Genomic DNA, 95,384 nt, shown 5'->3' on the forward strand with positions numbered 1-95,384 from the left:
TCTGGGCGCCCAGTTTTTATGCCGTGGGCGCGCGCGGGTTTACCTCGGGCCTGATCAATGTCTGGCCGGAAAGGTCGCTGGCGATTCATGCGGCGCTTGAGGGCGGGGATTACCACGCCGCCAACGCTCTGATCGCCGGGATGCGCGCCTTCGAGGATATCCGGGCCGAGGAAATGAACGGAACCAACGTCACCGGGGTCAAGGCCGCGCTGATCGCGCAGAGTCTGGACTGCGGCCCGACCCGCCCGCCATCCGCATGGCCGCTGACCGCCGCACAACAAACCAAACTGAACGCCTTTATGGCCGCCAATCACCTGATCTGAGGGTTCACATGACCGATTATATCCTTTCCGATACAACCCGCGAGAAGCTGAAAAAGGTCTCGACCGCATCGGTTGCGACGGCGCTCTATAAACGAGGGCTGCGCAACCAGTTCATTCAGGGCGTGGTGCCGGTGGCGCGCAAGCCCGAAAATATGGTTGGGCAGGCGTTCACCCTGCGCTATATTCCCGCGCGTGAGGATCGCAACCCGATTACCGTGTTCCGTAACGCCGACCATCCGCAGCGCGTGGCGGTGGAAACCTGTCCGCCCGGTCATGTGCTGGTCATGGATGCGCGTAAGGATGCCCGCGCCGCCACGGCGGGGTCGATCCTGATAACCCGGCTGGCACTGCGTGGCGCGGCGGGTGTGGTCTCGGACGGAGGTTTCCGTGATGCCGAAGGGATCGGTGCACTGGACATGCCCGCCTATTACGCGCGCCCTTCGGCCCCCACCAACCTAACGCTGCACGAGGCGCTGGACATCAATGTGCCTGTCGCCTGCGGCGATGTCGCGGTATTTCCGGGCGATGTGCTACTGGGCGATGGGGACGGGGTGATGGTCATTCCGGCGCATCTGGCCGATGAAATTGCCGAGGAATGCACCGGTATGGAAAGCTATGAGGACTTCGTGCTGGAGCAGGTGCAGGCAGGCGCCGGGATCATCGGGCTGTATCCATCCACCAAGGACGAAAACCAACAGAAATACGCCGAATGGCGTCAAAAAACGGGGCGCTGAGATGACCTTCACACCACATGGCAAACATCTGATTGCAGGCGAATGGGTTGGCGGGGATCAGACCTTCCGGTCCGAACCCGCGCATGGTCCGGCGCATGATTTCGCGGTTGGCACCGTCGATCTGGTGGACCGTGCCGCGCAGGCGGCCGAGGACGCGTTTTGGGATTATGGCTATGCCAGCCGCGAAACCCGTGCAGCGTTTCTGGACGCCATCGCGGACGAAATTGAATCCCGCGCCGATGCCATCACGGAAATCGGCACACAGGAAACCGGCCTGCCCGAAGCGCGCCTGAACGGCGAACGTGGCCGCACAACAGGCCAGTTGCGGCTGTTCGCGGACCATATTCGCAAGGGCGACTATCTGGACCGGCGCCATGACCCGGCGCTGCCTGACCGTCAGCCCTTGCCGCGTCCCGATCTGCGGATGATGCAGCGCCCCATCGGCCCGGTTGCGGTGTTTGGTGCGTCGAACTTTCCGCTGGCGTTTTCGGTCGCCGGCGGGGACACGGCGGCGGCTCTGGCGGCGGGCTGTCCGGTGGTGGTCAAGGGTCATTCGGCCCATCCCGGCACCGGCGAAATCGTGGCCGAGGCGATCCATGCTGCCCGCGCGCGGCTGGGCCTGCATCCGGGCGTGTTCAGCCTGATCCAAGGCGGGCGGCGCGATGTCGGGCAGGCTCTGGTCCAGCACCCGCTGATTAAGGCGGTCGGCTTTACCGGCAGCCTTGCGGGCGGGCGGGCGCTGTTCGATCTCTGCGCTGCGCGGCTCGAGCCGATCCCGTTCTTTGGCGAGCTTGGCTCGGTCAATCCGATGTTTATCCTGCCTGCTGCCGCGGCGGCACGGGGTGCGGCAATCGGCGAAGGCTGGGCCGCATCGCTGATCATGGGCGCGGGGCAGTTCTGCACCAATCCCGGCATCGCGATTGTTGCCGAAGGCCCCGAAGGCGACGCCTTTGTTCAGGCTGCGACCAAGGCGCTGGCCAAAGTCGGGCCGCAGGTCATGCTAACCGATGGCATTGCGACGGCCTATCGCGAAGGCCGCGCACGCTTCACCAAACGTAATACCGTGCGTGAACTGCTGGGCAATGAGGACGTGGGCCGCCAGGCCAGCCCCAACCTGTTCGAGACCACCACTGAAGCCTATCTGCAAGATCACGCCCTGGGCGAAGAGGTGTTCGGCCCGCTGGGTCTGGTGGTGCGCGTCGCCTCGCCTGACGATATGCAGCGGCTGGCCCGTGGGTTCGAGGGACAGCTGACCGCCACCATCCACATGGATGCAGACGACACCGCTCTGGCCCGCGACCTGTTGCCGGTTCTGGAACGCAAGGCAGGACGAGTGTTGTTCAATGGCTTTCCTACCGGCGTCGAGGTCGCCGATGCCATGGTTCACGGCGGCCCCTATCCCGCCAGCACCAATTTCGGCGCAACATCGGTCGGAACCCTGTCGATCCACCGGTTCCTGCGGCCGGTCAGCTATCAGAACATCCCTGACGGCGTGATGCCCGACGATCTGCGGAGGTAAGCGGCACCGCTGCCGCTGAAACAGGCACATACCGACCGTTAGACCTGTTCGTTTCGGCAGGGCTTGCTTTCGCTTGTGCTTCGCCGGAATATCGCCATCTATCAGCGCCCGAACCGGCGCAGGAACGACAGGGAAAACACCATGAAAACCATCTCGACCCGCGCCTTGCTGCTGGCAACGGCTGTTGCTTTTGCTCCGGCGGCCTATGCCGAGACCCCCGCCGACACGCTGGTGGTGGCGGCGCAGATCGACGACATCATCAGCCTTGACCCGGCACAGAGCTTTGAGTTCAGCGGCAATGATGTCACCAAGAACCTTTATGACAAGCTGGTCGATTTCGACCCGCTGGATCTGGACAAGGGCGTTCAGCCCGAGCTGGCCGAATCGTGGGAGGTCAGCGAGGACGGCAAGACCATCACCTTTACCATCCGCGACGGCGCAAAGTTCCAGTCCGGCAACCCCGTCCGGGCCGAGGACGCCGCCTGGTCGATCCAGCGCGCGGTCAAGCTGGACAAATCCCCGGCCTTTATCCTGAACCAGTTCGGCCTGTCGGCGGATAACGTCGATCAGATGGTCCGCGCTGACGGCAACAAGCTGATCTTTGAAATGGACAAGCCCTATGCGGTGTCCTTTGTGCTGAACTGTCTGTCGGCCAGCGTTGCCAGCGTCGTGGATAAAGAAACCGCGCTGGCCAATGCACAGGGCGACGACCTTGGCAACGGCTGGCTGTCCACCAACAGCGCCGGTTCCGGCCCCTGGGTGCTGGCGCAATGGCGCCCGAACGAGGCGCTGTCGCTGACCGCAAATGCGGATCACTGGGCCGGTGCGCCCAAGCTGAACCGCGTGATCATCCGCAACGTGCAGGAAAGCGCCACCCAGCGCCTGCTGCTGGAACGTGGTGATGTTGACGTGGCACGGAACCTGAACCCCTCGGATGTGGGCGGGGTCGAGGACAACGCCGCGCTGAAGGTCAATAACGAAGAACGCGGCAAGATCCTCTATATGGGCCTGAACCAGAAAGACCCGCTGCTGTCGAACCCTGCCGTCGTGCAGGCGATGAAACATCTGGTCGATTATGACGGGATCTCGGGCAGCTTCCTGAAGGGCCAGTTCACCCCGCATCAATCCTTCCTGCCTGCCGGCTATCTGGGTGCGGTCAATGATCTGCCGTGGGATTACAATGTGGAAAAGGCCCGCCAGATCCTGACCGAAGCCGGGATCACCAGCGGCACCGTGACCACCCGCGTGCGCGACATTCCCGAATACGTCAACACCGCGCAGGCGCTGCAAGGCGCGATGGCGCAGGTCGGGCTGACGCTGAACATCGAACAGATGACCGGCGCGCAGGTGCTGGACGGCTATCGCGCCCGCGAAGTGCCGATCTTCATTGGCGAATGGGGGCCGGATTACGCCGACCCGCAGACCAACGCCGGCACTTTTGCCTGGAACCCCGACAACAGCGACGAGGCCCGCCTGACCGGCAGCCTTGCATGGCGCAACGCCTATGCCGTGCCGCAGGCGATGAATGACGCCGTGGCCGCCGCCGTGACCGAGGGCGACACCGCCAAGCGCGAACAGATGTATCGTGACATTCAGGTGGAATATCAGAACTCTGCCCCGATCGTGCCGCTGTTCCAGAAAATCGAACAGGCGGTGATGCAGGCCAATATCCAGAACTGGTCGGCGGGCGGTTCCGTCACCGATGTGTCCTATGCCCAAGTGACCAAAGGCGAATAAGTTGACCGCAACTGACACCAACGGGGGGCGGGAAAACCGCCCCCCAAGCTATCGTGCAGCCCTTTGGGCGCGTCGGGCGCGTGGCATTGGCGGCCTGCTTTTGTCCTTTGTGCTGACCGTCGTTGGCCTGCTGCTGGTGACATTCATCATCGGTCGGGTCATGCCGATTGATCCGGTGCTGAAAGTCGTGGGCGAGCGCGCCACGCAGGCCCAATACGAGGCCGCCCGCATCGCCATGGGCCTTGATAAACCGCTGTGGCAACAGTTTTTTATCTATATCGGTGATGTGCTGCGGGGGGATTTCGGGCGCTCGATCTCGACCGGGCATCCGGTGGCTGATGACATCCGCCGGGTGTTCCCCGCCACGCTGGAGCTGGCCACGCTCGGCACACTGATCGGGGTGCTGGCGGGGGTGCCGCTGGGCGTGATCGCCGCCGCCCGCCGGGGCGGCTGGGCCGACCAGATCGCCCGCGTGGTGGCGCTGGTGGGGTATTCCATGCCGATTTTCTGGCTGGGTCTGATGGCGCTGCTGCTGTTTTACGGTGTGCTTGGCTGGGTCGGCGGGCCGGGCCGTCAGGGCATCATCTATGACGGCATGGTGCCGACCGTCACCGGCATGATTCTGGTCGATTCGCTGCTGGCCGGGGACTGGGCCGCGTTCAGGGACGCCTTCAGCCATATCATCCTGCCCGCCAGCCTGCTGGGCTATTTCAGCCTTGCCTATATCAGCCGCATGACCCGCAGTTTCATGCTGGAGCAACTGACCGCCGAATATATCACCACCGCCCGCGTCAAGGGATTGTCGGAACGGCAGGTCATCTGGGGCCACGCCTTCCGCAATATCTCGATCCCGCTGGTGACGGTGATTGCGCTGTCCTTTGGCTCGCTGCTGGAAGGGTCGGTGCTGACCGAGATCATCTTCAGTTGGCCCGGCATCGGTCAATATGTGACCAAGGCGCTGCTGGCCGGGGACATGAACGCCGTGCTTGGTGGCACATTCGTGATCGGGCTGTGTTTTATCGGGCTGAACCTGTTGTCCGACATCATCTATCGCCTGCTGGACCCGAGGTCGAAATGAACCAACTGACAAAGGACTGGCTGTTGTCCGACGCCCCCGCAAGCCGTCGTCAGGCGCGGCTGGGGCGGATCTATCAGGGCTGGCTGACCTTCAAGGCGAACCGGCTGGCGCTGGCCGGGCTGATGGTGCTGGTCGGGTTGCTGCTGGTGGCGGCTTTCGCGCCATGGATCGCGCCGCATGATCCCTATGCGCAGAACCTTGGCAACCGGCTGGCCTTTCCCGATACGCAGCACTGGCTGGGGACTGACAACCTTGGCCGGGACATCCTGTCGCGGCTGATCTGGGGCAGTCGGGTAACGCTGTTCATCGTCGGCACCGTGGCGCTGATCGCACCGATCCTTGGGTTGGCCATCGGCACCATTGCCGGTTTCGCAGGCGGTTGGGTCGATCAGGTGCTGATGCGTGTGACCGACATCTTTCTGGCCTTCCCCAAGCTGATCCTGGCGCTGGCCTTTGTGGCAGCCCTTGGCCCCGGCATCGGCAATGCGGTGCTGGCGCTGGCACTGACCGCATGGCCACCCTATGCCCGACTGGCGCGGGCCGAAACGCTGACCATCCGCAACAGCGACTTTATCGCCGCCGCCCGGCTGCAAGGCGCGGGGCCGCTGCGGCTGCTGATCGGGCATATCTGGCCGCTCTGCGTGTCCAGCCTGATCGTGCGGGTGGCGCTGGATATGGCGGGGATCATCCTGTCCGCTGCCGGGCTTGGCTTTCTTGGCCTTGGTGCGCAGCCGCCGATGGCAGAATGGGGGCAGATGATCTCGGAAGGGCGTCAGTTCATTCTGGATTACTGGTGGGTCGCCGCCGCGCCGGGGATGGCGATTTTCATTACCAGCCTTGCCTTTAACCTGCTGGGCGACGGGCTGCGCGACGTACTGGACCCGAAAGGGGGTGCGCAATGACCGAACCGCTGCTGTCCGTGCGCAACCTGCGGGTCAGCTTTCCCACCCGTCAGGGCAGCTTTGATGCCGTGCGCGGCGTCAGCTTTGACCTTGGCCGAGAGCGGCTTGGGGTGGTGGGCGAATCCGGCTCGGGCAAGTCAATGACCGGCCGCGCCCTGCTGGGCCTTGTCCGCGCGCCGGGCCGTGTCACCGCAGATCACATGACGCTGGACGGGCGGTCGATCCTGAACCTGCCAGAGCGCGAGATGCGCCAGATCCGTGGCGCACGCATCAGCATGGTGATGCAAGACCCAAAGTTCAGCCTGAACCCGGTCCTGTCCATCGGCCGCCAGATCACCGAGACCATCCGCCTGCACAGCCGCACCAGCCGCGCGGATGCCCGGCAAAAGGCGCTGGAAATGCTGGCCGCCGTCCAGATCCGCGACCCGGAACGGGTGTTCGACAGCTACCCGCATGAGGTCTCTGGCGGCATGGGACAGCGCATTATGATCGCCATGATGCTGACCCCTGACCCGGAAATCCTGATCGCGGATGAACCGACCTCGGCCCTGGATGTGTCGGTGCGGGCCGAAGTGCTGAACATCATGGATGCGCTGGTCCGTGAACGCGGCATGGGGCTGATGTTTATCAGCCATGACCTGAACCTTGTGGCGCAGTTCTGCGACCGGGTGCAGATCATGTATGCGGGCCGCATCGTCGAGACCCTGCCCGCCAGCGAACTGCACAACGCCCGCCACCCCTATACGCAAGGGCTGCTGAACAGCTTGCCGCGCCTTGACGCGCCGGTGCCGCGTCTGCCGGTGCTGCAACGTCAGGACAGTTGGCGCGACGAGGAACAGACCACCACCCTGCCGGGAGGGCTTTGACATGCAACCGATGCTGAATGTGCAGGGGCTGAACGTCTGGTTTGGCCATGCGCCCGACCGGGTGGACGCCGTGCAGGATGCCGGGTTCAGCGTCGCCCCCGGCGAAAGCTTCGGCCTTGTGGGCGAATCCGGTTCTGGCAAGTCCACCATCCTGCGGGCCATCGCCGGGCTGATCCCCACATGGTCCGGCCAGATCGAGGTTCAGGGTCAACCCGTCAAAGGCACCCGCCGCGACCGCAGCTTTCTGCGCAAGGTGCAGATGGTGTTTCAGGATCCTTATGCCAGCCTGCACCCGCGCCACTCGGTCGATCGGGTGCTGTCGGAAACCCTGCATTTACAGGGTATCCGCGACATCGACAGCCGCATTGATCTGCTGCTGAACGATGTGGGCCTGGGTCGGGGATTCCGGTTCCGCTATCCGCATCAGCTTTCCGGCGGTCAGCGCCAGCGCATCGCCATCGCCCGCGCGCTGGCCGGGGATGCGCGGTTGCTGCTGCTGGATGAACCCACTTCGGCGCTGGATGTCTCGGTTCAGGCCGAAATCCTGAACTTGCTGGCCGATCTGCGGGCGGAACACGGGCTGACCTATGTGATGGTCAGCCACGATCTTGCCGTCGTCGGCCATCTCTGCGACCGGCTGGCGGTGATGCAGCATGGCCGGATCACCGAGGTGATGGACACCGCCACCCTGCGCAGCGGCACCGCTCAAACCGACTATGCCCGCCACCTGATCGCCACCAGTCAGGGCTATTCCCGCGCCTGAAGGACATGCTGCCCGCGCCACCGGGCGGCATGATCGCAAACCCAAGAAAGGCCGCATCCGCGACGGACGCAGCAAAAGGGCTTTGCCTGTTCGACAGCGGCATCCATTTCGACCCCGTTCCCGGCGTCGCGCAGATACCACCACCTGCCGCCTTGCTGGCCGGTTCATCCCCATTGGGTGCGGGGACCATGCCCCCAATCCGAAGGAAGCGTCACGATCCCTTCATCTTGTCGATCAGGTGAGCAATCACACGGCAACGGGATGGTCCATCATCGCCGCCCGCCTTCAGCACGGAATGGCCCCTGAACTGGTTCCGCAAGCATCGCGGACAGGCGTTCCAGAACGCCGGAACCAAAGCAACGACCACGCAGGCTGCTCCCCTAAAACCGATCCAGCAGCCGGCCCAGATAGTCGCGTTCATCGCGCGGGCGGGCGGGTTCGGTGCTGCGGCGGCGGATTTCGTCCAGAAGGTCGCGGGCGCGGCTGCCGGGGTCGGTCAGAGCGCCGGAAATATCGCCTTGGTTCACCTCGCCGCCTTCGCCCGGCAGGACACGGCCCAGCGGGTCGGTCTCCATCCGCCGCGCCTGCGGCACCACGCTGCCGGAACCGCCGCTGCCATCAGGCTGGCCCGAGCGGCTTTGTGCCTCTCCCTCGCCCTGCCCCTGTTGATCGGCGCCGGGCTGGCCCTGCTCGCCCCGCGCCATCCGGTCAAGCCCGCGCATGGCTTCGCGCATCGCCTCGATGGCTTCGGCCTGACGGTCCATCGCGCCGCCAGGGTCATCCCGACGCAGCGCGTCTTCGGCCTCGCGCATGGCGCGACCGGCGCGGTCCATCTGCTGCTGCGCAGCGTCGCCCTCGGGCGTGCCTTGCCCCGGTGCCATGCCGCGCTGACGGCCCAGTTCCTCGCGCAGCGCACGCTGACGGTCGGCCATCTCATCGCTGTTACCAGGCTGCGCCTGCTGGCCGTATTGCTCCTGCATCCGGCGGAAACTTTCATCCGCCAGTTCCTGCTGCTGCCGCAGCGAATCCGCCAGCCGTCCCGAAGGCCCGTCGCGCCCGCGCCCCTCGCCCTCGGTGTTACGCACCCGCAGATTTTCCATCATCCGGTTGAATTGCTGCAACAATTCCTGCGCCTCGGCCATGCGGCCCTCGTTCATCAGGCGCTGAATCTCGTCCATCATCTGCTGAATACGGTCGCCGGTCAGCATCTCGCCCTGCTGCGGGCTGCGGTCAAAGCGTTCGGCCGGATCTTCCCCGCGCTCGGCCAGCATATCGGTATAGTCGCGGGTGGCCTGCGACAGCTCATCCATCAGGCGTTGAATCTCGTCGGGGCTGGCGCCCTGACGGATCGCCTCGGACAGCTTTTGCTGCGCGTGCTGCATCCGGGCCAGCGCGTCATCCAGCCCGCCATCCTCACGCTGAACGGCAGCCTGCCACAGCGCCTCGGCCAGTGCATCGCGGGCATCGGGGGTCAGCGGCCCGGCCTCCAGCAGCGCGACCACGCCGCGCAGATCATCGTGCAGACCGTCGGTCATAAAGCCTTCGGGCTGCCAGATCATCGCCCGCAAAAGCTGCGCCGAGCGTCCCGCATTATCGCGCGACCACAGCAAATCCCGGCGCAATTCGATCAGCGCCGCCGCGAAAGGGTCAAAAAAGCGCCGCCCCGGCAGGATCACCTGCGCTTCCACACTTTCTGCCTGCTGGCCAATGCCGTCCTCAACCGACAGCCGCAGCACCACCGGCAGGTTCGCCCAAGGATGCCGCGCCAGATCGCCAACCACCTGCCCGCTGACATCGGCCCGCCGCCCCGGTCCGGGCAGCGGCAGGGCAATTTCCACCGGCTCGCGCGGCTCAGGCGCGGTCGCCAAGCCATAGCGACGGTCCACGGCATCGAGGTTCAGGCTGATCCGCACCAGCCCCGCCTCGACCCCATTATCATCGCTGGCGGTAAAGGACTGCACCAGCCGTCCATCAGCACGGCGCACGGGCGGCCCGCCAAGCGCGACCACCGGCGGCGCATCGGGTTGCACCGTCACCGCAAGCCGCCGGTCGCCAAGGTCCAGATGGCCGGACCGATTGACCGCCAGTTCCGGCGCGTCCTCGGTCCCGCTGATCGCGCCCAGATCCGAGGACCAGCCCGGCACGCCACCATAAAACCGCAGACTGATGCGGCTGCCCTGCGGCAGTTCCAGCGCATCGCCCGGATAGGCGTTCAGATAGATCACCGGGCGGCGGGTATAGGCGGGCGGTTCGGCCCAAGCCTCCCACGAAGGCCCACCCGCAGGCAGCGCCCCCCGGCCCGCGGCCAAGGCGCCAAGCCCCTGCCCAACCTGCCCGGTGCTGCCAAAGATCAGCGCCATGCCCAAGGCCAGCGCCGCCATCAGCCGCAATCCGAACGGGTCGCGCCGCGCCAGACCGGCATCGGGTGCCACCGCCCGCGCGGCTTGTGCCGCCTGCGCCATCTGCGCCTGATGCGCGGCCCAAAGCGCGCCGCCTTCGCCCACCGCCTGCCGATCCTCAAGCGCAGACAGGGGCCGCCCCGGCAGTTGCGCATCAACCCGGCGCAGGGCCTCACCCCGCGCGGGCGGGCGGAACCGCCACACGCCCCGGAAAGCCGCCACCAGAACCACAATCCCGGCGGCGGCCAGCCCCCATCCGGGCAAGGTCACAAAGGTCAAAACCGCCCAAACCAGCGCCAGCACCGCCGCCAGCGGCCAGAATGCCCGTGCCAGCACCTCATACCACAGCCCCGCCTGCGTCAGCAGAATGGCCCGAGACGCCGCATTATCTTTTGTCCCGAAATATCCTCCGGGGGTCCGGGGGTGGAAAACCCCCGGCCAACGGTTCGATTTGTCCCGACCTAGATCCATTCCGGGATGGTATCGCGGGCCAGCATGTCTTCCAAGCTCGGCCTTGCGCGGATCACCGCCCATTTATCGCCGCTGACCAGCACTTCCGGGACCAGCGGGCGGGAGTTATATTCCGACGCCATCACCGCCCCATAGGCTCCGGCCGAGCGGAACGCGACCAGATCACCCGCCGCCAGCGCCGGCAATTCCGCGCCTTTGCTGAAGGTGTCACCCGTCTCACAGACCGGGCCAACCACATCATAAGGCGCGACATCCACCCCCGGCGCGGATTCCACCACCGGCACGATGTCGTGATGGGCGGAATACATCGCCGGGCGGATCAAATCGTTCATCGCCGCATCAACGATCAGGAAATCACGGCCTTCGCCATGTTTGACGAAAATCACCTCGGTCAGCAGGATGCCTGCGTTCCCGGCGATATTGCGGCCCGGCTCGATCTCGATTTCGCAACCCAGATGACCGACAGTCTCGCGGATGACCTGACCATATTCGATCGGCAGAGGCGGCGCGTTATTGTCGCGGCGATAGGGAATACCCAAGCCGCCGCCAAGGTCCAGCCGGGTGATCGCGTGACCATCCGCCCGCAGCACCTCCGTCAGATCCGCGACCTTCTGATACGCCTGCCGGAAGGGTTCAAGGTCGGTCAACTGGCTGCCGATATGCACATCAATGCCAACGACCTGCAAACCGGGCAGGCTGGCAGCGCGGGCATAGACTTCGCGCGCGCGGGCGATGGGGATGCCAAACTTGTTTTCCGACTTGCCGGTGGCGATTTTCTCATGGGTTTTGGCGTCCACATCCGGGTTCACCCGCACCGCGACAGGCACCACCGCGCCCATGCTAGCGGCCAGCGCGGACAGGGCCTCCATCTCGGGTTCGGATTCGATGTTAAACTGGCGGATGCCGCCCTCGATCGCCATGCGCATTTCAGCCACGGTCTTGCCGACGCCGGAAAACACGATCCGTTCCCCCGGCACGCCCGCCGCCCGCGCCCGCGCATATTCGCCGCCTGACACCACATCCATGCCCGCGCCAAGACTGCCCAGCAGACGCAGAACCGCCAGATTGCTGTTGGCCTTGACCGCGAAACAGACCAGATGGTCGGTCCAGTCCAGCGCCTGCCGGAACAGGTTGAAATGCCGGGTCAAAGTCGCTGCCGAATAGACATAGACCGGCGTGCCGACCTGCGCGGCAATCTGCGCCAGCGGCACGTCTTCGGCATAAAGCTGACCGTTGAAATAGTTGAAATGATCCATCACAAGACCTTACGCGAACGGATAAACAGATAAAGCGGCAATGCGCAGCCAATCCCGAGCAGCATCGCCGGAAGGGTCAGCAGCGCCAGCCAGTTGCGGCGCATCATCGTCTCGGTCAGGCACCATGCCGCCAGCGTCAGCAGCCCGACCCAATCCGAAACAGCCGCATCCCCCCGCCACAGCCCGACGCCTGCGCCGATCAGCGCCAGCGCCCCCCAGACAAGACGCATCGGGGTCAGGTTAAAGGCTGGCCGAAACACCGACCCGCGCCTCGCCGCTGACATGCACGCCATCGGGCGCATCCGGGCGCACCGGGGCGCCGTCAATGCCACAAGCGGCCAGCGCCGCCACAGACAAAGCGGCCAGAATCACGGATTTCATGCCATTCCCTCCAGTTTCTCGGTCCAGCGGGCGATCTGCGCCCGGACCTGTTCCGGTGCGGTGCCGCCATAGCTGACCCGCGACGCGACCGAGTTATGCACCCCAAGCACGCCGTAAATCGCCTGCGTAATGGCAGGATTCACCGACTGCATCTCCTTCAGCGTCAGGTCGGGAAGATCGAGGCCCCGCGCCTCGGCCATCGCCACCAATGCGCCGGTCGCGTGATGCGCGTCGCGGAAAGGCAGCCCGGCCTCGCGCACCAGCCAGTCGGCAAGATCGGTCGCGGTGGAAAACCCGCTGCCCGCCGCACGCTCCATCGCCTCGCGGTTCACGGTCAGATCCGACAGCATCCCGGCCATCGCCGCCAGCGCCAGCAGCAGGTTGTCAGCGGCGTCAAAGACCTGTTCCTTATCCTCTTGCATATCTTTGGAATAGGCCAGCGGCAGGCCCTTCATCACCATCATCAGCGCCACATTCGCACCGAAAATCCGGCCGATCTTGGCGCGGATCAGTTCGGCCGCATCGGGGTTGCGCTTTTGCGGCATGATGCTGGACCCGGTGGACCATTTGTCAGACATCGCCACGAAACGGAACTGGGCCGAAGACCAGATCACCATTTCTTCGGCCAGCCGCGACAGGTGCATGGCGCAGATGCTGGCGGCGGCCAGAAACTCCAGCGCGAAATCGCGGTCGCTGACGGCATCAAGGCTGTTCGCCGTCGGCCGGTCAAAGCCAAGCGCCTGCGCCGTCGCATGGCGGTCGATCGGGAACCCCGTCCCCGCCAGCGCCGCCGAGCCAAGGGGCGATTCGTTCATCCGCGCCCGTGCATCCTGAAACCGCGACAGATCGCGCCCGAACATCTCGACATAGGCCATCATGTGATGGCCCCATGTCACCGGCTGCGCGGTTTGCAGGTGGGTAAAGCCCGGCATCACCCAATCCGCGCCCGCCCGCGCCTGATCCAGCGCCACGCCGATCAGCCCCCGGATCGCCACAATCGCCGCATCCGCCTGATCGCGCACCCACAGCCGGAAATCCGTCGCCACCTGATCGTTGCGCGACCGCGCCGTATGCAGCCGCCCCGCCGGTTCACCGATGATCTCTTTCAGCCGCGCCTCAACATTCATGTGAATGTCCTCCAGCGCGGTCGAGAACGGAAAATCCCCACCTTCGATTTCTGACAAAACGGTGAGCAGCCCTTCACGGATTGCCTTTGCATCGTTATCGGTAATGATGCCCTGCGCCGCAAGCATCGCGGCATGGGCGCGGCTGCCCGCAATATCCTGCGCGTAAAGCCGCTTGTCGAAACCAATCGAGGCGTTGATCGCCTCCATGATCGCATCCGGCCCAGCGGCAAAGCGACCGCCCCACATGGTATTGGCTTGGGTCTTGGGCTGGTCGGTCATGTCATGTCCTTGGGGGTATTCATGCTGCGTTCGACGCTTGTTTATATGGCGCTGCTGGCCAGTGCAAATGCCGCTTTTGCCGGGCCGATCGACTTTGACGCCGCAGCCAAAGGCGGGCTGGCCAAGCTGGTCGCCGTGGACAACGCCCCGGCCCCGGACGCGGCCTTTTCCGACATTGACGGCGGCACGCATAAACTGTCGGATTATCGTGGCACCGCGCTGCTGGTGAACTTTTGGGCAACGTGGTGCGCCCCATGCCGGCATGAAATGCCCTCGCTCGACCGCTTGCAACAGGCCGAGGGTGGCGAGGATTTTCAGGTTCTGACCATTGCCGCAGGCCGCAACCAGCCCGAGGCAATCCGCAAGTTTTTCACCGATGAAAGCATCGAAACCCTGCCGACGCTGACCGACGCCAGCATGACACTGGCCCGGCAACTGGGCGTCATGGGCCTGCCGGTCACGGTACTGTTCGACAAGGACGGCAACGAGGTCGCCCGCCTGATGGGCGACGCCGAATGGGACAGCCCCGCCGCGCTGGCGGTGGTTCAGCAGCTCAAGGCCGACTAAGCGCCGCATGACGGTGGCAACTGGTGACGTGATCGTTCACCAGTCCCGTCGCCTGCATAAACGCATAGGTAATGACCGGCCCGCAGAAATTGAAACCGGCCTTTTTCAACGCTTTGGACATGACCACGCTGGCGGGCGTCTGCGCTGGCACATCCGCCAGCGTCGCCCATCGGTTCTGCACCACCTGACCATCGACAAAAGACCAGATAAAGGGCGCGAACCCCTGCGCTGATTCGATCTCAAGGAACCGCTGCGCCCCTTTCACCGTCGCTTCGACCTTGCCGCGATGGCGCACGATGCCAGGATTTTGCAAGGCTTGGTTAACGCGATTTTCGTCCCATGCGGCGATTTTCTCAGGGTCGAACCCATCAAACTCGGCCCGGAAAGCATCGCGTTTGCGCAGAATGGTGATCCAGCTTAGCCCAGCCTGAAACCCATCCAGAACAAGCTTTTCCCACAATGCCCGAGGGTCACGCTCCGGCACACCCCATTCGTGGTCGTGGTAATCGGTATAGATCTGATCCGTACCACACCACCCACAGCGTTCAACCATAGCGTTAACCCTGATTCCAAAAAGTTGCAGATGTTTACGGGATATTAGGAAAGAATAGCGATGCTGGCCATACGCAGGAGGGTGTGATGTTCACGAATGATTCGGATAACAGGGTGATGGCCTCGCCATTGGATTTCGCCATAGACCGGCAATCCCGTATGACGCTGGCCAATGTCAGGCAGGCGGTGCAGCGTGGTGACGCGCTGCTGGCCTATCAGCCGGTGGTGCAGGCTGACCGGCCACAGGTCGCCGCCTTCCATGAGGGGCTGATCCGCATTATCGACGACACCGGGCGCATGGTGCCGCTGCGTGACTTCATGCCACTGGCAGAAACGACCGAACTTGGCCGACAGATCGACTGCCTTGCCCTGCATCTTGGGCTGATGGCGTTGCGTGAAACACCCTCACTGCGGCTGTCGGTCAATATGTCGGCGCGTTCGATCACCTATCCGCAATGGATGGCGACCTTGCGGCAGGGCATTGGCCGTGACGACCAGATCGCGGAACGGCTGATTCTGGAAATCACCGAAAGCTCGGCCATGGGAATGCCGGATGTGGTCCGCACGTTCATGGACGAATTGCAGATGCGCGGCGTCAGCTTTGCGCTGGACGATTTCGGCGCGGGCTATACCTCGTTCCGCTATCTGCGCGATTTCAGCTTTGACATGATCAAGATTGACGGTCAGTTTATCCGTGAAATCGCCCATCACCGCGATAATCAGGTGTTGACCCGCGCCCTGCAATCCATCGCCCATCATTTTGATATGTTCACCGTGGCCGAATCGGTCGAAACCGCGGATGAGGCCGCATTTCTGATCGACATGGGGATCGACTGTCTTCAGGGCTATTACTTCGGCGCACCAACCATCGCCCCACCATGGAAAACGCCACCCGCTGTTGCCGCCCAGCGGTAAAGACGGGTTGACCTTGCAGCAAAGCCCCCCAAACTAGCGCCGAATGGCCGAACGATTCCGGCCCATGTGAGGAGAGTTTCTATGACCAAAGCCGTGATCGTTTCCGCCGCCCGCACCCCGGTCGGCAGCTTTCTGGGGTCTTTCGCCAATATGCCCGCGCATGAGCTTGGCGCGACCGTGCTGCGCGCGATTGTCGAACGCGCCGGAATCGACCCCGCCGAGGTCAGCGAGACCATTCTAGGGCAGGTGCTGACCGCCGCGCAGGGTCAGAACCCGGCACGTCAGGCCCATATTGCGGCGGGCTATTCCAAGGAATCCGCCGCCTGGCTGATTAACCAGGTCTGTGGCTCGGGCTTGCGCTCGGTCGCGCTGGCGGCGCAGCAGGTGATTCTTGGCGACGCCACCATCGTCGCGGCGGGCGGTCAGGAAAATATGTCGCTGTCCTCTCACGCTGCCTATCTGCGCCCCGGTCAAAAGATGGGCGATATGCAGATGATCGACACGATGATCCGCGACGGCCTTTGGGACGCGTTCAACAACTATCACATGGGCCAGACCGCCGAGAACGTGGCAAAACAATGGGACATCTCGCGCGAGCAGCAGGACAAATTCGCGCTGGCCAGCCAGAACAAGGCCGAAGCCGCGCAAAAAGCCGGGCGTTTCGTTGATGAAATCGTGCCGGTCACGGTGAAATCCCGCAAAGGCGACACCATCGTCGATCAGGACGAATACATCCGCCACGGCGCCACCATCGAAGGGATGCAAAAACTGCGCCCCGCCTTCACCAAGGACGGCAGCGTGACCGCCGCCAATGCCAGCGGCATCAATGACGGTGCGGCGGCGGTTCTGGTGATGACCGAAGACGAAGCCGCCCGCCGCGGCCTGACCCCGCTGGCCCGCATCGCCTCTTACGCCACCGCCGGTCTGGACCCCGCGATCATGGGCACCGGCCCGATCCCGGCCAGCCGCAAGGCGCTGGAAAAGGCGGGCTGGAACGTCGCGGACCTCGATCTGGTCGAGGCGAACGAAGCCTTCGCGGCCCAAGCCTGCGCCGTGAACAAGGACATGGGCTGGAACCCCGAGATCGTGAACGTCAACGGGGGTGCCATCGCCATCGGCCACCCGATCGGTGCCAGCGGCGCGCGCATCCTGAACACTCTGCTGTTCGAAATGGCCCGCCGTGACGCGAAAAAGGGCCTCGCCACGCTTTGCATCGGCGGCGGCATGGGCGTCGCCATGTGTCTTGAACGCTAAGGCCAACAATTTGGTGCGCAACGATCTTGCGCACCAAACCTTCCGCAGGTAGCATTATTTCGCAGCCACGACAGATCAGGAGGGGGAAAATGTCAAAAGTTGCTATCGTTACCGGGGGGTCCCGTGGCATCGGTGCCGCAATTTCCAAGGCACTGAAGGCCGCAGGCTATACCGTCGCTGCCAATTACGCCGGCAATGACGAGGCCGCCGCCGCTTTTACCGCCGAAACCGGCATCAAGACCTATAAATGGTCGGTGGCCGATTATGACGCCTGCGCCGCCGGCATCCAGCAGGTTGAGGCCGAGCTTGGCCCCGTCGCCATTCTGGTTAACAATGCCGGAATCACCCGCGACGCGATGTTCCACAAAATGACCCCACAACAGTGGAAAGAGGTCATCGACACCAACCTGACAGGTCTGTTCAACATGACCCATTCGGTCTGGACCGGAATGCGCGACCGCAAGTTCGGCCGCATCGTGAATATCAGCTCGATCAACGGCCAAAAGGGTCAGGCCGGACAGGCCAACTATTCCGCAGCGAAAGCGGGCGACATCGGCTTTACCAAAGCGCTGGCCCAAGAAGGAGCCCGCGCAGGCATCACCGTCAACGCCATCTGCCCCGGCTATATCGGAACAGAGATGGTGCGCGCGATTGATGAAAAAGTGCTGAACGAACGCATCATCCCGCAAATCCCCGTCGGCCGCCTTGGTGAACCAGAGGAAATCGCCCGCTGTGTCGCCTTCCTCGCCTCTGATGACGCCGGTTTCATCACCGGCTCGACCATCAGCGCAAATGGCGGTCAGTATTTCAGCTGACCAACAAAGGCGGACCCATCGGCCCGCCTTTCTTCTTCACCCAAATATCCCGGGGGCATGGGGGCAGCGCCCCCATACCATTTGTCACACTTACCTGCTACGATTGTCTTATCAGCCAATCCTGCTGCCACACACGCTTGCCCCATGGTCAGAGCAACCAGCATCAAGGCGCAGCTCGACGGGAAAAGTCTTCCATCATCGTCGGAAACTGACCCAATCAGCCGTTTGATCTACCTTCACCCGACCAGCCTCATTCCAACCAGCACCCAGATTGCCAGCACGACTGTCTGGGTGACGATCATCAGCAGAGGGCGCGGGCCGACGGTCAGCATTTTGCGCAGAGAAGTCTTGATCCCCACCGCAGCGATGGCCATCAGCAAAAACCAGCGGCTGATCGTGCTGGCCCAATCGGCCAGCCCTGCGGGGATCAGCCCGGCCGAGTTCAGCCCCGCCAGCACCAGAAACCCCAGGACGAACCCCGGCAGCAGCGGCGGGCGCGGGCCGGTTCTGTCGCCCTGCCCCATGCGGCGCACGATGACCGAGATCACCAGCACCACCGGGGCCAGCATCGCCACCCGGATCAGCTTGACCAGCGTAGCGGTCTCGCCTGCCTCGGGGCTGATGGAAAAGCCCGCGCCGACGACCTGCGCGACATCATGGATCGTGCCGCCCAGAAACACCCCCGCCGCGCGGTCATCCAGCCCCAATGCGCCGGTCAGGACCGGATAAAGCACCATCGCAACAGTGGACAGGACCGTCACCGCCAGAACGGTGAAGATCAGATCGCGTTCGGATTTGTCCCGCGCGGGCAGCACGGCGGCAATCGCCATCGCCGCCGATGCGCCACAGATTGCAACCGCCCCACCGGTCAGCAGCGCGAATTGCCACAGACTGCCCATCGCCCGCCCCAGCAGTAGCGCGAACAGGATCGTGGCCACCACCCCGCCGATGACCAGCGCGATCACCGGCGCACCAAGCCCCGCCAGCATATCAACGCTGATCCGCGCCCCCAACAGCGCCACCCCAAGGCGCAGCACATGGCGCGCGGCAAAGCCGATCCCCGCCTCGGTTCTTGTGCCCTCCTCGGCCAGAAAATTCAGCGCCAGCCCCAAAAGCAGCGCCATCAGCATCGCGGGCGCACCGTAATGTTCCGACAGGAATTGCGCGGTCACGGCCACCAGCCCGGCCACGGCCAGACCGGGGAAAATCCGTCGGCTGCCGGTATTCAGCGCCTGCAAGCGGGCTGTTATATTTTGGTCGGAACGTGGCATGGGAACCTTCGGGCGTGATCTGTGCGGGCCACCACCTGTTGCGGCAGCGATGGAAATCCCCCGGCCCTGCGGGCAAGGCCGGGGCCGGGCATCACAGCGCGCCTTTTTGCGGGCGCATGTCGGCGGGGTCGATGCCCGCCACGACGACGGGCTTTTTCATCGCGTCCCGGCGGAACGGCTCGCCCAGTTCCTGATTGAGCAGAACCTCGATAAAGGTCGTCCGGCGGTCCTTCATCTGCCGCTCGACGGCCTTGTGCAGCGCGTCGGTCAGTGCCTCGGCATTGTTGACCTGCACGCCCTCGACCCCGCAGGCCCGCGCAATGCCCGCATAGGACGTGTCGCGGTCGAGTTCCGTGCCGACAAAGTTATTGTCATACCACAGCACCGTGTTGCGCTTTTCCGCGCCCCACTGATAGTTGCGGAAGATCACCATCGTGATCGCCGGCCAGTCGTCACGCCCGCAGGCCGTCATCTCGTTCATGGAAATCCCGAAGGCCCCGTCGCCCGCGAAACCGATCACCGGCGTATCGGGGTTGCCGATCTTGGCGCCAAGGATCGCCGGAAAGCCATAGCCGCAAGGCCCAAACAGACCCGGCGCGAGATATTTCCGGCCCGCCTCGAAGGTTGGATAGGCGTTACCGATGGCGCAGTTATTGCCGATATCGGACGACACGATGGCATCGGCGGGCACCGCCTGCATGATCGCGCGCCATGCCTGACGGGGCGACATCAGATCGGCATCGCGGCTGCGGGCCTCGGCGTTCCAGTCGGTGCCGGGGTCGTCGTCCTCGTGATCGAGACTGGAGAGTTCCTGCGCCCAACGCGATTTCGTCTGTGCGACCAGATCACGGCGTGCCTGACGCCCATCATCGCCCGCACCGTCCGACAGTTGCGCCAGAATCCCGCGCGCAACCTTGGCCGCATCACCCTGAATGCCCACCGTGACCTTTTTGGTCAGCCCGATGCGGTCGGCGTTGATATCGACCTGGATGATTTTCGCGTCCTTCGGCCAATAGTCGATCCCATAGCCCGGCAGGGTCGAGAACGGATTGAGCCGCGTGCCAAGTGCCAGCACCACATCGGCCTGCGCGATGATCTCCATCCCCGCCTTGGAGCCGTTATAGCCCAGCGGTCCCATGGCCAGCGGGTGCGCGCCGGGGAAGCTGTCATTATGCTGGTAATTGCTGCAAACCGGCGCATCCAGACGCTCGGCCAGCCGGATCAGATCGGGGATCGCACCCGACAGGACGACGCCCGCGCCGGACAGGATCACCGGGAATTTCGCACCCGACAACAGCCGCGCGGCCTCGGCCACGGCTTCCTCGCCGCCCGAGGGACGCTCGAACGCGACGACCTGCGGCAGATCGACATCAATCACCTGCGTCCACATATCGCGCGGGATGTTGATCTGCGCGGGCGCCGAGTTGCGCCACGCCTGCATGATGACACGGTTCAGCACCTCGGGGATGCGGGACGGGTCGCGGACCTCCTCCTGATAGCAGACGGCATCCGCGAAGAGCCGCATCTGCTCCATCTCCTGAAAGCCGCCCTGACCGATGGTCTTGTTGGCGGCCTGCGGCGTTACCAGCAAAAGCGGCGTGTGGTTCCAGTAGGCGGTTTTGACCGGCGTGACAAAGCCCGTCACGCCGGGGCCGTTCTGCGCGATCGCCATCGACATCTTGCCGGTCGAGCGCGTGAACCCGTCCGCCATCAGCCCGGCATTGGTTTCATGCGCGCAGTCCCAGAAGGTGATCCCCGCCTGCGGAAACAGGTCCGAAACCGGCATCATGGCCGAGCCGATAATGCCGAAAGCATGTTCGATCCCGTGCATCTGAAGGACTTTGACGAAAGCCTCTTCGGTGGTCATTTTCATGGTTTCGCTCCCTTATGTGCGTTCGTCGCGGTAATGGTAAAGATGGTAAAGCGCGCGCTGACCCAGTCGGCGGAACGGGGTTTTCCAGCCTTCATGCTTTAATTCGCTGTTGAAGATCGGCAGGTCGGGCAGCGCCTGACCGGCGACCAGTTGCGCAAGCCGTCGCCCGGCCTGTGCGGAATACATCACCCCGTTGCCGCCATAGCCCAGCGCGTAAAACGCCCCCGGCAGATCAGGCAGGCCAGTGATGCGGGGCATCATGTCATGGCTGACATCGACCCAGCCCCACCAGGAATAATCCAGCTCGACCCCGCGCAGCACGGGGAACTTGCGCGCCATCCCCTCGCGCAGCGCGGCCAGATGGCGCGGATTGGCGGCATCGCGGCCGGTGATGGCGGCGCGCGACCCGATTTGCAGCCGGTTGTCGGGCAACATGCGGTAATAATGGCGCAGCGTCCGCGTGTCAGTCAGGGGCGAGCCAGTGCGGGCGCCGATCTCGGCCATCTCATCCGCGCCCAGAACGCGGGTGACGACGCTGTTCGACATGATCGGCAGCAGCCGGTCGCGCAGGCGCAGATGCAGCCCGCGCGGCGCATAGCCCGCCGTTGCCACCGCCACCCGCCGCGCGCGCACGGTCCCGCCGGGCGTGCGCAGGTGATGCACCCCGTCCCTGACCGTCCAGCCATCGACCGGGCTGTCGGTATGGATGCGCGCGCCCAGTTCCCGCGCCAGCCGCGCATAACCGAAGGCCAGCTTGCCGGCATGGATACCGATCCCATCGGGTTCATACATCGCGCCATGGGCCTCCATGTCGCGGATGACCTGTTCGTGAACCTCACCCCGGCCCAGCACCCGCGCGCCATAATTGAAACGGTCGCGCAGCAGCGCGGCCTCGGCCTCCAGCGCGGGTATCTGGCGGGCCTGATGGGCGATATAGAAATGCCCGCCATCCTGCGGATCGCAGGGGATTTCGGCAATCAGGCTGCGGAATAGCGCGAAAGCCTCGGTGATCTCGGCATGAAGGCGCTGCGCGACATCCAACCCCCAGCGGTCGATCCACTGGCTGCGCTTGAGCCGCCCCGAGGAAATCTGCGCCTGCCCGCCATTGCGGGTCGAGCAGCCGAAAGAGGTGCCATGCGCCTCAAGCACATGGGCCTTGATGCCGTGATCGCGGGCCAGATGGATCGCGGTTGACAGCCCGGTATAGCCCGAGCCGATGATGGCGACATCGACATCCATATCAGCCGTGACCGGGCCGTCATCATCCGGCGCGGGACCGGCGGTGCCGATCCAGTAGGTCGGCGCATAATCGCCGCCGCGCCCGGCGCTGCGCGCCGTCAGCGGGTCATAAAGCGGATCATAGGCGGCCGATCCGCGCCGGGGTTCGATCTTCTGCATGGCGTCCTCGGGGTGCAAAGGCTCAGGCGGCAACCGGCGGGCGCTGTTTGCGGATCGCCTGCTTTTCCACGATCTTGCCGTCGCGGATGCGGAACAGATCGACGCCCTGAACCTCGGTCCGCGTGCCATCGGGATTGGTGGCGCGGAAGGTCCATTGGCTGACGCCTCGTGTGCCGTCCTCGGACATGAAATGCGAATGATCGGCCCATTGCACATCGGGCATCGCGGTCCACACCCCCACGAAGGCGGCGGCGATGGCGTCGCGGCCCTCGATCCTGTTGCCATATTCATGCTCACCCGCGACGGTGAAGAACACGCAGTCATCGGCGAAATGGGTCATCACCCCGTCGATGTCATGGCGGTTGAAGGCGTCGAAAGTCGCGCGAAGATCGTCAGCAGTCAGTTGGCGGGACATGGGAAAGCTCCTTTTAATACCCAAGCAATCGCGGCAGCCACAGGGCAATTTCCGGGAAGATCGCGATGATGAAGATGGCGGTGACGGATGAGAGCGCGAAGGGCAGCGCCCGCAGGCTGATACGTTCGATCCCCACGCCCGAGATGCCCGAGGCGATGAACAGGTTTTCACCCAAAGGCGGGGTCTGGAACCCGACCGACAGGGTGCAGATCATGACGATGCCGAAATGGGTCGGGTCGATCCCCATCATATAGGCGACCGGCAGCATCACCGGCACAAGGATCATGATCGCGGCCAGCGTCTCCATGAACATGCCGACGATCAGCAAAAGCCCGATCACCAGCCCCCAGATCACATAGATATTCGAGGTCAGCGACAGGATCCCCCCCGCGATGACGCCGGGAATGTCGTTTTCCACCAGCACCCGGCCAAAGATCGTTGCGGCGAACAGCACCAGCAGAACGCGACCGGCCAGCCATGTGGTCGTGTCCAGCGATTTGATGATCTCGCGCAGGTTCAACTCGCGATAGATCACCGCGCCGACGAACAGCGTGTAGAATATGGCGACGATGGCGGCCTCGGTGGGCGTGAATTTGCCGGTATAGATGCCGCCAAGGATGACCACCGGGGCCAGCAGCGCCCAGAAGCCGCGATAGCAGGCCAGCGCAATCTTGCGCAGCGACAAACGCTCGGGCGAGCCGTGAAAGCCCCGCATCCGGCAGCGGATATAGTTCATCACCAGCAGCCCGCCCGCCATCAGGCAGCCCGGCAGAAAGCCCGCGATGAACAGCTTGGAAATCGAGACGCTGGCAAAGGTGCCGTGGGCCTCGACCGCATCGGGCGGGGGCTGCATCCCCATGGCCGAGATGCCAAAGATCACCAGCGGGATCGAGGGCGGAATGATGATGCCCAACCCTCCCGCCGCCGCCGTGACCGAGGCCGCATAGCCCTTGCCATAGCCCTGCCGGACCATCGCCGGGATCATCAGCATCCCCACCGCCGCCGTGGTGGCGGGGCCGGACCCCGAGATCGCACCAAAGAACAGGCAGGCCATGACGGTTGCCGCCGACAACCCGCCCGTGAACGGCCCGGCAAGGCTTTCGGCCACACCGATCAGGCGGCGCGACAGGCCCGCGGCCTCCATCAGCGCACCGGCAAGGATAAAGGCAGGCAGCGCCATCAGCGGGAACGACCCGACCGAGGACCACGCCATCTGCACCATCTTGATGGGATTGTCGCCCAGATACAGCATCGCCGCCAGCGCCGCGACACCAAGCGCCACCGTGATCGGCGCGCCCAGCAGCATCAGCACCAGAAACGCCCCGAACAGAATCTCGACCAGCAGGGAATCCATCAGCGGTTCCTCCGCTCATAGGCGTGGATTTCGTCCTCGGCCAGTTCCAGCGCCGCCTCGACGGCCACCCGGTCGGGGTCCTGCGGGTCGATACCGCGCACCAGCTTGAGGTAGTTCACCTGAAGGATTCGGATCGTCATCAGCGCAAAGGCGATGGGCAGCGCCAGATAGACATAGCGCATCTCCCAGCCCAGCGTCTGCGCCTTGACGAAGGGACGCAGGCGGCTGATGAACGCGACCGATTGCCAGATGAACACCAGATTAAAGGCGATCCAGAACAGATCGCCCACCGCCTCGATGATGCGCACCTTGCGGCGGTCCAGCCTTTGCAGGTGAAAGCTGACCCGGTTATGTGCCGCGATCCGCGCGGCATAGGACGCGCCGAAATAGGCGAACCAGACGAACAGGATCACCGACAGTTCCTCGATCCATGTGATCGAGGTGCCGAACATCTGGCGCGAGACGATCTGCACAAACAGCAGCGTGACGAATACAGCCAGCAAAACACGGCAGACATGGCTTTCAAACTTGTCCACAAAGGACCAGAGCGCAGACATGGGCAGCCCTCGGAAAAACGGTTGGAAAGGGAATGTGGCGGGGCCTGTGTCAGTCCGCCGTGGCTTCGCGCCCAAGCGAGATCAGGATGTCATCCAAAGCCTGCCTGCCGCCGATCTGGTCATAAAACTTTGGCCAGACGGTCGTTGTCGCCAGTTCAATAAACGCGGCCTCATCATCGGCGGGGTCAGAGATTTCCATGCCACGCGCCACCAGCTCCTCGCGGATCTTGGCCTCTTCGCTGCGCAGAAACGCGGCGGATGCCTCGGTCGCGGCCTGCCCTGCGGCCAGGATCTGCGCCTGTTCTTCGGCAGAGAGCGATTCAAACAAAGCCTCGCTGACGATCAGCGGCTCGATCGAGAAGATATAGCGCAGATTGGTGATATATTTCTGCACCTCGTCGAACTTCATCGCATAGATGGTCATGTAAGGGTTGTCCTGACCATGAACGACGCCTTGCTGAAGCGCGGCAAAGGTTTCGGACCATGCCATCGGGGTCGGGTTGATCCCCCATGCCTTATAGGTCTCGATCATGATTTCATTGCGCGGCACACGGATTTGCAGCCCCTGCAAATCGGCGGGCGTCGTCACCGGGCGCGCCGAATTGCTCAGCACCCGAAAGCCGGAATAGGCCCAGCCGATGATACGCACCCCGGCATCCTCGACGGTCTGGTCGATCATCCTCTGGCCGACCTCGCCCTGCGTCAGCGCCTCGGCATCCTCTTGCGACAGGATCACATAGGGCAGCGTCAGAGCACCGACCGAAGGCGAAAACGGCGTCAGGTTGTTGATCGCGAGTATCGAGAAATCCAGCGTGCCGGTCGCGGCGGCGGTCACGGTGTCCTGCTCATCACCAAGCTGGCCATTCAGGAACAACCGCCCGGTCATCGCACCGCCGGATTGTTCCTCAAGCGCGGCGATAAAGGCATTGCCCAGCGCCTCTTGCGTGCCGCCGGCACCGTCGCCAACCGCAATACGGTAATCGGCGGCAAAGGCCGGCGCCGTCAGCGCAAGAGCCGCGACGGTTCCGGTCAGAAGATGTCTGATATAGGTCATTTTGCGTTTCCCTGTTGGTAAAGCGTGCCGCTTTTGCGCGGACATCGTTCCAGTCAGGATTGCAGCGATCCCCGGAACAGGATATGTCCAGATAAGATTGATGTTAGGTCCAGATGCAGGCGCGTATTCCGCCCGAAATCATCTTTCTGCGCGAGGCAGAGGCACCGACGCTGCAAGGCAGGCTGGCAGCGGCGATTGTGCGGGCAATTCTGGAAACGCGGGCGCAACCCGGCACGCGGCTGCCCTCAACACGGCGACTCGCCGCCGCGCTTGGTATTTCGCGCATGACGGTGACGCTGGTCTATCAGGAATTGGTCAGTCAGGGCTATCTTGAGGCGCTGCCCCGTTCCGGCATGGCCGTTGCCACAAGCGTGCCGCATCGCCGCACGGATTCCAATGCGGTCCGGCAAAGCCTTGCGCCCTCCCCGGACTGGACCGAATGGCTGTCACAACATCGCCTGCCGCGTCGGGTGATCCGCAAGCCTGCCCACTGGCGCGAGTTCCGCTTTCCCTTCATCTATGGTCAGGCCGATACAACCCTGTTTGACCACAGCGCATGGCGCGAATGTGCACGGCAGGCGCTTGGAACCCGCGATTTCGCGGATCTGGCGGCGGATCGTTACGGCGCGGATGATCCCTTGCTGATCGACTATATCTGCTCCAATACCCTGCCCCGGCGCGGCATCAATGCCCGCCCGGACGAGGTTCTGGTAACGCTTGGCGCACAACATGCACTGTTCATGGCGGTGGAGCTGCTGGCCGGCTCCGGTCGGTTGGCCGTCACTGAAGAGCCCGGCTATCCTGATTTCGCCGAGACGTTGCGCCGCGCCAACTGCCCCACCGCATTTATGCCCGTGGATGACGGCGGGCTGGACCCCACCCGCCTGCCCGGTGGCGCCCGACTGGTCATAGTCACGCCCAGCCATCACATCCCGACCGGCAGCACTATGCCGCTGGCCCGCCGCCATGAGTTGATCGCCCGCGCCGCAGATCAGGATTTCCTGATCGTCGAGGACGACTATGATTTCGAGATGTCCTATCTGTCCCCGCCCGCGCCCGCGCTGAAATCGCTGGATGATGTCGGGCGAGTCATCTATCTGGGCAGCTTTTCCAAGTCGCTGTTTCCGGGGCTGCGCATCGGCTATATGGTCGGTCCCGCACCGCTGATCGCACAGGCCCGCAGCCTGCGGTCCATCATTCTGCGCCAGCCGCCCAGCCATTTGCAGCGCATCACCGCCTATTTTCTGGCGCGCGGTCATTATGATGCTCATATCGTCCGCCTGCGCCGGACCATGCGCACGCGCCGGGCGGTGATCGAAGCGGCACTGCAAGACACCCCATTGCAAATCGCAGGCGCACCAAGCTCGGGCGGGTCAAGCGTCTGGGTCCGTGCCCCTGATGGCACCGACAGCGAGGCACTCGCCCTGCACCTTTACAACGACAGCGTTCTGATCGAACCCGGCGCCCCCTTCTTCGAGACCCCACCCAAACCTTGCCCTTATTTCCGGCTGGGCTATGGCTCGATCAGCGAAAGCCTGATCCCTGACGGCATCCGGCTGATCGCCGCACGCGTCGCTGATAAGGCCCGCCACACCCTTCATCGGAACGCTTAGCTTTTCAACAAACCCAACGGGCCGTCGATCAGGCACTGAAAATCTGCTATCTTTTGTCCAGAAATATCCTGGGGGGGGAGTCCGCAGGACGGGGGGCAACGCCCCCCTGCCCCTGCCCCGCCCCGCCTTACGCCGCAGGCATCCGGCTTTCGACCATTTGCGCGAACCAGCCTGAACCGAACGGGATCGCCTCATCGTCAAAATTATAGGCCGGATGGTGAACCATCGCGCTGTCACCATTGCCAAGGAAAATATAGGCACCCGGCTTTTCATTCAGCATATAGCTGAAATCTTCGGCACCCATCATCGGCTCGACATCGGTATTGACATGGCCGGAAACCTCACGCGCGGCCTCAATCGCCCATTCGGTCGCCTCGACATTGTTCACCGTCACCGGATAACCGCTGTGGAAATCAACCTCGGCCTTGGCACCAAAGGCTTCGGCAATGGCCGGAGCGATACGCTTGATGCCATCCTCAAGCTGCTTGCGCACGGCTTCGTCAAGGCTGCGGGCGGTGCCCTTCAGCTTGACCACCTGCGGAATGACGTTATGCGCCGTCGAATCGGTCGAGACGACACAAACCGACACCACCGCATTCAGCAACGGGTTCACATTGCGCGATACGATGGATTGCAGCGCGGTGATGATATGCGCCGAGACCAGAACCGTGTCGATCACCTCATGCGGCTTGGCGGCATGACCGCCTTTGCCCGTTACGGTGATGTCGAATTCGTCCGCAGCAGCCATCATTGCGCCGGGGCGGATGGCGAAATGACCGACGGGAACGCCAGGCATGTTGTGCATTCCGTAGAATTCCTGAATGTTCCAGCGGTCCACGATGCCATCTTTAATCATGGCCTCGCCGCCCGCACCGCCTTCCTCGGCGGGCTGAAAAATTACCACCGTGGTGCCGTCAAAATTGCGGGTTTCGGCCAGATATTTTGCCGCGCCAAGCAGCATCGCGGTATGACCATCGTGGCCGCAGGCATGCATCTTACCTGAGGTTTTAGAAGCATATTCCAGCCCGGTCTGCTCGATGATCGGCAGCGCGTCCATATCGGCCCGCAGCCCGACCACACGACCTTTGCTATCGCTGCGGCCCCGGATCACGCCAACCACGCCGGTCTTGCCGATCCCTTCGACGACTTCATCGCAGCCAAACGCGCGCAGCAACTCTGCCACCCGGCCAGCGGTGCGGTGGACATCGTAAAGCAACTCGGGGTGTTCGTGGAAATCGCGCCGCCATGCGGTGATCTCGCCATGCAATTCGGCAAAACGGTTCTTGATGGGCATGATGTAAGTCTCCTTCGCCCGGCAGGTTAGGCGCTTGTTTGGCACTTGGAAAGAGATTGCAGCCATGACCTGCCCCAGCAACCAGCCTTGCCGCACTTTCGGGCAGATTTGGGCTTGCCCAATTATTTACGATATAACATAACAATTTTATTCCAGCACGAAAGGCTCTGATATGGCTTACATGATCCGCTTTGCCGCCACCCTCGCGGTGGCCCTTTTGGCAGCCGCCCCGGTTACCGCGAACGACAAAGACCATGCGCATGACCACGACCACAGCCATGACGACGACATTTATCGCGGCTATTTCCTGAACGATCAGGTCAAACCCCGTGCGCTGTCGGATTGGGAGGGGGACTGGCAGTCGGTCTATCCCCTGCTGACCGCCGGGGCGCTGGACCCGGTGATGGCACATAAGGCCGAGGATGGGGACAAGAGTGCCGAGGAATACCGCGCCTCTTACGACATCGGCTATGCGACAGATGTGGACCGCATCACCATTCAGGATGGCGCGGTATTATTTTACCGCAAAAATCAGGTCACAAGCGGCCAATATGCTGATGATGGGCTTGAAATCCTGACCTATGAAAAGGGCAACCGGGGCGTGCGGTTTATCTTTGCGAAAACCGCAGGCGATGCCGCCGCGCCGCAATTCATCCAGTTCAGCGACCACCAGATTGCCCCGCATAAATCGCATCATTTCCATCTGTATTGGGGCGATGACCGCACGCAATTGCTGTCCGAATTGACCAACTGGCCGACCTATTACCCCGCCAATCTGACAGGGGATCAGATCGTTCAGGAGATGCTCGCCCATTAAAGCCGGGCCTTGCTTAACCGTGCGTCACTGGATCAATCAGCACGCGATGCCCCGGCGCGACCTCGGCATAGGTCGAGGGGGCGGCCTGATAGCCTGCCGGGTGAATCGGTGACGGGATCGGGCGGAAGTTCAGATTTTCGCTGATCTTTTTCTGGAGCGGGTCGGCCACGGGAACGGCGGCCATCAACTGCCGGGTATAGCTGTGCTGTGGGTTCTCGAACACCTGCTGGCGGCTGCCGATTTCGACGATCCGCCCCAGATACATCACCGCGACATGGTGGCTGACCCGTTCCACCACCGCCATATCGTGACTGATGAACAGCATCGAGATGCCAAGGTCCTGCTGCAATTCCATCAGCAGATTCAACACCTGCGCCTGAACCGAGACATCCAGCGCCGAGACCGCCTCATCCGCGACGATCAGCTTGGGGTTCAGCGCAAGGGCGCGCGCAATGGCGATCCGCTGGCGCTGGCCGCCTGACATTTCATGCGGATAGCGGCGCATGAAGCTGCGCGGCAGCTCTACCCGGTCGAACAGTTGCGCGATGCGGTCCTGACGTTCCGAGCGGTTGCCGATGCCGTAATTCTGCATCGGCTCGGCCACCTGCTCGAACAGGCGCATATGCGGATCAAGGCTGGCGAATGGATCCTGAAAGATCATCTGCATATCGCGCCGCGCCTGACGCAAAGCGCCCTGCGACATCGCCAGCACATCCGCCCCGTCCAGCGTCACCCGGCCCGATTCAGGTTCGACCAGCCGCAGGATAGAGCGCCCACAGGTCGATTTCCCGCAGCCCGATTCGCCCACCAGCGACAAAGTTTCCCCGGCGCGGACCTGAAAGCTGACATCCTCGACCGCGTGAACCCGCGCCACGGTGCGGCGCAGCAGCCCGCCTTTGACATCAAACCGGGTCACGAGCTTCTGCACATCCAGCAGCACCCGCGAATCAACCGGAATGATCGGGCGCGGCGCTTCGCCCTGCCCGCGCATCAGGCGCATGGGTTCGGGCGCGGGCTTGCCACGCATCTCGCCAAGGCGCGGCACGGCGGCCAGCAGAGCCTTGGTGTAATCCTGCTGCGGGGCCTCGAATATCTGCTCGACCGGGCCTTCCTCGACCTTATCGCCCCGGAACATCACCACCACGCGGTCGGCCATCTGCGCGACTACGGCCATGTCATGCGTAATGAACATCACCGCCATGCCGTTTTCACGCTTCAGCCGGTCGATCAGGGCCAGAATCTCGGCCTGAATGGTCACGTCCAGCGCGGTCGTGGGTTCGTCGCAGATCAGCAGTTTCGGCTGACAGGCCATGGCCATGGCGATCACCACGCGCTGACGCATCCCGCCGGAAAGCTCATGCGGATACTGGTCCAGACGTCGTTCCGGTTCGGGAATCCGCACCTGTTTCAGCAGGTCCAGCGCCCTTTCGCGTGCCTGTTTTTTGGACAGGCCGCGATGAATAATCAGGCTTTCGGCCAGTTGATCCGCCACGGTGAACACCGGGTTCAGGCTGGTCATCGGTTCCTGAAAGATCATGCCGATCTGGTCGCCACGGATCCTGCGCATCACCTCGGGCGGTTGCTGGCGCAGGTCGATAGGGCCTTTACCATTGGAATCAAATAACAAACGGCCCTGCGTGATTTCGCCACCGCCATATTCCACCAACCGCATCAGCGACAGCGAACTGACCGACTTGCCAGACCCCGACTCCCCCACCACACAGACACATTCGCCGGGCTTGATGTCAAAAGACACATCCTTGACACCCACCACCGGGCCATCGTTGGTCTGAAACTCGACCCGCAGTTTTTCAATAGAAACAAGTGGTTGTTGGTCAAGCATCTGACGCCCTGCCGGTTAGAACAGCGCCTAGGCTAGAAAATCCGCCGCCCCGCGCCAAGCGAAAAATCCCGACAGGTCAAGTAAACTGACACTTGCACTTGGCCCTGCCTTACGCTGAACATGCAGGCAGAAATCCGGCACAGGCCGGGCAACAAAGAACAGGGATGAACCATGAAACTGAAAACGACGATGCTTGGTGCGGTCGCCGCCATTGCGCTGGCCCCCGCCGCCTTTGCCGAGCGCGGCAGCGATGGCAATGTGAACATCATCTATTGGCAGGCGGTTTCGACGATGAACCCCTACCTTTCGGGCGGCACCAAGGAAATCGAGGTCTCCTCGCTGGTGATCGAACCGCTGGCCGGTTACGATGAAAACGGTACGCTGATCCCGCGTCTGGTGACGGAAATCCCGACGCTGGAAAATGGTGGTGTGTCCGAGGATCTGACCACGATCACCTGGAAGCTGAAGCCCGACCTGAAATGGTCCGACGGCACCCCGGTGACGGCGGAAGATGCTGTTTTTACCGCGAATTACTGCATGGACCCGAACGGCGGCTGCGCACAGCTTGCGCGTTACGAAGGCGTGCAGAAGGTCGAGGCCGTGGACCCGCTGACCGTCCGCATCACCTTTAACGCGCCCAAGCCGAACCCCTATCTGCCGTTCACCGGCGCGACCTCGCCGCTGCTGCAAAAGGCGCAGTTTGAAAACTGCACCGGGGCGGCGGCCTCGACCTGCACGGATCAGAACTTCAACCCGATCGGCACCGGCCCGTTCCGCGTCACCAGCTTCCGCACCAATGACGTGGTGACGATGGAGGCCAACCCGAATTACCGCGACCCGGCCAAGCCCGCCTTTGCAACCGCGACCGTCAAGGGTGGTGGCGATGCGGCGGCAGCGGCGCGTTCAGTTCTGGAAACCGGCGAATATGATTTCGCATGGAACACCCAGATTTCCCCCGAGGTTCAGGCACAGATGGAAGCCGGCGGCAAGGGCGAATTCGTCGTGGCCTTTGGCAGCCTTGTCGAGCGGATCGAGATGAACCTGTCCAACCCCTCGCCCTCGCTGCCCGCCGATGTCCGCTCGACCCCGGCCGAACCGCACCCGATCCTGTCGGATGAGCGTGTGCGCCGCGCCCTGTCGATGGCGATTGACCGCAACATCCTGAACGAGTTGGGTTATGGTAAATCGGGCCGCCCGACCTGTAACCTTGTCCCCGCCCCGGCGATCTATGTCGATGAGACCAACACCGACTGTCTGACGCAGGACATCGAAGGCGCCAAGGCTCTGCTGGAAGAGGCCGGCTGGACCGTCGGCAGCGACGGCATCCGCGAGAAAGACGGGATGAAGCTGCGCCTGCTGTATCAGACCAGCGTCAACGCCGTGCGTCAGGACACGCAGGCCGTGGTCAAGCAATGGTGGTCGGAAATCGGCGTGGATACCGAGCTGAAACAGGTCGATGGCTCGGTCTTCTTTGGCGGTGACGCGGGTTCACCCGACACCATCCAGAAATTCTATGCCGATGTCGAAATGTATGCCAACAACTTTGACGGCACCGACCCGGAAGCCTATCTGGCCGAACATACCTGCGAAAAGATCCCGACCCCCGCGACCCAGTGGCAGGGCGAGAATTACAACCGCTATTGCGACCCGGAATATGACAAGCTGATGGCAGAGCTGTCCTCGACCGCCGACCCGGAAGAACGCGGCGCGCTGGCGGCCCGGCTGAACAACATGCTGACCAAAGACAGCATGGTGGTGGTGCCGCTGATCGACCGCGGCCGTCTGTCGGCCAAATCGAACACGCTTGGCGGCCATGTGATGAACGCCTGGGACAGCGAATTGTGGAACGCCTCGGACTGGTTCCGCATCAAGCAATAACTAACGCTGACGACCGGCCCCGCACGGGGCCGGTTCCTTTGAAAGAAAGAACCCCTCATGCGACATCTTGGGCTTTTGCTGGGTGCGGCCTGCGCCCTATCAGCGGTTCCCGCCTTGGCCCAACGCGGCGACAAGGGCGACCTGCGCATCATCTATTGGCAGGCGGCCTCGACGCTGAACCCCTATCTGTCCACCTCGGGCAAGGACGTGGACCCCGCCTCGCTGGTGCTGGAGCCGCTGGCCGGGATCGACGGCGACGGCAACCTGTTCCCGCGTCTGGCGGCGGAAATCCCAACAGTCGCAAATGGCGGTATCCCCGAGGATCATTCCTCGATCACATGGCGGCTGAAACCGGGGCTGGTCTGGTCTGACGGCAGCCCGGTAACGGCGCAGGATGTCAAGTTCAGCGCCGATTATTGCATGGCCGAGGGGTTCGGCTGCGCCGTTGCCGCGCGGTTTGAGGGCGTCGCCTCGGTCGAGGTGCTGGACGATCTGACCGTGCGCATCAATTTCGACAGCCCCAAGTTCGCGCCCTATCAGGCGTTTGTCGGGTCGCGCGTGCCCGTCATTCAGGCCGCGCAATTCGCGGATTGCCTTGGCCCCGCAGGCCCGACCTGCACCGCGCAGAACTTTGCCCCGATCGGCACCGGCGCCTTTGTCGTGACCGATTTCCGCCCGAATGACGTGTCCACCTATGCGCCGAACCCGCACTACCGTGACCCGGCCCTGCCGCATTTCGCCCGCGTGACCGTCAAGGGCGGCGGCGATGCGGCGGGTGCTGCCCGTGCGGTTCTGGAAACCGGCGAATACGATTATGGCTGGAATCTGATGCTGGCCCCCGAGGTGCTGGAGCAGATGCAATCTGCTGGCCGCGGCAAGATCTTTGCCAGCTTCGGCACCATGGTGGAACGGATCGAGCTGAACCAGACCGACCCTGCGGCCAGCCTTGGCGCGGAACGGTCCACGCTGGCGCATCCGCATCCGTTCCTGACCGATCCGGCGGTGCGGGCGGCGCTGTCCATGGCGATTGACCGCAACCTGCTGGTTCAGATCGGTTATGGCATGGCCGGTCAGCCCACCTGCAACATCGTCCCCGCCCCTGCCGCCTTTGTGTCCGATAACACCGGCTGTCTGACACAGGACATCGAGGGGGCCAAGGCCCTGCTGGATCAGGCTGGCTGGCTGCCCGGCCCGGACGGTATCCGGCAGAAAGACGGGGTGCGGCTGCATCTTCTGTTCCAGTCCTCGGTCAATCAGGTGCGGCAGGACATTCAGGCCATCGTCAAGCAATGGTGGTCCGAAATCGGCGTCGAAACCGATCTGAAGGTCGTGGATGGCAGCGTGTTCTTTGGCGGCGATCCCGGCAGCCCGGATACGATCCAAAAGCTGTTTGCCGATGCGCAGATGTATACCAACAGCTTCGACAACCCCGACCCCGAAGCCTTTATGGGCAACCTGACCTGCGCCCGTATCCCCAGCCCGGAAAACCAGTGGCAAGGCAACAATTTCGCCCGCTTCTGCGAGAGTGCCTATGACGAAGGTGTGGCAAAGCTGCGCCAGACCGCCGATCCGGCGGAACGCGCCGCACTGGTCAAGCAGTTGCAGGACATGCCGACCAAGGACAGCAACATCCTGCTGCCGCTGGTCTATCGCGGCATGGTCGGTGGTCATGTCGATTCCCTGACCGGCGTGCTGCCGAACGCATGGGAAAGCGACTTGTGGAACATTCAGGAATGGAGCCGGGCCGAATGACCGGGCGGAACTAAGATGCTGACCTTTGCCCTGCGCCGGATTCTGCTGGCGATTCCGACGCTGCTGTTCATCTCGCTGGTCATCTTCATGCTGCTGGAGCTGTCGCCCGGCGACCCGATGGCCAATGTTCCGCTGACCGTCCCGCCCGAGGTCAAGGAACGGATGCGCGTCGCGCTTGGTCTCGATCAGGCGTGGTATATCCGCTATGTCCTGTGGCTGAAGCAGTTTTTCTGGGTCGAGCCGCTTTACACCATCGACAAGATCTTCGGCACGCATTTCGCGGACGGGATGCAGCGGATCATCAGCTTTCAGTCGCGCAGCCCGGTGTTCGACATCATCGCACAGCGCCTGCCGCAAACGCTGACTGTGGTGGGGATGTCCTATGTGATCGGCGTGGCCATCGCCATCCCCATCGGGATCATCTCGGCCTATAAGCAATATAGCTGGTTCGACCAGATCGGCACCTTTATCAGCATGGTTGGCTTTTCCATGCCGACGTTCTTCACCGGCGTGGTGCTGATTATCGTCTTTGCCGTGAAGCTCCAGTGGTTTCCGTCGATCTATGACACCACGCTGGTGGTGCGCGACTGGGACAGTTTTCTGATGCAGGTGCGCCAGATGGTGATGCCGGTGACGGTTCTGGCACTGTATAACGCGGCGCAGATCAGCCGGTTCATGCGGGCCTCGATGCTGGACAATCTGAAACAGGATTACGTCCGCACCGCCCGCGCCAAAGGCGTCAGCGAGCGCAAGGTGGTGATGAAACACGTCCTGCGCAACTCGCTGATCCCGGTGGTAACGGTGATTGCGCTTGGCTTACCGACGGTATTTTCCGGCGCGATCATCACCGAACAGGTGTTCAAGGTGAACGGGCTGGGCCAATTGCTGATTACCGCGATTGTCGGGAATGACATGCCGATGGTGCTGACACTGACCTTCATCTTTGCCATCCTGATTGTCACCTTTACCCTGATTGCTGACATCCTTTACGGTATTCTGGACCCGAGGATCCGCTATGACTGACCAGAACCGCGAAACCGTGCAACTGGTCACGGAATCCGCCAGCCCCGCCGCCGTGACCGAGGCCCTGCCACCCGACAATCCGGTGGCCGACGCGGGTGCCACCCGCAGCCAGTGGCGCGATGTCTGGCGCCAGTTCCGCCGCAGCCGGGGCGCGATGATCGCGCTGGTGCTGTTCGTCACCATCCTGCTGTTCGTTTCGGTCGGGCCGTATATCTGGACCGTAGACCCGACCAAGGTGGATATTCTGGCCCGCAACAAGGGCTTCTCGGCCGCGCATCCGCTTGGCACCGACCAGCTTGGCCGCGACATGCTGGCCCGGCTGATGTCGGGCGGGCGCGTGTCCATCGCGGTTGGGCTGACAGCGATGCTGCTGGCGATTACGCTTGGTTCGCTGATCGGGGTGCTGTCAGGCTATTTCCGCCGCCTCGACGCACCGCTGATGCGCATGACCGAGCTGTTTCTGGCGCTGCCACTGCTGCCCTTGCTGCTGCTGATGGTGACGCTGTTTCGCGACCCGCTGGCGAAATCCTTTGGTCCGGCGCTGGGGATCTTTCTGCTGATCGTGACCGCCATCGGCGCGACAAGCTGGATGCAGGCGGCCCGCATCGTGCGTGGCGACGTGCTGGGCCTCAAGGAACGAGAGTTCATTCTGGCCGCCAAATCCATCGGCACCCCGCCCCGCCGGATGATCCTGAAACACGTCCTGCCGAACGTGCTGTCCCCGATCATGGTCGCCGCAACGCTGGGCATCGCCACGGCGATCATCACTGAATCGGCGCTGAGCTTCCTTGGCCTCGGCTTCCCGCCGGACTTCCCGACATGGGGCCGGTTGCTGTTCGACGCCATCGACCAGATGCAGCTTTTCCCGTGGCGGGTCATCATGCCCGGCGCGCTGATCTCGCTGACGGTGCTTTGCGTGAACTACATCGGCGACGGCCTGCGTGACGCGCTGGACCCCCGCATCCGCGGGAGGTGATCTTTTGCCCTGAAATATCCTCGGGGGAATCGTCGCAGACGATGGGGGGCAGACAGCCCCCCATACCAACCTGTCAGAGAATCTGGTGCCGGCAGAGGGACTTGAACCCCCGACCCCCTGATTACAAATCAGACGCTCTACCAACTGAGCTATGCCGGCCTGCCCCTGCGATAACGCCGCCGCGCCGGGACCGCAAGCGTCCAAGGCTCAGAAAGCCGTTGGACCTTGCGCGGCAATGGCGTTATCTTGCGTCATCTTGCCGGGATTTCAACGAGGTGGCGAATGAAAGCGGTGTTCCATCTGGGCGCGCATGATACCGATGGCGAGGCGCTGATCGAGAGCCTGACCGTCAATGGCAAGATCCTGCGCGAGCATCGCGTCGAGGCCGTCGAAAACCGCCGCCATCAGGGGATTTTCAGCGAGGCGCTGAATGCGCTGCAAGGCGGCACCTCGACCCACGAAATGGAACAGATGATGCTGGATGCGGTGCTGGAAAGCGACCGCACGCCTGACCGCGTGATCTTCAGCAGCCCCGGTTTTCTGGGCCTGCCGCACCGGATGCTGTCTGCGAACGGGCTGTATTACTCGGCACCCGAGCGGATTTTGCGGCTGATCAACCTGCTGCCCTCGGCCGAGGTTGAATTCGCCATCGGGCTGAAAAACCCGGCCTTGCTGATCGCCCATGTGCAGGAGCGTCAGCCGAACACGCCCTATGAGCAATTGATGTTCAACATCGACCCGCTGGCGCTGCGCTGGAATGAGGCTTTCCGCCGGATGCTGCAAGCCGCGGGGTCACGCCCGATCACCGTCTGGGCGCATGAGGATACGCCGCTGATCTGGCCCGAACTTCTGCGCCGCATCGCTGGTCTGGACGCAAGCGAGGTGATGATCGACCAGATGAAAATGGCGCAACTTCTGCTGCCACATGCAGCAGTCCAGCAGGTGCGGGCCAAAATGCGCGAATACGGCCCCGCCATCACCGTCAGCCAGCGGCGTGAGCTGATCGAAGCTGCACTGGTCAGCCATGCCGATCCGGCGGCGCTGACCGCGCCCGTCGATCTGCCCGGCTGGTCACAGGATCTGGTGGATGAGATTACCGCGCTTTATCACGCCGATCTGGCCGAGATTGCCGCCCTGCCGGGGGTCGAGTTCATCAGCGCCTGAACCGGGGCGCTGCCCCGGACCCCGGGATATTTAAGTGAAGAAGAAACCCCGCGCAGCCTAGACCGGCGGGGTATTCGTTCAGGCCATGCCAAGCGCGGCCTTATACATTTCCAGAATCGCTTCTTCTTCCGCGATGTCGTCGCGGTCGCGTTTGCGCAGACCGATGATTTTCTTCATCACCTTGGTGTCATAGCCGCGGGCCTTGGCCTCGGACATGATTTCCTTTTGACGCTCAGTAATGTCTTTCTTTTCGGCTTCGAGCTGCTCGTATTGCTCGATGAACTGGCGAAGCTCGTCGGCGGCGACGCCATAGCTGCGGTCGTCTTGCATGGTTCTGCCTCTTTGCGGTTTGTCTGGTCGCTGTCTAGGCGGTCTTGCCCCGCCGCGCAATCGCCGCTAGGCCCGGCGCAAACGGAGAAGCACAATGACCCTTTCCCAAAGCCTGATCCTTGGCGGCACCTTGCTGACCGCGCTTGGCCTTGCCGCGATTGTCTGGTGCATGATCACGGTCTGGCGCGCCCGCCGCGCGGGGTTAGAGGGTGACGCCCTGCGCGCCCGGCTGCAAAACGTGATCCCGGTCAACATGGCGGCACTGGCGGCGTCTTTCCTTGGCCTTGGGCTGGTGATCGCGGGAATCTTGCTGCGCGGTTGACATATTCCGTAATTGGAATACAAATCTGCTGAACAGCAGAGGAAGATGTCATGCCTTCAGAATGGATTTACGGGCTGATCGGCGGGCTGATGATCGGCGGTGCGGCGGCAATGCTGTTGCTGCTGAACGGGCGGATCATGGGGGCCAGCGGGATCATAGGCGGGCTGGTCGATGCCGCGCTTGGCCGCCGGGACAGCCAGACGGCGGAACGTGCCGCGCTGGTTGCCGGGTTGCTGGCGGGACCGCTGGTGCTGATTGGCCTTGACTGGCCAGCGCAGACAGCACCCGTCGCCGGTCCGGGGCTGCTGGTTCTGGCCGGGCTGCTGGTCGGGTTCGGCACGCGGCTGGCGAATGGCTGCACCTCGGGCCACGGGGTCTGCGGCATCTCGCGGCTGTCATGGCGCGGGATCATGGCGACAATGACCTATCTGCTGGCAGGCGGCGTTGCCGTTATCGCCGCTCGTGCATTGGGTGCCGCATGAAGCGCCTGATCGCCGCTTTTGCCGTAGGATTGCTGTTCGGCATGGGGCTGCTGGTCTCGGGCATGACGCAACCCGCCCGCGTGCGCGGCTGGCTGGATGTATTCGGCGCATGGGACCCGACGCTTGGCTTTGTGCTTGGCGGGGCGCTGATCCCGATGGCGCTGGCCTGGCGCATCGCTGCCCAGCGGGCCGCGCCGGTAAATTGCGGGCGCTTTCCTGCACCAGCCGTGCCGCTGATCGACGCACGATTGCTGGCCGGGTCGGTGCTGTTCGGCCTTGGCTGGGGCCTGTCGGGACTTTGCCCCGCGCCTGCCGTGGCCAGCCTTGGCTTTGGCGGGGCTTCCTTCTGGATCTTTTTTACCGCTATGGTCGCAGGCATGGCCGGGTTTGGCCTGCTGCGGAGGCCGTGATGCGCGCATTGATACAACGGGTTCGTCATGCCTCGGTTCAGGTTGGCGATGAAACCACCGGCCAGATCGGGCCGGGGTTACTGGTGCTGGTCTGCGCCATGCAAGGCGACGGGCCAGAAGCCGCCGCAAAACTGGCCGCCCGTGTGGCCAAGCTGCGTATTTTTCGGGACGACGCGGGCAAAATGAACCGCTCGGTCCTTGATACAGGCGGCGCGGCGCTTGTGGTCAGCCAGTTCACTCTGGCCGCCGACACCAGCACCGGCAACCGCCCCGGCTTTTCCACCGCCGCGCCCCCGAATCAGGGCGAGGCGCTGTATCTGGCCTTTGCCGAGGCCCTGCGCGGTCATGGCATCCCGGTCGAAACCGGGCGCTTTGGGGCGGATATGGCGGTCAGCCTGCTGAATGACGGGCCGGTGACAATCTGGATGGACAGCGCCGACCGGGCTTGACTTTCACAGCGCAAGCGCCCATCTGCCCCTTAGTCGCCGCCCGCTGCCGCGTGAGCAGCCGCGAGATTTCGCATCGGCCGTGACAGCATTTTATTCAAGTTCCCATGTCACGCGGGGTTCTTGCGGGTTCCGTAAAGGCCCGCCGACCGACGTTGACCGCGGCCCTTGTGCCGCCACTGGCCGCGCACCGTTACGGGGCTGCCCGGCATGGAAATGATATGACGACCGAAAACAGCCGCCCGCAGCGTGCGGGCAAGCCGCGTTTCAACCGTGGCCCCAAACCCGGCGCAAAGCCCGGCAAACCCGGCGGCAATCACCGCCGCCGCGACACCGCGTCCGAAGAAAAGTTCATCCGTCGCGCCATCCCGGATATGGACACCGAGTTCACCCGCATGGGCATTGACCCGCGTGTGGCCATCAACCTGCCCGCCATCGGGATCGAGACTCCCAGCCCGATCCAGCGTGATGCCATCCCGGCCATCGTCAAAGGCCGCGATGTGCTTGGCCTTGCGCAGACCGGCACCGGCAAGACGGCGGCCTTTGGCCTGCCGATGCTGACCCGGCTGCTGAATATCGGCACACGCGCACAGCCGAAATCCTGCCGGGCGCTGATCCTTGCACCCACGCGCGAACTGGCGACGCAGATCGCACAGAACATCGACGCCTATGCCCATGGCACGCCGGTCACGCATGTGCGCGTGGTTGGCGGCGCCTCGATCAACACGCAGGCGCAGCGGCTGGAACGCGGCACCGATGTGCTGATCGCCACGCCGGGCCGGCTGATGGACCTGATCGAGCGCGGCGCGGTCAGCCTGAACCAGACCAGCTATCTGGTGCTGGACGAGGCCGATCAGATGCTGGACATCGGCTTTATTCACACCCTGCGCCGCATCGCCAAGATGCTGCCCAAGGAACGCCAGACCTTGCTGTTCAGCGCCACCATGCCCAAGCTGATGGCGGAACTGGCCGACAGCTACCTGACCGATCCGGTCAAGGTCGCGGTGAACCCTCCGGGCAAGGCCGCCGACAAGATCGAACAGGGCGTGCATTTCGTCAATCAGGGCGACAAGGCGGCGCTGCTGGCCGAATATCTGGCCAAACATCCGGGCGAGTTGGCGATCGTCTTTGGCCGCACCAAATACGGCAGCGAAAAACTGGCTCGGCTGCTGGACAAATGGGGGTTCAAGACCGGCGCGATCCACGGCAATAAATCGCAGGGCCAGCGCGAACGGGCGCTGGAAGCCTTCCGCAAGGGCGATGTGCATGTGCTGGTGGCCACCGATGTGGCGGCGCGCGGGCTGGACATCCCCGAGGTGGCGCATGTCTATAACTATGACCTGCCCAATGTCGCGGAAAACTATGTCCACCGTATCGGCCGCACCGCCCGCGCCGGGCGTGATGGCCGCGCGGTGGCCTTCTGCTCGCCGGCCGAGCTTGGCGAATTGCGCGACATCGAAAAGGCGATGAAAGCCGAGATCCCGCATATCGGCGGCGACCGCCCTGCCCCCGCACCGGCGCAGCGCCCGGCGAAAGGCGCAAAACCCGGCACCCCGGCCCGCAAGCGCCCCGCCCGCCGTCCCTCACGCCAGCCCAAGGCAAAGCAAGGGGCGTAACGACCTGAAGCGGGGGGCGTCTGCCCCTCGCTCGCTGATATTTCCAGACAAAAGATAGCAGCATCTTTTGTCCGCAAATATCCTCAGGGGGTGAATTGAGCATCGCTCAAGAGGGGGCGCGAGCGCCCCCTTGCGGCGGTCTGGATGGCGGCTTATCCGTCACCCTTATGGCCAAGCTCTACTTTCATTATTCCACCATGAACGCTGGCAAAAGCACGCTTTTGCTGCAAGCCTCCTATAACTACCGCGAGCGTGGGATGGATACGCTTTTGCTGACTGCGGCGCTGGATGACCGCGCGGGGCAAGGGCGCATCGCCAGCCGGATTGGCATTGCCGATGACGCGCTTGGCTTTGATGCTGAAACCGACCTGTTCGCGCTGGTGCAGGAAAAAGGCGCGGGTTGCGCCTGTATTTTCGTGGATGAGGCGCAATTTCTGACCCCGGAACAGGTTTGGCAACTGGCGCGGGTGGCCGATGATCTTGGTCAGCCGGTCATGTGCTATGGGTTGCGCGTCGATTTTCGGGGCGAGCTGTTCCCCGGCAGCGCCGCCCTGCTGGCCGTGGCAGATGACCTGCGCGAAGTCCGCACCATCTGCCATTGCGGGCGCAAGGCCACCATGGTCATTCGCATGGATGGCAAAGGCCGCGCCATCACGACCGGCGCGCAGGTGCAGGTGGGCGGCAACGAAACCTATGTGGCCCTGTGCCGCCGCCATTGGCGCGAAGCCACCGAAGGTTAATCACAATACGCGGGGCCGCGTTGCGGGGCGGGCGGGTCTGATGTAACCATTCGTCAAACAGGCAAAGGATACCCCATGCGCGCTTTCGGTTTTCGCATCTCGGCGCTTTTGATGCTGGCTGCGGCCCTGCCCGCCCATGCTTTCGACACCAACGCCCGCGCGGCATGGGTCTATGACATGACCACCGGCACCGTGCTGATGGAAAAGAGCCCCGACGAGGCCCTGCCGCCCGCCAGCATGTCCAAGCTGATGACGCTGTATATGCTGTTCGAGGCGCTGAAAGAGGGCCGTGTTCAGATGGATACCCGCCTGCCCGTCTCGACCAAGGCGCGGCAGATGCAGGGTTCCACCATGTTCCTCAACGAACGCGACCGCCCCACGGTCGAGGAACTGATCAAGGGCATTGTCGTTCTGTCCGGCAATGACGCCTGCGTGGTGGTGGCCGAAGGGCTGGCCGGGACCGAGGAAGCCTTTGCCCGCCAGATGACCGAACGCGCCAAGACCCTTGGCCTGACCAATTCGCATTTCGCCAATTCCAGCGGCTGGCCCGCACCGGGGCAATTGATGTCCACCGAGGATCTTGGCCTGCTGGGTGTGCATCTGATTCGGGATTTTCCGGAATATTACCACTATTTCGCCATGACCGAGTTTGCCTTTGACAACCGCGCTCCGTCGAACCGGCATAACCGCAACCCGCTGTTGCGGCTGGGGATTGGCGCGGACGGGCTGAAAACCGGCCACACGCAAGAGGCCGGTTATGGGCTGGTCGGTTCCGCCAAGCAGGGCGAGCGGCGCGTGGTGTTCGTTGTGACGGGGCTGGACACCGACCGCGCCCGCGCCGAGGAATCAGAACGCATCACCAACTGGGCCTTTCGCCAGTTCACCATGAAAACCGTGGTTCCGCAGGGCGAGATCGTGGCCCGCGCTCCGGTCTGGCTTGGCACGCAATCCAGCGTCGGGCTGACCACGCCCGAGGGGCTGAACGTGCTGATCCCGGCTGGCGAACAGGATAACATCACCGCTGAAGCCGTGTTCAACGGCCCGATCCCCGCCCCCATCGCCAAGGGCCAGAAGGTCGGTGATCTGGTGCTGAACATCCCCGGCGTCGGCGCATCGCGCACGCCGCTTCTGGCCGCCGATAACGTGGACGAGGCCGGGCCACTCGGCCGCCTGAAAGGCGCGGTGCTGCGGCTGGGCGGCAAGGCGGTGGATGCGGCCAGCGGCTCGGATACGGAAACGGCGGTGCAATGAGGGCGCCGCTGTTCATCAGCTTCGAGGGCATTGACGGGTCCGGCAAAAGCACGCAGGCCCGGATGTTGGCCGACCACCTGACCGCACAGGGCCGCAAGGTCGTGCTGACCCGCGAACCGGGCGGATCAGAGGGGGCCGAGGAAATCCGGCGGCTGCTGGTCGAGGGCGGCGGCGACCGCTGGTCGCCCGAGACCGAGGCGCTGCTGTTCACCGCCGCACGACGCGACCATCTGGAACGGATCATCCGCCCCGCTCTGGCCCGTGCGCAGGCGGTGATTACCGACCGTTTCGCCGATTCCACCCGCGTCTATCAGGGCGCAACCCGCGGCGAATTGCGCGGCGTGGTGGATCAGTTGCACCAGTTGATGATCGGCACCGAACCCGACATCACCTTTGTGATCGACCTTGACCCGGCCACTGCGCTGAAACGCGGGGCAGAGCGGGGCGGGATCGAGGATCGCTTTGAAAACATGGGATTGGTGTTCCAGACCCGGCTGCGCAAAGGCTTTCGGGATCTGGCCCGCGACTATCCCGACCGGGTGCGGCTGATCGACGGCGAGGGCAGCCCGCATGCTGTCGCAACCCGCGTTCGCGCCGCACTGGCATGACCGGCAGATGAGCGAGGCCGACGACATCCCCGAGGCCGACCGCGTTGCCGGTGCGCCGCATCCGCGCATGGCGGAACGGGTGATCGGACAGGATGCCGCCATCCACAGCTTTACCGACGCTGCGGCCTCGGGGCGGATGCATCACGCATGGCTGCTGACCGGCCCGCGCGGCACGGGCAAGGCGACTCTGGCCTGGGCGATGGCCCGCTGGCTGCTGTCGGATCAGCCCGGCCCCGGCCTTTCGGTGCCGGATGACGACCCGGTGGCGCGGCGCATCCGGGCCTTGTCGGAACCGCGCCTGACCCTGATCCGCCGCCCGTGGGACGACAAGGCCAAGCGTCTGTCCGCACAAATCACGGTCGAGGAAATCCGCCGCCTGCTGTCGTTTTTTCATATGTCCGCGGCCGAGGGCGGCCATCGCATCGCCATCATTGACGCCGCCGATGAGATGAACACCGCCGCCGCCAACGCCCTGCTGAAGATGCTGGAAGAACCGCCGAAAGGCGCAATGATCCTGATGGTGGCACATCAGCCCGCGCGGCTGTTGCCAACAATCCGGTCCCGCTGCCGGGAATTGCGGCTGTCACCGCTTGGCCACGACGATATGGGCCGGGTGCTGGCCGGGCTTGGGGTCGAGGGCGACCATGAGGCACTGACCGAACTGTCCGGTGGTTCGGCGGGCGAGGCGCTGCGGCTGATCGGGCAGGACGGGCTGGCGGTTTATCAGCACATTACGGACCTGTTCGCCAGCCTGCCCCGGATGGATCGCGGGCTGGCGCTGAAACTGGCGGAAAAAGCCGCAGGCCGGGCGGGGGCGGATGGCGACCCGTTCGATCTGGTGGTGACGGTGCTGGACCGTTTCCTGACGCGCGCGGCACGGGCCGGGCTGATGGGTGCGCCCTTGGTGCAGGCTGCAAAGGGCGAGGCCGAAGTGCTGGTCCGCATTGCCCCCGACGACCGCGCCGCGCGGCATTGGGCGGCGGCGCAGCAGGAACTCTCGGCACGGGCGCGGGCAGGACGTGCGGTGAACCTTGACCCTTCCGCGCTGGTCATGGATATGCTGACCCGGCTGGCGCAACATGGCGCGGGCGACGACTTCCCGAGGTAAAGATGACCCTTCCCGACATCGTGGACAGCCATTGCCATCTGGATTTTCCTGATTTCGACGGTGAGCATGACGCGCTGATCGCACGCGCGGCGGCGGCTGGTGTCCGGCGCATGGTCACGATCTGCACCAAGCTGCGGACCGAACCCACGGTGCGGGCGCTGGCGGAACGCTGGCCGGGCGTCTTTTACGCGGCCGGCACCCACCCGATGAGCGTGGCCGAAGAACCCATGGTCTCGGTCGATGATCTGGTCGCGCTGGCCGCACACCCCAAAATGGTCGGGATCGGGGAAACCGGGCTGGATTACCACTATACCGCCGACAGCGCGGCGGCGCAGGCGGACAGCCTGCGTATCCATATCGCCGCGGCGCGGGAAACCGGCCTGCCGCTGATTATCCATTCCCGCGATGCCGATGCCGATATGGCCCGGATTTTGACCGAGGAACACCGCAACGGCGCTTATTCCTGCGTCATGCATTGTTTCACCAGCAGTCCCGCCTTGGCCCGCGCGGCACTGGATCTTGGCTTTTACCTGTCGATGTCGGGGATTGCGGCCTTCCCCCGGTCCGACGATCTGCGCGAGATTTTTGCCGCCGCGCCACTGGATCGCGTGCTGGTCGAGACCGACAGCCCCTATCTGGCCCCGCCCCCGCATCGCGGGCGCCGGAACGAGCCTGCCTATACCGCGCTGACCGCGCAGGTCGGGGCGAATGTCTTTGGCCTGTCGCTGGCAGATTTCGCCGCCACCACCACCGCCAATTTTGACCGACTGTTCTGGAAAGCTGCCGCGCATGGCGGCATCAACGAGGCTGCCACATGATCGCGGCACGGATATTGGGCTGCGGATCGTCGGGGGGGATTCCCCGGCTTGGCGGAAATTGGGGCGATTGCGACCCTCTGAACCCGAAAAACCGCCGCCGCCGCTGTTCCTTGCTGGTCCGGCGCGAGGGGCCGGATGGGATCACGCAAGTGCTGATCGACACCGGCCCGGATATGGTGCCGCAACTGCTGGATGCGGGCGTTGGACGGCTGGACGGGGTGGTCTATACCCACGGCCATGCCGATCATGTCCATGGTATCGACGACCTGCGCCAGATCGTGTTCAACATGCGCCGTAAGATCGCCATATGGGCCGATCCCGTGACGGGCGCGCAGTTGCAGGACCGTTTCGGCTATATTTTTCAGACGCCGGAAGGCTCGGGCTATCCGCCGATCGGGGAATTGCACCGGATCGACGGCCCGTTCCTCATCGACGGTCCCGGCGGGGCGCTGACCCTGACACCCTTTACCGTGCGCCATGGCGAGATCGACGCGCTCGGCTTCCGCATCAGCGAGGATATAACCGGCGGGCTGGTCTATCTGCCCGATGTCAGCGCCATTCCCGATGCGGCATGGCCCGCCATCGAGGGGGCCGAGCTGTTTATCTGCGACGCCCTGCGCCGCACCCCGCATCCCAGCCATTCGCATCTGGAACAAACCATCGGCTGGATCAACCGCGCGGGCGTGGAACGCGGGATTATCACCAATATGCATCTGGACATGGATTACGAAGCCGTCCTGCGCGACACCCCCGACCATATCCTGCCTGCTTTCGATGGAATGGAACTGACCTGCCGTTAGGATCACGGCGCGGGCGGGAGCCTCCGGCGGGGATATTTTGAGACAAAAGATGAGCCGGGTATGAGTATTCTTTTTGACGTGATCCTGCCGGTTTTTCTGGTCATCGGCTTTGGCTATGCGGTCAGTTGGAAAGGCTGGTTCGGCGCAAGCGCGACCGATGGGGTTATGGCCTTTGCGCAGAACTTTGCCGTGCCTTGCCTGCTGTTCCGGTCGATGGCCAATCTGGATTTGGGGGCCGAGTTTCATTTCGGCCTGCTCGGGTCATTCTATGCCGGGGCACTGGCCTGTTTCGGCATCGGCTGGTGGGCGGCCCTGCGCCTGTTCAAGCGCAGCCCCGAAGAAGCCGCGGCCATTGGCTTTGCCTGTTTGTTTTCCAATTCGCTGTTGCTTGGGGTGCCGATCACGCAGCGCGCCTATGGCGAGGCGGCGCTGGCGGGCAATTTTATGATTATCGCCCTGCATTCGCCGCTGCTTTATACGTTCGGCATTACGGTGATGGAGTTCACCCGCGCCCGTGGCATGAATATCAGCGCCGGGCGGGTGATGCTGCGCGCGCTGAAAGGGGTGCTACGCACGCCGTTGGTGATCGGGATTCTGTCCGGCATTGCAATGAACCTGGCGCAACAGGCCGGGCTGGTCATGCCGGAAGGATTCTGGGGTGCCGTGAACATGATGGCGCAGGCGGCCCTGCCCGCCGCACTGTTCGGGCTTGGCGGTGTGCTGTTTCGTTACAAACCGGAAGGCGAGATCGGCGCGATTGCCATGGTCTGCGCCCTGTCGCTGTTATTGCATCCGGCCATCACCTTTGGGCTGACACATCTGCTGGGGGTAAATGTGGCCGGAACCCGCTCGGCCGTGATGACGGCGGCGATGGCACCGGGGGTCAATGCCTATCTGTTTGCGAATATGTATGGCGTGGCCCGGCGGGTGGCTGCGTCCAGCGTGCTGGTCGCAACCGCCCTGTCGATGCTGTCGGTCTGGTTCTGGCTGACGGTTCTGCCTTAGGCCGGGGTCAGGCCGCGCAGCCTTTCCGAGCGGCGGCGCAGCAGCTCAACCACCGTCAGCAACCCGATCGAAAAGATCACCAGAATCGTGGCGACCGCCAGAATGGCCGGGCTGATCTGCTCGCGGATGCCGTTCCACATCTGGCGCGGAATGGTGTATTGATCCGGTCCGGCGATGAACAGCACCGCCACCACCTCATCGAACGAGGTCACAAAGGCGAACAGCGCCCCCGACACCACCCCCGGCAGGATCAGCGGCATGGTCACGCGGAAAAACGTCGTGCGCGGGTTGGCACCAAGGCTGGCGGCAGCACGGTTCAGGGATTGGTCAAACCCGATCAGCGTCGCCGTTACCGTGATGATGACAAAGGGAATCCCCAGCGTGGCATGGGCCAGAATGATCCCCAGATAGGTGTTGGCCAGACAGCCTTGCCGCGACAACACCGGCGACAGAAGTTGCCCGAACAGGCTGTCCGTCGGCACACAGGCCGAGCTGTAAAAGAAAAACAGCCCCGTCGCGGTAATGATAACCGGCACGATCATGGGCGAGATCAGCGCCGCCATGATGATCCGGCGGAAGGGCATTTCCGGTCGCGCCAGACCCAGCGCCGCCAGCGTGCCAAGCACCGTCGCAATCAATGTCGAGAACACCCCCACCAGCACCGAGTTCTTGGCCGCCTGCACCCAGCGGGCATTTTGCCAGACATCCTGCCACCACGCCGCACCGCTGGCATCGGGATTTTGCGCACCAAAGCTGAACAGGGTTTGATACCAGCGCGTTGAATACCCCTCGGGGTCCAGCGCCAGCATCTTTTCGTTAAAGGTGAAATAAGGCTCGGCGTTGAAGGACAACGGAATGATAACCAGAATCGGGGCGATCAGGAACAGAAAGATCAGCCCGCAAATCACCAGATAGGTGTAATGCCAGACCCGTTCCAGCGGCGTTGCATAAGTCGGAAGTGCCATGGCTTACCCCAGTTTCAGATTATCAATGCCAACCAGCCGGTCATACAGCCAGTAAAGCGCCAGAACCCCACCCAGCAGCAACGCAGCCAGGGCCGCGGCCATGGACCAGTTCAGCGTCTCGGACATATGCACGGCGATCATGTTCGAGATCAGTTGCCCGGACGAACCACCGACCAGCGCCGGGGTGATATAATACCCGACCGCAAGGATGAACACCAACAGCGCCCCGGCACCGAAGCCCGGCAAGGTCTGCGGAAAATAGATGCGGCGGAAGGCCGTCCAGCTTGTCGCGCCAAGGCTGCGGGCGGCGCGGATATAGGACGGGTTAATGGTGCGCATCACCGAATACAGCGGCAGCACCATGAACGGCAGCAGGATATGCGTCATAGCGATAATCGTGCCGGTCTGGTTATAGATCATCTGCAACCGCTGATTATCCGAGATCACCCCCGCCCATACCAGAAGGCTGTTGATAACCCCCTGCTCTTGCAGCAAAACCATCCAGCTTGTCGTACGCACCAGCAGCGAGGTCCAGAACGGCAGCAGCACAAGAATCATCAGCAGGTTGGACTTGCGCATCGGCAAGGTCGCCAGCAGATGCGCAATCGGGAAACCAAGCACAAAGGTCAGCCCCGTGACCAGCAGCGACAGCCAGAGGGTGCGCAGAAACAACGTCTGATAGATGCGGCGGTTCTCATCGACCTGCTGGATCTGACCTTCAGCGTCACGCTGATAGTCCAGCGCCGACAGATAGAAATTGCCGGTGTAGGGGGTTGATGCCTCGCGCATGACGGACCACAGCCGCAGATCACCCCATTTGCGGTCGATCTCCAGCAGCGCCTCCCGGTAAGGCGGCTCGACCCCGCCGCGCACCGCCCGTCCGGTCGAGGTAAACAGCGACCGCGACCCCGACAGGTCATAGTTGATCCGGGTGCCGACCGTGCCAAGTGTGCGATCCGCCGCCGCCTGTTCCAGATCAGCGGCCAGCGCGGCAAAGGCGGTCTCATCCGGGTCAGTGCCGCGCTCGGTCTGTGCAAACCATGCCGAAACCTGCGGCATATTCGTGGCAAAACCGTCGTTATAGATCGAACGATGCAGCATCTGCCCGATTGGCACGATGAACGTCACCACGACAAACAACAGCAGCGGCACCACCAGCATCAGCGCCCGCATCCGCAAGCGGCGCTGCGACCGGGCCAGCGCACGATGCAGCGGACGCCCATCGGCGGTGGTCAGGATGCCATCCCCCTGCCCCGAGGCGGTGGTGACGATGGCGGCATGAGGGTCAAGCGCGCTGGACATGACGGTTCCTTTTCTTCGATTGCCCCGCCCCGTCGGGGACAGGGCCGGACGCTTATTGCATCAGCCAGGCGTTGAAACGCTCGGTCAGTTCGGCATCGTGATCAGCCCAGAACTCCGGGTCGTCATAGACGGCGGTTTTCAGGTTTTCGGGGTTGGTCGGCATATAGGGGGCCATCTCGGTTTTGCCGTCTTTGTAAAGCCCGACCAGCGCCGCCGAGGATTTACGGGGTGGGCCATAGGCGATATATTGCGTCAGATTGGCCAGTTGCTGCGTGTCCGTGGCATATTTGACATATTCCATCGCCGCATCGGCATGTGGCGCATCTTTGGGAATTACGAACAGGTCGTAATCCACATATTGCCCGTCCCAGATCACCTCGAACGGCTTTCCTTCGGCCACCTGCGCATCAAAAATCCGGCCGTTGTAAGAGGTCGTCATCACCACCTCGCCATCGGCCAGCAGTTGCGGCGGCTGCGCACCGGCCTCCCACCAGACAACCTGCGGCTTGATCGTATCCAGCTTGGCAAAGGCGCGGGTCACGCCTTCAGGCGTGGAAAGCGTATCATAGATTGCATCAGGGGCCACGCCATCAGCCAGCAGCGCCAGATAGAGCGTGCGCTTGGCCGTCTTGGGCAAGCCGCGTTTGCCGGGGAAAGCCTCCAGATCAAAGAAATCCGCGACCGTCTGCGGTGGATTGTCCGGGAACCGCGTCCGGTCATAGGCGATCACCGTGCCAAAGGTCAGGTTCCCGACCCCGCAATCACTCAGCGCACCGGGCAGAAAGTCATCCGCCGCCGGGGTGCCATCGGGTGCGGGCGGCAGGGTGGCAGGGTCAATCAGCATCAGACCGCCCTCGTCACAAAGCTGGATGGCCGAAGCCAGCTCCAGATCGAAAACATCACCAATCACGTTCCCCGCCTCGATCTGCGCTTTAAGCGGAGTCGCCGGATCATCCGCATCAGTCACATTCACCCGGATGCCAGTTGCAGCAGTAAAAGGCTTGTTGAACGCCTCGTTTATCGCGGCGGCACCCGCCCCGCCCCACCCCGTCAGGTTGATCTCATTGGTTTGCGCGGCAACGGCACCGCCAAAGGCAACAAGGGCAGTCGTCAGAATAAAGCTGGTTTTCATCGGCTTTCCCTTTCGTTTGTGCGACCGGACAGGGCCGCACGCCTATTGCATCAACCAGGCGCTGAAACGCTCGGTCAGTTCGGCATCGTGATCGGCCCAAAACTCTGGATCGTCATAGACGGCGGTTTTCAGGTTTTCCGGGTTGGTCGGCATATAGGGGGCCATCTCGGTTTTGCCGTCCTGATACAGCCCGACCAGCGCCGCCGAGGATTTCCGCGCGGGACCATAGGCGATATATTTCGACTGATCCGCCAACCGCTGCGTGTCGGTGGCAAAGCGAATATATTCCATCGCCGCCTCGGGATTGCGCGAGCCTTTTGGCACCGCGAACACATCATAATCCAGATACTGCCCGTCCCAGATGACGCCAAAAGGTTTGCCCTCGGCCACCTGCGCGTCGAAAATCCGGCCGCTATAGGCGGTGGTCATCACCACTTCGCCATCCGCCAGAAGCTGCGGCGCCTGTGCGCCGGCCTCCCACCAGACGACATCGCGCTTGATCGTGTCCAGCTTGGCAAAGGCGCGGGCCACACCTTCGGGCGTGGACAGCACGTCAAACACCTGATCCGGCGCGACACCATCGGCCAGCAGCGCCAGATACAGCGTGCGTTTGGCCGTCTTGGGCAGGCCACGCTTGCCGGGGAAAGCCTCCAGATCAAAGAAATCTGCGACCGTCTGCGGCGGATTGTCGGGATAGCGGGTGGTGTCATAGGAAATCACCGTCCCCCACAAGATATTGCCCACCGCACATTCGCGCAAAGCGCCGGGCAGGAAATCCTCTTCGGCCGGGGTGCCGTCGGGCGCGGGCGGCAGGGTTGCGGGGTCAATCTCCATCAGCGCGCCTTCCGCACAAAGCTGAACCGCCGCTGTGACCTCAAGATCGACCAGATCATAGGTGACATTCCCCGCCTCGATCATCGCTTTCAGCGGCGTGGCCGGATTGTCGCTGTCCACCATGGTCACGCGGATTCCGGTCTTGGCGGTAAAGGGCTTGCTATAGGCCTCGGTCTGGCTATGCGCATAAGCCCCGCCAAAAGACGCCAGCGTCAGATCACCGCTTTGCGCCAGTGCGGACCCGGCCAGCACCACCAGCACTGACGTCAGACTCAGCTTGGTTGTCATCGCATCTCTCCTGTTGGGCGGGGTCTTTTGCCCCTTTGGCCCGCAGCCAGGTTGATCCCGGCTGCGGGAAGGGCTGGCTTAGCTGGCCAGCCAGGCGTTAAAACGCTCGGTCAGTTCGCTGTCGTGATCGACCCAGAAGCCGACATCCGACAGCAGCGCATTGCTCATGTTTTCGGGCGAAGTCGGCAGGTTCGGCTGCATTGCAATGTCGGTGTCCTTATAGTTGCCGACCAGCGATTGCGACGAGGCGCGGGGCGGGCCATAGCTGATCTGTTCAGCAGCACGGGCCAGCGGTTCCGAGCCGGTCGAGAACGTGATGAAATCCATCGCCACATCCTTGTTCGGCGCACCTTTCGGGACGACCCAGCCTTCAAATTCGTAAACCTGACCATCCCAAACGATCTTGAAGGGCTTATTCTCATCCACAGCGGCGTTGAAGATCCGGCCGTTATAGGCAATCGTCATCTGCACTTCGCCATCGGCCAGAAGCTGCGGCGGCTGCGCGCCAGCTTCCCACCACACGATCTGCGACTTGATCGTGTCCAGCTTGGCGAAGGCGCGGTCCAGACCTTCAGGCGTGGACAGGGTTTCATAGACCTCATCCACAGGAACACCATCGGCAATCAGCGCCATTTCAAGGTTGACCTTTGGCCCTTTGCGCATCCCGCGCTTGCCGGGGAACTTGTCCAGATCAAAGAAATCCGCCAGTTTTTCGGGCTTGGCTTCGGGGAAGCGGCTGTCATCATAGGCCAGAATCGTGGTGAACACGTCGGTTGCCACGAAACATTCCGACAGGGTGCCTTCAAAGAAATCATCCTCGGCAGCTACCCCATCCGAGCCGGGGGCAAGAATCGACAGGTCGATTTCCTCCAGCAAGCCCTCGTCACACAGCCGTACCGCATCGGCATATTCGACCGAAGCAATATCCGCCGTCACATTGCCCGATTCGACCTGCGCCTTGATCGGCGTGGCCGGGTTATCCGCATCCGCAACCGAGATTTTCGTGCCGGTCGCCGCCTCATAGGGCTTGATATAGGCTACCTGATGCGAGGCACCATAGGCCCCGCCCCAGTCCAGAATGTTCAGCTCCTGCGCCTGCGCGGCCATGGCAAAGCCACTGATGGCCGTCGTCAGGATAAGGGTTTTCTTCAGCATTTCGGGTCGTCCTCCACTGTTATTATAGGTCAGATCGGGTCCAGCGCCCGCGCATCCTGCGGGTGCCAGCCGATGCTGAGTTTCTGGCCCGGTTCCAGCCGGGTCTGATCCAGCGTATTGCGGCATTTCATCACGAAATCATCGCTTCCCGCGACACGCAGCCGGGTGCGCAGGATGTCGCCCATATAGATGACCTCCAGCACCTCGGCGTCGATACGATGGGCATGGGCGGGCATCATCTCGGTCTTGAACTCGACCCGCTCGGGCCGGATCGAAACGGTAGTTTTTTGCCCGACCTCACGCAGATTGACGGCCGTGGCGTCAATCAGCCCGCCATCGGCCAGCCGGACGAGAGCCGTGCTGCCCTCCAGCTTTTCAATGGTACCGGGCAGCGCGTTGTTTTCACCGATAAAGGCGGCAACAAAGCTGTTTTCCGGCTGTTCATACAGCACCGCGGGCGGCGCAAGCTGCTGGATGCGGCCATCGTTGAACACGGCGATACGGTCAGACATGGTTAATGCCTCGCCCTGATCGTGGGTCACATAAACCACGGTGATGCCAAGCCGTTCGTGCAGGTGCTTGATTTCAAACTGCATATGTTCGCGCAACTGCTTGTCCAGCGCGCCAAGCGGTTCATCCATCAGCACCAGTTGCGGGTCAAAGACCAGCGCACGGGCCAGGGCAATGCGCTGCTGCTGACCGCCCGAAAGCTGCGCCGGGCGGCGGCTGGCAAAGGCGCCCATCTGCACCATGTCCAGCGCCCGCCTGATACGCTCCTCCCGCTCGGCCTTGCCAAGCCCGCGCACCTCTAGCGGAAAGGCCAGATTCTCGCCCACCGTCATATGCGGAAACAGCGCGTAATTCTGGAACACCATGCCGATGCCGCGCCGGTGCGGCGGCACGTCGTTGATGTTGCGCCCATCCAGACGAATCTCGCCATGAGTGGCGGTCTCGAACCCCGCCAGCATCATCAGACAGGTGGTCTTGCCCGACCCCGAGGGGCCAAGCATGGTCAGAAACTCGCCCTTGGCGATGTTCAGATTCAGGTCTTTGACGACCAATGTGCGACCATCATAGCTTTTCTGCACATGGTCGAAGACGACGAAGCCGTCGTTACGTTCCGCTGTAGCCAATGCGCCCCCCTGAAGGCTTTTATCGTTCTTGCGCACGCCAAGGCTATGCAGGGGAAGGCCGGTTTGGCAACAGGGCAAAATGCGGGAACGTCAAATATCCGCGCATCGCCCGGATTTCAGGCAACCTGTCCGAAAGTATAAAAGAAGGAAAATGGTGCGGCCGAAAAGACTCGAACTTTCACTCCGGTTAAGGAACAGCGACCTCAACGCTGCGCGTCTACCAATTCCGCCACGGCCGCATCCGGGGCAGTCGCGGCGTCATAGACGAGGGCGCGCCGAATGAAAAGGGGTAATTTTCGGCAAGAGCAGAACCGGGGCGCTGCCCCGGACCCCGGGATATTTAAGGACAAAAGATGCGGCCTTGCAGGGCAGGCGCGAAGCTGGCAGATCAGCACCATGGTGGAATGGATCACAGCGCCGGGGCTGACCGGCTATGACGAGGCGGTGACCTTTATGGAAGCCCGCGTGGCCGCGATTTCGGCGGGGCAGGCAGATGAGCTGATCTGGTTGGTCGAGCATCCGCCGCTGTATACCGCAGGCACCAGCGCACAGGCAAAAGACCTGCTGGATGCGCGTTTCCCTGTGCATCAGGCCGGGCGCGGCGGGCAATACACCTATCACGGGCCGGGTCAGCGGGTGATTTATGTGATGCTGGACCTGAACCGGCGCGGGCGTGACGTGCGCGCCTTTGTCGCCGCGCTTGAGGCTTGGGTGATCGCCGCGCTGGCCGAGTTCGGCCTGAAGGGCGAGATCCGCGAGGGCCGCGTCGGCGTCTGGATCGCGCGGCCCGACCTGCCTCCCCTGCCCGATGGCCAGATGCGCGAGGACAAGATTGCCGCCATTGGCGTCAAGCTGCGCCGTTGGGTCAGCTTCCACGGCATTTCGATCAATGTCGAACCCGATCTGTCGCATTTCGGCGGCATCGTCCCCTGCGGAATCAGCGGCCACGGCGTCACTAGCCTTGTGGATATGGGCCTTCCGGTCGGTATGGGTGATCTGGACGATGCGCTGATTCGCACGTTCCCAAGGGTATTTGTCTGAAATGCGACATTTCATCCCAGTGCTGAAACTCATGCAGATTTGAGGTGTTACCTCTGCGATGTGCTGATAACGTGCCGGGACATGAGTCGTTCTGGCACCGCCAGCCGACTGACTGGGCCTAAAAGGAGTAGCCAGATGAAAGTGACCATCGCAGCCATTCTTGCCAGCGCCGCTTTGGCCGCCCCTGCTTTTGCGGATGGCGACCCTGTTGCGGGGCAGAAAGAGTTCAACAAGTGCAAAGCCTGCCACACCGTTGAAGCACCCGACGGTACCGTTGTCGTCAAGGGCGGCAAGGTCGGCCCGAACCTTTACAACATCGTCGGCAAGACCGCCGGCACCGTCGAAGGGTTCAAATATTCCGACGCTCTGATCAAGCTGGGCGAGGCTGGTGAAGTCTGGACCCCCGAGGATCTGGAGCATTACATCACCGACCCGAACAAATACACCGAAGAAAAAGTCGGTGATCCGGCGCTGAAAACCAAGATGACCTTCAAGCTGACCCGCAATCAGGCGGATGTCATTGCCTTCCTGAAGGAACATTCGCCGGACGCTCCGGCCGAATAATTCCGGTCATCAGACTGTTGAACGGGCTGCGATTTGTGTCGCAGCCCGTTTTCTTTTGCCGGTTGCGCTGCGCGTCAAGCGGAAAGCGAACCCGGATCACAGGACAGATTGCCGCAGGCAGATTCATGCGCTAACCTTCCCAAAGGAGGGGCCGCGAGCGGTCCAGAAGGGGAGATCACGCATGGCAGACGCAGCCATCCACGGCCACGATTCAAACCATGATACACGCGGGTTCTTTACCCGCTGGTTCATGTCCACGAATCATAAGGATATTGGTATCCTTTACCTGTTCACGGCGGGCATCGTCGGTCTGCTGTCCGTCTGCTTTACCATCTATATGCGGCTGGAATTACAGCACCCCGGCGTTCAGTTCATGTGCCTCGAAGGCGCACGCCTGTTCCCATCGGCCGAGGAATGCACCCCGAACGGGCATCTGTGGAACGTGATGGTCACATATCATGGCGTGCTGATGATGTTCTTTGTGGTCATTCCGGCGCTGTTTGGCGGGTTCGGCAACTATTTCATGCCGCTGCACATCGGTGCGCCGGACATGGCGTTCCCGCGGCTGAACAACATCAGCTATTGGCTGTATGTGGCCGGGGTCGCGCTGGGGGTGGCCTCGCTGCTGACGCCGGGTGGCATGGACGGGCAAGCGGGGTCCGGCGTGGGCTGGGTGCTTTATCCGCCGCTATCCCTGCAAGCGCCTGAAACCGTGTCGATGGATCTGGCTATCTTTGCGGTTCACGTCTCGGGGGCATCGTCGATCCTGGGCGCAATCAACATCATCACCACCTTTCTGAACATGCGCGCACCAGGGATGACCCTGTTCAAAGTGCCGCTGTTCGCCTGGTCGGTGTTCATCACCGCATGGCTGATCCTGCTGTCGCTGCCGGTGCTGGCGGGCGGTATCACCATGCTGCTGATGGATCGCAACTTCGGCACCAATTTCTTTAACCCGGCGGGGGGCGGCGACCCGATCCTGTATCAGCATATCCTGTGGTTCTTTGGCCACCCGGAAGTTTATATGATTATCCTGCCGGGGTTCGGGATCATCAGCCATGTGATTTCCACTTTTGCCCGCAAGCCGATCTTTGGCTATCTGCCGATGGTGCTGGCGATGGCGGCCATCGGGATTCTTGGCTTCGTGGTATGGGCGCACCATATGTATACGTCGGGCATGTCGCTGACGCAGCAGAGCTATTTCATGCTGGCGACCATGACCATCGCGGTGCCGACCGGCATCAAGGTGTTTTCGTGGATTGCGACCATGTGGGGCGGCTCGATTGAGTTCAAAACCCCGATGCTGTGGGCCTTTGGTTTCCTGTTCCTGTTCACCGTTGGCGGCGTCACCGGCGTGGTGCTGTCGCAGGCGCCGCTGGACCGGGCCTACCACGACACCTATTACGTCGTGGCGCATTTCCACTATGTCATGTCGCTTGGCGCGGTCTATGCAATCTTTGCCGGGGTGTATTTCTGGATCGGCAAAATGTCGGGCCGTCAATATCCCGAATGGGCGGGCAAGCTGCATTTCTGGGTCATGTTCATCGGCTCGAACATGATCTTTTTCCCGCAGCATTTCCTTGGCCGTCAGGGGATGCCGCGCCATTACATCGACTATCCGGTCGAGTTCACTTTCTGGAACAACATCAGTTCCATCGGCGCGTTCATTTCCTTTGCCAGCTTTGTGTTCTTTATCGGCGTGGTGTTTTACACCCTGTTCGCAGGCAAGCGCGTCACGCAGAACAACTACTGGAACGAATACGCCGATACGCTGGAATGGACCCTGCCTTCACCACCGCCCGAACACACGTTCGAGCAGCTTCCCAAGCGTGAAGACTGGGATCGCAGCCCGGCGCATTAACCATCAAGGCCCCGGTTCACCGGGGCCTTTTCTTGCGGAGGGGGTATGCCCGCTTTGGTGCCGGAACTGTCGGTGGTGAATTTTGACGCATCGCTGCGGTTTTACCGCGATCTTTTGGGCTGGCAGGTGGTTTACGACCGCCCGGAAGAAGGCTTCGCCTATCTGCGCATTGGCGAAGCTGATCTGATGATCGACGCGCTCGCCACCGGACGCAATTTCAACGAAACGCTTACCCTGGCGAATCGTCCCTTTGGTCGCGGGATGAATCTGGAAATCACCTTGCCTGATATTCAGCCCCTTCTGGATGCGCTGAGGGCCGCAGGCTGGCCGCTGATCTTGCCGCCAGAGGAGAAATGGTATCGCGCGGGTAACCATCAGACCGGCCAGCACCAGTTTATCGTGGCTGACCCTGACGGCTATTTCCTGCGGTTTTGTCAGCATATCGGCATCCGCCCGATACCCACACAGACCGATGCCCTATGAATGGCAGGATCAGCCCGGCAAGGCAGAATTGCGGGTATGGCCGTACCATGCCCTGACGGCGGGCGGCTTTGTCTGGTTCATCGGCCTGACCACCGCCGCCATATCCTTGCCGCTGCTGGCCTTGCTGGGGCGAGCGGCGCTGTGGGTCACGCTGCCCTTTGCCGCGCTGGCGGTTGGTCTGCCATGGCTGGCCCTGACCCGCAATCGCAGCAAAGGGCCGTTTGAGGTTCTGACGCTGACAGCCGATCAACTGGCCCTGACCCACCACGATCCGCACCGCCCGGCGCGGCATTGGCAGGCGAACCCCTATTGGGTGCGTGCCAGCCTGTGCCACGGCCCGATCGAAGCCTATCTGACCCTGACCGACGGCCAGCGCGAGGTTGAGCTTGGCGCTTTTCTGACCCCAGATGAGCGCCGGACGCTGCACGCCGAAATAACCCACCGCCTGCGTAAGCCGCCTGTTTAGCCCGCCATTTTGGCCATCGTATCATCGCGCAGCACCAGCCGGTGCCAGAGTACCGCCGCAATATGCCCCAGAATCAGCGCCCCAAGCAGCCATCCGATTTCGCCGTGCCAGTCATTGCCAAGGTTCACCGCCCAAGTGACCGCCTGCCCCTCTGGCCTCGGAACAAACACCTCCCAGCCAAAGACATTATAGGCACGTTCATTTCCCCAAGCCCGAATCAGCCCGACGGCGGGGACAAAAACCATCAGCACATAGAGCGCCAGATGCCCGGCCTTTGCCGCAAGGCCCATCAGCCCGGCCCCATGCGCAGGGCGACGGCCAGTGTTCACCAGCGCCCAGACCACCCGCAACAGAATCAGGACAAACAACACGAAACCAAGGCTTTGGTGCGTGCCAACCATCATGCTGGCCAATCCGCTTTCGCGGCCCAGCACCACCTTGGTCACCATGCCCAAAAGCTGCCAGATCATCAGCAGGGCAATGCCCCAATGCAGCAGCCGCGTCACCGCCCCATAACGCGCCGAGGAATCATAAACCTGCATATCCAAACCTTTCCTTCATGCCGCAGCCATAGCACAGTCCGACCTAACAAAACGTAAACGGCGGCAAGGTTTCCCTTACCGCCGCACAAAACCATACCGAATAGCCTCAGCCCATCAGCTTTTCCTTGACCATCGGGCCGACCGCGCCAAAGTCCATCTGGCCGGTATAGCGGGCCTTCAGTTCCGCCATCACCCGCCCCATGTCGCGGATGGATTCCGCACCAAGATCGGCCACGACCCCGGCCACCGCCTCACGGGTTTCATCGGCACTCAGTTGCTTGGGCAGAAACTCTTGAATGATCCCGATTTCATCGGTTTCCTTCTCTGCCAGCTCCAGCCGTCCGCCTTCCTCATAGGCACGCGCCGATTCCTGACGCTGCTTGACCATACGCGACAGGATCGCCAGCAGGTCGTCATCGGACAGGCCCTTGTCGTCGCCGTCGCCCCGCGCAGCAATTTCGCGGTCCTTGATCGCTGCCGAGATCAGCCGCAGCGTGGACAGCCGTGCCGTTTCCTTGGCTTTCATTGCGTCCTTTGTTGCCGCCGCAATACGCGCTTTCAGGTCCATGACCTCATCCTTTCAAACCGAGACAGCCGATCTAATGTGTCGAACCCTTCCGTTCAAGCCTGCATCCGCCGGTTCCGGCCTTGACCCGCGCGGCGCAGGTCTTTAGGGTCCGGCCAATTTCAGATTTCAGGTGCTTCATGGCCGATAAACCCACCGCCTGCCTGGCGCTTGCCGATGGCACGATCTTTTATGGCCGGGGCTTCGGCGCCACCGGCGATTGCGTGGCCGAACTGGTGTTCAACACCGCCATGACCGGCTATCAGGAAATCATGACCGACCCCTCCTATGCCGGGCAGGTCGTGACCTTTACCTTTCCCCATATCGGCAACACCGGCATCACCCCCGAGGATGATGAGGCGCCCGAGCCTGTCGCCGCTGGTATCGTGGTCAAATGGGACCCGACCGAGCCGTCGAACTGGCGCGCCAGTGCCGATCTGATCGACTGGATGACCCGGCGCGGGCGCATCGGGATCGGCGGCGTGGACACCCGCCGCCTGACCCGCGCGATTCGCCAGCAAGGCGCGCCGCATGTGGTGCTGGCGCATGACCCGAACGGCAATTTCGACATTGAAGCGATGGTTGCAAAGGCGCGTGGCTGGTCGGGATTGGTCGGCCTTGATCTGGCGAAAACCGTGACCTGCGCACAAAGCTATCATTGGGACGAAGGCCAATGGAACTGGCCCGGCGGCTTCTCGCGGCCCGCCACGGACCGCCCGTTCAAGGTCGTGGCGGTGGATTACGGCGCGAAACGCAACATCCTGCGCTCGCTGGCGCAGGTGGGCGCGGATGTGACCGTTCTGCCCGCCACCGCCACCGCCGAAGATGTGCTGGCCCATAACCCCGAAGGTGTGTTCCTGTCCAACGGTCCCGGCGATCCTGCGGCGACCGGCGAATACGCGGTGCCGATGATCCGTGACTTGCTGAACAGCGACCTGCCAATCTTTGGGATTTGCCTTGGCCATCAAATGCTTGCACTGGCGCTTGGGGCGTCTACCGTCAAGATGGGCCACGGCCATCATGGCGCGAATCATCCGGTGCGGAACAATGAAACCGGCAAGGTCGAGATCACCTCGATGAACCACGGTTTCGCCGTTGATGCACAAACCCTGCCCGAAGGTGTGGCTGAAACCCATGTCAGCCTGTTCGACGGCAGCAATTGCGGTATCCGCATCACCGGCCGTCCGGTGTTTTCGGTGCAATACCACCCCGAGGCCAGCCCCGGCCCGCAGGACAGCGCCTATCTGTTTCAGGACTTTGCCGATGCCATGCAGGTACGGCGGGGATAAAATCTGCGGGCGTTAACCTCGTTTTAACGATTGTTGTGCGATCCCTGTCCGTAACAGGACAGGAAACGCCCGATGACCGCCATCGCCTTTGCACGGCCGCCTATAGATGAGACCCCGATCAGGCCGCAGGATGTCACCTCGGCACTGACCGATCTGCGCCAGCGTGACCAGCGTATCCTTGGGCAAATCCTGCTGGATCAGGGCGCAGTTGACCCCGGCAACCTGTTCCGGGCCGTCCTGCTGCGCGAGCATGAGGCCGTCCGTCTGGGTGAGATTCTGCTTGCCCACGGCTGGGTTGCGCCCGAGGCGCTGACCCGTGCGCTTTGCGTGCAATGGCGGACGACCTCGGTTGATCTGGCGACGCTGCCACCCGATCCACGGCTGATCGACGCGGCCGGGGCGGACCTGTGCCTGACGCTGGGGCTGGTGCCATGGCGGCGGGTGGGGGGCGTAACCTATGTTGCAACCTCGCGCCCCGACGGGTTCGAGGCTGCCCGCGACCGCCTGCCCGCCGATTTCGGCCAGTTGCGGATGCTGCTTTGCACCGAGAATCAGGCGCAACAGGCGGTGCTGAACACCCGCCGCACCTTCCTGATCCGGCAGGCCGAAAACCGGGTGCCGGACGATCAAAGCTGCCGCACCCGCAATGAACGCCGGGTGGCAAATCTGGCGCTGGCGGTCATGCTGATCGTGGCCGCCTCGGCGGTGCTTGTGCCGGTCTGGCTGATGCTGGCACTGACCTTTTGGGTGGTGCTGACGCTGATCGGGCTGACCGCGCTCAAGCTGACAGCCTTTATTGCCAATGTCCGCGCTGACGCCCACCGCCGCCGAAGCCCCGCACTCGCCCCGTTCAAGGGACAACTGCCGCTGATTTCGGTGATGGTGCCGCTGTTTGGCGAAAGCGATATTGCGGGCAAGCTGGTCGGGCGGCTGTCCAAACTGCGCTATCCGCGTGAGCTGACCGACATCCTGCTGGTGATCGAGGAAACCGACCAGATGACCCGAACCGCGCTGGAAGGGGCTGTTCTGCCTGACTGGATGCGCGTTGTGATCGTGCCGGACGGGCCGATCAAGACCAAACCACGGGCGCTGAACTATGCGCTGGACCAAAAAGCCGCTTAAAAATCAGCCGCGAAGCTGCCAATTTGATACAAACCGCCCCTATTGTTTTATAATAATTTTTGCCGGAAATTGTATCACCCAAACCCGCCAGAATCGGAATAATCATGCTGACCATCATCGCCACCGCCCTGACCCTGACCGGCTACACAATCGTTGACGGCGACACGCTGCGTCACGATGGCCGCGACCTGCGGCTTTGGGGGATCGACGCGCCAGAGCGTCAACGGCCCGGCGGTCAGGCAGCCCGGCGAATGCTGGATCGGATCACGGACGGCCAGCCGCTGACCTGCGACACCATCCACATCGACCGATACAACCGCCCGGTTGTGCGCTGCGCGACCCCAGCCGGGGTTGATCCGGCCTGTGAGATGGTGCGCAGCGGCCACGCCCGCGACTGGCCCCGCTACAGCGGCGGGCATTATGCAGGCTGCGGGCGGTAAAAAAAAATCGCATCAGGTGCATTTTCTCACTTGCATTACTAACATTGTGCAAGTATAACTAATTTATCAGCAGAGAGCTGATACGGGACGCACCGCCGCACGGGTGCAGGAGACTAAGACCATGGACATCAAGATCATCGCCCCTGCCTTTGCAACCGTCCAGTTTGAAACCACCTGCGACACCCCGGCCCTGACCGGATCGGAAAAGCAGATCGCGTGGGCCGAAAAAATCCGGGCCAAGCGGACCGAGGAACTGAATACGCTGGTCAGCGACACGATTCACGGGATGGTCAAAACCAAGATGATTTTTTCGGACGACGCCGCGCGGATCGCCGCCGCCGAAGCCGCTATCGCTAAGTTTTTGGACCTCGCTGGCGCCGCCATCAACCGCGTTATGACCGAAACCAGCGCCGCCGCTTGGATTGACCAGCGCGACACCCCGACCCGCAAAGTGTTCGGAGCGCCCGGCCAATGATTAAGACCATCGCAACCATCGCTGATCGGCAGGCCATGCCGATCAGCACCATTACGGTCGCCGCCCCGCTGGGGGCTGCCATTGGAAATATTGTGATCCAATGGGCAGGGATGCAACCGGCCAGCGCCAACGAGGCCGACAACCTGCCCAATAGCGTGACGGCCATCGAGATGGAAAAGCCCGCGCCAGCGATCCAGACCACCACCATGACCGCCGCCACCGAATCAGAGATCATCGCCGCCGCATGGGCGCTTGGTGCCTGGGACATCAGCCGCACCGCAATCCCGGCTGGATACCAAGGCCCGCTGCCCCCGCACCTGGGCGATCTGGCGGATGCCGCCCGCGAATCCGGCTATGTAACGTGGATGTTTAAGCCGATCTTGGGCGGTCCAGAGTTGCGAGCTAAGGCCAATGCGGCCAAGGACGCCAGCCTGACCCCGATCATGCTTGGCCGGTCAGGGCCAGCGCCGGACATCACGATCCCCGCAATCACCCCCGGTCGCCAACACCTGATCCGACTGGGAGAGCCAGTCGAGGCCAAGGCGCGGCTACCACGCCCCTGCCCACGAGCCACCCGCAAACAGCGATGGGCGATCATCTGTATGCGCCGCAAGCTGGACGAGGCCGGGGCACCACTACCCGCCAGCCTCACGCGGGCAGAGGCCAGCGCAATCATCGCGGACCTGCAAAGGCGGCTTGCATGAGATACCTCAACCACATCACGATGACGACTGGCCACCTGATGCAGCAGCATCGACGGGACGCCGACGCCGATGCTATCGCACGGGTGTCCGCCATGCTGGACTCTGCCCTGATCGGCGGACGGCCCGAGGTGCTGGACGGCACAATCCTCAAAGCAACGCACTTTGGCCCGCACCTGCTGGCCACCCTCTGCCTTGGGGTCGCGCCGATCATAACCACCGGCGTTGCCAAGCGCCCACGCGCTGCACGGCGGTTTTGGGGCGACCTCATCACCACCGCAACGGTGCCGGTTACTGTTACCGCCGACGATATGCCCGCGCCGCCATGGATCGCCGACCGGATCGAGGCGGGCGCAATGCACCGCCCGGACATCTTGCAATGGACAGGCAGTTGGGCGGCGGTCCTTGGATGGGCCTGGATGGAGTATGCACGATGACCCCGATCACTGACCCCCGCCCCTTTGCCGAGGTGCTGCGCGACTGGCTGGACCGCAACGGCCTGACGGCTTACGCCGCCGCCCCGGTCCTTGGCACCACCGAAAGTAGCATCGGGCGCTGGCTGGCTGGACGCCCCTGCGCCCACGAACGGGCCTATCGCGGGCTGATTACCCTGATTGACGGCAACCCCGCAAAATAATTTCGAGGCGGTGCAATTTTCTGCTTGCACCCCGCAATTTCCCACTGTAAGAAATATGTAAGGGCAGACAGAGGGTCAGCCCGAGCTTAAGGAGCGCAGACCATGACCACCTATATTTGCATCGCCGCCGCCAACGCCACCACCGAAATGCACGAAGGTGCTGATCTCGTGCAGGCTATTCAAGCCGCGCTGGTCGCTCGCGACATCACCGTCACCGCCACCGAAGTGCTGCCCCTCGGCGGCACCCGCTATATCCGCCGGGAAACGGACCCGGAAGATTTTTGGGCCGCCCAAATGGACCACGCTATCGGTGACAACGATGAGTGGGGCTACGGGGCCAGCGTGGACGAGGCGATGGCAATGGCCCAGCCGGAGATCGACGAATGAAATCACCGAAAAAAACCACCAACGCGCCCCTGTTCCGGGGCGCGTCATCGCATGATGAGCCTCGGAAAAACGCAATCCGGCCTTGGTCGCGCCAAGGGGTGCGGCTGGGCATAAAAATGCATTACAACATCAATGACAGCAATGCGGCAATCGGATGGGTGCTGATGCGCATGGGGCCGGATGCTGTCGCCCAGGGCGAGGCCCGAGTGCCGCAGGCGGATGCGCCGCAACCGCGCCCCCTGACACACGCCGAACGCCGCAGTTTGCGCGAGGATTGCGGCCTGTCCCGGCGCGAGGCTGCCGAATGGCACGGCGTGAACGAGCGGACAGTAGGTTATTGGGAGGATGGCGCGGGCACCCCCAATGAGGCGGCGGATATGGATATGATGATGCTGCGCCTGCAACTGGATGCGGCGGCGGGCCAAGTTGTCAAAACTGCAAGGGCCGTCATCAAGGCCCACCCCGAAATCGCAGGCCAGCCGGTTGAGTTGGTCAGGTATAAGCCCCACGATTACCCCCGCACACAACAGGCTCGTGAGGGCCTGCCGCACGGTGCGCACAACCGTCTTACCAACCTTTCTGCCGAGGCGCTGGCCCGCGACGGAATCGATTCGACTATCGTTTATCGGGGCGCTGGCGAATGGGAGGCCACGCCGCCGCCAGAAGGGTTTTCGGGGGCTGCGCCGGATTTCATGCGCTGACCGACGCGATGGGGGCGATAAAAAAATCGCATCAGGTGCATTTTTATGCTTGCATTACTAACGCTATGCAAGTATAACTAACTTATCAGCAGAGAGTTGATACGGGACGCACCGCCGCACGGGTGCAGGAGACTAAGACCATGACCACCGCAACCACCATCACCGTTCCCGCCTCGATCCGCAGCGACATTCTGGACGCGCTGTTCGTCCGCGTCGAGGACGCCGCGAAACGCTTTGTTGACGCAGAGCGCGGCGAGGCCAAGTTGCAGGCCGCCATCGATGAGGCCAAGGCAGCCGGACGGGACACTTTTTTCGAGGATGCGCTCATGACGCTGCCCGGCACGGCAGAGTTTGACCGCATCGGGCGCGACTGCGTGGATACCATCAAACAACTGGTTGCAGGCACCGACAACGATTTTGTCTGGGAGTGGGAGCGGCACGTGGATTTTGCCCGCAACCGCGCCCAGGACTAAAGCAAAGGGGCGGGCCAAAGGTCCGCCCCCCACCTTACAGCCCCGCCCGCCGCAGGGCCTCGGCCAGAGCGCCGGACAGGGCGTCACCATCCGCCAGCGCGGCCAGATCGCCGGGTGCTGCCCGCTCGATAGCCTCGATCAGCTTGGATTCGGCCATCTCACGCAGGTGCCCCCGTGCATCGCCCACGCTGTCCATGCCAAAACGCCGCAGGGCGTCACCCGCGCCTTGGTCGGCGTAGGCCAGCATCTGCTCGATCGCCAGATCAATGCGGCGGCCAATCGGGGTGTCGGCGGCAGCGGTCAGCATCCAGCGCAGCCCGACGCGGGCGGCATTTTCCATCGTCACTTGCAGGGTGTCACGGGCGGCGCGGTCCAGCGCGACCCCGGTGATCTTGGCAACCACCGCAGACAGGGCGGACACAACCACCGTCGCAACAGCGGTCACAACCCACGCCAGCGCCTGATCGGCCAGCGCCGGGATGCTGGCTGCCGCGACAGCAGCGGCAGGGGCGGTGATAACGGCGGCCATCGCCGCCACGGCTTTAGTCGTCAAACGCATGTGATACCTCATTGATTTGCGTTGATTTCAGCGGCGACCATCACCCGCAGGCGGTCGCCAACACTGACCGGATCGCCCGGCCCGGCCATGCCGGGCAGAACGGAAATGTCCCACTTTTGCCGCTGCCGGACGGCAAGCGACGGCTGGACCTCTGCATGTGACAGCGTGGACCAGCGACTGACCGGCACGTCATATTCCCGGCACAGCCGCGCGGTTTCGCGGGCCAGCGCGGACACCTGCGCGGGCGTGATCGGGGCGCTGCCCCACGCAAACGGGCGTTCCCGCGCCCCGGCCATCCCACAAAGCGCCAGCCCGATTGCACCGCCATTGGCGTTCAGGGTGTGCGACCGCAGCGCCGCAGGGGCGGCCAGCCAGCGCACCGTGCCATCGCCAAAGATCACCGCATGATAGGGCAGCATCGTCAGGTTGGCGGGGTTGTGACTGCCCGCCGTCCAGTGCCAATGCACCCGCGTGATCCCCGAGGGGTGCGCAAAGGGCCGCCCCCGCGCCTGCTGGCTGGCCTGCACTGCCGCAAAGGCCGCACGGGTGCGGGGACCGTCCAGCCCGTCAATCGGGCCGGGCCAAAAGCCAAGCGCCGCACACCGGGCTTGCCGGGCGCGGATCGCCGTCATTTTACCTGTCATCTTGATTTCTCACAAAAAAAGCCCGCCGGAAGGGCGGGCGGGGAACGTGATTTGGGGATTCGTCAGGGCAGCTTGCGGTCGATCCGGTCCAGCATCTTTCCGGCGTGGATCAGCGATTCCTCGATCCGCGCCAGTTGCACCGCCTGCGCCCCGGCGCTGGCCTCCAGCGCCTCGACCTTGGCCTCCAGCCGCCCGATCTCACGCTCGTTACGCATCGACACGGCCTTGCCGCTGGCTAAAGCGACCTCCATCCGCGCCCAAAGCCCTGCCACCAGCGCAATCAGCGGGGCGGCCCCCCGGATCGAATCCCAGTCTGGCAACGTCATTATTTTGATCTCCGATAATACCCCACCGCCGCCACGATCAGCAGCGACATCCAAGCCAGCACGGCCCCCAGCAGATCACCGGCCAGCAGGCAGGCGGCGGCATAGGCCCCGGCTGTGACGCCGATCCAGTCCACCACACCGTCAGCCAGCGCCGGGGCCAGCTTGTCACCGCGCCGCAGGGCGCTGCGCAACTGCGCCCCCTCCCAAACCAGCAGATAGCCCGCGCTGACCAGCGCCACGGCGACCCAAGGCCCGGCCAGCGCCGCCAGTCCGCCCCACAGCACCAGCGTGATTTGCGCATGTGCCAGCAGCACCGCGCCCCAAACGTAAGGATCGCGATGATTATCAGGGGTCAATAAATCGCGGATCATGCTGCACCTCTCGATTTTGCGTAAACCTCCAGCGCCGTGCGCTGCGCGTCCGACATCACCCAGCCGACCGTCAGCAGCACGTCGCGGACGATCAGGCCCTGCGGCACGGCTGCGCCGCCGCTGGACATACTACCGCCCACCACAAACCAATCCCCCGCCGCGCTGGTCGCGCGGTCAGCGGTGGTGCTGGCAGCGATGATCTGGTTGGCAACACGCACCTGCATCACCGCACTCATATTACCCGGCCCCGTTCGCGCCCAACTGTATGTGCGCGGCCCGCTGGCGGCTGGCGGGGCATAGGCCCTGACCGTGTTGCCGCTAAAGACGCCCGCATCAGACAGGCGGGTGGCAAACGATACCGGGTTGTTGCTGTAGACCTGCGGGCCGTTGTAAAACTGCCGACCAATCAGCGCATTTGGCTGACACAGCGCCCATAATTCAAAGGGCGTGTCAGCGGGCCACGCCTCACGGTCAGCGGTGTAACACCCCGCCGCACAGTCCAGCCAACCGTCAGCCAGCACCGGATCACCCGCCCGATCCATCACCAGCGGCAGGCCGTGACGGGCCGTCCAGGTCGCGCCCGCATCCTCGGCTGCATAATGGGCGTAGGGTGCATCACCCAACAATGCCGCCGGGAACGGGTCAACAGGTTCGGGCGTGACTGGATCGCCGCCAGATGCGGCGCGGATCCGCAACATCGGCCAGCCCTGCCAGATCGGGCCAGACAGCGCCGCCATCACAGCCCCCGCAGAATGCTGGCCGCGCCCGTCGATGATACCGAGCGCAGCCAGATTTGCGTTGCCCGATCAATCACCACCGCCGCCCCAATATCCAGATGCAGGGTGGCGGTATCCGCTGCCGGGGCCGCTGTGGCAAGCTCAACCACCCCCAGCCAGCCGGATTGATTTTGCACCACATCACCGGATTGCACCGCCAGCGGCCCGGTCCAGTCTTGCGTCAATTTGTGGATTTTTGGCATGTCTGCCCCCTTTTTAAGATTAAATTAAAAACCGCTAACCGTTCGCAACGTCAGCGCCCCGCCCATACCCGCCCCTGACCAGTTACTGACCGGCGCGATATATGGATACCCAAGCCACGGATCGACCGTGACCGCCTTAAATTGCGCCGCAGTTGCGCCCGTGCGGACCCACCAAAACGCATAAACATCGCCGTTGTCGAAATTCTCGAAATAGCCCCGATAACCAAGCTGGATAAATCCGCAATCTGCGGAAACGGAAACCGGGCTGGAAATCACGTTTTCGGGTCGGACAGTAATCCCCCCGATGTTTGAAACATATCTCGAAACATCGAAAGAAATATAATCACGGATTTCAACCGGGCGGCGACGGCTGTCGTAAATAACTCCACCCGCCGCATTATTAAGGATCAGCCCGTAACCTGACCCATCCAGCGGGCAGGATTGCATCGGCCCGATTGCCAGCCATTTAACCGATGCCCGCGCCGCCAGAAACGTCACATTGGCACCTGACAAGGCATCACCGACCCGGCAGCACCACGGCTGATCCGTTGTAAACTCAACGTAAAATGACAGCCCGGACATACCCGCAAAACGCGCTTTCGGAACCCGATGAACCCAGCCATAGCGCCCGTCATGGGCATTTGCCCCGCCCGAATTGGCTGGCTCGGATGATGTGGAGGTGCCAAAGGCATAGACCCCGTAAGCTTGCGTTCCCGCATCAATGATTTTTTGCACACCGCTATTTGCGGAAAACAGCCCGTAACTCATTTTTTAAGCCAGATCACGGTAAAAGTTTCTGCGCGGCGTTCCTGATCCAGCCCCCGCGCAATCGCCCATGTGCCGCGTGATGGAAAAATCCCGAACTCTGGAACAGACCCAAGCGAGCCGATGCAAAACGAATGCGGATCAGCCTGCGTTTTAGGCGTCGGCATCGGGGCGGATTTTTCGTATTCCCCCGCTGCCAAAGTCATTGTCCAGACCTCATCCACGACCCACGGGGTAAACGCCAGATCACCAACCCCGCCGCTGGCAGACCAGACTTGCAGACCATAGCTCATTCTGCCGCCTCATCCGCGCCGCCCCACGCGCTGATCTGTATGCGGGTTGCAGCCCGGATAACCGGGGCGCAAGCGGGGCAAAAACAAAGCGGCATCTGCCGATCCTCTGCCAGACTGATGTCAACCCAAAGCTGACCCGACCCCCATCCATCCACGATCACGCCATTCGCGCGGTCGGTTGCCCCGACCGTGCCGCAGCGGTCACATTCGCAAATCGTCTGATTGCCGTCCTGATCCAGATAAATCATTGATAACCCTTACGCTAAATTGCCCATGCGGACGCGCAACACATTGCTGGCGTCGTAAACAAGGATGCGGTCATTACGGATTTCCATCCGCGCCCCAGTGGTGGCGGTGCGCAACACCCCGACCGTGGCGGTCAGCGCCGAAAGCTCGGCTACGTTGATCTTGTCAGCGGTCAGGCTTTTGGTGATCGTCCGGCCGCCATGAATGGCTGTGCTACCCGCCGGCGCCCATGGCGACGGCAAAGTGGCGGCGGCGTGGACCTCCTCAAGCTGCGGCTTCCAGACCCACAACCAGCTATCCGCCGCCCCCGCATCCGCGGTTTGTTTTTGGAACAGCACTTCGGCATAGGCCGCGCCGGCCGGGGCAAGCGCCTTGATGAACACCCGCTCCCATTGGTCCGGGATGTTATGCACCCCCCGCGCCGCCGCAGCCCAAGGTGTGTTAAACGTGCTGCCCGGCATCAGCGCCCCAGCCGCATCGTAAAACCGCACCACCAACCGGGCGTCGCCCCGCGCCGTGCGGTAATAGCCGCTGGCAATATAGTGCTGGTTGGGACTGACCGGGACGCCGACAGCGCGGCTGCCCGACGCCAGCAGCGGCTTGGCCACGATAAAGGCGTTGATCCCGGTAATCCCAATCTCGCGGATAAACAGCGTTGGCCAAGCCGGGTGCGCGTAGCTTTCACCGGGGTTTCGGACCCCGAAGGCAAAGGCCGAATTGCCGCCATGCGACGCCGCATAATGCGCAAAACCATCATCAAACGACGGGTCAACCAACAGGTTTTTGCCCATGCCGACCGTCAGCAGGTTGGCTCCGACCGAACCATCCATGACAAGTTGCTCGGCCTGAAACTTGATGATGGATTTCGGGACGCCACCCTTGCCGTCTGCCGCGATCAGGTCGATCAGCGACACCGCATCACCGGCCTGCGCCCGGATCAGATAGCCGGATTTCGCACCTTTTTCGAGGTCGGAAATGGCGGTCGCCTGCGTCGTCACGCTGGCATCCAGCTTGGTCAGGTCCGCATCCTTGACCTCGACCCAAGCCGACCCATTCCAGCGGTGCATCCGGTTATCCGCTGTCCGCACCCACAAATCGCCAGCCGCCAGCCCGGACGCAGCAGGTGCCGCCGCCTGCCGGAACGTCCGGTTTTTAGCCGCCGCATTGGCTCCGACGGTGTTGATCTGGCTGGCCAGCGCCTGATCCTGCGCCGCGCGGGTCGCGGCCTCCGACTGGATCGCGGCCTCGGCATCTGCAAACCGCGATTCGGTGCGGGTTTGCAGCGCCGTCAGCGCCTGATCGGTGGTCGCGCTGGCGACCTCAACCGCCTGAATCCGGGCAATCACCTGCTGGTCAATCTTGGTCGCCGCCGCGTTGTCGATCCAAACCGGATCGGTCGGGACCACCCGCCACCGGAATCGGGTCGCGCCGTCAGGCGGGGCGTGTTGGCCGCTGATGACCTTGGGCGCGGCGGACGCCTCAAACCGGGTCGCAAACTCGGTCCCCAGCGCCGCGCCGTCTGCACCGTAAAACAGCACCCGGACAGTCCCGGCCCCGCCGCTGATCTCGACCCGCCATTGCAGCAACTCCGCCACGTCAAAACTGGCGTCAACAAACTGCCCGAAATGGCCCGCCGACACCCGCGCACCGCCATTTTCCGGGGTTGCCGCACCAACAGTCCAGCCGGTGATCCCATCGGCAAAATCCGGGTTGACCAGCAGGTTGTTGCTGGTGTTTGCCGCCGTGATCTCATTGATCCGGCCCGCCAGTTGGCCAAGCTCGGTCTCAAACACCCCGGCATATTGCTGCAATCCGGTATCGGTGTAATCCCGCGCCGCCCCCAGCCCGTCGCGCAACTGACCGGCCAGCGTCTGCACCTGCCCCGACAGATCGGCGGTGGCGTCAAACAATTCTTCGCGGGCTGCCGTCGCATCCGCCCGCGCCGCCAGCGCATCCGCCGCCGCCGCTGCCGCCTGCTCCTGCCCGCGTTCCAGATCGGCCCGGAGCTGCTCCTCGAAATCCTCTGCCGTGATCCCGACCGTTGGCGCGACAAAGCCGGTCCAGTCAGTCCATGCCCGCGCACGGCCCGTCAGCATCACCCGCGCCCGGACCTCCATCCGCGCCCCGGAAATTACCCCCGCCGTGATGATGTGATCGCCCCGCTCGATGGCCGGGGTGCTGCCCTGACCGGCCAGCGCGGATGCGCCCTGCGCCCGCAACTCCCACTCGACACCCAACCCCGGAATCGGCGTCCATTTGATCCGCACAGCCGAGCGGCGGCTGCGGCCCTGATCGTCCTGGACAATCACCGGCTCGACCGCCCAACCGGGCAGCACCTGCGGCGCAGGCGGCGTGGTGACGACCGAGACAGTCGGCAGGGGTGCCACCTGCGGCGCGGTGTAATCTGCCGGGTCGACCTCACGGACGTGGACGCGCTGGACCATGGTCACGGGGTCACGATAGACCGCCTGCACCTCGACCAACTTGCCCGCGTAGCCGTCATAATCCAGCGAGAGCGTCAGCGTGTCCAGCACCTCGACCGCCGCATAATCGGGCGGCAGGGACAATTCGTGCTGGCGCTGGCGGCGACCATCGGCCAGCGCAAAGGCGACCAGCTTTTGCACCTGCTCGCTGTCCGTGACCGCGTGATAGGTGATCGCAACCACGTTGCGGCCCCCGTCGCGGGCGGCAAAAGCCTGATCCAGCACCAGCGGCGCGGCTTTGGACTGCCAGCGTTCGGCAGGCTCGGGATACTGCGCAGCAATACCGTTGTAGACCTCACGCGGGCCTTGATGCGGGGTAAAGACCTGATTTTCGCTGATAATCACATCGGGATTGGTGACGGTCGCCACCGGCAGGCCCGGCCCGCCGATGCGGATGCGCCAGACGCCGCCGTCCTCGGCAATGTTGCCCGCACAGGCTTGCAGCAGATGCTCGATCACGTCTGCCGGGGTGTCGCCGCCGTAATCTGCCGGGCCGATCTCGACCTCAAGGCCCGCCGTCCAGCCCTGCGTCTCTGCCTCGGTGATCGCGCTGGCCCAGTTTGCGGCGGGCAGATCGGCAGCATCCAGACCGCCGCCCCAAACCGACCCGTCCGGCAGGGTGATGCCGCGCATGACATTCCAGATCATCAGCGCCGCGTTCCGGCTGTATCCGGCCCGACCGGTGCGCGGGTCGGTCAGCGGGATGCCGTCCACCTCAAAAATCAGGTCCGGGATCGACGAAAACAACTCCTGATCCCGCTTAAGCTCGACAATGACGTAAGCCACGCCGCGCAACACCATGTCCGCCGTCCATGGCCGGTCCTTGTGGCTGCCGTAGCTGGCGACCAGATGCGGATCGGCCTGCATTTGGTTGCCATCGTAAAACCGCAACCGGGCTTTGCCCACAAACTTTTCGGGCAGGTCAAACCAGCCGGTTGTGCCTGCCGGAATCTCGACCCGATCCTGACCGATCCAGACCGCCGCCAGTCCATGAACCGGCAGGTCGGACAGGTCACGGATGATCGTCAGCCACTCGTTACCCGCGCCGCGCACATATTCCGGGGCCGTCCGATGGCCCGAGACCGCGCGACGGCCAAGGATGATCCGCTGCGGGGTGTCGTCGCCCTCGGTCGCGGCCTCAAGCTGGACCGCACCCGGACCTTGCGGCTTTTGCTTGGGGGCCAGTGCCCGTGAGATCAGCGACATCCCGGCGCTGATCGCCATGTTGACCGCAAAGCTGGCTACCGCAGACGTGGCCGCAAAGGCGCTGATCGCCGATGTGATGGCCGCCACAAAGCCCGCATGGGCCGGGGCAGCGGCCAGCACCGCCGTCGCAAAAACCGTCAGAAAAATCCGCGTCATACCCGGTAAATCCCCCGCGCCTCGGTCAGCGGGATCAGCCCCCACCCCTCGGGCGTCAGAACGTAAATCATTTCACCCTGCACCACGCCCAAGCCCACACCGTCGCTGGTATCGACCGCCGCCAGATCGCCGGGCTGCGCAAACAGCACGGACGGTTGTTTGCGGAATCGGCGGCTGACATAGACCAGATGGCTTGCGCAGCCGGTCTTTTCCCGGCCCATCGCCAGCCCGGATTCACGGCTGTCGTAACCGCGCACCCCCGCCGTGTAATCAACCCCGGTCACGGCCTCTGCCGCGCCCATCGCAAACAGCCAGCAATCCGCCGAGCCATAGGCAAAATCCCGGCCAGCCCATTCGGCCAGATAAGCCGTGAGCCGCGCCCGCCAATCAGGTAGCCGCATCAGAATATCCCTAAGAACTTTTTACGTTTTTTCGGCTGCTGCTGGCTCTCGCCCCACGTCACGCTTGCATCGTGGACGTTGGAATAGCGCCGCCCCTGATCGCCGCCGCGCAACTGCTGCATCGGGGCCGATTTGGTCAGGGGCGGGATCACCGTCAGCCGCCATGCGTCCGACACCAGCCCAAGGCTGACATCCAGACCATCGCCAAAAGCGGCGGTGGTGATCGGCGCGGTTTCGATCCGCCCCCGGAACACCCGCTCTGGCGGCGCAATCAGGTTCTGATCTGCGTCAAACTCGGCCCGGTGAATCAGGATTGGCGCGTTTTGCGTGTCATAGACCCGCACCGCCTGGACAACCGCATCACTGACGCCCATCAACGCCAATTCGGCGCGGCGCACCTGCACCCCCGCCTCTGAAAACACCGTTGGCAGCGACAGGATCGACGTGCCGTGATACATGCGCACCACGCCGTCCGTTGTAAACTGGCGGGTGCCGCTGCCGGTCCAAAGCCCGGCAGTCTCGATCTGATCGGTCTGCCGGTTGCGGGCCTCGATCCAGACCAGATGCTCGGTATGGACGCCCCGGCGCTGGTTGCGATGCGCCGTCAGGGCGCTGGCCGTCAGCCTCATAAATGCACCTGCGTGATTGCAAAACTGGATTCGCCCGCCAGCACCCGCGTAAACTGCGCCGGTTTGATCTGATCGACCACGGCCAGCATCTTGGGCCGCCGCACCTCGACCACTGCCCCAACCACAACCGAGGGCGGCAGATGCGGCATCAGCCAGACCGTGCATTGCCCCGCAGCATTTGCAGGGTCAGCCGCCGTGACCGCGTGCAGGCTGTGACCGATTGAAACCATGTCACCAGGCGCAAACACAAAGCCCCGATCCAGCCCGGCCAGAACGACGCGCCGGTTATCCGACGCCTTGGACGCCACCGTAACCACCCGGTCGTAGCCCCGATAATTGCGGTCACTGACCTCAATCACTGTGCCGGGCTGTTGCGCCAGCATCAGCAGGGCGCGAACGGCGCGGGCCTGCGCAGCCCGGTTGCCGTAAAGCTGGACATCGGCTTTCCACAGGTCCGCGCCAAACGACCGCGCCCGGATCACCTGACCGCCCGCCGTCTGACTGGACACCGCCGAAACCGGCGCAAACAGATCCATGCGCCGGACGCAAATCCGGCCCCAAAACTCTTCCAAAGTCAGGATCATCTTAACCTCTCGGGTATTTGTTGGCGGCTTGCACCCGCGCCCCAAAGCTGCGGGCCTGCGCCGCCTCGTTCTGGCGGATCATCAAACGCACCTCGTCGCGGGTCGCATACTCGCGGATGACCTCGACACCTGGCGCGTTATTGTTGATGGTGACTTTCGGGGCCTGCCCGGCACCTGCCGGGATCGCCGCCGCGATGCTCGGCAGGCTTGGGATCGCCCGCCCGACATAACCGCCATCGGCATAACCCCGCAGACCCCGCCGCATCGCTTCCAGCGCCGCAGGCCCGCCCGCAGCCCGGACGCTGGCTTGGTCAAACACATATTCGCCGCGATGCACCACCCCGGCAGGCTCATACTTGCCGCCCGCGCCGGTGTAACCACCGTCCGCAAATCCAAACAGGCTGCGAACACCACCCCACAGCCCGCCACCACCAGCCGGGCCACCACCACGCGCCATCGGCCCCTCGTTAAACAGCGCCGCTTGCAACGCCGCCTTCGCCAGCGCCGCCGCGACACCGGCAAGAACGTCCTCAAAGTTTTTGCCCTCGACAATCGCATCAACAATGCCGTTCTTCAGGGCCTCGGTCTGACGCTCGGAAAAATCCTGTGCCTCCCGCAACTTATCCGCCGCCGCCTTGGCCTGTTCATCGGCCAAAATCGAATCCCGTTTGGTATCAACCAGCCGCTGAATCGCCTGCCGATAGGTCATGGCGCTGTCGATCATCTGCGCATCCAGATCGACCCCGCGCCGCTTGGCATCCTCCAGCAGCATAAACAGCGCCTGTTGCCGCTCCATTTCGGCATTGACCGCCGCAATCGCCGCCGCCTTTTCCGGGGCGCTCATGTCGCTGGCGCTGATCTCCGCCAGCTTGGCGTTGCGTTCCGCCGCCAGCTCTGCGGATTTTTGCTCGGTCAGAAGATCCTTTGCCAACTGCTCGGATAGCTGCTTTGCAAGCTGTAACCGCCGATCACGGTCGCGCACCTCATCTGCCAGCGCCTTTTTCCGCGCCGCCGTCGCCTCACGTTCCAAGGTCAGGGTTTCGCGCGAAATCCCGGCATTGGCGGCCAGCAACCCATCTGCCCGCGCTAAATGGGGCGCAAACTGGCTGCCCCCAACGGCATCACTGACATTACCGACGACACCGCCAGCAGCCAAATCAGATGCGTTGATCTTTCGGGCATCACCCGCCAAAACCGCTGCATAGATGTTGGCAAGCGAATCGCCCGCCTTAACCCCGGCGTCTTGCAAATACCGACCCGCCGCCGTGACCTGCTCCGTAATGCTGGAATCGGGCGAAACACCGTATTTTTTACCCTGCGGCTGGCCGAACTGGATCAACCCAAAATGCTGCCCCCACTTCGTCGTCGGCCCCATGGTGTCGGGCCGCAATTTACCGCCTGTCTCGAAAGACATCACCGCAATCAGATCACGGGCAGCAACGCCAAGCTGCTCTGCAACCACGGTCGCAGCGCGCACAAGCTCCGCATCCGCACCGCCGTCACCACTCACGCGCCGGGCGATATAATGCGCTTCGAAACCGGGGGCGGATTCCGCCCACGCGGCCCCCTCGGCCCGAACTTGCGCATACTGCTGATAGCCCCGGATCATTTTCTGCAAGCCCACATCCGTCTCGCGGGCAAGCTGCTGAACCTTTGTAATTTCGTTGTCGATTTCGCGGATAACCCGGCGATACGCCTCAACACGTTCAGCATTACCCTCGGCTTCGGCCCGTTTCAGCGCATCCAGCGCCTTTATCCGCTCCTGATCCAACGCCGCCATGCGCCGGGTGGTCTGATCGTATTTACTCAAAAGCCGATCAGAATCAGCACCCGCCGCGTCAATTTGGGTCTTCGCCTGATCCAGCACCTTACCAATCAGCAGCGCCACATCATCAAGTGATTTTCGCTGCTCTTTCGTGGACGCGCCGATCTCGGAAATGACGGACAGAACGGCCTCACTGTCCCGCACAAGATCATCAAGATCATTGACGCGCCCAAGCCGAATGATCGCATCGGCCAGCCGCTGCGCCTCATCCGCACTTGCGCCAGTTTTTTTGCCAATCTTCTCAACAGCCTGCTCAATAAGCTGCATCCGGGCACGCTCATAACCGCGCATGACGTTACCAGACGAATCAAGATATGCCGACATGCTCGGCAGATCGAGGCCCAACTCCCCACTAACCCGCTTGGCAGCTGCCAGCGCATCCCGTCGCGCGACACCGGCGGTCACAACCGCCATGACATCCGCCGCCCGCGCAACCTCATCCGCCAGATCACCATATTTATGACGCAACTCATCGACCGGCACCGCCGCAGCTTCTGCCGCACTCGACATGGCAGCGGTCGAATCCGCCAGCCGGTCAAGCTGTTCATCAAGCGTTTCCGCCTTTTCAGCAGCCCCAAGAAAGGCTCCAGCAAGAGGCACCAGAATCGCCGCCGCCGTGCCAATGGCAACCCCCCAAACCCCGAAAACACTCGCCAACTGCGGAAACTGTTGCGCGAATGCGCGGGTAGCATCGGTCCCGGATGCAACCTGAACCGCGAAATCCTGAATCTGATAACCCACGTTCTGGATTTGGTGGGTCGCGATTCCAGACCCCTGCGCCGCCGCCTGAATAGCCTTACCACCACCGGCAAATTCGGTGTTCAGCTTTGCCAGCGCATCCCGATGCACCTTGGCGCTAATCGCACCCGCACTATGCGCCCTGTTCAACCGGTTAAGCTCGGCCTCATATTTTTTTGACGCCGCATAAAGCGGATCATAAGCCCGCCGCAGCCGATCCATTTCACGGGCATTGGCTGCAACAACCTGATTATTTGTCACTGCACTTTCAGCAGTTTTATTAACTGCCGCCTGCATTTTTTTACCGGCATCCTCGAACTTTTTTGTTACCCGGTTAATTTCCTTGGTCATCTTGGCATCATTAAATGCGGCTTCCAAAAGCAGATCAGCATCATTCGACATCTTCAAAACCCTCAACCCCAAGCGCCCGCAGTTTATCGACGCTCATTGCCTCAACAGGGGCTTTCCATCCCCAATGCGCCCGCCCATGACCCTCAATAAAGGCCATGAAATGCCACATGCTCATGCCACCAATGGATTGGGGCGACATTCCTGCCGCCCCACCCAATTCATAAAACGCACTGAATTTCAGCTTTCCGCGCTCTCGCTGCTCGGCGTTGTCTCGCCCGCCAGCGAGGGCTTTCCCACCGGGTCATCCGCCGGGCCATAATACCCGGCCAAAAGCACCTCCAATGCGGGTGCCTTAAAGGCAGACGGCGGCATATAATCCAACGCCCGCTCGACCAGATGCTTGGCCTTGTCCGGGGCCATGCCACCACCAATCAATCCCCAACGCAGCACATCCAGTGGATCACGGAAATGATGTTCACCCGTGCTTAGCCGCCGCGCCAGCCATTCGGGGCCGCAGTCGGTATCCCGCTGCAACCCCTCAAATTCAGCGATCCCAAGCCGGAATGAATGTTCGCCACCCGGCCAAACCACAACCGCCGCCCGCATCACGCTTTATCCGTAAATTCCGGGGCCTCTTTGAAACGCCCGTTCAGAGTCAGCGTGACCGCCGCCTTATCCGTATTGCCGATATTATCAACAGATAGTGACGGCAAAATAATCGCCCCGTCGATATACTCAACCTCGCCAGATTTGACCCCAACGATATGGATACGGATCGGCAAAAGAACCTGATCTTTCGCCGCGCGCAAAATCTTGTCCCGATTCTGCCGCGCCAGCGTGGCATTGATTGCAACGGTCCACGTCTGTGCACCATATTCCGCCACATTCTGCGGCGGCAAAGTCCAATCCTCACAATCCGCAACAGTTTCTTCCTGCACCGCGTTATCAACGGTCAGGTTGACGCTGGTCGCGCCGCAAAAATTAGTCCATGTCGCGCCGACACCATCGGTCGCGGACCAGTCCACCATAACAACAATGTCGCCACGATAATGACGTTCAGGCAGTGCCATCTTTTACCTCATTGGATTTCGCGGCCCCTGCCGCCTTGGTTTCCTCGCGCGTTGCCGCGCCTGCTTCGACGGCCAGATCAATAACCCATGCCGGGAAGGTCTGCGGGGTGCCGGTTGGCTCAATTCGCCGCGACACACCCCTTTTAATATCGGTCGCATCAAAGCGCCGATGGAACGTAGCCTTAGCCACCTCCAAACTCCCTTTTCATTGCCTTACGAATCGCCGCCCGGACACGCCGCCGAAATGCGGCCTTGCCTACCCTTTTGTCGCGCCAGACCGGGAAAAAGAACGCCTGCGCAGGCATCCCGGCCCGCGTTCCGAACTCGACATACCGCGCATAGAACGCATCTTTGCTGCCCGCATAAATCTTGATCGACAGGGATGCATACTGAAAGCCTTCGTTTCGACCCGACCGAATATCCTTGATGACCATCGCCCCGGCAGGCACATCACCCCACGTCCAACCGATGCTGTCCCGCAGATCGCCACTTAACACAGGCACCCGCGCCCGCATCTCCTGCACAATGGCTTCCGCGCCCTCCTCCATCGCCTCCGCCGCAGCGGCCCGAATGACATCAGGAATCTTGGATAGACGCGCCCGCAAGTGTGGGGATAATGTCGCCATGAACCACTCCCAAGGAACAAAAATGGCACAGTGCAGCAAGTGCGGAAACCGCATAGGATTTATGAAGAATGTCAACGGCATGTGCGTTGACTGCTACAAATCGACAGCCGACCGTGCCCGCGAAATGGCAGAAAAGACCGGAAAAACCGACCATCAGGAACTGCTAACCCTCATCAGCCAAGAAGACGCCCAACAGCAGGACGAAATCGCCAAAATCACCCTGACGACCGAAACAGCCCCGAACCTCAAAATCCTCGAACGCCTCGACATCGTGACCGCCGAATGCGCCTATGGCATGAACGTATTCAAGGACTTGTTTGCCAGCACCCGCGACTTTTTCGGGGGCCGATCCGCCACCATCCAGAACACCATGCGCGACAGCAAAAACACAGTGCTCTACGAACTGCGCCGCGAAGCCCACTGGCTTGGCGCGAATGCGGTTGTCGGGGTCGATCTCGATTACGTCGAAATCGGCTCCGGCTCATCCAGCAGCATGATTTTACTGGTCGCATCCGGCACTGCTGTAAAAGCGGACCTCTAACCCCTCACCATCATGTCAGCTTGAGGCCACCCACCATGCGTCCAATCCTTGCAACATCAACCACAATGATGCTTTTAGCCACGCAAGCCGCTCCAGATCAGGCCCCTGCGGCTCACAACTACGAGCCTGCACAAATGCAGATTTGGCACAGCGACAGAACCTTCCAGCCATTAAGCCGCACAGCACAAGCAATCACAGGCGCTATCACCATTACGGATATGACCATCAAATTCGGGGACGCCAAAACGATAGACTTACAGCCCATTGTTATGGCTTGGCGCGACTGGGACACTACTCCCGGCAATGAGACCGCCGAACTATTTCGGCTCCTAGCTGACCCCGGAACACTCCGAAACAGCAACACTCTCTGCGGCGATACCCCCGCGACATTCGTCGCCCTCTACGAAACTCAATTCGGAATCGGAATGTCCGTATTCGAATCGAAAGAACACCCCTTTGATGCAAACTCTCCCGGACTTTGCGGAACCTATACCTACACAAAATAGGTCCCAATAAGCCCTAACCCTCCAACACCGCCCGGACCGTCACAACCCCATGCGCGAACATCGGGTCAGGATCGCCCATGATCCGCCCGCCATCCGTGCCGATCTGACCAATGACCAGCGGGCCGCCCTCGGGCGGCTCCCACCCCCGGAACGCATTGATAACGGCGCTGGTCACATCGCGGACTACTGTCCGGTCAGGCCGCGACGACGCCCAAACATGCACGGTCAGGTATTCCTCGCGGCCCTCGACGCACTCGACATCATCAAGCACAACCTGACTGTCACCGATCACGATATAGGGCGTTTCCACGGCCTCGGGGGCCGATCCGTCAAACACCCGGCCCGCGACCGCTGGAATGGCCGCGATCAGCCGGGCAACGACCATCGCTTGCAGGTGAACCGATACCGACATTCACCCCTCCGCCAGCATTTCCAGATAGGCCCGATCCGCCGTTGGCCGGGGGTCTTCGCGGACCTCGAAAGCCTTACCGCCGATCACGACGCGCCATGTGCTGCTGATCCGCCGCGCCTGCCTTGACGCACGAACCGTCACAATCACCGGGTTGCGGGACGCCTGCCGCGCCTGCATCACGGCCTCGCCACCCCGCAGCCAGCGCAGGTTTGCCCAAACGGTAAACTCATCCGTCCAACCCTCCGTCCAGCCACCAGCCGGGGTTGTGACACGGGTCTTTGACTGACACACAACCCGCATGGTCAGATCACCGGCCCTCATGCAACCCAACCCGTCCGAAACGGCGTCAGCAGCCGCACAACACCCAGCGGCAGCGCCAGAACCGTGCTGCCCTCCACGGACGCCTCACGCTCCGCATACCAATGCCCGACCAGCAGCAGCACCGCCATGCGCAGCGCGGGCCACGAATCCTCCGGCGTCGATGCGGTAAACTCGACCGCGCCCGCCCCGAACACATAGGTCCAACCCCCAAGACGCGTCACGCGCACATCTGCCCCATCGACGACCTGCACATCCGTCACCCCCGGCAGATTCAGCCGTTCCGGCCCATCCAACCCCTGCAACTCCTTCCGCCACACCTGCGGCTGGATGCACCGGCCCAAAATCCCGCGCGGGCCGTCGATATGGGCCATCGCCGCCGCCGCGAGGCCAGCGATATACAAATCCTCATCGTCGTGATCGACGCGCAAATGGGCTTTCAGATCGTCCAGATGGACAAAATCTTCCTGCGGGCCACGGATCAGCGTCAGGGTCATTTCCGCCCCTTATTGCTTGCAACCGGCTCCGCTTTATTTGCAACCGGCCGGGCCGCTTTGTTCGCGGCAGGTTCCGTCGCCTTGCCGCCCTCACGAACCGCCAGCACCCCGTCTTTGACCAGATGCGCGACCATGGCCGGATCAGCCACACGGATTGCGCCGGTCGTATAAAATTGGTCGCCAAGGTGCTCGCACAAAACATCGTATTCCATGACTGCTACTCCCAAAAATGAAGGGGCGAGGTCATCCCCGCCCCGCCTGCTCGATCAGTCGCCCGCGCCAGCCGGGGCCAGATCGCCATAGACAAACGATTCCGGGCGATAGACCGCCAGCGCAATCCGTTCTTCCGCCAGCAACGTCAGCAGGTTCTTGGTAAAATCGTCATTCTCGAACCCGGTTTCGACGCGCGAATCCCACAGGTCGAACACTTCGGCCCCCTGCTGGAATGCGCCGGTCAGAAACTTGCCCTGGGTAATCTCCTGCGTTTCCACGACCGGCAGACGCCACAGCTTCGCCACACCCTCGCCGTTCGGCTGCCCGATGATGTGCCGGCCAATATCGTCCTTAATCAACTCGATATTGGCCCAATCGGTCGGGTGCAGCACATAGCCCGTGACCGCATGTTCGGCCAGCGCCGCTTGCAGGATCGCCAGCCGCAGCGTGTCGATGACGGTCATTTTCGTGGTGGCGGCACCGGACGGGACCGCAAACTTGGTCGCCTGCGGCACGATCCCGTGCAGGTTATTGCCCGACCCGTCACCGTGCAAAAGCTGCGCCTCCTCTTTCATCGCCAGCCCGAACAACAGCCGGTTGTCGATGTGCGAGCGCAGTTGCGACACGTCCGAAAGCGCCTGTTTGGACACTTTCATCCAGTGCGCGATGACCTTGGCGTTGGTCGATACCAAGTCCATCTTGATGTCGGATTCGGGCTTTTTCGCGCCCTCGGCCACCACATCGGCATTGTTGGTAAACCCGGTTTCGCGGACATATTCCAGCGCCGGATTGTCCATGCGCCCCGCAGAAATCAGATCGCGGACCACAAGACGACGCTGCGGCAACTCCTGAATACCCGGCAGGCGGGTGCGATCCGTCGCGGCCCCGACCGAACCGGCAGCATCCGTGCGGGCCGTGGTGATCGTGGCCTTGACCGCCAGATCAATGCGACCGTTGCGCGGGCGACCATCCATCCACGCCTTGACCGCCTCGGCCTCGACAAACTGCTGACCCAGCGACTTGGCCGCATCATCGCCATGCGCCGGAACGCGGGCCATTTTCTGCGCCAACTCGGCAATCTGGCCGGACAGCTCGTTCATCTTGACCAGTGCCGCGTCCGCATCGCCCTTAAGCTGCTCGGCCATTTCCTCGCCGCGCTTGGCCCGGCCAAGCGCATCCTCGGCAATCGCCTTGACCTTATCCATCGCCTCGCTATGTGCAGCCTTGATCTCATCGGCAAGCTGCTGTGCCGTTTTAATGTCATCCGACATTTGTAACCTCATGTTTTCCGTTGATTATGGGCGTCAGCCCGCCAAAGCCCGCAAAAACGCAAGCCCATCCGCCGCTGCGGCAGGTTCCCCCCGCCCTTTCAGGTGGACGCGCACGGCCCGCTCCGCCTGTGAGTTTGAGAGGCCGAAAGCCCCTTTCAGCAAATCCTCAAACTCCCGCTCCGTCAGCCGATCCCCGGCCCGCAGCTTTTCCATCACCTCATGCACCCGCCGTTCCGATTTCACGGCGGCAATGGTGGCATTTTCGTTCGCGCCGATGCTGACAACCGACACCTCATGCAGTGCCAGCTTGGTCAGCGTCCAGATGCCGCGATCCTCATCGACCTCGTAACCCTTGATGCGATAGCCGATGGACAGCCCGTCAATGTCACCGGCTTTCAGCAACTCATAGGCTTCGCGCCCGCGCTGAACACCCATGTTAAGCTGACCCGTGACCGACAGCCCCTTGTCATCCTCAACTGCCGACAACCACTTGCCAATCGGCTCGCGCGGATCGTGCTGCCAGAACATTTTTGGCATGGTGCCTTTGGCCGCATGTTCGGCCAGCGACTCGGAATAGGCCCCCGGCGCGATAATGTCGCCGTATGAATCCGGCTCGCCGCCGAACGTGCTGGCATAGCCTTCAAACTGGCCCTTTTCGCCCAGCGATTTAATATCCAGCAGCGCCGCGCCGTGTTTGACCTGCATTATCAGCCCCCATTTTCGGTTTCGCCCGCGATCAGAGCTTCCAGATCGCTGATCGGCACATTCTGTTTCTGGATGCGCGGCACATCGCCGCCATCGACCGGGGCCAGATTCTCTTTGGCCCGGACCTCGTTAATCGTCATCCACCCATCATTCAGGGCGGACTTGTAAAACGCCGCCCGCCCGGCGCTATCGCCCCGCAACAGCCCCTCAAGGTTAAACTCGATCCGCACACCGGCCTGACGCTCGGCCAAGGTCAGCAATTGCTTTTCCATCGCCTGCTCAAACCGCTTCAACCGCCGACGAAGCGTGAACTTCTGGAAGATCAGCACCTGTTGTTCGACGCCGGTCGGCCAGCTTGTCGCCTTGGAATAATGCTGGATCAGGATCGGCGGCACCCCGAAGAACCGGCAGATTTCCTCGATGGAAAACGACCGCGTTTCCAGCATCTGCGCATCGGCGGGCGGCACGATCAGACTTTGCCACTCCACCCCACCTTCCGCGATAAACGGACGGCCATTATTCGCGGCCCCCATGAACTCGGCCAGCATATATTCGCGGGCGATCTGGCGGTTTTCGTCCGACAACCAATCCGCGAATTTCAACACGCCGCTCGGGCGCATACCGTTGCGGAAAAACCCCGATGCCGATTCATCCGCCGCCATCGCCATGGAAAATGTCCGCCGCGCAAAAGCCAGCGTGGACATTCCGCCCAAAGGATCACCGCCCGGCCCGCGCACATGCAGCATATCGGTGTCGGGCAGATCATATTGCCGCCCGTCAGCGGTCCAGCGATACCGCAACACCCCGTCCGAGGCCCGGCGAACCTGCATCCGGTTGGGCCAGACCGGCACCAGCCCGACAATCTGCCCCCCAAGCCGCTCGATACGGGCAAAGGCATTGCCCCACAATTCCAGCGACATGGTGACAAAATCCCAAAAATCCAACGCGGTCTGATCCGCGTTTGGGCTGTCATGCAGCACCGAATACAGGTTCAAATCGCGCCGAAACCGGCGCTTGCCGCCGCCCTCATCCTGATAAACTTGCAACGGCAGCGAACTGATCGTGCCCGAAATCAGGTTGACACAGCCCCACACCGCCGCAACGGCCAGCGAGCTATCCGCCGTGACGGACGGTCCCGCATCCCCGCCCGGCAGGCGGAAAGCGGTATGATTTTGCAGGTCAACCGGACGCATTTCGTCGCGCCGCCCGAACATTTTACGCAGCAGCTTCATGCCCCGACCAGACTCCTGAAATACGAATTTTGCCGCTGTTTGCGGCCCTCATCGACCGCCCGGCACAGCGCCACCCCGGTTGCCATCGCCAGCGACACCATGCCGTCGATCCGTCCATAGGCGTTCGGCTTGTCAAACATCCGATGCCCGGTGCGATTCTCTGCATAGACGACGCTGGCCGCCATACTGTCCAAAAGCGGATTGTGGCTGATGCCGATCCGCTCCTCATAGATCGCCGCTTCCAGCTTATTGATGCTGTCCGGCATCCACAGATAGATTTCCTGCTGACCCTCGGGGGCCTGCGGGTCTTTGCCCAGTATCCGCTTCTGAAACCCCTGCGGATGGATTTCCGCCGGGATCACCGCGCCAATATCGGCCAGATGCTCTTGCAGCCGCTCAAGACCATATTGGTCACAGCCGATTGACTGGGGCGCAAACTCGGCATTGATGCGGGCAATCGCATCGGCCAGCCACGCATATTTCAGCCGCTCGCCCGGCACCGCCTCGATATGCCCGGCCCGGACCCAATCATCATAGGGCGTCTGATCCGCCGCCGCCCGATCCGCCAGCGTGTCTTTCGGCGTCCAGAACCATGTATGGGCTGCAAACCGTTCGGCATCCCGCGTCGCGTCCAGCAGCCAAACCAGCGTCAGCGCCGAAAAGTCCCGCGTCTGGCTAAGGTCCAACCCGCCAAAGCACGGATAACCACCGGCCACCATCGCCGCCAGATCGACCGGCTTGCGACAGGCCACCCAAGCCTCACGCCGGATTGCCGCCGTCTGCGCCTGCGTCCACTCGCAGAAGTGCAGCCGCGCGATCCCGTTGCGTTTGCCGGGTATTTTCTTTGCCAACTCGACCTGCGCCGCCAGCCAGTCGCTCGAAATCGTCACATCCAGCAGCGGGTTGGCCTTGGCCCAACAGGACGGATCGTTTTCCCAATCGTCGCCCTCGTCCAGCGAGCAGACAAAAGCAAAGGTCGTGTCATCCTCCACGATCCCGGCTGCAACCCGGATTGCGTGCTGATGCTCCTCCCAACAGATCGACTTTCTATCTGATCCGCTGTTCGTCGCCATGCACAACAGCGGCTGGCGGCGAAACTTAAAGCCCCGCTCCAGCATGTCGATGGTATCCCGGCTGGGATGCTCATGCACCTCATCACACAAGGCCCCGTGCGGACGCGGCCCCGACTGACCGCCTGATTTGGCCTCGTTTGCAATCGGCTTGAAAAACCGTGTCCCGCCATCTTTGCCGCGATAACTCAACTGCCAGACCGGATTCGCGCCCTGCTGGCCGATCTTGGCCGCCAGTCGCGGCGACTGGTCGACCATCGCAACCGCATCCTGAAACAAGATGCGGGCCTGATCCTTTTTGGCGGCGGCAGAATAAATCTCGGCCCGCGCCTCGCCATCGGCAACCATAAGATACAGGCCGATCCCGCCCAACATGGGCGATTTCCCATTGCCCTTTCCTTCTTCGTCATAAAATCGCCGGAACCGGCGCAATCCGTCTGCCGCCCGTTTCCAGCCGAACAGCGACCCGACCCGAAACGCCTGACTGGGATGCAGCACAAAGGGCCGCCCCTCGAACTGCCCACCATTCAGCCGCAGGTTCCGCGCGAACCAGCCAATGACCTTTTTCGCGGTCTCGACATCCCAAACCAGCCCGCGCCCCGGCCCATCGACCAGATCGCGCAAATGCCGCGCCGCCGCGTCACGCACATACGGGCCTGCAACGATCCGGCCCGCTGCCACATCTTCCGCCCATGCTGTGACCGGATCGGCCTCATAGCGGGCGGCGTGATCCCCGTCAGCTAAAATCGTCATCCTGATCCGCGAACGGGAATGCCATCTGCATCTGACCCGCCAGCGCCCGTTCGGCTGTCGGGGTCATTCCAAAATCATTCGCCATCTGGCGAATCTGACCCCATACCACATTCAGTTGCGCAGCTTCCGGGCTGCCCCGGCGCTGCTTACCGTTGCGCCCGCTGGTCTCGTAAACCTCGCCGTGCTGATCCAGCATCAATTCCAGCTTTTCAAAGCGGACGATGGCTTTGCACAGCAGGATAAACGCCGGATAAACATTGACCTCATTCAGACGGTCCTTGCTCGGATGGCACAGCGCCGGGGCCAGCTTGTCATAGACCCAGCGCACCTCGGGGGTCAGCCCCTCGGGCCGCAACTGTTCCGCCCGCGCCAAAGCCCGCGCCCTGGCATTATGGCCGGGGTCAACCCCTTCCTTCATCGGCACCACAACACCGATGCCGGGTTTACGTCCCCTTGCCACTATTCTTCCCCTTGTTTCCAGTGGGTTTTCTCAACCCAATTCCAACTTTGCGCACAAAAACCAGCGCCGCCGGTCCCAGCCCGACCCGGCCCGAAGTTGGAGATACCCCCCCCCTCGGGGGCCGATGTTCACCCGGCGCTCCGACTTTCGCCCCCCTCTGTGGTCAGCGGTTCGCCGGATGCGCCGGATCGACCGGCCACCCATCCGCCGCCCGAGCGTTGGAAAACCCCCGGACCTCCTCGCGCTGCTTTACGATGTCGTGATGATCCGGGCACAGCGTCTGCCAATTCGCCCGGTCCCAAAACAAATCCACATCACCCCGATGCGGGACGATATGATCTACGACCAGAAACCGCCGCCGCCGATCAGGCTGCACGGCCCCGGCCAGCGTCAGCCCGCCATCGTTGACCAACCCGCGCTGCCGACACAACCGGCACACCGGCTCTGCCGCCAGATGCGCCAGCCGGGACCGCCGCCACCGCGCCGTCTTGTAAAACGGATGCCGTGACACCAAACCCCCGAATCGAAAAGCCCGCGCGGCGGGACCGAGCGGGCATAATTGTGGATGATGCCAAGACTCATACGATGGTGTGACTTAAGCCGTCAAGCCCTCTTTCAAACTTTTCTGCCGTATCCCTGCATCCGGTCCAAAGCCCCCGCCAGCGCCACGCACAACCGCTGTGTGTGCAACCCACGCGACGACCAGCCATGCACCTGCAAAACCTGCCGCAGCGACAGCCCGGCCAGACAAACCGAATCAACCAACACCCGGTCCGAGATCACCCGCGCCCCGGCACCACGGGCAGAGGGCCGGACACGCCGGACCACCATCGCAACCCCGGTGCCGATCCGCGCCCGCAAGCGCCTAATCTCGTCGCCCTCGGACACAAACGCATCCATAAACTCACCACCGGCAGAGGGACCAACCCCGGCGCGAACTTCAAGGCTGGCACAGCGCATCCCGCCCGCATCGTGCCGCTCGACCAGATCGCGATACCGCCGACCCATCGCCACCTGCCCCGGCGTGAACGGCACGGGCTTGCCTGCCCGTTTGGCCCGCCGCTCTAGATCGTCGAACACATCCAGCGCCTGCACCGCCGACAGCCCGCGAAACCCGACCGCATCCGCCCGCCAGCCAGCCGCCGATCCGTCCGGCACCATCCGCACCGGCTGAAACGCCCGCGCCGGTCCACGCGCCGGGGCTGCCGGAATGTCCGGGCCGCAACCCTCTGGCACCGCAGCCGCATCCAGCACCCGCGCCAGCCGCGCCGCCTCTGCCGCCAGCCGCGCCGCGCCCGCATCCACGTCCCGCACAACGGTCATTGCGCACCCCCGACCACAATCGCCCGCGCCTCTGCCAGCGCGGACAGATAGCCCGACAACCAGCGCCGGTCATCCTCCACCGCCACGTTGCGGCTGATGCGGTCCCGGATCAGATCAGCCCTGCGCCGGTTTTCCTCGGCCTGCCCCCTGATCTGGCGCATATCCCAATCCAGCGGCGGGCGACGATGCGCGACCAGCCAGCGATACAACTCCGCCAGATAGCCGCCCGCGTCCGCCCGAGGCCCCTCGACCGAGGCCAGCCAGCTTGACACGATCCGCGATTGCGCAGGCGGCGGCATCTGGATCGCCCGAGACTGCGTGCGCCAGATCACTTCGCCCGGCCAGACCCCATCCGGGGACAGGTCGATCAGCACCTCGGCCAGCGTCATGAGGTTTTCGGGGGCCATGTAAGCCAGCGCATCGACCATCCGGCCCCGCAGCTTGTCAAACGCGCCCGCCGTGATCTTGCCCGGTCGCGTCAGCCCGGCCTCGTCCAGCCGCGCGATCAGATGCACACGGACAGCCGCGCGACCGTCAGCCACACCATTCGCCGCGCGCATTTCAGTTTCAGCCTCTAAGTTACTCATAACCTTAAACCTTTCTCTGCCCATTTGAGAGCCGTTGGATGGCAGGTCAGAAAGCGGGTTATAGCTTCCGGGGTGGTGTAAACCCCGGACCCGCTCCCTGACCTCAACGATCTTGCCTGCCCACCCGAGCCGCCGCCGTCTGTTGGTCATGCGCCGCTGATCCAGCCCGACACATTGCCCCCCGACACTGCCGCACTGGCGCGGCTGGACTTCGGGATGAGGGGGTGGGCCGCAGCGTGGCGGCCAAAGCTTCCCGTGGGGCGGCGTCCGTTACCCAGTTGCCCCTAGACGCTGGCCCCGGCTAACCCGTGAAAGCCCATTCCAGCGCCGCGCGGTGCATCAGCCGCGCACAGATGATGCTAGGCCGCACCCCCACAAACCGGCACCCGCTTGAGGCGCGGAAACAACTCTGCCGCCAGCGCGGCCATTCGGGCGCGGGCGGCGGGATCGGGGTTGACGGGGCCGGGGGCAGGCGCGGGCGCGGCAGATTTGGCCGCCCGTCGTCGCGCGGCCTCGGCCTCGCCCCGCATCCGCATCAGCAGGTCCAGAATCGCGCCCGGCGTCGGGCGGCGACACGGATGCGCCCGATCCCACGCGGCGAAACCCGCGCGGACCTGACCCGGCGTCCAATCCTCCAGCGCGTCCAGCCACAGCGCCAGCGCCGCCGCCTGCACCGCAGCCGGGACCGGCGCGGCGAAATACAGACTCAACGCCGCCTCGACCTCAAAAGAGAGCCTCTCGCGGTGCTGGACGCGCTCGGGCGGCGACATGGACGCGGTTGCGCAAGGCGTCGGCGTGGCGATCTGCTGCCCCCGGACGAATCCGACCTCGGTTGTCATAATTGCCCTCCATCACCTTGATAAAATTGGCAGATTTAACCAGCCAATCAAATGCGAACCAGCCGCCGCCACCACGGCGACCGGACAGAAAATCGGATGCCTCGGCCCGCTCGACCGCCGCGCGCCAGCCATCCAGCCCGCCGCACTCGCGCATCCGCGCCATGACCTGCGCCCGGCGCGGCCCGTTGAGGACCACGACACGCGGCCAGCCGCAGCGACCGGCGGCGTCATTCCAGATCGCCACCGCCGCCACCGCGTCATCCAGCAATGCAACCTGCCCGCTCATGCACCACCCCCGGCAAGGGCGCTGCGGCCCGGCCAGATACTATCCAGCAGCAGCGCCGCATTGCGCAAGCGGGCCTCACGCGCGGCGGCAAGCTGCGCACAGGCAAAATGGTCGTGATACCCGGCGGGCGACCATGATCCATCCGGGAACAGCACCTCGACGGCGTAATAAACGCCCTGATCCGCGCCGCCATTTGCCACGCTGTAGCGCGACACCTGCACCGACACGCGGTCAACCACAGCCCGGGCGCTCATGCCGCCACCTGATCCAGCCATGCGGCGACGGTCGCGCCGCGCGGGCGTGGACCCACGCGCCGCATCCGCCGCCAGCTGCGCAGCGCCTTGACCGGATCGACCCCGGCCAGATCGCAGACCTCGTAAAAGCCGGGCGATCCGAACCACGCCTGCGCGTGGGCAATCTCATACAACGCCGTGTGCGACGTGTGGTGCTGCACGCTGCTGGTCGCGGTGACGTAAGCGTTGCACAACACCGCCTGCCACAAGGCGCGGCAGGCCGCAGGATCGACCTGCGAATCATCAAAGGGTGCGGGCTGTGGCATCATTTACCGGCCCTCGCCACCTGATCCAGCGCCGCCAGCAGCCGCGTCCGGTGTTTGGGATCATTGGCCAGCGACAGCCCGGTAACCTTGACGATCTCGCCCAAGGTCCCGGCCATCCGCACCGGGTCCAGCCCAAGCGTCCGCGCGACAGCCGGTGCCGGTGATCCGGCCAGCACCGACCGCAAATAATCCCGCATCAGACCGGCCCGAACGCCGTAATCATCCAGCACCTTGCCGACCGGCGCGATCAGGTCGATCACGTCAGCCGCAGGGGTGTCAAACCCGTCCCGTTCGGCGATCATCGCGTCCAGATTGGCCCCGTTGAGGGCCGACAGAAACCGCTTTTCCGCCGCCGTGCCGGTGCGACCCAGCCGCGCGCCGATCTGGTCAAACGACGCCCCATCACGGCGCATCTGCAACAGCAAAATATCATCATCCAGCGTCCAGCGCTGGAACCGCGCTGCCTTGGGCCGGGGCGCGGCCCCATCACACCGCGCCCCGGTTTCGGCGGCCCCACGGGTCACAGCCGCCGGTTTTTCCGCAGGTGCCGGGACATGACCCCCCGGCGCTGCGGAACCCTGCGCCGGGGCAGACAGCCCGGCGATAAACTCGATCAGCGGCAGGGCGTCCGAAAAACTGACGCCAGCGGGCAAAACCCCACCAACCTGCCGCAAAAATGACAATGACACCTGCATCACCAATACCCCAAATTGACCACAAAACTATCCTCGCCGCTCTCGGCCAGATCGGCCTTGCGCACCTCTGTTGTCCGCGCCCGCACTTGCAGCGCAGACACGCCCTCCCGATCGGCAATCTGCGCCGAGGACAGCCCGGCACAGCGCCCCGCCAGCATCCGCAGGATGCGCTCATCTGATTTCCGCGCGGCGGTCATGCCTGCCCCCACATCTGCGCCGCCTTATCCTCGCCGTAAATCTCGACCAGCAGGGCGTATTCGCCGCCGCAGGCGTCTGCGGCCTCGACGATCAGGGCCAGCAGCTTGTCAAAGCCGGGCCGTGCCGGACCACGACGCCACAGCCGCACGGTTTCACCGCTGACGTGCAGCAGCGTCCCGACGATCTCGTTCTGCTGGCGCGGGGACAGGCAGCGCCGCCCGGTGCAGGTGATGATCCGCACCGCCGCCGCGACAAAATGCGCCAGATCAACCGACCGCTGGACATCGAGCCACACTGACAAAGACCCTTGGCGGGTTTCTGAACTATGCTGTTCGCATGTGTGATTTGATGCAGCCCGGATTGTCATTTGTCGCCTCCGGTGGGGGGCTGGCTCCATATGCCCGCCGCAACGGCACCGCCGGTTTCCCGCTCGATAGCAAATGCCGCATCACGCCCAGGCTTACGCCGCCCGCTGATGATACCAGTCAGGTATCCGCGAGATTTTCCGATGCGCCGCGCCAGATCGGATTGCGACACGCCGGCGCTCTTGAGGTAGTCGATAAGGTCCATCATGCGCCGTTTGTGCGCAAAATGCGCTCAATATGCAAGCGCAAAATGCGCCCAGACACGTCAGTAATTTTGTGCCAAGGAAATGCCATGGAAACACAGCCTGTTGCATACGCCCTTCGGGCGATCCGTAGAGGTGCCGGAGTCGCACAGCGCGAAATGGCGAGGCGGCTCGGCCTGCCGCCGTCAACATACAGACATTACGAGGATCCCGACCGCTTCAAGGATCCCTACCTGCCACTGGCATGGGCGCTAAAGTTTGCCGACGCGCTCGAACAAAGCGGCGTTGAGCGATCCGCAGTTATCGCCCTTGCCGGTGCGGATGCGTCATCACAAACGGATGGCGTGGATCAACGATTTTCCCGCCTTTCGCCGCGCCGCCAACAAATGATGCTTGATCTTCTGTCGGACCTTGAGGCAGCCGAAGAAGCTGATCGAGAAGCCCAAGGAACAGATCCCGACGATGGGGTTGCAGCCTCATAACGCGCTTTTCAACCGACCGGCTCGATTCGCCCACTTTCAATTCCTCCCCTGCGTCGAACGGAACATATGAAGAACAGAAGTTGCGTTGTCCATATTCCTGCAGCGCTAACGGCGAATCTGGAATGTCAGTTTACATTCCGCAAGGGGGATGTTTGCGATATGTCTAAAAAGACAACCTCGCAGATCAGAGACGCAAGATCGTCCGGCGCGCGCCGCAGATAACCATCGCCAACCGACCAGCCCATCCGACCCGCCGTTTGGCGGGCTTTTTCATGCCGCCAGCCTGCACCGATCAGCCCCACACCTTAGCAGGATTTTCCCCGCGGCCCAAAATGAGCGCATTTTGCGCTTGCCTTAGTGTGCGCAAAATGCGAACAACACCCCATCACCCGCCGAAGACGGCCACCCGGCAAACCGCCAACAGGCCAGATCGCGGGACAACCGCCCCGAGAGGGCAGAACATGGGGAAGCACATGACCACGACCACCGACGAACAGACCTTTACGCCGCACATTGGCAAGCGGTGCATCATCCGCACCTACGCCAGCGGCGTGCATTTCGGCACACTGACCGCACAAAGCGCGCGGCAGGTCGAATTGACCAACGCCCGCCGCCTGTGGCGCTGGTTTGCGCTTGACGGCATCAGCCTGTCCGAGGTCGCCGCCAACGGCATCGACGCCAGCAAGAGCCGCATCTGCACCACGCTGCCCGCCATGACCATCCTTGACGCGCTGGAAATCATCCCGTGCAGCGACGAGGCCGCCGCAAGCATCGAGGCCGCCGGGGTATACAAGCCGTGACGCCGGATTTCGAGGACTTTGAAATCAGCGACAGCGACAGCGACGGCAGCGGCGACGGCGACGGCTTCGGCTTCGGCTTCGGCAGCGGCAGCGGCTACGGCTTCG

The 95,384-nt window shown here is 62.9% G+C and carries 113 protein-coding genes and 2 tRNA genes; 50 read left to right on the forward strand and 65 right to left on the reverse strand.

The window, feature by feature from the left end; translation table 11 throughout:
* From Q4G24_RS10200 to Q4G24_RS10235, 8 genes are all read left to right on the forward strand, one after another.
* Positions 1 to 323 (forward strand): dihydrodipicolinate synthase family protein (locus Q4G24_RS10200; RefSeq protein WP_303366426.1); only part of this gene is annotated, 323 nt, incomplete at its 5' end.
* Between the two features lie 8 nt (positions 324 to 331).
* Positions 332 to 1,057 (forward strand): ribonuclease activity regulator RraA, encoded by a 726-nt coding sequence (locus Q4G24_RS10205; RefSeq protein WP_303366427.1) that lies wholly within the window; start codon positions 332 to 334, stop codon positions 1,055 to 1,057.
* Between the two features lies 1 nt (position 1,058).
* Positions 1,059 to 2,576, forward strand: a complete 1,518-nt coding sequence (locus Q4G24_RS10210; RefSeq protein ID WP_303366428.1) for an aldehyde dehydrogenase (NADP(+)) — start codon at positions 1,059 to 1,061, stop codon at positions 2,574 to 2,576.
* Positions 2,577 to 2,717: 141 nt separating this feature from the next.
* Positions 2,718 to 4,313 carry an ABC transporter substrate-binding protein gene (locus Q4G24_RS10215; RefSeq protein ID WP_303366429.1) on the forward strand — a complete coding sequence of 532 codons (1,596 nt, stop codon included), beginning with the start codon at positions 2,718 to 2,720 and terminating at the stop codon, positions 4,311 to 4,313.
* 85 nt (positions 4,314 to 4,398) lie between these two features.
* Positions 4,399 to 5,391 carry an ABC transporter permease gene (locus Q4G24_RS10220; protein ID WP_303366534.1) on the forward strand — a complete coding sequence of 331 codons (993 nt, stop codon included), beginning with the start codon at positions 4,399 to 4,401 and terminating at the stop codon, positions 5,389 to 5,391.
* Positions 5,388 to 6,293: a nickel transporter permease gene (gene nikC / locus Q4G24_RS10225; RefSeq protein WP_303366430.1), complete on the forward strand. Its 906-nt coding sequence runs from the start codon at positions 5,388 to 5,390 to the stop codon at positions 6,291 to 6,293. The genes Q4G24_RS10220 and nikC overlap by 4 nt, the downstream gene beginning before the upstream one ends.
* On the forward strand, positions 6,290 to 7,159 hold the full coding sequence (locus Q4G24_RS10230; protein WP_303366431.1) for an ABC transporter ATP-binding protein: 870 nt from the start codon (positions 6,290 to 6,292) through the stop codon (positions 7,157 to 7,159). Before nikC ends, Q4G24_RS10230 begins: the two co-directional genes overlap by 4 nt.
* Before the next feature lie 10 nt (positions 7,160 to 7,169).
* Positions 7,170 to 7,922, forward strand: a complete 753-nt coding sequence (locus Q4G24_RS10235; protein ID WP_303366535.1) for an ABC transporter ATP-binding protein — start codon at positions 7,170 to 7,172, stop codon at positions 7,920 to 7,922.
* A gap of 380 nt (positions 7,923 to 8,302) precedes the next feature.
* On the opposite strand, the gene Q4G24_RS10240 is transcribed toward Q4G24_RS10235, so the two are convergent.
* The 5 genes from Q4G24_RS10240 to argH are packed head-to-tail and all read right to left on the reverse strand — an operon-like array spanning position 8,303 to position 13,835.
* On the reverse strand, positions 8,303 to 10,792 hold the full coding sequence (locus tag Q4G24_RS10240) for a DUF4175 domain-containing protein (RefSeq protein WP_303366432.1): 2,490 nt from the start codon (positions 10,790 to 10,792) through the stop codon (positions 8,303 to 8,305).
* Positions 10,783 to 12,048: a diaminopimelate decarboxylase gene (lysA, locus tag Q4G24_RS10245; protein ID WP_303366433.1), complete on the reverse strand. Its 1,266-nt coding sequence runs from the start codon at positions 12,046 to 12,048 to the stop codon at positions 10,783 to 10,785. The genes Q4G24_RS10240 and lysA overlap by 10 nt, the downstream gene beginning before the upstream one ends.
* Entirely contained in the window at positions 12,048 to 12,278 is a 231-nt protein-coding gene (locus tag Q4G24_RS10250) for a DUF2834 domain-containing protein (RefSeq protein ID WP_303366434.1), read from the reverse strand. Before Q4G24_RS10250 ends, lysA begins: the two co-directional genes overlap by 1 nt.
* Positions 12,279 to 12,288: 10 nt before the next feature.
* Positions 12,289 to 12,429: a hypothetical protein gene (locus tag Q4G24_RS10255; protein ID WP_303366435.1), complete on the reverse strand. Its 141-nt coding sequence runs from the start codon at positions 12,427 to 12,429 to the stop codon at positions 12,289 to 12,291.
* The gene (gene argH, locus Q4G24_RS10260) at positions 12,426 to 13,835 is read right to left on the reverse strand and encodes an argininosuccinate lyase (RefSeq protein ID WP_303366436.1); all 1,410 of its coding nucleotides are present in this window, start codon (positions 13,833 to 13,835) and stop codon (positions 12,426 to 12,428) included. Before argH ends, Q4G24_RS10255 begins: the two co-directional genes overlap by 4 nt.
* Positions 13,836 to 13,856: 21 nt before the next feature.
* On the opposite strand from argH, the gene Q4G24_RS10265 reads away from it, so the two are divergent.
* A complete protein-coding gene (locus Q4G24_RS10265) occupies positions 13,857 to 14,402 on the forward strand; it encodes a TlpA disulfide reductase family protein (RefSeq protein ID WP_303366437.1) in 546 nt (181 codons plus the stop codon).
* Here Q4G24_RS10265 and Q4G24_RS10270 read toward each other — a convergent pair.
* Entirely contained in the window at positions 14,389 to 14,955 is a 567-nt protein-coding gene (locus Q4G24_RS10270) for a DNA-3-methyladenine glycosylase I (RefSeq protein WP_303366438.1), read from the reverse strand. The genes Q4G24_RS10265 and Q4G24_RS10270 overlap by 14 nt on opposite strands.
* Positions 14,956 to 15,041: 86 nt before the next feature.
* Between Q4G24_RS10270 and Q4G24_RS10275 the strand changes: the two genes are divergently transcribed.
* The 3 genes from Q4G24_RS10275 (at position 15,042) to phbB (ending at position 17,938) form a co-directional block, all read left to right on the forward strand.
* The gene (locus Q4G24_RS10275; RefSeq protein ID WP_303366439.1) at positions 15,042 to 15,869 is read left to right on the forward strand and encodes an EAL domain-containing protein; all 828 of its coding nucleotides are present in this window, start codon (positions 15,042 to 15,044) and stop codon (positions 15,867 to 15,869) included.
* An 81-nt stretch (positions 15,870 to 15,950) separates the two neighbouring features.
* Entirely contained in the window at positions 15,951 to 17,123 is a 1,173-nt protein-coding gene (locus Q4G24_RS10280; protein WP_303366440.1) for an acetyl-CoA C-acetyltransferase, read from the forward strand.
* Positions 17,124 to 17,212: 89 nt separating this feature from the next.
* Positions 17,213 to 17,938 carry an acetoacetyl-CoA reductase gene (phbB, locus tag Q4G24_RS10285; protein ID WP_303366441.1) on the forward strand — a complete coding sequence of 242 codons (726 nt, stop codon included), beginning with the start codon at positions 17,213 to 17,215 and terminating at the stop codon, positions 17,936 to 17,938.
* Between the two features lie 236 nt (positions 17,939 to 18,174).
* Here phbB and Q4G24_RS10290 read toward each other — a convergent pair whose 3' ends face one another.
* From Q4G24_RS10290 to Q4G24_RS10320, 7 genes are all read right to left on the reverse strand, one after another.
* On the reverse strand, positions 18,175 to 19,209 hold the full coding sequence (locus tag Q4G24_RS10290) for a YeiH family protein (protein ID WP_303366442.1): 1,035 nt from the start codon (positions 19,207 to 19,209) through the stop codon (positions 18,175 to 18,177).
* A 91-nt stretch (positions 19,210 to 19,300) separates the two neighbouring features.
* Positions 19,301 to 21,082 carry a sulfoacetaldehyde acetyltransferase gene (gene xsc, locus Q4G24_RS10295; protein WP_303366443.1) on the reverse strand — a complete coding sequence of 594 codons (1,782 nt, stop codon included), beginning with the start codon at positions 21,080 to 21,082 and terminating at the stop codon, positions 19,301 to 19,303.
* Between the two features lie 12 nt (positions 21,083 to 21,094).
* Positions 21,095 to 22,480 (reverse strand): FAD-binding oxidoreductase, encoded by a 1,386-nt coding sequence (locus Q4G24_RS10300; protein WP_303366444.1) that lies wholly within the window; start codon positions 22,478 to 22,480, stop codon positions 21,095 to 21,097.
* A gap of 22 nt (positions 22,481 to 22,502) precedes the next feature.
* Positions 22,503 to 22,895: a nuclear transport factor 2 family protein gene (locus Q4G24_RS10305; RefSeq protein ID WP_303366445.1), complete on the reverse strand. Its 393-nt coding sequence runs from the start codon at positions 22,893 to 22,895 to the stop codon at positions 22,503 to 22,505.
* Positions 22,896 to 22,908: 13 nt separating this feature from the next.
* Entirely contained in the window at positions 22,909 to 24,249 is a 1,341-nt protein-coding gene (locus Q4G24_RS10310) for a TRAP transporter large permease (RefSeq protein WP_303366446.1), read from the reverse strand.
* A complete protein-coding gene (locus Q4G24_RS10315; RefSeq protein WP_303366447.1) occupies positions 24,249 to 24,806 on the reverse strand; it encodes a TRAP transporter small permease in 558 nt (185 codons plus the stop codon). Before Q4G24_RS10315 ends, Q4G24_RS10310 begins: the two co-directional genes overlap by 1 nt.
* Before the next feature lie 49 nt (positions 24,807 to 24,855).
* Positions 24,856 to 25,860, reverse strand: coding sequence for a TRAP transporter substrate-binding protein (locus Q4G24_RS10320; RefSeq protein ID WP_303366448.1), 1,005 nt, complete (start codon positions 25,858 to 25,860; stop codon positions 24,856 to 24,858).
* Positions 25,861 to 25,973: 113 nt separating this feature from the next.
* Between Q4G24_RS10320 and Q4G24_RS10325 the strand changes: the two genes are divergently transcribed.
* On the forward strand, positions 25,974 to 27,473 hold the full coding sequence (locus Q4G24_RS10325; protein WP_303366449.1) for a PLP-dependent aminotransferase family protein: 1,500 nt from the start codon (positions 25,974 to 25,976) through the stop codon (positions 27,471 to 27,473).
* A 127-nt stretch (positions 27,474 to 27,600) separates the two neighbouring features.
* Here Q4G24_RS10325 and Q4G24_RS10330 read toward each other — a convergent pair whose 3' ends face one another.
* On the reverse strand, positions 27,601 to 28,767 hold the full coding sequence (locus Q4G24_RS10330) for a M20 aminoacylase family protein (protein ID WP_303366450.1): 1,167 nt from the start codon (positions 28,765 to 28,767) through the stop codon (positions 27,601 to 27,603).
* A gap of 181 nt (positions 28,768 to 28,948) precedes the next feature.
* On the opposite strand from Q4G24_RS10330, the gene Q4G24_RS10335 reads away from it, so the two are divergent.
* The gene (locus Q4G24_RS10335; protein WP_303366536.1) at positions 28,949 to 29,584 is read left to right on the forward strand and encodes a metal-binding protein ZinT; all 636 of its coding nucleotides are present in this window, start codon (positions 28,949 to 28,951) and stop codon (positions 29,582 to 29,584) included.
* 13 nt (positions 29,585 to 29,597) lie between these two features.
* Here Q4G24_RS10335 and Q4G24_RS10340 read toward each other — a convergent pair whose 3' ends face one another.
* Positions 29,598 to 31,427 carry an ABC transporter ATP-binding protein gene (locus Q4G24_RS10340; protein WP_303366451.1) on the reverse strand — a complete coding sequence of 610 codons (1,830 nt, stop codon included), beginning with the start codon at positions 31,425 to 31,427 and terminating at the stop codon, positions 29,598 to 29,600.
* Positions 31,428 to 31,598: 171 nt separating this feature from the next.
* Between Q4G24_RS10340 and Q4G24_RS10345 the strand changes: the two genes are divergently transcribed.
* From Q4G24_RS10345 to Q4G24_RS10360, 4 genes are read left to right on the forward strand one after another with little or no spacing between them, the layout of a single operon-like run.
* The gene (locus Q4G24_RS10345; protein ID WP_303366452.1) at positions 31,599 to 33,305 is read left to right on the forward strand and encodes a peptide ABC transporter substrate-binding protein; all 1,707 of its coding nucleotides are present in this window, start codon (positions 31,599 to 31,601) and stop codon (positions 33,303 to 33,305) included.
* A gap of 57 nt (positions 33,306 to 33,362) precedes the next feature.
* Entirely contained in the window at positions 33,363 to 35,057 is a 1,695-nt protein-coding gene (locus Q4G24_RS10350) for a peptide ABC transporter substrate-binding protein (protein WP_303366453.1), read from the forward strand.
* A 15-nt stretch (positions 35,058 to 35,072) separates the two neighbouring features.
* Positions 35,073 to 36,080 (forward strand): ABC transporter permease, encoded by a 1,008-nt coding sequence (locus Q4G24_RS10355; protein ID WP_303366454.1) that lies wholly within the window; start codon positions 35,073 to 35,075, stop codon positions 36,078 to 36,080.
* Positions 36,073 to 37,056: an ABC transporter permease gene (locus tag Q4G24_RS10360; protein WP_303366455.1), complete on the forward strand. Its 984-nt coding sequence runs from the start codon at positions 36,073 to 36,075 to the stop codon at positions 37,054 to 37,056. Before Q4G24_RS10355 ends, Q4G24_RS10360 begins: the two co-directional genes overlap by 8 nt.
* A gap of 83 nt (positions 37,057 to 37,139) precedes the next feature.
* Here the strand turns inward: Q4G24_RS10360 and Q4G24_RS10365 are convergent.
* A tRNA-Thr gene (locus tag Q4G24_RS10365) sits at positions 37,140 to 37,215 on the reverse strand.
* Positions 37,216 to 37,338: 123 nt separating this feature from the next.
* Here Q4G24_RS10365 and Q4G24_RS10370 point away from each other — a divergent pair.
* Positions 37,339 to 38,220 (forward strand): hypothetical protein, encoded by an 882-nt coding sequence (locus tag Q4G24_RS10370; protein WP_303366456.1) that lies wholly within the window; start codon positions 37,339 to 37,341, stop codon positions 38,218 to 38,220.
* 78 nt (positions 38,221 to 38,298) lie between these two features.
* Here the strand turns inward: Q4G24_RS10370 and Q4G24_RS10375 are convergent, their stop codons facing one another.
* Positions 38,299 to 38,550 (reverse strand): DUF2312 domain-containing protein, encoded by a 252-nt coding sequence (locus Q4G24_RS10375; protein ID WP_303366457.1) that lies wholly within the window; start codon positions 38,548 to 38,550, stop codon positions 38,299 to 38,301.
* A gap of 94 nt (positions 38,551 to 38,644) precedes the next feature.
* On the opposite strand from Q4G24_RS10375, the gene Q4G24_RS10380 reads away from it, so the two are divergent.
* The 12 genes from Q4G24_RS10380 to Q4G24_RS10435 all read left to right on the forward strand — a co-directional run bounded on the left by Q4G24_RS10380 (position 38,645) and on the right by Q4G24_RS10435 (position 48,156).
* Positions 38,645 to 38,872, forward strand: a complete 228-nt coding sequence (locus tag Q4G24_RS10380) for a hypothetical protein (RefSeq protein WP_303366458.1) — start codon at positions 38,645 to 38,647, stop codon at positions 38,870 to 38,872.
* Between the two features lie 50 nt (positions 38,873 to 38,922).
* Positions 38,923 to 39,354: a YeeE/YedE family protein gene (locus Q4G24_RS10385; protein ID WP_303366459.1), complete on the forward strand. Its 432-nt coding sequence runs from the start codon at positions 38,923 to 38,925 to the stop codon at positions 39,352 to 39,354.
* Positions 39,351 to 39,764 (forward strand): DUF6691 family protein, encoded by a 414-nt coding sequence (locus Q4G24_RS10390; RefSeq protein ID WP_303366460.1) that lies wholly within the window; start codon positions 39,351 to 39,353, stop codon positions 39,762 to 39,764. Before Q4G24_RS10385 ends, Q4G24_RS10390 begins: the two co-directional genes overlap by 4 nt.
* Complete coding sequence (gene dtd / locus Q4G24_RS10395) at positions 39,764 to 40,213, forward strand: D-aminoacyl-tRNA deacylase (RefSeq protein ID WP_303366461.1); 450 nt, start codon at positions 39,764 to 39,766, stop codon at positions 40,211 to 40,213. The genes Q4G24_RS10390 and dtd overlap by 1 nt, the downstream gene beginning before the upstream one ends.
* A gap of 218 nt (positions 40,214 to 40,431) precedes the next feature.
* Positions 40,432 to 41,826 carry a DEAD/DEAH box helicase gene (locus Q4G24_RS10400; RefSeq protein ID WP_303366462.1) on the forward strand — a complete coding sequence of 465 codons (1,395 nt, stop codon included), beginning with the start codon at positions 40,432 to 40,434 and terminating at the stop codon, positions 41,824 to 41,826.
* 167 nt (positions 41,827 to 41,993) lie between these two features.
* Positions 41,994 to 42,566, forward strand: a complete 573-nt coding sequence (locus Q4G24_RS10405; RefSeq protein ID WP_303366537.1) for a thymidine kinase — start codon at positions 41,994 to 41,996, stop codon at positions 42,564 to 42,566.
* 75 nt (positions 42,567 to 42,641) lie between these two features.
* Positions 42,642 to 43,817, forward strand: a complete 1,176-nt coding sequence (locus Q4G24_RS10410; protein ID WP_303366463.1) for a D-alanyl-D-alanine carboxypeptidase family protein — start codon at positions 42,642 to 42,644, stop codon at positions 43,815 to 43,817.
* Positions 43,814 to 44,425, forward strand: a complete 612-nt coding sequence (tmk, locus tag Q4G24_RS10415) for a dTMP kinase (RefSeq protein WP_303366464.1) — start codon at positions 43,814 to 43,816, stop codon at positions 44,423 to 44,425. Before Q4G24_RS10410 ends, tmk begins: the two co-directional genes overlap by 4 nt.
* Before the next feature lie 7 nt (positions 44,426 to 44,432).
* Positions 44,433 to 45,533: a DNA polymerase III subunit delta' gene (locus Q4G24_RS10420; RefSeq protein WP_303366538.1), complete on the forward strand. Its 1,101-nt coding sequence runs from the start codon at positions 44,433 to 44,435 to the stop codon at positions 45,531 to 45,533.
* A gap of 2 nt (positions 45,534 to 45,535) precedes the next feature.
* Positions 45,536 to 46,351, forward strand: a complete 816-nt coding sequence (locus tag Q4G24_RS10425) for a TatD family hydrolase (protein ID WP_303366465.1) — start codon at positions 45,536 to 45,538, stop codon at positions 46,349 to 46,351.
* Positions 46,348 to 47,151, forward strand: a complete 804-nt coding sequence (locus Q4G24_RS10430; RefSeq protein ID WP_303366466.1) for an MBL fold metallo-hydrolase — start codon at positions 46,348 to 46,350, stop codon at positions 47,149 to 47,151. The genes Q4G24_RS10425 and Q4G24_RS10430 overlap by 4 nt, the downstream gene beginning before the upstream one ends.
* Positions 47,152 to 47,211: 60 nt before the next feature.
* The gene (locus tag Q4G24_RS10435) at positions 47,212 to 48,156 is read left to right on the forward strand and encodes an AEC family transporter (protein WP_303366467.1); all 945 of its coding nucleotides are present in this window, start codon (positions 47,212 to 47,214) and stop codon (positions 48,154 to 48,156) included.
* Here the strand turns inward: Q4G24_RS10435 and Q4G24_RS10440 are convergent.
* The 7 genes from Q4G24_RS10440 to Q4G24_RS10470 all read right to left on the reverse strand — a co-directional run bounded on the left by Q4G24_RS10440 (position 48,153) and on the right by Q4G24_RS10470 (position 55,204).
* Positions 48,153 to 49,121 carry an ABC transporter permease gene (locus Q4G24_RS10440; RefSeq protein ID WP_303366468.1) on the reverse strand — a complete coding sequence of 323 codons (969 nt, stop codon included), beginning with the start codon at positions 49,119 to 49,121 and terminating at the stop codon, positions 48,153 to 48,155. The genes Q4G24_RS10435 and Q4G24_RS10440 overlap by 4 nt on opposite strands.
* Positions 49,122 to 49,124: 3 nt before the next feature.
* Positions 49,125 to 50,423 carry an ABC transporter permease gene (locus Q4G24_RS10445; RefSeq protein ID WP_303366469.1) on the reverse strand — a complete coding sequence of 433 codons (1,299 nt, stop codon included), beginning with the start codon at positions 50,421 to 50,423 and terminating at the stop codon, positions 49,125 to 49,127.
* Between the two features lie 52 nt (positions 50,424 to 50,475).
* On the reverse strand, positions 50,476 to 51,555 hold the full coding sequence (locus Q4G24_RS10450) for an ABC transporter substrate-binding protein (protein ID WP_303366470.1): 1,080 nt from the start codon (positions 51,553 to 51,555) through the stop codon (positions 50,476 to 50,478).
* Positions 51,556 to 51,597: 42 nt separating this feature from the next.
* Entirely contained in the window at positions 51,598 to 52,677 is a 1,080-nt protein-coding gene (locus Q4G24_RS10455) for an ABC transporter substrate-binding protein (protein WP_303366471.1), read from the reverse strand.
* 78 nt (positions 52,678 to 52,755) lie between these two features.
* Positions 52,756 to 53,832 (reverse strand): ABC transporter substrate-binding protein, encoded by a 1,077-nt coding sequence (locus Q4G24_RS10460; RefSeq protein WP_303366472.1) that lies wholly within the window; start codon positions 53,830 to 53,832, stop codon positions 52,756 to 52,758.
* 29 nt (positions 53,833 to 53,861) lie between these two features.
* Positions 53,862 to 54,965: an ABC transporter ATP-binding protein gene (locus tag Q4G24_RS10465; protein ID WP_303366473.1), complete on the reverse strand. Its 1,104-nt coding sequence runs from the start codon at positions 54,963 to 54,965 to the stop codon at positions 53,862 to 53,864.
* A gap of 152 nt (positions 54,966 to 55,117) precedes the next feature.
* Positions 55,118 to 55,204, reverse strand: a tRNA-Leu gene (locus tag Q4G24_RS10470).
* Positions 55,205 to 55,361: 157 nt separating this feature from the next.
* Between Q4G24_RS10470 and lipB the strand changes: the two genes are divergently transcribed.
* From lipB to Q4G24_RS10495, 5 genes are all read left to right on the forward strand, one after another.
* Positions 55,362 to 56,006, forward strand: a complete 645-nt coding sequence (gene lipB / locus Q4G24_RS10475; protein WP_303366474.1) for a lipoyl(octanoyl) transferase LipB — start codon at positions 55,362 to 55,364, stop codon at positions 56,004 to 56,006.
* Between the two features lie 135 nt (positions 56,007 to 56,141).
* Positions 56,142 to 56,570, forward strand: coding sequence for a cytochrome c family protein (locus tag Q4G24_RS10480; RefSeq protein WP_303366475.1), 429 nt, complete (start codon positions 56,142 to 56,144; stop codon positions 56,568 to 56,570).
* A 181-nt stretch (positions 56,571 to 56,751) separates the two neighbouring features.
* Complete coding sequence (locus Q4G24_RS10485; protein ID WP_303366476.1) at positions 56,752 to 58,431, forward strand: cytochrome c oxidase subunit 1; 1,680 nt, start codon at positions 56,752 to 56,754, stop codon at positions 58,429 to 58,431.
* Positions 58,432 to 58,476: 45 nt separating this feature from the next.
* The gene (locus tag Q4G24_RS10490) at positions 58,477 to 58,914 is read left to right on the forward strand and encodes a VOC family protein (protein ID WP_303366477.1); all 438 of its coding nucleotides are present in this window, start codon (positions 58,477 to 58,479) and stop codon (positions 58,912 to 58,914) included.
* Positions 58,904 to 59,380 carry a DUF2244 domain-containing protein gene (locus Q4G24_RS10495; protein ID WP_303366478.1) on the forward strand — a complete coding sequence of 159 codons (477 nt, stop codon included), beginning with the start codon at positions 58,904 to 58,906 and terminating at the stop codon, positions 59,378 to 59,380. The genes Q4G24_RS10490 and Q4G24_RS10495 overlap by 11 nt, the downstream gene beginning before the upstream one ends.
* Here the strand turns inward: Q4G24_RS10495 and Q4G24_RS10500 are convergent.
* Positions 59,377 to 59,922, reverse strand: a complete 546-nt coding sequence (locus Q4G24_RS10500; protein WP_303366479.1) for a cytochrome b — start codon at positions 59,920 to 59,922, stop codon at positions 59,377 to 59,379. The genes Q4G24_RS10495 and Q4G24_RS10500 overlap by 4 nt on opposite strands.
* A 106-nt stretch (positions 59,923 to 60,028) precedes the next feature.
* Positions 60,029 to 60,490 (reverse strand): GatB/YqeY domain-containing protein, encoded by a 462-nt coding sequence (locus Q4G24_RS10505; protein WP_303366480.1) that lies wholly within the window; start codon positions 60,488 to 60,490, stop codon positions 60,029 to 60,031.
* A gap of 137 nt (positions 60,491 to 60,627) precedes the next feature.
* Between Q4G24_RS10505 and carA the strand changes: the two genes are divergently transcribed.
* The 10 genes from carA to Q4G24_RS10555 all read left to right on the forward strand — a co-directional run bounded on the left by carA (position 60,628) and on the right by Q4G24_RS10555 (position 66,712).
* Entirely contained in the window at positions 60,628 to 61,776 is a 1,149-nt protein-coding gene (carA, locus tag Q4G24_RS10510; protein WP_303366481.1) for a glutamine-hydrolyzing carbamoyl-phosphate synthase small subunit, read from the forward strand.
* A gap of 72 nt (positions 61,777 to 61,848) precedes the next feature.
* Entirely contained in the window at positions 61,849 to 62,898 is a 1,050-nt protein-coding gene (locus Q4G24_RS10515) for a hypothetical protein (RefSeq protein WP_303366482.1), read from the forward strand.
* 104 nt (positions 62,899 to 63,002) lie between these two features.
* Positions 63,003 to 63,338, forward strand: a complete 336-nt coding sequence (locus tag Q4G24_RS10520) for a thermonuclease family protein (RefSeq protein WP_303366483.1) — start codon at positions 63,003 to 63,005, stop codon at positions 63,336 to 63,338.
* Positions 63,339 to 63,459: 121 nt separating this feature from the next.
* Entirely contained in the window at positions 63,460 to 63,813 is a 354-nt protein-coding gene (locus tag Q4G24_RS10525; protein WP_303366484.1) for a hypothetical protein, read from the forward strand.
* The gene (locus Q4G24_RS10530; RefSeq protein WP_303366485.1) at positions 63,810 to 64,517 is read left to right on the forward strand and encodes a hypothetical protein; all 708 of its coding nucleotides are present in this window, start codon (positions 63,810 to 63,812) and stop codon (positions 64,515 to 64,517) included. The genes Q4G24_RS10525 and Q4G24_RS10530 overlap by 4 nt, the downstream gene beginning before the upstream one ends.
* Positions 64,514 to 64,951: a hypothetical protein gene (locus Q4G24_RS10535; protein ID WP_303366486.1), complete on the forward strand. Its 438-nt coding sequence runs from the start codon at positions 64,514 to 64,516 to the stop codon at positions 64,949 to 64,951. Before Q4G24_RS10530 ends, Q4G24_RS10535 begins: the two co-directional genes overlap by 4 nt.
* Complete coding sequence (locus Q4G24_RS10540) at positions 64,948 to 65,151, forward strand: hypothetical protein (RefSeq protein ID WP_303366487.1); 204 nt, start codon at positions 64,948 to 64,950, stop codon at positions 65,149 to 65,151. The genes Q4G24_RS10535 and Q4G24_RS10540 overlap by 4 nt, the downstream gene beginning before the upstream one ends.
* Positions 65,152 to 65,253: 102 nt before the next feature.
* Positions 65,254 to 65,538 carry a hypothetical protein gene (locus Q4G24_RS10545; protein WP_303366488.1) on the forward strand — a complete coding sequence of 95 codons (285 nt, stop codon included), beginning with the start codon at positions 65,254 to 65,256 and terminating at the stop codon, positions 65,536 to 65,538.
* 116 nt (positions 65,539 to 65,654) lie between these two features.
* Positions 65,655 to 66,239: a DNA-binding transcriptional regulator gene (locus tag Q4G24_RS10550; protein ID WP_303366489.1), complete on the forward strand. Its 585-nt coding sequence runs from the start codon at positions 65,655 to 65,657 to the stop codon at positions 66,237 to 66,239.
* 140 nt (positions 66,240 to 66,379) lie between these two features.
* Positions 66,380 to 66,712, forward strand: coding sequence for a hypothetical protein (locus tag Q4G24_RS10555; protein WP_303366490.1), 333 nt, complete (start codon positions 66,380 to 66,382; stop codon positions 66,710 to 66,712).
* Positions 66,713 to 66,746: 34 nt separating this feature from the next.
* On the opposite strand, the gene Q4G24_RS10560 is transcribed toward Q4G24_RS10555, so the two are convergent.
* From Q4G24_RS10560 to Q4G24_RS10650, 19 genes are all read right to left on the reverse strand, one after another.
* Positions 66,747 to 67,271: a hypothetical protein gene (locus Q4G24_RS10560; protein WP_303366491.1), complete on the reverse strand. Its 525-nt coding sequence runs from the start codon at positions 67,269 to 67,271 to the stop codon at positions 66,747 to 66,749.
* Between the two features lie 8 nt (positions 67,272 to 67,279).
* Positions 67,280 to 67,915: an N-acetylmuramoyl-L-alanine amidase gene (locus Q4G24_RS10565; protein ID WP_303366492.1), complete on the reverse strand. Its 636-nt coding sequence runs from the start codon at positions 67,913 to 67,915 to the stop codon at positions 67,280 to 67,282.
* 62 nt (positions 67,916 to 67,977) lie between these two features.
* Positions 67,978 to 68,241, reverse strand: a complete 264-nt coding sequence (locus Q4G24_RS10570; protein WP_303366493.1) for a hypothetical protein — start codon at positions 68,239 to 68,241, stop codon at positions 67,978 to 67,980.
* On the reverse strand, positions 68,241 to 68,612 hold the full coding sequence (locus Q4G24_RS10575) for a hypothetical protein (RefSeq protein ID WP_303366494.1): 372 nt from the start codon (positions 68,610 to 68,612) through the stop codon (positions 68,241 to 68,243). Before Q4G24_RS10575 ends, Q4G24_RS10570 begins: the two co-directional genes overlap by 1 nt.
* Complete coding sequence (locus Q4G24_RS10580) at positions 68,609 to 69,349, reverse strand: hypothetical protein (RefSeq protein ID WP_303366495.1); 741 nt, start codon at positions 69,347 to 69,349, stop codon at positions 68,609 to 68,611. The genes Q4G24_RS10575 and Q4G24_RS10580 overlap by 4 nt, the downstream gene beginning before the upstream one ends.
* A complete protein-coding gene (locus Q4G24_RS10585) occupies positions 69,349 to 69,591 on the reverse strand; it encodes a hypothetical protein (RefSeq protein WP_303366496.1) in 243 nt (80 codons plus the stop codon). Before Q4G24_RS10585 ends, Q4G24_RS10580 begins: the two co-directional genes overlap by 1 nt.
* Before the next feature lie 24 nt (positions 69,592 to 69,615).
* Positions 69,616 to 70,359, reverse strand: a complete 744-nt coding sequence (locus Q4G24_RS10590) for a hypothetical protein (protein ID WP_303366497.1) — start codon at positions 70,357 to 70,359, stop codon at positions 69,616 to 69,618.
* Entirely contained in the window at positions 70,356 to 70,649 is a 294-nt protein-coding gene (locus Q4G24_RS10595; protein ID WP_303366498.1) for a hypothetical protein, read from the reverse strand. Before Q4G24_RS10595 ends, Q4G24_RS10590 begins: the two co-directional genes overlap by 4 nt.
* Positions 70,646 to 70,897, reverse strand: a complete 252-nt coding sequence (locus Q4G24_RS10600) for a hypothetical protein (protein ID WP_303366499.1) — start codon at positions 70,895 to 70,897, stop codon at positions 70,646 to 70,648. Before Q4G24_RS10600 ends, Q4G24_RS10595 begins: the two co-directional genes overlap by 4 nt.
* A 9-nt stretch (positions 70,898 to 70,906) precedes the next feature.
* Positions 70,907 to 74,740, reverse strand: coding sequence for a phage tail protein (locus Q4G24_RS10605; RefSeq protein ID WP_303366500.1), 3,834 nt, complete (start codon positions 74,738 to 74,740; stop codon positions 70,907 to 70,909).
* On the reverse strand, positions 74,737 to 75,141 hold the full coding sequence (locus Q4G24_RS10610; protein ID WP_303366501.1) for a hypothetical protein: 405 nt from the start codon (positions 75,139 to 75,141) through the stop codon (positions 74,737 to 74,739). Before Q4G24_RS10610 ends, Q4G24_RS10605 begins: the two co-directional genes overlap by 4 nt.
* Positions 75,141 to 75,770, reverse strand: a complete 630-nt coding sequence (locus Q4G24_RS10615; RefSeq protein WP_303366502.1) for a hypothetical protein — start codon at positions 75,768 to 75,770, stop codon at positions 75,141 to 75,143. Before Q4G24_RS10615 ends, Q4G24_RS10610 begins: the two co-directional genes overlap by 1 nt.
* A complete protein-coding gene (locus Q4G24_RS10620) occupies positions 75,767 to 76,354 on the reverse strand; it encodes a hypothetical protein (protein WP_303366503.1) in 588 nt (195 codons plus the stop codon). Before Q4G24_RS10620 ends, Q4G24_RS10615 begins: the two co-directional genes overlap by 4 nt.
* Before the next feature lies 1 nt (position 76,355).
* Positions 76,356 to 79,268 carry a hypothetical protein gene (locus Q4G24_RS10625; RefSeq protein ID WP_303366504.1) on the reverse strand — a complete coding sequence of 971 codons (2,913 nt, stop codon included), beginning with the start codon at positions 79,266 to 79,268 and terminating at the stop codon, positions 76,356 to 76,358.
* A 40-nt stretch (positions 79,269 to 79,308) separates the two neighbouring features.
* On the reverse strand, positions 79,309 to 79,467 hold the full coding sequence (locus Q4G24_RS10630; protein WP_303366505.1) for a hypothetical protein: 159 nt from the start codon (positions 79,465 to 79,467) through the stop codon (positions 79,309 to 79,311).
* 38 nt (positions 79,468 to 79,505) lie between these two features.
* The gene (locus tag Q4G24_RS10635) at positions 79,506 to 79,874 is read right to left on the reverse strand and encodes a gene transfer agent family protein (RefSeq protein ID WP_303366506.1); all 369 of its coding nucleotides are present in this window, start codon (positions 79,872 to 79,874) and stop codon (positions 79,506 to 79,508) included.
* Positions 79,874 to 80,338: a phage tail tube protein gene (locus tag Q4G24_RS10640; RefSeq protein ID WP_303366507.1), complete on the reverse strand. Its 465-nt coding sequence runs from the start codon at positions 80,336 to 80,338 to the stop codon at positions 79,874 to 79,876. The genes Q4G24_RS10635 and Q4G24_RS10640 overlap by 1 nt, the downstream gene beginning before the upstream one ends.
* On the reverse strand, positions 80,325 to 80,528 hold the full coding sequence (locus tag Q4G24_RS10645; RefSeq protein ID WP_303366508.1) for a hypothetical protein: 204 nt from the start codon (positions 80,526 to 80,528) through the stop codon (positions 80,325 to 80,327). Before Q4G24_RS10645 ends, Q4G24_RS10640 begins: the two co-directional genes overlap by 14 nt.
* Positions 80,521 to 81,045 (reverse strand): HK97-gp10 family putative phage morphogenesis protein, encoded by a 525-nt coding sequence (locus Q4G24_RS10650; protein WP_303366509.1) that lies wholly within the window; start codon positions 81,043 to 81,045, stop codon positions 80,521 to 80,523. The genes Q4G24_RS10645 and Q4G24_RS10650 overlap by 8 nt, the downstream gene beginning before the upstream one ends.
* Between Q4G24_RS10650 and Q4G24_RS10655 the strand changes: the two genes are divergently transcribed.
* Together Q4G24_RS10655 and Q4G24_RS10660 are read left to right on the forward strand one after the other, a co-directional pair.
* Positions 81,026 to 81,505, forward strand: coding sequence for a YbjQ family protein (locus Q4G24_RS10655; protein WP_303366510.1), 480 nt, complete (start codon positions 81,026 to 81,028; stop codon positions 81,503 to 81,505). The genes Q4G24_RS10650 and Q4G24_RS10655 overlap by 20 nt on opposite strands.
* Before the next feature lie 35 nt (positions 81,506 to 81,540).
* On the forward strand, positions 81,541 to 82,011 hold the full coding sequence (locus tag Q4G24_RS10660; RefSeq protein WP_303366511.1) for a hypothetical protein: 471 nt from the start codon (positions 81,541 to 81,543) through the stop codon (positions 82,009 to 82,011).
* Between the two features lie 13 nt (positions 82,012 to 82,024).
* Here the strand turns inward: Q4G24_RS10660 and Q4G24_RS10665 are convergent, their stop codons facing one another.
* From Q4G24_RS10665 to Q4G24_RS10760, 20 genes are all read right to left on the reverse strand, one after another.
* Complete coding sequence (locus Q4G24_RS10665) at positions 82,025 to 82,423, reverse strand: DUF3168 domain-containing protein (protein WP_303366512.1); 399 nt, start codon at positions 82,421 to 82,423, stop codon at positions 82,025 to 82,027.
* Positions 82,424 to 82,744 carry a phage head closure protein gene (locus tag Q4G24_RS10670; protein ID WP_303366513.1) on the reverse strand — a complete coding sequence of 107 codons (321 nt, stop codon included), beginning with the start codon at positions 82,742 to 82,744 and terminating at the stop codon, positions 82,424 to 82,426.
* Positions 82,741 to 83,238 (reverse strand): head-tail connector protein, encoded by a 498-nt coding sequence (locus Q4G24_RS10675; RefSeq protein ID WP_303366514.1) that lies wholly within the window; start codon positions 83,236 to 83,238, stop codon positions 82,741 to 82,743. The genes Q4G24_RS10670 and Q4G24_RS10675 overlap by 4 nt, the downstream gene beginning before the upstream one ends.
* The gene (locus Q4G24_RS10680; RefSeq protein WP_303366515.1) at positions 83,235 to 83,450 is read right to left on the reverse strand and encodes a hypothetical protein; all 216 of its coding nucleotides are present in this window, start codon (positions 83,448 to 83,450) and stop codon (positions 83,235 to 83,237) included. The genes Q4G24_RS10675 and Q4G24_RS10680 overlap by 4 nt, the downstream gene beginning before the upstream one ends.
* A gap of 54 nt (positions 83,451 to 83,504) precedes the next feature.
* On the reverse strand, positions 83,505 to 84,722 hold the full coding sequence (locus Q4G24_RS10685; RefSeq protein ID WP_303366516.1) for a phage major capsid protein: 1,218 nt from the start codon (positions 84,720 to 84,722) through the stop codon (positions 83,505 to 83,507).
* Between the two features lie 33 nt (positions 84,723 to 84,755).
* Positions 84,756 to 85,427 carry an HK97 family phage prohead protease gene (locus Q4G24_RS10690; protein ID WP_303366517.1) on the reverse strand — a complete coding sequence of 224 codons (672 nt, stop codon included), beginning with the start codon at positions 85,425 to 85,427 and terminating at the stop codon, positions 84,756 to 84,758.
* A 2-nt stretch (positions 85,428 to 85,429) separates the two neighbouring features.
* Positions 85,430 to 86,659, reverse strand: a complete 1,230-nt coding sequence (locus tag Q4G24_RS10695; protein ID WP_303366518.1) for a phage portal protein — start codon at positions 86,657 to 86,659, stop codon at positions 85,430 to 85,432.
* Entirely contained in the window at positions 86,656 to 88,482 is a 1,827-nt protein-coding gene (locus Q4G24_RS10700) for a terminase large subunit (RefSeq protein ID WP_303366519.1), read from the reverse strand. Before Q4G24_RS10700 ends, Q4G24_RS10695 begins: the two co-directional genes overlap by 4 nt.
* Positions 88,466 to 88,942 (reverse strand): P27 family phage terminase small subunit, encoded by a 477-nt coding sequence (locus Q4G24_RS10705; protein ID WP_303366520.1) that lies wholly within the window; start codon positions 88,940 to 88,942, stop codon positions 88,466 to 88,468. Before Q4G24_RS10705 ends, Q4G24_RS10700 begins: the two co-directional genes overlap by 17 nt.
* Positions 88,943 to 89,105: 163 nt before the next feature.
* Positions 89,106 to 89,453: an HNH endonuclease signature motif containing protein gene (locus Q4G24_RS10710; RefSeq protein ID WP_303366521.1), complete on the reverse strand. Its 348-nt coding sequence runs from the start codon at positions 89,451 to 89,453 to the stop codon at positions 89,106 to 89,108.
* A gap of 104 nt (positions 89,454 to 89,557) precedes the next feature.
* Entirely contained in the window at positions 89,558 to 90,265 is a 708-nt protein-coding gene (locus tag Q4G24_RS10715) for a hypothetical protein (RefSeq protein WP_303366522.1), read from the reverse strand.
* The gene (locus Q4G24_RS10720) at positions 90,262 to 90,852 is read right to left on the reverse strand and encodes a hypothetical protein (RefSeq protein ID WP_303366523.1); all 591 of its coding nucleotides are present in this window, start codon (positions 90,850 to 90,852) and stop codon (positions 90,262 to 90,264) included. Before Q4G24_RS10720 ends, Q4G24_RS10715 begins: the two co-directional genes overlap by 4 nt.
* Before the next feature lie 359 nt (positions 90,853 to 91,211).
* Positions 91,212 to 91,622 carry a hypothetical protein gene (locus Q4G24_RS10725; protein ID WP_303366524.1) on the reverse strand — a complete coding sequence of 137 codons (411 nt, stop codon included), beginning with the start codon at positions 91,620 to 91,622 and terminating at the stop codon, positions 91,212 to 91,214.
* Positions 91,576 to 91,977 carry a hypothetical protein gene (locus Q4G24_RS10730; protein WP_303366525.1) on the reverse strand — a complete coding sequence of 134 codons (402 nt, stop codon included), beginning with the start codon at positions 91,975 to 91,977 and terminating at the stop codon, positions 91,576 to 91,578. Before Q4G24_RS10730 ends, Q4G24_RS10725 begins: the two co-directional genes overlap by 47 nt.
* Positions 91,974 to 92,231: a hypothetical protein gene (locus tag Q4G24_RS10735; protein ID WP_303366526.1), complete on the reverse strand. Its 258-nt coding sequence runs from the start codon at positions 92,229 to 92,231 to the stop codon at positions 91,974 to 91,976. The genes Q4G24_RS10730 and Q4G24_RS10735 overlap by 4 nt, the downstream gene beginning before the upstream one ends.
* Positions 92,228 to 92,539, reverse strand: a complete 312-nt coding sequence (locus tag Q4G24_RS10740) for a hypothetical protein (RefSeq protein WP_303366527.1) — start codon at positions 92,537 to 92,539, stop codon at positions 92,228 to 92,230. Before Q4G24_RS10740 ends, Q4G24_RS10735 begins: the two co-directional genes overlap by 4 nt.
* Positions 92,536 to 93,231, reverse strand: a complete 696-nt coding sequence (locus tag Q4G24_RS10745; protein WP_303366528.1) for a hypothetical protein — start codon at positions 93,229 to 93,231, stop codon at positions 92,536 to 92,538. Before Q4G24_RS10745 ends, Q4G24_RS10740 begins: the two co-directional genes overlap by 4 nt.
* Positions 93,231 to 93,428 carry a hypothetical protein gene (locus Q4G24_RS10750; protein WP_303366529.1) on the reverse strand — a complete coding sequence of 66 codons (198 nt, stop codon included), beginning with the start codon at positions 93,426 to 93,428 and terminating at the stop codon, positions 93,231 to 93,233. The genes Q4G24_RS10745 and Q4G24_RS10750 overlap by 1 nt, the downstream gene beginning before the upstream one ends.
* Positions 93,425 to 93,724, reverse strand: coding sequence for a hypothetical protein (locus tag Q4G24_RS10755; protein ID WP_303366530.1), 300 nt, complete (start codon positions 93,722 to 93,724; stop codon positions 93,425 to 93,427). The genes Q4G24_RS10750 and Q4G24_RS10755 overlap by 4 nt, the downstream gene beginning before the upstream one ends.
* Before the next feature lie 68 nt (positions 93,725 to 93,792).
* Positions 93,793 to 93,999 (reverse strand): helix-turn-helix transcriptional regulator, encoded by a 207-nt coding sequence (locus Q4G24_RS10760; RefSeq protein WP_303366531.1) that lies wholly within the window; start codon positions 93,997 to 93,999, stop codon positions 93,793 to 93,795.
* Positions 94,000 to 94,086: 87 nt separating this feature from the next.
* Here Q4G24_RS10760 and Q4G24_RS10765 point away from each other — a divergent pair, with 87 nt between their 5' ends.
* Both Q4G24_RS10765 and Q4G24_RS10770 read left to right on the forward strand, forming a co-directional pair.
* Positions 94,087 to 94,479 carry a helix-turn-helix transcriptional regulator gene (locus tag Q4G24_RS10765; protein ID WP_303366532.1) on the forward strand — a complete coding sequence of 131 codons (393 nt, stop codon included), beginning with the start codon at positions 94,087 to 94,089 and terminating at the stop codon, positions 94,477 to 94,479.
* A gap of 473 nt (positions 94,480 to 94,952) precedes the next feature.
* Entirely contained in the window at positions 94,953 to 95,279 is a 327-nt protein-coding gene (locus tag Q4G24_RS10770) for a hypothetical protein (protein WP_303366533.1), read from the forward strand.
* Positions 95,280 to 95,384: the final 105 nt, after the last annotated feature.

Source organism: Paracoccus sp. (in: a-proteobacteria), assembly GCF_030538695.1.
Classification (GTDB): Bacteria; Pseudomonadota; Alphaproteobacteria; order Rhodobacterales; family Rhodobacteraceae; genus Paracoccus.

Excerpts from the sequence above, each read along its gene's own strand:
- Q4G24_RS10615 (WP_303366502.1), bottom strand. The coding sequence starts at position 75,770 with ATGAGGCTGACGGCCAGCGCCCTGACGGCGCATCGCAACCAGCGCCGG.
- Q4G24_RS10690 (WP_303366517.1), bottom strand. The coding sequence starts at position 85,427 with ATGCAGGTCAAACACGGCGCGGCGCTGCTGGATATTAAATCGCTGGGC.
- Q4G24_RS10655 (WP_303366510.1), top strand. The coding sequence starts at position 81,026 with ATGAAGAATGTCAACGGCATGTGCGTTGACTGCTACAAATCGACAGCC.
- lysA (WP_303366433.1), bottom strand. The coding sequence starts at position 12,048 with ATGGATCATTTCAACTATTTCAACGGTCAGCTTTATGCCGAAGACGTG.
- Q4G24_RS10355 (WP_303366454.1), top strand. The coding sequence starts at position 35,073 with ATGCTGACCTTTGCCCTGCGCCGGATTCTGCTGGCGATTCCGACGCTG.
- Q4G24_RS10405 (WP_303366537.1), top strand. The coding sequence starts at position 41,994 with ATGGCCAAGCTCTACTTTCATTATTCCACCATGAACGCTGGCAAAAGC.
- Q4G24_RS10445 (WP_303366469.1), bottom strand. The coding sequence starts at position 50,423 with ATGTCCAGCGCGCTTGACCCTCATGCCGCCATCGTCACCACCGCCTCG.
- Q4G24_RS10340 (WP_303366451.1), bottom strand. The coding sequence starts at position 31,427 with ATGCTTGACCAACAACCACTTGTTTCTATTGAAAAACTGCGGGTCGAG.
- Q4G24_RS10640 (WP_303366507.1), bottom strand. The coding sequence starts at position 80,338 with ATGGCACTGCCTGAACGTCATTATCGTGGCGACATTGTTGTTATGGTG.
- Q4G24_RS10495 (WP_303366478.1), top strand. The coding sequence starts at position 58,904 with ATGCCCTATGAATGGCAGGATCAGCCCGGCAAGGCAGAATTGCGGGTA.
- Q4G24_RS10665 (WP_303366512.1), bottom strand. The coding sequence starts at position 82,423 with ATGTCGGTATCGGTTCACCTGCAAGCGATGGTCGTTGCCCGGCTGATC.
- Q4G24_RS10265 (WP_303366437.1), top strand. The coding sequence starts at position 13,857 with ATGCTGCGTTCGACGCTTGTTTATATGGCGCTGCTGGCCAGTGCAAAT.
- Q4G24_RS10400 (WP_303366462.1), top strand. The coding sequence starts at position 40,432 with ATGACGACCGAAAACAGCCGCCCGCAGCGTGCGGGCAAGCCGCGTTTC.
- Q4G24_RS10545 (WP_303366488.1), top strand. The coding sequence starts at position 65,254 with ATGACCACCTATATTTGCATCGCCGCCGCCAACGCCACCACCGAAATG.
- Q4G24_RS10390 (WP_303366460.1), top strand. The coding sequence starts at position 39,351 with ATGAAGCGCCTGATCGCCGCTTTTGCCGTAGGATTGCTGTTCGGCATG.
- Q4G24_RS10440 (WP_303366468.1), bottom strand. The coding sequence starts at position 49,121 with ATGGCACTTCCGACTTATGCAACGCCGCTGGAACGGGTCTGGCATTAC.
- Q4G24_RS10530 (WP_303366485.1), top strand. The coding sequence starts at position 63,810 with ATGATTAAGACCATCGCAACCATCGCTGATCGGCAGGCCATGCCGATC.
- Q4G24_RS10450 (WP_303366470.1), bottom strand. The coding sequence starts at position 51,555 with ATGAAAACCAGCTTTATTCTGACGACTGCCCTTGTTGCCTTTGGCGGT.
- Q4G24_RS10595 (WP_303366498.1), bottom strand. The coding sequence starts at position 70,649 with ATGAGCTATGGTCTGCAAGTCTGGTCTGCCAGCGGCGGGGTTGGTGAT.
- Q4G24_RS10215 (WP_303366429.1), top strand. The coding sequence starts at position 2,718 with ATGAAAACCATCTCGACCCGCGCCTTGCTGCTGGCAACGGCTGTTGCT.
- Q4G24_RS10305 (WP_303366445.1), bottom strand. The coding sequence starts at position 22,895 with ATGTCCCGCCAACTGACTGCTGACGATCTTCGCGCGACTTTCGACGCC.
- Q4G24_RS10555 (WP_303366490.1), top strand. The coding sequence starts at position 66,380 with ATGACCACCGCAACCACCATCACCGTTCCCGCCTCGATCCGCAGCGAC.
- Q4G24_RS10625 (WP_303366504.1), bottom strand. The coding sequence starts at position 79,268 with ATGACCAAGGAAATTAACCGGGTAACAAAAAAGTTCGAGGATGCCGGT.
- Q4G24_RS10730 (WP_303366525.1), bottom strand. The coding sequence starts at position 91,977 with ATGAGCGGGCAGGTTGCATTGCTGGATGACGCGGTGGCGGCGGTGGCG.
- Q4G24_RS10325 (WP_303366449.1), top strand. The coding sequence starts at position 25,974 with ATGCAGGCGCGTATTCCGCCCGAAATCATCTTTCTGCGCGAGGCAGAG.
- Q4G24_RS10610 (WP_303366501.1), bottom strand. The coding sequence starts at position 75,141 with ATGCGGCTACCTGATTGGCGGGCGCGGCTCACGGCTTATCTGGCCGAA.
- Q4G24_RS10380 (WP_303366458.1), top strand. The coding sequence starts at position 38,645 with ATGACCCTTTCCCAAAGCCTGATCCTTGGCGGCACCTTGCTGACCGCG.
- Q4G24_RS10330 (WP_303366450.1), bottom strand. The coding sequence starts at position 28,767 with ATGCCCATCAAGAACCGTTTTGCCGAATTGCATGGCGAGATCACCGCA.
- Q4G24_RS10570 (WP_303366493.1), bottom strand. The coding sequence starts at position 68,241 with ATGACGTTGCCAGACTGGGATTCGATCCGGGGGGCCGCCCCGCTGATT.
- Q4G24_RS10235 (WP_303366535.1), top strand. The coding sequence starts at position 7,170 with ATGCTGAATGTGCAGGGGCTGAACGTCTGGTTTGGCCATGCGCCCGAC.
- Q4G24_RS10420 (WP_303366538.1), top strand. The coding sequence starts at position 44,433 with ATGAGCGAGGCCGACGACATCCCCGAGGCCGACCGCGTTGCCGGTGCG.
- Q4G24_RS10515 (WP_303366482.1), top strand. The coding sequence starts at position 61,849 with ATGACCGCCATCGCCTTTGCACGGCCGCCTATAGATGAGACCCCGATC.
- Q4G24_RS10205 (WP_303366427.1), top strand. The coding sequence starts at position 332 with ATGACCGATTATATCCTTTCCGATACAACCCGCGAGAAGCTGAAAAAG.
- Q4G24_RS10670 (WP_303366513.1), bottom strand. The coding sequence starts at position 82,744 with ATGAGGGCCGGTGATCTGACCATGCGGGTTGTGTGTCAGTCAAAGACC.
- Q4G24_RS10300 (WP_303366444.1), bottom strand. The coding sequence starts at position 22,480 with ATGCAGAAGATCGAACCCCGGCGCGGATCGGCCGCCTATGATCCGCTT.
- Q4G24_RS10745 (WP_303366528.1), bottom strand. The coding sequence starts at position 93,231 with ATGCAGGTGTCATTGTCATTTTTGCGGCAGGTTGGTGGGGTTTTGCCC.
- Q4G24_RS10425 (WP_303366465.1), top strand. The coding sequence starts at position 45,536 with ATGACCCTTCCCGACATCGTGGACAGCCATTGCCATCTGGATTTTCCT.
- Q4G24_RS10490 (WP_303366477.1), top strand. The coding sequence starts at position 58,477 with ATGCCCGCTTTGGTGCCGGAACTGTCGGTGGTGAATTTTGACGCATCG.
- Q4G24_RS10430 (WP_303366466.1), top strand. The coding sequence starts at position 46,348 with ATGATCGCGGCACGGATATTGGGCTGCGGATCGTCGGGGGGGATTCCC.
- Q4G24_RS10485 (WP_303366476.1), top strand. The coding sequence starts at position 56,752 with ATGGCAGACGCAGCCATCCACGGCCACGATTCAAACCATGATACACGC.
- Q4G24_RS10770 (WP_303366533.1), top strand. The coding sequence starts at position 94,953 with ATGACCACGACCACCGACGAACAGACCTTTACGCCGCACATTGGCAAG.
- Q4G24_RS10370 (WP_303366456.1), top strand. The coding sequence starts at position 37,339 with ATGAAAGCGGTGTTCCATCTGGGCGCGCATGATACCGATGGCGAGGCG.
- Q4G24_RS10345 (WP_303366452.1), top strand. The coding sequence starts at position 31,599 with ATGAAACTGAAAACGACGATGCTTGGTGCGGTCGCCGCCATTGCGCTG.
- Q4G24_RS10210 (WP_303366428.1), top strand. The coding sequence starts at position 1,059 with ATGACCTTCACACCACATGGCAAACATCTGATTGCAGGCGAATGGGTT.
- Q4G24_RS10480 (WP_303366475.1), top strand. The coding sequence starts at position 56,142 with ATGAAAGTGACCATCGCAGCCATTCTTGCCAGCGCCGCTTTGGCCGCC.
- Q4G24_RS10630 (WP_303366505.1), bottom strand. The coding sequence starts at position 79,467 with ATGTCGCCCCAATCCATTGGTGGCATGAGCATGTGGCATTTCATGGCC.
- Q4G24_RS10505 (WP_303366480.1), bottom strand. The coding sequence starts at position 60,490 with ATGGACCTGAAAGCGCGTATTGCGGCGGCAACAAAGGACGCAATGAAA.
- Q4G24_RS10525 (WP_303366484.1), top strand. The coding sequence starts at position 63,460 with ATGGACATCAAGATCATCGCCCCTGCCTTTGCAACCGTCCAGTTTGAA.
- Q4G24_RS10535 (WP_303366486.1), top strand. The coding sequence starts at position 64,514 with ATGAGATACCTCAACCACATCACGATGACGACTGGCCACCTGATGCAG.
- Q4G24_RS10320 (WP_303366448.1), bottom strand. The coding sequence starts at position 25,860 with ATGACCTATATCAGACATCTTCTGACCGGAACCGTCGCGGCTCTTGCG.
- Q4G24_RS10695 (WP_303366518.1), bottom strand. The coding sequence starts at position 86,659 with ATGAAGCTGCTGCGTAAAATGTTCGGGCGGCGCGACGAAATGCGTCCG.
- Q4G24_RS10660 (WP_303366511.1), top strand. The coding sequence starts at position 81,541 with ATGCGTCCAATCCTTGCAACATCAACCACAATGATGCTTTTAGCCACG.
- Q4G24_RS10620 (WP_303366503.1), bottom strand. The coding sequence starts at position 76,354 with ATGATCCTGACTTTGGAAGAGTTTTGGGGCCGGATTTGCGTCCGGCGC.
- Q4G24_RS10680 (WP_303366515.1), bottom strand. The coding sequence starts at position 83,450 with ATGGAATACGATGTTTTGTGCGAGCACCTTGGCGACCAATTTTATACG.
- lipB (WP_303366474.1), top strand. The coding sequence starts at position 55,362 with ATGGTGGAATGGATCACAGCGCCGGGGCTGACCGGCTATGACGAGGCG.
- Q4G24_RS10275 (WP_303366439.1), top strand. The coding sequence starts at position 15,042 with ATGTTCACGAATGATTCGGATAACAGGGTGATGGCCTCGCCATTGGAT.
- Q4G24_RS10240 (WP_303366432.1), bottom strand. The coding sequence starts at position 10,792 with ATGGATCTAGGTCGGGACAAATCGAACCGTTGGCCGGGGGTTTTCCAC.
- Q4G24_RS10715 (WP_303366522.1), bottom strand. The coding sequence starts at position 90,265 with ATGACCGTTGTGCGGGACGTGGATGCGGGCGCGGCGCGGCTGGCGGCA.
- Q4G24_RS10685 (WP_303366516.1), bottom strand. The coding sequence starts at position 84,722 with ATGTCGGATGACATTAAAACGGCACAGCAGCTTGCCGATGAGATCAAG.
- Q4G24_RS10375 (WP_303366457.1), bottom strand. The coding sequence starts at position 38,550 with ATGCAAGACGACCGCAGCTATGGCGTCGCCGCCGACGAGCTTCGCCAG.
- xsc (WP_303366443.1), bottom strand. The coding sequence starts at position 21,082 with ATGAAAATGACCACCGAAGAGGCTTTCGTCAAAGTCCTTCAGATGCAC.
- Q4G24_RS10740 (WP_303366527.1), bottom strand. The coding sequence starts at position 92,539 with ATGATGCCACAGCCCGCACCCTTTGATGATTCGCAGGTCGATCCTGCG.
- Q4G24_RS10255 (WP_303366435.1), bottom strand. The coding sequence starts at position 12,429 with ATGAAATCCGTGATTCTGGCCGCTTTGTCTGTGGCGGCGCTGGCCGCT.
- Q4G24_RS10290 (WP_303366442.1), bottom strand. The coding sequence starts at position 19,209 with ATGCCACGTTCCGACCAAAATATAACAGCCCGCTTGCAGGCGCTGAAT.
- Q4G24_RS10600 (WP_303366499.1), bottom strand. The coding sequence starts at position 70,897 with ATGATTTATCTGGATCAGGACGGCAATCAGACGATTTGCGAATGTGAC.
- Q4G24_RS10720 (WP_303366523.1), bottom strand. The coding sequence starts at position 90,852 with ATGAGTAACTTAGAGGCTGAAACTGAAATGCGCGCGGCGAATGGTGTG.
- Q4G24_RS10700 (WP_303366519.1), bottom strand. The coding sequence starts at position 88,482 with ATGACGATTTTAGCTGACGGGGATCACGCCGCCCGCTATGAGGCCGAT.
- Q4G24_RS10230 (WP_303366431.1), top strand. The coding sequence starts at position 6,290 with ATGACCGAACCGCTGCTGTCCGTGCGCAACCTGCGGGTCAGCTTTCCC.
- dtd (WP_303366461.1), top strand. The coding sequence starts at position 39,764 with ATGCGCGCATTGATACAACGGGTTCGTCATGCCTCGGTTCAGGTTGGC.
- Q4G24_RS10460 (WP_303366472.1), bottom strand. The coding sequence starts at position 53,832 with ATGCTGAAGAAAACCCTTATCCTGACGACGGCCATCAGTGGCTTTGCC.
- Q4G24_RS10725 (WP_303366524.1), bottom strand. The coding sequence starts at position 91,622 with ATGTCGCCGCCCGAGCGCGTCCAGCACCGCGAGAGGCTCTCTTTTGAG.
- Q4G24_RS10560 (WP_303366491.1), bottom strand. The coding sequence starts at position 67,271 with ATGCGTTTGACGACTAAAGCCGTGGCGGCGATGGCCGCCGTTATCACC.
- Q4G24_RS10585 (WP_303366496.1), bottom strand. The coding sequence starts at position 69,591 with ATGCCAAAAATCCACAAATTGACGCAAGACTGGACCGGGCCGCTGGCG.
- carA (WP_303366481.1), top strand. The coding sequence starts at position 60,628 with ATGGCCGATAAACCCACCGCCTGCCTGGCGCTTGCCGATGGCACGATC.
- Q4G24_RS10315 (WP_303366447.1), bottom strand. The coding sequence starts at position 24,806 with ATGTCTGCGCTCTGGTCCTTTGTGGACAAGTTTGAAAGCCATGTCTGC.
- phbB (WP_303366441.1), top strand. The coding sequence starts at position 17,213 with ATGTCAAAAGTTGCTATCGTTACCGGGGGGTCCCGTGGCATCGGTGCC.
- Q4G24_RS10435 (WP_303366467.1), top strand. The coding sequence starts at position 47,212 with ATGAGTATTCTTTTTGACGTGATCCTGCCGGTTTTTCTGGTCATCGGC.
- Q4G24_RS10565 (WP_303366492.1), bottom strand. The coding sequence starts at position 67,915 with ATGACAGGTAAAATGACGGCGATCCGCGCCCGGCAAGCCCGGTGTGCG.
- Q4G24_RS10520 (WP_303366483.1), top strand. The coding sequence starts at position 63,003 with ATGCTGACCATCATCGCCACCGCCCTGACCCTGACCGGCTACACAATC.
- Q4G24_RS10500 (WP_303366479.1), bottom strand. The coding sequence starts at position 59,922 with ATGCAGGTTTATGATTCCTCGGCGCGTTATGGGGCGGTGACGCGGCTG.
- Q4G24_RS10410 (WP_303366463.1), top strand. The coding sequence starts at position 42,642 with ATGCGCGCTTTCGGTTTTCGCATCTCGGCGCTTTTGATGCTGGCTGCG.
- Q4G24_RS10310 (WP_303366446.1), bottom strand. The coding sequence starts at position 24,249 with ATGGATTCCCTGCTGGTCGAGATTCTGTTCGGGGCGTTTCTGGTGCTG.
- Q4G24_RS10735 (WP_303366526.1), bottom strand. The coding sequence starts at position 92,231 with ATGAGCGCCCGGGCTGTGGTTGACCGCGTGTCGGTGCAGGTGTCGCGC.
- tmk (WP_303366464.1), top strand. The coding sequence starts at position 43,814 with ATGAGGGCGCCGCTGTTCATCAGCTTCGAGGGCATTGACGGGTCCGGC.
- Q4G24_RS10635 (WP_303366506.1), bottom strand. The coding sequence starts at position 79,874 with ATGCGGGCGGCGGTTGTGGTTTGGCCGGGTGGCGAACATTCATTCCGG.
- Q4G24_RS10540 (WP_303366487.1), top strand. The coding sequence starts at position 64,948 with ATGACCCCGATCACTGACCCCCGCCCCTTTGCCGAGGTGCTGCGCGAC.
- Q4G24_RS10760 (WP_303366531.1), bottom strand. The coding sequence starts at position 93,999 with ATGGACCTTATCGACTACCTCAAGAGCGCCGGCGTGTCGCAATCCGAT.
- argH (WP_303366436.1), bottom strand. The coding sequence starts at position 13,835 with ATGACCGACCAGCCCAAGACCCAAGCCAATACCATGTGGGGCGGTCGC.
- Q4G24_RS10580 (WP_303366495.1), bottom strand. The coding sequence starts at position 69,349 with ATGGCGGCGCTGTCTGGCCCGATCTGGCAGGGCTGGCCGATGTTGCGG.
- Q4G24_RS10765 (WP_303366532.1), top strand. The coding sequence starts at position 94,087 with ATGGAAACACAGCCTGTTGCATACGCCCTTCGGGCGATCCGTAGAGGT.
- Q4G24_RS10750 (WP_303366529.1), bottom strand. The coding sequence starts at position 93,428 with ATGACCGCCGCGCGGAAATCAGATGAGCGCATCCTGCGGATGCTGGCG.
- Q4G24_RS10675 (WP_303366514.1), bottom strand. The coding sequence starts at position 83,238 with ATGACCCTGACGCTGATCCGTGGCCCGCAGGAAGATTTTGTCCATCTG.
- Q4G24_RS10250 (WP_303366434.1), bottom strand. The coding sequence starts at position 12,278 with ATGCGTCTTGTCTGGGGGGCGCTGGCGCTGATCGGCGCAGGCGTCGGG.
- Q4G24_RS10455 (WP_303366471.1), bottom strand. The coding sequence starts at position 52,677 with ATGACAACCAAGCTGAGTCTGACGTCAGTGCTGGTGGTGCTGGCCGGG.
- nikC (WP_303366430.1), top strand. The coding sequence starts at position 5,388 with ATGAACCAACTGACAAAGGACTGGCTGTTGTCCGACGCCCCCGCAAGC.
- Q4G24_RS10385 (WP_303366459.1), top strand. The coding sequence starts at position 38,923 with ATGCCTTCAGAATGGATTTACGGGCTGATCGGCGGGCTGATGATCGGC.
- Q4G24_RS10650 (WP_303366509.1), bottom strand. The coding sequence starts at position 81,045 with ATGCCGTTGACATTCTTCATAAATCCTATGCGGTTTCCGCACTTGCTG.
- Q4G24_RS10335 (WP_303366536.1), top strand. The coding sequence starts at position 28,949 with ATGATCCGCTTTGCCGCCACCCTCGCGGTGGCCCTTTTGGCAGCCGCC.
- Q4G24_RS10350 (WP_303366453.1), top strand. The coding sequence starts at position 33,363 with ATGCGACATCTTGGGCTTTTGCTGGGTGCGGCCTGCGCCCTATCAGCG.
- Q4G24_RS10270 (WP_303366438.1), bottom strand. The coding sequence starts at position 14,955 with ATGGTTGAACGCTGTGGGTGGTGTGGTACGGATCAGATCTATACCGAT.
- Q4G24_RS10550 (WP_303366489.1), top strand. The coding sequence starts at position 65,655 with ATGCATTACAACATCAATGACAGCAATGCGGCAATCGGATGGGTGCTG.
- Q4G24_RS10280 (WP_303366440.1), top strand. The coding sequence starts at position 15,951 with ATGACCAAAGCCGTGATCGTTTCCGCCGCCCGCACCCCGGTCGGCAGC.
- Q4G24_RS10605 (WP_303366500.1), bottom strand. The coding sequence starts at position 74,740 with ATGACGCGGATTTTTCTGACGGTTTTTGCGACGGCGGTGCTGGCCGCT.
- Q4G24_RS10360 (WP_303366455.1), top strand. The coding sequence starts at position 36,073 with ATGACTGACCAGAACCGCGAAACCGTGCAACTGGTCACGGAATCCGCC.
- Q4G24_RS10575 (WP_303366494.1), bottom strand. The coding sequence starts at position 68,612 with ATGATCCGCGATTTATTGACCCCTGATAATCATCGCGATCCTTACGTT.
- Q4G24_RS10590 (WP_303366497.1), bottom strand. The coding sequence starts at position 70,359 with ATGAGTTACGGGCTGTTTTCCGCAAATAGCGGTGTGCAAAAAATCATT.